At 50.5% G+C, this 115,343-nt stretch carries 110 protein-coding genes and 3 tRNA genes (2 of these 113 cut by a window edge); 71 read left to right on the forward strand and 42 right to left on the reverse strand.

Features of this window, described 5'->3' with window-relative positions; genetic code table 11:
* From B3007_RS10950 to nth, 3 genes are all read right to left on the reverse strand, one after another.
* Positions 1-1,812, reverse strand: partial view of a methyl-accepting chemotaxis protein gene (locus B3007_RS10950; protein ID WP_301377560.1) — the 5' portion only. It extends 48 nt beyond the left edge of the window; 1,812 of the gene's 1,860 nt are visible here — the first part of the coding sequence; it begins with the start codon at positions 1,810-1,812; the stop codon falls past the left edge of the window.
* A 113-nt stretch (positions 1,813-1,925) separates the two neighbouring features.
* Positions 1,926-2,330: a lactoylglutathione lyase gene (gloA, locus tag B3007_RS10955; protein ID WP_068439482.1), complete on the reverse strand. Its 405-nt coding sequence runs from the start codon at positions 2,328-2,330 to the stop codon at positions 1,926-1,928.
* A gap of 61 nt (positions 2,331-2,391) precedes the next feature.
* Positions 2,392-3,027, reverse strand: coding sequence for an endonuclease III (gene nth / locus B3007_RS10960; RefSeq protein ID WP_301377619.1), 636 nt, complete (start codon positions 3,025-3,027; stop codon positions 2,392-2,394).
* A gap of 25 nt (positions 3,028-3,052) precedes the next feature.
* Between nth and B3007_RS10965 the strand changes: the two genes are divergently transcribed.
* Positions 3,053-3,334 (forward strand): hypothetical protein, encoded by a 282-nt coding sequence (locus tag B3007_RS10965; protein ID WP_068441289.1) that lies wholly within the window; start codon positions 3,053-3,055, stop codon positions 3,332-3,334.
* A gap of 98 nt (positions 3,335-3,432) precedes the next feature.
* On the opposite strand, the gene dapD is transcribed toward B3007_RS10965, so the two are convergent.
* Entirely contained in the window at positions 3,433-4,461 is a 1,029-nt protein-coding gene (gene dapD / locus B3007_RS10970) for a 2,3,4,5-tetrahydropyridine-2,6-dicarboxylate N-succinyltransferase (protein WP_301377557.1), read from the reverse strand.
* Positions 4,462-4,492: 31 nt separating this feature from the next.
* On the reverse strand, positions 4,493-4,855 hold the full coding sequence (locus B3007_RS10975) for an ArsC family reductase (protein WP_301377555.1): 363 nt from the start codon (positions 4,853-4,855) through the stop codon (positions 4,493-4,495).
* A gap of 171 nt (positions 4,856-5,026) precedes the next feature.
* Between B3007_RS10975 and B3007_RS10980 the strand changes: the two genes are divergently transcribed.
* Positions 5,027-7,018, forward strand: a complete 1,992-nt coding sequence (locus B3007_RS10980; RefSeq protein WP_301377553.1) for a methyl-accepting chemotaxis protein — start codon at positions 5,027-5,029, stop codon at positions 7,016-7,018.
* On the opposite strand, the gene B3007_RS10985 is transcribed toward B3007_RS10980, so the two are convergent.
* Together B3007_RS10985 and sufT are read right to left on the reverse strand one after the other, a co-directional pair.
* Positions 7,013-8,272 carry an alanine racemase gene (locus B3007_RS10985; protein ID WP_301377551.1) on the reverse strand — a complete coding sequence of 420 codons (1,260 nt, stop codon included), beginning with the start codon at positions 8,270-8,272 and terminating at the stop codon, positions 7,013-7,015. The genes B3007_RS10980 and B3007_RS10985 overlap by 6 nt on opposite strands.
* A gap of 142 nt (positions 8,273-8,414) precedes the next feature.
* Positions 8,415-8,948, reverse strand: a complete 534-nt coding sequence (sufT, locus tag B3007_RS10990; protein ID WP_068441277.1) for a putative Fe-S cluster assembly protein SufT — start codon at positions 8,946-8,948, stop codon at positions 8,415-8,417.
* Between the two features lie 183 nt (positions 8,949-9,131).
* Between sufT and B3007_RS10995 the strand changes: the two genes are divergently transcribed.
* Together B3007_RS10995 and B3007_RS11000 are read left to right on the forward strand one after the other, a co-directional pair.
* Positions 9,132-10,562: a rhomboid family intramembrane serine protease gene (locus B3007_RS10995; RefSeq protein WP_301377549.1), complete on the forward strand. Its 1,431-nt coding sequence runs from the start codon at positions 9,132-9,134 to the stop codon at positions 10,560-10,562.
* Positions 10,563-10,784: 222 nt separating this feature from the next.
* Positions 10,785-11,909, forward strand: coding sequence for a DUF4013 domain-containing protein (locus tag B3007_RS11000; protein ID WP_297532225.1), 1,125 nt, complete (start codon positions 10,785-10,787; stop codon positions 11,907-11,909).
* A gap of 21 nt (positions 11,910-11,930) precedes the next feature.
* Here B3007_RS11000 and B3007_RS11005 read toward each other — a convergent pair whose 3' ends face one another.
* From B3007_RS11005 to sufB, 5 genes are all read right to left on the reverse strand, one after another.
* The gene (locus B3007_RS11005; protein WP_068434652.1) at positions 11,931-12,290 is read right to left on the reverse strand and encodes a HesB/IscA family protein; all 360 of its coding nucleotides are present in this window, start codon (positions 12,288-12,290) and stop codon (positions 11,931-11,933) included.
* A gap of 12 nt (positions 12,291-12,302) precedes the next feature.
* Positions 12,303-13,526 carry an aminotransferase class V-fold PLP-dependent enzyme gene (locus B3007_RS11010; RefSeq protein WP_068441271.1) on the reverse strand — a complete coding sequence of 408 codons (1,224 nt, stop codon included), beginning with the start codon at positions 13,524-13,526 and terminating at the stop codon, positions 12,303-12,305.
* A gap of 2 nt (positions 13,527-13,528) precedes the next feature.
* Positions 13,529-14,845, reverse strand: a complete 1,317-nt coding sequence (gene sufD, locus B3007_RS11015; RefSeq protein WP_297532222.1) for a Fe-S cluster assembly protein SufD — start codon at positions 14,843-14,845, stop codon at positions 13,529-13,531.
* 1 nt (position 14,846) lies between these two features.
* On the reverse strand, positions 14,847-15,608 hold the full coding sequence (gene sufC, locus B3007_RS11020; protein ID WP_068441265.1) for a Fe-S cluster assembly ATPase SufC: 762 nt from the start codon (positions 15,606-15,608) through the stop codon (positions 14,847-14,849).
* Positions 15,609-15,946: 338 nt separating this feature from the next.
* Positions 15,947-17,392 carry a Fe-S cluster assembly protein SufB gene (gene sufB, locus B3007_RS11025; protein ID WP_076515938.1) on the reverse strand — a complete coding sequence of 482 codons (1,446 nt, stop codon included), beginning with the start codon at positions 17,390-17,392 and terminating at the stop codon, positions 15,947-15,949.
* Between the two features lie 242 nt (positions 17,393-17,634).
* On the opposite strand from sufB, the gene B3007_RS11030 reads away from it, so the two are divergent.
* The 3 genes from B3007_RS11030 to tcdA all read left to right on the forward strand — a co-directional run bounded on the left by B3007_RS11030 (position 17,635) and on the right by tcdA (position 20,552).
* Positions 17,635-18,102, forward strand: coding sequence for an SUF system Fe-S cluster assembly regulator (locus tag B3007_RS11030; protein WP_297532218.1), 468 nt, complete (start codon positions 17,635-17,637; stop codon positions 18,100-18,102).
* Positions 18,103-18,311: 209 nt separating this feature from the next.
* Positions 18,312-19,607 carry a sensor domain-containing diguanylate cyclase gene (locus tag B3007_RS11035; protein WP_301391464.1) on the forward strand — a complete coding sequence of 432 codons (1,296 nt, stop codon included), beginning with the start codon at positions 18,312-18,314 and terminating at the stop codon, positions 19,605-19,607.
* A 138-nt stretch (positions 19,608-19,745) separates the two neighbouring features.
* Positions 19,746-20,552 carry a tRNA cyclic N6-threonylcarbamoyladenosine(37) synthase TcdA gene (tcdA, locus tag B3007_RS11040; protein ID WP_301377545.1) on the forward strand — a complete coding sequence of 269 codons (807 nt, stop codon included), beginning with the start codon at positions 19,746-19,748 and terminating at the stop codon, positions 20,550-20,552.
* 10 nt (positions 20,553-20,562) lie between these two features.
* On the opposite strand, the gene B3007_RS11045 is transcribed toward tcdA, so the two are convergent.
* On the reverse strand, positions 20,563-22,533 hold the full coding sequence (locus tag B3007_RS11045) for a RecQ family ATP-dependent DNA helicase (protein ID WP_301377543.1): 1,971 nt from the start codon (positions 22,531-22,533) through the stop codon (positions 20,563-20,565).
* Positions 22,534-22,745: 212 nt separating this feature from the next.
* Here B3007_RS11045 and B3007_RS11050 point away from each other — a divergent pair, with 212 nt between their 5' ends.
* Positions 22,746-24,014, forward strand: a complete 1,269-nt coding sequence (locus B3007_RS11050; protein WP_301377542.1) for a hypothetical protein — start codon at positions 22,746-22,748, stop codon at positions 24,012-24,014.
* A 147-nt stretch (positions 24,015-24,161) separates the two neighbouring features.
* Positions 24,162-25,205, forward strand: coding sequence for a hypothetical protein (locus B3007_RS11055; protein ID WP_301377541.1), 1,044 nt, complete (start codon positions 24,162-24,164; stop codon positions 25,203-25,205).
* Between the two features lie 50 nt (positions 25,206-25,255).
* Here the strand turns inward: B3007_RS11055 and B3007_RS11060 are convergent, their stop codons facing one another.
* The gene (locus B3007_RS11060) at positions 25,256-26,371 is read right to left on the reverse strand and encodes a nucleoid-associated protein (RefSeq protein ID WP_297532206.1); all 1,116 of its coding nucleotides are present in this window, start codon (positions 26,369-26,371) and stop codon (positions 25,256-25,258) included.
* A gap of 133 nt (positions 26,372-26,504) precedes the next feature.
* Here B3007_RS11060 and B3007_RS11065 point away from each other — a divergent pair, with 133 nt between their 5' ends.
* Entirely contained in the window at positions 26,505-27,083 is a 579-nt protein-coding gene (locus tag B3007_RS11065) for a glutathione peroxidase (RefSeq protein ID WP_068441235.1), read from the forward strand.
* A 67-nt stretch (positions 27,084-27,150) separates the two neighbouring features.
* Positions 27,151-27,309: a YqaE/Pmp3 family membrane protein gene (locus tag B3007_RS11070; protein WP_076515971.1), complete on the forward strand. Its 159-nt coding sequence runs from the start codon at positions 27,151-27,153 to the stop codon at positions 27,307-27,309.
* 133 nt (positions 27,310-27,442) lie between these two features.
* Here B3007_RS11070 and B3007_RS11075 read toward each other — a convergent pair whose 3' ends face one another.
* Positions 27,443-29,830: a fatty acid cis/trans isomerase gene (locus B3007_RS11075; RefSeq protein WP_273088717.1), complete on the reverse strand. Its 2,388-nt coding sequence runs from the start codon at positions 29,828-29,830 to the stop codon at positions 27,443-27,445.
* An 18-nt stretch (positions 29,831-29,848) separates the two neighbouring features.
* Positions 29,849-30,520: a glutathione S-transferase gene (locus B3007_RS11080; RefSeq protein ID WP_076515976.1), complete on the reverse strand. Its 672-nt coding sequence runs from the start codon at positions 30,518-30,520 to the stop codon at positions 29,849-29,851.
* Positions 30,521-31,071: 551 nt separating this feature from the next.
* On the opposite strand from B3007_RS11080, the gene B3007_RS11085 reads away from it, so the two are divergent.
* Positions 31,072-31,302: a hypothetical protein gene (locus tag B3007_RS11085; protein WP_068439062.1), complete on the forward strand. Its 231-nt coding sequence runs from the start codon at positions 31,072-31,074 to the stop codon at positions 31,300-31,302.
* A gap of 38 nt (positions 31,303-31,340) precedes the next feature.
* Here B3007_RS11085 and B3007_RS11090 read toward each other — a convergent pair whose 3' ends face one another.
* The 3 genes from B3007_RS11090 to arsC are packed head-to-tail and all read right to left on the reverse strand — an operon-like array spanning position 31,341 to position 32,652.
* Positions 31,341-31,700 carry a DUF2069 domain-containing protein gene (locus B3007_RS11090; protein WP_076515980.1) on the reverse strand — a complete coding sequence of 120 codons (360 nt, stop codon included), beginning with the start codon at positions 31,698-31,700 and terminating at the stop codon, positions 31,341-31,343.
* Complete coding sequence (gene wrbA / locus B3007_RS11095) at positions 31,697-32,302, reverse strand: NAD(P)H:quinone oxidoreductase (RefSeq protein ID WP_076515981.1); 606 nt, start codon at positions 32,300-32,302, stop codon at positions 31,697-31,699. The genes B3007_RS11090 and wrbA overlap by 4 nt, the downstream gene beginning before the upstream one ends.
* Entirely contained in the window at positions 32,302-32,652 is a 351-nt protein-coding gene (gene arsC, locus B3007_RS11100) for an arsenate reductase (glutaredoxin) (RefSeq protein ID WP_076515983.1), read from the reverse strand. The genes wrbA and arsC overlap by 1 nt, the downstream gene beginning before the upstream one ends.
* Before the next feature lie 69 nt (positions 32,653-32,721).
* Here arsC and B3007_RS11105 point away from each other — a divergent pair, with 69 nt between their 5' ends.
* The 14 genes from B3007_RS11105 to B3007_RS11170 all read left to right on the forward strand — a co-directional run bounded on the left by B3007_RS11105 (position 32,722) and on the right by B3007_RS11170 (position 45,508).
* Complete coding sequence (locus B3007_RS11105) at positions 32,722-33,927, forward strand: YihY family inner membrane protein (protein WP_301377536.1); 1,206 nt, start codon at positions 32,722-32,724, stop codon at positions 33,925-33,927.
* Between the two features lie 48 nt (positions 33,928-33,975).
* Positions 33,976-35,340 (forward strand): DUF3422 family protein, encoded by a 1,365-nt coding sequence (locus B3007_RS11110; RefSeq protein ID WP_301377534.1) that lies wholly within the window; start codon positions 33,976-33,978, stop codon positions 35,338-35,340.
* Between the two features lie 118 nt (positions 35,341-35,458).
* Positions 35,459-35,890 carry a hypothetical protein gene (locus B3007_RS11115; protein WP_297532190.1) on the forward strand — a complete coding sequence of 144 codons (432 nt, stop codon included), beginning with the start codon at positions 35,459-35,461 and terminating at the stop codon, positions 35,888-35,890.
* Complete coding sequence (locus B3007_RS11120) at positions 35,871-36,707, forward strand: hypothetical protein (RefSeq protein WP_301377531.1); 837 nt, start codon at positions 35,871-35,873, stop codon at positions 36,705-36,707. Before B3007_RS11115 ends, B3007_RS11120 begins: the two co-directional genes overlap by 20 nt.
* A 34-nt stretch (positions 36,708-36,741) precedes the next feature.
* Complete coding sequence (locus B3007_RS11125) at positions 36,742-37,623, forward strand: DUF4892 domain-containing protein (RefSeq protein ID WP_068441204.1); 882 nt, start codon at positions 36,742-36,744, stop codon at positions 37,621-37,623.
* Positions 37,624-37,670: 47 nt separating this feature from the next.
* Positions 37,671-38,603, forward strand: coding sequence for a patatin-like phospholipase family protein (locus tag B3007_RS11130; RefSeq protein WP_297532185.1), 933 nt, complete (start codon positions 37,671-37,673; stop codon positions 38,601-38,603).
* 39 nt (positions 38,604-38,642) lie between these two features.
* Positions 38,643-39,578, forward strand: a complete 936-nt coding sequence (gene prmB / locus B3007_RS11135; protein ID WP_301377529.1) for a 50S ribosomal protein L3 N(5)-glutamine methyltransferase — start codon at positions 38,643-38,645, stop codon at positions 39,576-39,578.
* Between the two features lie 19 nt (positions 39,579-39,597).
* On the forward strand, positions 39,598-40,698 hold the full coding sequence (gene aroC / locus B3007_RS11140) for a chorismate synthase (RefSeq protein WP_301377528.1): 1,101 nt from the start codon (positions 39,598-39,600) through the stop codon (positions 40,696-40,698).
* An 84-nt stretch (positions 40,699-40,782) separates the two neighbouring features.
* The gene (locus B3007_RS11145) at positions 40,783-41,946 is read left to right on the forward strand and encodes an MFS transporter (RefSeq protein WP_301377526.1); all 1,164 of its coding nucleotides are present in this window, start codon (positions 40,783-40,785) and stop codon (positions 41,944-41,946) included.
* 19 nt (positions 41,947-41,965) lie between these two features.
* Complete coding sequence (locus tag B3007_RS11150) at positions 41,966-42,208, forward strand: DUF6489 family protein (RefSeq protein ID WP_068436214.1); 243 nt, start codon at positions 41,966-41,968, stop codon at positions 42,206-42,208.
* Between the two features lie 186 nt (positions 42,209-42,394).
* The gene (locus B3007_RS11155; RefSeq protein WP_068436212.1) at positions 42,395-42,787 is read left to right on the forward strand and encodes a phasin family protein; all 393 of its coding nucleotides are present in this window, start codon (positions 42,395-42,397) and stop codon (positions 42,785-42,787) included.
* A gap of 101 nt (positions 42,788-42,888) precedes the next feature.
* On the forward strand, positions 42,889-44,700 hold the full coding sequence (gene phaC / locus B3007_RS11160; RefSeq protein ID WP_301377523.1) for a class I poly(R)-hydroxyalkanoic acid synthase: 1,812 nt from the start codon (positions 42,889-42,891) through the stop codon (positions 44,698-44,700).
* Positions 44,701-44,799: 99 nt separating this feature from the next.
* Positions 44,800-45,243 (forward strand): hypothetical protein, encoded by a 444-nt coding sequence (locus B3007_RS11165; RefSeq protein WP_297532176.1) that lies wholly within the window; start codon positions 44,800-44,802, stop codon positions 45,241-45,243.
* Entirely contained in the window at positions 45,233-45,508 is a 276-nt protein-coding gene (locus B3007_RS11170) for a YheU family protein (RefSeq protein WP_297532172.1), read from the forward strand. Before B3007_RS11165 ends, B3007_RS11170 begins: the two co-directional genes overlap by 11 nt.
* 10 nt (positions 45,509-45,518) lie before the next feature.
* Here the strand turns inward: B3007_RS11170 and mnmC are convergent, their stop codons facing one another.
* Positions 45,519-47,510, reverse strand: coding sequence for a bifunctional tRNA (5-methylaminomethyl-2-thiouridine)(34)-methyltransferase MnmD/FAD-dependent 5-carboxymethylaminomethyl-2-thiouridine(34) oxidoreductase MnmC (mnmC, locus tag B3007_RS11175; RefSeq protein ID WP_301377521.1), 1,992 nt, complete (start codon positions 47,508-47,510; stop codon positions 45,519-45,521).
* Between the two features lie 70 nt (positions 47,511-47,580).
* Here mnmC and B3007_RS11180 point away from each other — a divergent pair, with 70 nt between their 5' ends.
* Positions 47,581-48,462 carry an AEC family transporter gene (locus B3007_RS11180; protein WP_301377519.1) on the forward strand — a complete coding sequence of 294 codons (882 nt, stop codon included), beginning with the start codon at positions 47,581-47,583 and terminating at the stop codon, positions 48,460-48,462.
* Between the two features lie 45 nt (positions 48,463-48,507).
* Here the strand turns inward: B3007_RS11180 and B3007_RS11185 are convergent, their stop codons facing one another.
* From B3007_RS11185 to B3007_RS11195, 3 genes are read right to left on the reverse strand one after another with little or no spacing between them, the layout of a single operon-like run.
* On the reverse strand, positions 48,508-49,089 hold the full coding sequence (locus tag B3007_RS11185) for a peptidylprolyl isomerase (protein ID WP_414716225.1): 582 nt from the start codon (positions 49,087-49,089) through the stop codon (positions 48,508-48,510).
* Between the two features lie 32 nt (positions 49,090-49,121).
* The gene (locus B3007_RS11190) at positions 49,122-49,784 is read right to left on the reverse strand and encodes a TIGR04211 family SH3 domain-containing protein (protein WP_068436203.1); all 663 of its coding nucleotides are present in this window, start codon (positions 49,782-49,784) and stop codon (positions 49,122-49,124) included.
* Between the two features lie 52 nt (positions 49,785-49,836).
* The gene (locus B3007_RS11195) at positions 49,837-50,136 is read right to left on the reverse strand and encodes a YciI family protein (protein ID WP_301377517.1); all 300 of its coding nucleotides are present in this window, start codon (positions 50,134-50,136) and stop codon (positions 49,837-49,839) included.
* A gap of 77 nt (positions 50,137-50,213) precedes the next feature.
* Here B3007_RS11195 and B3007_RS11200 point away from each other — a divergent pair, with 77 nt between their 5' ends.
* The 7 genes from B3007_RS11200 (at position 50,214) to rluB (ending at position 56,775) form a co-directional block, all read left to right on the forward strand.
* On the forward strand, positions 50,214-51,137 hold the full coding sequence (locus B3007_RS11200; RefSeq protein WP_301377515.1) for a PHP domain-containing protein: 924 nt from the start codon (positions 50,214-50,216) through the stop codon (positions 51,135-51,137).
* A 38-nt stretch (positions 51,138-51,175) separates the two neighbouring features.
* Positions 51,176-51,799: an L-threonylcarbamoyladenylate synthase gene (locus tag B3007_RS11205; protein ID WP_068439569.1), complete on the forward strand. Its 624-nt coding sequence runs from the start codon at positions 51,176-51,178 to the stop codon at positions 51,797-51,799.
* A 100-nt stretch (positions 51,800-51,899) separates the two neighbouring features.
* On the forward strand, positions 51,900-52,916 hold the full coding sequence (locus B3007_RS11210) for a tryptophan--tRNA ligase (protein WP_068439571.1): 1,017 nt from the start codon (positions 51,900-51,902) through the stop codon (positions 52,914-52,916).
* Between the two features lie 91 nt (positions 52,917-53,007).
* Positions 53,008-54,225, forward strand: a complete 1,218-nt coding sequence (locus tag B3007_RS11215; protein ID WP_301377513.1) for a tryptophan--tRNA ligase — start codon at positions 53,008-53,010, stop codon at positions 54,223-54,225.
* A 7-nt stretch (positions 54,226-54,232) separates the two neighbouring features.
* The gene (locus B3007_RS11220) at positions 54,233-55,075 is read left to right on the forward strand and encodes a segregation and condensation protein A (RefSeq protein WP_301377510.1); all 843 of its coding nucleotides are present in this window, start codon (positions 54,233-54,235) and stop codon (positions 55,073-55,075) included.
* On the forward strand, positions 55,056-55,949 hold the full coding sequence (gene scpB / locus B3007_RS11225) for an SMC-Scp complex subunit ScpB (RefSeq protein ID WP_076516014.1): 894 nt from the start codon (positions 55,056-55,058) through the stop codon (positions 55,947-55,949). Before B3007_RS11220 ends, scpB begins: the two co-directional genes overlap by 20 nt.
* Positions 55,942-56,775, forward strand: coding sequence for a 23S rRNA pseudouridine(2605) synthase RluB (gene rluB / locus B3007_RS11230; protein ID WP_068439579.1), 834 nt, complete (start codon positions 55,942-55,944; stop codon positions 56,773-56,775). Before scpB ends, rluB begins: the two co-directional genes overlap by 8 nt.
* 66 nt (positions 56,776-56,841) lie before the next feature.
* Here the strand turns inward: rluB and B3007_RS11235 are convergent, their stop codons facing one another.
* The 5 genes from B3007_RS11235 to B3007_RS11255 all read right to left on the reverse strand — a co-directional run bounded on the left by B3007_RS11235 (position 56,842) and on the right by B3007_RS11255 (position 61,572).
* Positions 56,842-57,804, reverse strand: a complete 963-nt coding sequence (locus tag B3007_RS11235) for a GGDEF domain-containing protein (protein ID WP_301391574.1) — start codon at positions 57,802-57,804, stop codon at positions 56,842-56,844.
* Between the two features lie 215 nt (positions 57,805-58,019).
* On the reverse strand, positions 58,020-58,763 hold the full coding sequence (locus B3007_RS11240) for a YciK family oxidoreductase (RefSeq protein ID WP_301377506.1): 744 nt from the start codon (positions 58,761-58,763) through the stop codon (positions 58,020-58,022).
* A gap of 68 nt (positions 58,764-58,831) precedes the next feature.
* Positions 58,832-59,488: an HAD family hydrolase gene (locus B3007_RS11245; protein ID WP_301377504.1), complete on the reverse strand. Its 657-nt coding sequence runs from the start codon at positions 59,486-59,488 to the stop codon at positions 58,832-58,834.
* Complete coding sequence (gene ubiG / locus B3007_RS11250) at positions 59,485-60,204, reverse strand: bifunctional 2-polyprenyl-6-hydroxyphenol methylase/3-demethylubiquinol 3-O-methyltransferase UbiG (protein ID WP_076516020.1); 720 nt, start codon at positions 60,202-60,204, stop codon at positions 59,485-59,487. Before ubiG ends, B3007_RS11245 begins: the two co-directional genes overlap by 4 nt.
* 63 nt (positions 60,205-60,267) lie before the next feature.
* A complete protein-coding gene (locus tag B3007_RS11255; protein WP_301377502.1) occupies positions 60,268-61,572 on the reverse strand; it encodes a TRZ/ATZ family hydrolase in 1,305 nt (434 codons plus the stop codon).
* A 262-nt stretch (positions 61,573-61,834) separates the two neighbouring features.
* On the opposite strand from B3007_RS11255, the gene gyrA reads away from it, so the two are divergent.
* From gyrA to B3007_RS11350, 20 genes are all read left to right on the forward strand, one after another.
* A complete protein-coding gene (gene gyrA, locus B3007_RS11260; RefSeq protein ID WP_301377500.1) occupies positions 61,835-64,441 on the forward strand; it encodes a DNA gyrase subunit A in 2,607 nt (868 codons plus the stop codon).
* Positions 64,438-65,598: a Wzz/FepE/Etk N-terminal domain-containing protein gene (locus B3007_RS11265; protein WP_301377498.1), complete on the forward strand. Its 1,161-nt coding sequence runs from the start codon at positions 64,438-64,440 to the stop codon at positions 65,596-65,598. Before gyrA ends, B3007_RS11265 begins: the two co-directional genes overlap by 4 nt.
* A gap of 15 nt (positions 65,599-65,613) precedes the next feature.
* Positions 65,614-66,696 (forward strand): 3-phosphoserine/phosphohydroxythreonine transaminase, encoded by a 1,083-nt coding sequence (gene serC / locus B3007_RS11270; protein ID WP_301377496.1) that lies wholly within the window; start codon positions 65,614-65,616, stop codon positions 66,694-66,696.
* Between the two features lie 11 nt (positions 66,697-66,707).
* Positions 66,708-67,802, forward strand: coding sequence for a prephenate dehydratase (gene pheA / locus B3007_RS11275; RefSeq protein WP_068434463.1), 1,095 nt, complete (start codon positions 66,708-66,710; stop codon positions 67,800-67,802).
* Positions 67,803-67,810: 8 nt separating this feature from the next.
* Complete coding sequence (gene hisC / locus B3007_RS11280) at positions 67,811-68,923, forward strand: histidinol-phosphate transaminase (RefSeq protein ID WP_068434467.1); 1,113 nt, start codon at positions 67,811-67,813, stop codon at positions 68,921-68,923.
* A complete protein-coding gene (locus B3007_RS11285) occupies positions 68,920-71,160 on the forward strand; it encodes a bifunctional prephenate dehydrogenase/3-phosphoshikimate 1-carboxyvinyltransferase (RefSeq protein ID WP_068434470.1) in 2,241 nt (746 codons plus the stop codon). The genes hisC and B3007_RS11285 overlap by 4 nt, the downstream gene beginning before the upstream one ends.
* On the forward strand, positions 71,150-71,839 hold the full coding sequence (gene cmk / locus B3007_RS11290; RefSeq protein WP_068434474.1) for a (d)CMP kinase: 690 nt from the start codon (positions 71,150-71,152) through the stop codon (positions 71,837-71,839). Before B3007_RS11285 ends, cmk begins: the two co-directional genes overlap by 11 nt.
* A 150-nt stretch (positions 71,840-71,989) precedes the next feature.
* Complete coding sequence (gene rpsA / locus B3007_RS11295; RefSeq protein ID WP_068434477.1) at positions 71,990-73,672, forward strand: 30S ribosomal protein S1; 1,683 nt, start codon at positions 71,990-71,992, stop codon at positions 73,670-73,672.
* A 170-nt stretch (positions 73,673-73,842) separates the two neighbouring features.
* Positions 73,843-74,133 (forward strand): integration host factor subunit beta, encoded by a 291-nt coding sequence (gene ihfB, locus B3007_RS11300; protein WP_068434480.1) that lies wholly within the window; start codon positions 73,843-73,845, stop codon positions 74,131-74,133.
* Positions 74,134-74,205: 72 nt separating this feature from the next.
* A complete protein-coding gene (locus B3007_RS11305; RefSeq protein WP_068434483.1) occupies positions 74,206-75,399 on the forward strand; it encodes a hypothetical protein in 1,194 nt (397 codons plus the stop codon).
* Positions 75,396-76,091 carry an orotidine-5'-phosphate decarboxylase gene (gene pyrF / locus B3007_RS11310; RefSeq protein WP_301377493.1) on the forward strand — a complete coding sequence of 232 codons (696 nt, stop codon included), beginning with the start codon at positions 75,396-75,398 and terminating at the stop codon, positions 76,089-76,091. Before B3007_RS11305 ends, pyrF begins: the two co-directional genes overlap by 4 nt.
* Positions 76,092-76,115: 24 nt before the next feature.
* Positions 76,116-77,243 (forward strand): GDP-mannose 4,6-dehydratase, encoded by a 1,128-nt coding sequence (gene gmd / locus B3007_RS11315; protein ID WP_301377491.1) that lies wholly within the window; start codon positions 76,116-76,118, stop codon positions 77,241-77,243.
* Between the two features lie 27 nt (positions 77,244-77,270).
* Positions 77,271-78,230 (forward strand): GDP-L-fucose synthase, encoded by a 960-nt coding sequence (gene fcl / locus B3007_RS11320; protein ID WP_301377490.1) that lies wholly within the window; start codon positions 77,271-77,273, stop codon positions 78,228-78,230.
* 200 nt (positions 78,231-78,430) lie between these two features.
* Positions 78,431-79,048 (forward strand): CatB-related O-acetyltransferase, encoded by a 618-nt coding sequence (locus B3007_RS11325; RefSeq protein WP_301377488.1) that lies wholly within the window; start codon positions 78,431-78,433, stop codon positions 79,046-79,048.
* Positions 79,041-80,057, forward strand: coding sequence for a glycosyltransferase family 10 domain-containing protein (locus B3007_RS11330; RefSeq protein ID WP_301377486.1), 1,017 nt, complete (start codon positions 79,041-79,043; stop codon positions 80,055-80,057). The genes B3007_RS11325 and B3007_RS11330 overlap by 8 nt, the downstream gene beginning before the upstream one ends.
* Positions 80,054-80,917 (forward strand): alpha-1,2-fucosyltransferase, encoded by an 864-nt coding sequence (locus B3007_RS11335; protein WP_301377484.1) that lies wholly within the window; start codon positions 80,054-80,056, stop codon positions 80,915-80,917. The genes B3007_RS11330 and B3007_RS11335 overlap by 4 nt, the downstream gene beginning before the upstream one ends.
* Entirely contained in the window at positions 80,917-82,344 is a 1,428-nt protein-coding gene (locus B3007_RS11340; RefSeq protein ID WP_301377482.1) for an oligosaccharide flippase family protein, read from the forward strand. The genes B3007_RS11335 and B3007_RS11340 overlap by 1 nt, the downstream gene beginning before the upstream one ends.
* Positions 82,345-82,433: 89 nt before the next feature.
* The gene (locus tag B3007_RS15670; RefSeq protein WP_369598038.1) at positions 82,434-83,399 is read left to right on the forward strand and encodes an EpsG family protein; all 966 of its coding nucleotides are present in this window, start codon (positions 82,434-82,436) and stop codon (positions 83,397-83,399) included.
* A gap of 8 nt (positions 83,400-83,407) precedes the next feature.
* Positions 83,408-84,256: a glycosyltransferase gene (locus B3007_RS11345; RefSeq protein ID WP_301377481.1), complete on the forward strand. Its 849-nt coding sequence runs from the start codon at positions 83,408-83,410 to the stop codon at positions 84,254-84,256.
* A 14-nt stretch (positions 84,257-84,270) separates the two neighbouring features.
* Positions 84,271-85,053 (forward strand): glycosyltransferase, encoded by a 783-nt coding sequence (locus tag B3007_RS11350; protein WP_301377479.1) that lies wholly within the window; start codon positions 84,271-84,273, stop codon positions 85,051-85,053.
* Here the strand turns inward: B3007_RS11350 and B3007_RS11355 are convergent.
* The 8 genes from B3007_RS11355 to purM all read right to left on the reverse strand — a co-directional run bounded on the left by B3007_RS11355 (position 85,048) and on the right by purM (position 91,468).
* Positions 85,048-85,800, reverse strand: a complete 753-nt coding sequence (locus tag B3007_RS11355; protein WP_301377477.1) for a glycosyltransferase family 2 protein — start codon at positions 85,798-85,800, stop codon at positions 85,048-85,050. The genes B3007_RS11350 and B3007_RS11355 overlap by 6 nt on opposite strands.
* Positions 85,801-86,712 carry a sugar transferase gene (locus tag B3007_RS11360; protein ID WP_301377475.1) on the reverse strand — a complete coding sequence of 304 codons (912 nt, stop codon included), beginning with the start codon at positions 86,710-86,712 and terminating at the stop codon, positions 85,801-85,803.
* 398 nt (positions 86,713-87,110) lie between these two features.
* Positions 87,111-87,186 (reverse strand) — tRNA-Asn (locus B3007_RS11365).
* Between the two features lie 85 nt (positions 87,187-87,271).
* Positions 87,272-88,321, reverse strand: coding sequence for a UDP-glucose 4-epimerase GalE (galE, locus tag B3007_RS11370; RefSeq protein ID WP_301377473.1), 1,050 nt, complete (start codon positions 88,319-88,321; stop codon positions 87,272-87,274).
* A 1-nt stretch (position 88,322) separates the two neighbouring features.
* Positions 88,323-88,904, reverse strand: coding sequence for a dCTP deaminase (dcd, locus tag B3007_RS11375; protein WP_076516062.1), 582 nt, complete (start codon positions 88,902-88,904; stop codon positions 88,323-88,325).
* Between the two features lie 12 nt (positions 88,905-88,916).
* The gene (locus B3007_RS11380) at positions 88,917-89,696 is read right to left on the reverse strand and encodes a DUF3108 domain-containing protein (RefSeq protein WP_301377472.1); all 780 of its coding nucleotides are present in this window, start codon (positions 89,694-89,696) and stop codon (positions 88,917-88,919) included.
* 42 nt (positions 89,697-89,738) lie between these two features.
* Positions 89,739-90,422, reverse strand: coding sequence for a phosphoribosylglycinamide formyltransferase (purN, locus tag B3007_RS11385; RefSeq protein ID WP_273088538.1), 684 nt, complete (start codon positions 90,420-90,422; stop codon positions 89,739-89,741).
* Positions 90,419-91,468 (reverse strand): phosphoribosylformylglycinamidine cyclo-ligase, encoded by a 1,050-nt coding sequence (gene purM, locus B3007_RS11390; RefSeq protein WP_301377470.1) that lies wholly within the window; start codon positions 91,466-91,468, stop codon positions 90,419-90,421. Before purM ends, purN begins: the two co-directional genes overlap by 4 nt.
* A 151-nt stretch (positions 91,469-91,619) precedes the next feature.
* Between purM and B3007_RS11395 the strand changes: the two genes are divergently transcribed.
* Together B3007_RS11395 and hda are read left to right on the forward strand one after the other, a co-directional pair.
* Positions 91,620-92,627: a DUF2066 domain-containing protein gene (locus tag B3007_RS11395; RefSeq protein WP_301377468.1), complete on the forward strand. Its 1,008-nt coding sequence runs from the start codon at positions 91,620-91,622 to the stop codon at positions 92,625-92,627.
* Complete coding sequence (hda, locus tag B3007_RS11400; RefSeq protein WP_076516070.1) at positions 92,611-93,333, forward strand: DnaA regulatory inactivator Hda; 723 nt, start codon at positions 92,611-92,613, stop codon at positions 93,331-93,333. The genes B3007_RS11395 and hda overlap by 17 nt, the downstream gene beginning before the upstream one ends.
* A gap of 83 nt (positions 93,334-93,416) precedes the next feature.
* Here hda and B3007_RS11405 read toward each other — a convergent pair whose 3' ends face one another.
* Positions 93,417-95,537: a carboxy terminal-processing peptidase gene (locus B3007_RS11405; RefSeq protein ID WP_301377466.1), complete on the reverse strand. Its 2,121-nt coding sequence runs from the start codon at positions 95,535-95,537 to the stop codon at positions 93,417-93,419.
* A 213-nt stretch (positions 95,538-95,750) separates the two neighbouring features.
* Here B3007_RS11405 and B3007_RS11410 point away from each other — a divergent pair, with 213 nt between their 5' ends.
* A complete protein-coding gene (locus tag B3007_RS11410) occupies positions 95,751-96,197 on the forward strand; it encodes an acyl-CoA thioesterase (RefSeq protein ID WP_297532106.1) in 447 nt (148 codons plus the stop codon).
* Positions 96,198-96,199: 2 nt separating this feature from the next.
* Here B3007_RS11410 and B3007_RS11415 read toward each other — a convergent pair whose 3' ends face one another.
* A complete protein-coding gene (locus B3007_RS11415) occupies positions 96,200-97,096 on the reverse strand; it encodes a LysR family transcriptional regulator (protein WP_297532104.1) in 897 nt (298 codons plus the stop codon).
* Between the two features lie 144 nt (positions 97,097-97,240).
* Complete coding sequence (locus B3007_RS11420; protein ID WP_297532102.1) at positions 97,241-98,095, reverse strand: DMT family transporter; 855 nt, start codon at positions 98,093-98,095, stop codon at positions 97,241-97,243.
* A gap of 388 nt (positions 98,096-98,483) precedes the next feature.
* Between B3007_RS11420 and clpB the strand changes: the two genes are divergently transcribed.
* From clpB to B3007_RS11490, 14 genes are all read left to right on the forward strand, one after another.
* Positions 98,484-101,081 (forward strand): ATP-dependent chaperone ClpB, encoded by a 2,598-nt coding sequence (gene clpB / locus B3007_RS11425; RefSeq protein WP_301377463.1) that lies wholly within the window; start codon positions 98,484-98,486, stop codon positions 101,079-101,081.
* A 138-nt stretch (positions 101,082-101,219) separates the two neighbouring features.
* Positions 101,220-101,615: a protease complex subunit PrcB family protein gene (locus B3007_RS11430; RefSeq protein WP_297532098.1), complete on the forward strand. Its 396-nt coding sequence runs from the start codon at positions 101,220-101,222 to the stop codon at positions 101,613-101,615.
* Between the two features lie 9 nt (positions 101,616-101,624).
* On the forward strand, positions 101,625-102,143 hold the full coding sequence (gene ruvC / locus B3007_RS11435; RefSeq protein ID WP_068434567.1) for a crossover junction endodeoxyribonuclease RuvC: 519 nt from the start codon (positions 101,625-101,627) through the stop codon (positions 102,141-102,143).
* A gap of 70 nt (positions 102,144-102,213) precedes the next feature.
* Positions 102,214-102,825 (forward strand): Holliday junction branch migration protein RuvA, encoded by a 612-nt coding sequence (gene ruvA / locus B3007_RS11440; RefSeq protein WP_068434570.1) that lies wholly within the window; start codon positions 102,214-102,216, stop codon positions 102,823-102,825.
* On the forward strand, positions 102,822-103,853 hold the full coding sequence (gene ruvB / locus B3007_RS11445) for a Holliday junction branch migration DNA helicase RuvB (RefSeq protein WP_301377460.1): 1,032 nt from the start codon (positions 102,822-102,824) through the stop codon (positions 103,851-103,853). The genes ruvA and ruvB overlap by 4 nt, the downstream gene beginning before the upstream one ends.
* A complete protein-coding gene (gene ybgC / locus B3007_RS11450) occupies positions 103,843-104,265 on the forward strand; it encodes a tol-pal system-associated acyl-CoA thioesterase (protein ID WP_301377458.1) in 423 nt (140 codons plus the stop codon). Before ruvB ends, ybgC begins: the two co-directional genes overlap by 11 nt.
* Positions 104,266-104,275: 10 nt before the next feature.
* Positions 104,276-104,983: a protein TolQ gene (tolQ, locus tag B3007_RS11455; protein ID WP_068434579.1), complete on the forward strand. Its 708-nt coding sequence runs from the start codon at positions 104,276-104,278 to the stop codon at positions 104,981-104,983.
* The gene (tolR, locus tag B3007_RS11460) at positions 104,983-105,432 is read left to right on the forward strand and encodes a protein TolR (protein ID WP_068434582.1); all 450 of its coding nucleotides are present in this window, start codon (positions 104,983-104,985) and stop codon (positions 105,430-105,432) included. Before tolQ ends, tolR begins: the two co-directional genes overlap by 1 nt.
* Before the next feature lies 1 nt (position 105,433).
* Positions 105,434-106,366, forward strand: coding sequence for a cell envelope integrity protein TolA (gene tolA, locus B3007_RS11465; protein ID WP_301377457.1), 933 nt, complete (start codon positions 105,434-105,436; stop codon positions 106,364-106,366).
* Complete coding sequence (gene tolB, locus B3007_RS11470) at positions 106,360-107,640, forward strand: Tol-Pal system beta propeller repeat protein TolB (protein WP_301377455.1); 1,281 nt, start codon at positions 106,360-106,362, stop codon at positions 107,638-107,640. Before tolA ends, tolB begins: the two co-directional genes overlap by 7 nt.
* A 35-nt stretch (positions 107,641-107,675) precedes the next feature.
* Positions 107,676-108,239 (forward strand): peptidoglycan-associated lipoprotein Pal, encoded by a 564-nt coding sequence (pal, locus tag B3007_RS11475; RefSeq protein WP_068434591.1) that lies wholly within the window; start codon positions 107,676-107,678, stop codon positions 108,237-108,239.
* Positions 108,239-109,033 carry a tol-pal system protein YbgF gene (gene ybgF / locus B3007_RS11480; protein ID WP_301377454.1) on the forward strand — a complete coding sequence of 265 codons (795 nt, stop codon included), beginning with the start codon at positions 108,239-108,241 and terminating at the stop codon, positions 109,031-109,033. Before pal ends, ybgF begins: the two co-directional genes overlap by 1 nt.
* Before the next feature lie 136 nt (positions 109,034-109,169).
* A tRNA-Lys gene (locus B3007_RS11485) sits at positions 109,170-109,245 on the forward strand.
* 87 nt (positions 109,246-109,332) lie between these two features.
* Positions 109,333-109,408, forward strand: a tRNA-Lys gene (locus tag B3007_RS11490).
* A gap of 107 nt (positions 109,409-109,515) precedes the next feature.
* Here B3007_RS11490 and B3007_RS11495 read toward each other — a convergent pair.
* The 3 genes from B3007_RS11495 to B3007_RS11505 form a co-directional block, all read right to left on the reverse strand.
* Positions 109,516-110,478 (reverse strand): tetratricopeptide repeat protein, encoded by a 963-nt coding sequence (locus B3007_RS11495; protein WP_301377453.1) that lies wholly within the window; start codon positions 110,476-110,478, stop codon positions 109,516-109,518.
* Complete coding sequence (locus B3007_RS11500; RefSeq protein WP_301377451.1) at positions 110,478-113,978, reverse strand: DUF4157 domain-containing protein; 3,501 nt, start codon at positions 113,976-113,978, stop codon at positions 110,478-110,480. Before B3007_RS11500 ends, B3007_RS11495 begins: the two co-directional genes overlap by 1 nt.
* A gap of 176 nt (positions 113,979-114,154) precedes the next feature.
* On the reverse strand, positions 114,155-115,343 hold the 3' portion of the coding sequence (locus B3007_RS11505) for an ATP-binding protein (protein WP_301377450.1). The gene runs 734 nt beyond the window's last position; 1,189 of the gene's 1,923 nt are visible here — the last part of the coding sequence; the start codon falls outside the window, past its right edge; the stop codon is at positions 114,155-114,157.

The raw sequence follows: 115,343 nt of genomic DNA on the forward strand, positions 1-115,343 counted from the left end.
ACTGAGCACATTCCCTTCGTGTTCTGCTTTTGATGCTTCTTCACTGCACTGCTGTGTCAGACCATTGATTTTGTGAATATTCTGGCTGATTTCAGCCGCGACCTGACTCTGCTGTTCTGCCGCTGTGGCTACCTGAGTATTTACATCATTGATACTGAGCATCACTTCTGAAATGCGATCCAGAATGGCCGCTGATTCGGTCGTTTTTTCAATGCCAAAGGTAGACTGAGCCTGTGACCGTTCCACTGTGTCGACGACTTGTGTTGTCCCAGAGCGGAACTGCTCAAGCGTACTGCGGATCGATTCGGTAGATTCCTGGGTACGGCTGGCAAGCGTACGCACCTCATCAGCTACCACGGCAAAGCCCCGGCCTTGTTCACCGGCGCGGGCGGCTTCAATCGCAGCGTTGAGTGCAAGCAGGTTTGTCTGTTCGGCAATTCCGTTAATGACACCAAGAATTTCTGCAATGCTCTCGCTGTCTTTCTGGAGTTGTTGGGCAGCAGCGGAAGTGTTTGTGATGTCCTTGCTCAGACTTTGGATAGCATCCCGTGCCTCATCCGCAATCTTCTTACCCTTGCTGATGTCCTTACCCACTGACGTAACAGCATCAGCAGCATCCGAGGCGTTACGGGCTACCTGATGAACGGTCTGGGACATTTCATCTATGCAGGTTACTGCACTTTGTAGCTCCTGCTCCTGTTCGTCTGTCACAGTATTAAGTGAGGTTGTGATTGAGCGAAGGGCAATAGCAGTTTCATCGACTGTGATAGAGGAGCGCAAGACCTGATCAATAGTCTCGCGGAGGCTGGTAATCAGATGGTTGAATGAAGTCGACATCTGTCCCAGTTCATCGGTTGAACCATGAGCTACGGTCTGCGACAGATCCAGGTCTTTCGATATGTGCTGAATGCGCTCTGTGATGCTGATCACCGGTTTGCAGATACTGTTTGAAATCAGCTTTGTAATCGCAAAAATAATGGCAATGATCACAGCGAAGGTGATGAATAAGGCCTGATAGGTTGAACTGAGTAACTGACTCGCCTCAGTTTGTGCGGCTGTCGCCATAGTTTCCAGGCTTGTCTCTGATTCGCGGATTGATTGACGCATTTCTCCAGACACACCTGAATCAGCAGTGAGTCCAATTTCTTTCAGTTTATCTGCTAGCGACAAAAAGTCCTTTCTGTACTTCTGCATAAGTGGCACAGAAGCATTGAAGCCGCGCTCCCGCAGCATGGGCACGGTGTCATCAATACGCTGGGTAAAACGATCAACGTACTTAGCATCCAGGCGTAGCATGAAGTCTTTCTCGTGGCGTCTGAGCATTAGCATCTGATAGAGCAACTCGTAGTCGCCGCCCGCTTTTAAAGATTCTTCTACCTGATGAACTGCGTCGCGCAGACTGCCGTAGAGCCCTGTTTTGGGAGTCAGGCCGGCATCGGTTCTCAGAGTTGCGAGGGAGTTAAATGACGCGACGTAATCATTTACTGATTGTTGTAGGCCGTCGACGCCGGAAACATTCATACCCTGAGTCTGCATGTCTGCCCTCAGTTTGGTGAGGCTTTCGTTCAGTATTGATGCTGTACTGGCATGTTTATCGAGGTAAGACGGGTCAAGGCGTGTTAAGAAGTCTTTCTCGTGGCGTCTGAGAGTAAGAACACCTTGCTCTACATCAGCGATATCCTGGCGTACCTCTCCGAGTTGTTCAATCGAGGTGAGTTGCACACTGGTGATCAGGCCAAGCACGATTAGACCCACGAGCGTCACGGCGACGATCAGGTTATGTTTGGCCTTAATGGATAGGTGGTTGAACATTGCTACTGCCTCATACTGACTTGCATTCAGTGTAGCAGTGGCCTGAAAGACTGCCTGAATTTTGAACAGGATGTCAGTTCAGTCGGGCGTACGCGGCTGATTACCCGCCAGAATCAGAGTTCGATGGGAATCGGCTGTTTCTTTTCAATGAGCTCGATTTTGTAGCCGTCTGGATCCTGTACGAAGGCAATGACCGTGCTACCGCCTTTAACGGGACCTGCTTCACGGGTCACCGTTCCGCCGGCGTTACGAATGGCCTCGCAGGTGTCTGCTGCATCATTGACCTCAATTGCTATATGACCATAACCTGTGCCCAGGTCATATTCTGATTCATCCCAGTTGTAGGTCAGCTCAAGAACCGCGCCTTCTTTCTCTGGTTGATAACCAACAAAAGCCAGGGTGTATCGGTATTGTTCGTTATCGCTTTTACGCAAGAGCTGCATACCCATAACTTCGGTATAGAAGCTGATTGAGCGATCAAGGTCGCCTACGCGCAGCATAGTGTGGAGTATTCTCATTGTCTCTCTCCTGTATTATTAGTTGTTTCTGACTGGGCTACTGCTCGCTGGCCTGCATCTCTCAATCAGATGTTTTTTGTTTGAACTCACACAGGTCTTCGATGATGCATGATCCGCATTTGGGCTTGCGTGCCACGCAAGTGTAACGGCCATGAAGAATCAGCCAGTGATGGGCATCCATAAGAAATTCTTTCGGCACCAGTCGCATGAGACGCGCTTCAACTTCATCCACGTTCTTTCCGGGGGCAATTTTAGTGCGGTTTGATACCCGGAAAATATGGGTATCGACGGCCATTGCTGGCTGCCGGAAGGCGGTGTTCAGTACGACATTGGCTGTCTTTCGTCCGACACCAGGTAGAGCCACGAGTTCGTCGCGCGTTTGAGGAACCTCACCTCCGTGGCGTTCCAGCAGGAGCTCGGCCATTTTGACGACGTTCTTAGCTTTGCTGTTAAACAGGCCGATGGTTTTGATGTACTCCTTCAGGCCTTCTTCTCCGAGCGCAAGTATCTGTGCGGGCGTATTTGCGACGGGAAACAACTTCCGGGTGGCTCTATTTACGCTTACGTCGGTAGCTTGCGCTGACAGGGTTACAGCGACAAGTAACTCATAGGGGGAAGTGTACTCAAGCTCAGTTTCCGGATTCGGATTCTCGTTTCTGAGCCGGGTAAAAATTTCAATACGTTTGTCTTTGTTCATAGTCATCACATCAGGTTGCCTACTCATGATAACAGTTGAACCTGTCAGAAAGGAAAAAGCCCTGCCTCCGGGGAGAGAGCAGGGCTTAGTGGTGATCGACAGGCTTACTTTTCGTTATTCAGCGGCTGTTATTTTTATTTTTGCCAGCTGTGCCCGTTCGTTACATCTTATCGACGTGGTGTTACCGACAGCGTTTTGGAGTAGGTTCTCGCTGGCGGGTATTTATAGGTTAGTCAGTAAAATGGGTAACGAAAGGCGATTTCGTGCAAATACACCAAATATACGTTCAGTGATTACATTGCAGTAACACTGGTTACGTTCGGGTTCAAAATGCGGGGTGAAGAAGGAGAAGGGGGTTGTCCGACCAGGCCGGGCCCGGTCGGACATGAGAGACTGATGACGGGATCAGTTGTTCGCGTGAAGCTCTTCGTTAAGAGCGATAGCGCTCTTATTGGTCACGCACTGTACGGCGCCTGTAATAGAGTCACGACGGAACAGCAGGTCTGATTTACCCGCCAGGTCACGTCCTTTAACGGTTTCAACGATGTTTTTCTGATCGTCGAGTACCTGAATTTTGGTACCAGCGGTCACGTACAGACCCGCTTCGACGGTGCAGCGATCGCCCAGAGGGATACCGATACCTGCGTTGGCGCCCAACAGGCACTTTTCGCCAACAGAAATAATGATGTTACCACCACCAGACAGAGTACCCATCGTAGAGCAGCCGCCGCCCAGATCAGAGCCGTCACCAACAACGACGCCCGCAGAGATACGACCTTCAACCATAGAAACACCCATGGTGCCCGCATTAAAGTTAACGAAACCTTCGTGCATGATGGTCGTGCCTTCACCGATGTAGGCACCAAGACGAACGCGAGCAGTGTGCGCAATGCGTACGCCGGCAGGCACCACGTAATCGGTCATGCGTGGGAACTTATCTATACTGTTTACTGACAGCAGTTCACCATCGAGTCGAGCCTGCAGCTGAGCATCAGCCAGCTCATTCAGGTCGATAGCGCCTTTGTTAGTCCAGGCAACGTTTGGCAGCAGACCGAAGATTCCCGCTAGATTGACGCCATGTGGCTTAACCAGACGGTGAGAGAGCAGGTGGAGCTTCAGGTAAACTTCCGGGGTGGATGATGCCTGATCGTCAGACTCCAGAATGGTCACAACCACTGGACGCTTGCTTTCAGTGCATGCGCGCGCGAGTTTAGCTTGCTCGCTATCGGCGCCTTCAACGGCAGATGCAAAAGTGCTTAGCTGGTCAGAATTCACGCTGATTGCTTCGTTGCCACCGGTGTAGCCCAGTGCGGAGCGAGCAGCTTCAACGATGCCGTCAGCTGGATTCAGCAGAGGCTTCTGGTAGTAAACCTCGAGCCATTCACCTTTACTGTTGTGGGTACCAACACCAATGGCGATTGCGAATGTGGTCATGAGTATTCCTCAAGTAGTCGTTTAAATGTTGTTATTTCAGGCGGGCTTCGTAGTCGTCTGCTTTGAAGCCAAGCACAAGCTCACTGCCAGTATCAAGAAGTGGGCGCTTTATGATTGAAGGGTTGTCGAGTATGACTGCTTTCGCCGTGGTGTTATCCATCGCTTCACGGGTGCTTTCATCAAGCTTTCGCCAGGTTGTTCCGCGACGGTTGATCACCGCTTCCCAGCCTAGTTCATCGAGCCATGTATCCAGCTTGTCCGCCGGGACTCCTTCTTTTTTGTAGTCATGAAAGTGGTAGTCGATACCTGCGTCAGCCAGCCACTTAAGAGCTTTCTTCATGGTGTCGCAGTTTTTGATACCGTAAATCGTCAGCACGGAGTATCCCTTATTCATGTCTTAAATCGGTGCGGATGATACCAGAATGGGCAGGCTCGTTCAGCAGGTGCTGTGCTTTGCTGGGCCAACCTGACAGGGGTGATTGTTCACAGTGCTTTTATTGGATGAATCTCGGCTTGCAGAGCTTTGGGGGCGGTCTACGCTTATAGCCAAAGAGGAGTCTTGCTTATGTCGCTGATCAAGAGCTTGAGCATTCGTGCAAAACTGATGTTATTAATCGTGCCGCTATTGGCTGCTCTGGTGTTGACTGATGTTCGTTTATTGCAGTCGATGAGTGCGCGAATTGCAAGCTTCAGTCACATCGAAGTGCTTGTAACCTTGACTCAGCTCAATAGTAATCTTGCACATGAAATGCAAAAAGAGCGGGGCATGTCTGCGGGTTATCTTGGGAGTGGCGGGAGTTCCTTCGCACAGGCGATTGTTAAGCAGCGTCAGCTCGTGGATGCCCGCCGGGCCGATTGGGAAGCCTATATTCGTGACCATTCGTTGAAAGATTATCCAGGGGTTCAGCAAGAGATTAAGGCGGCGGAAAAACGCCTGGAACGCCTGGCTTCCGTAAGAAAATCTGTCACAGACCAATCGGTCGAGCTCGGTGAGGTACTTAAGTTCTACACCGGCACCATTGCACATCTTCTGAGTGTACCTGCGCAAGCTGCGCATTATTCGGAGGATGCAAAGGCTACGCTTGATCTCTCCGCTTATTATTCATTCCTCCAGGGCAAAGAGCGAGCGGGTATCGAGAGAGCGGTGCTTAGTAACGCATTTGGTGCAGATCAGTTTAATGGTGCTCTGTACTCACGCTTTGTGCACCTGGTTGCTGAACAAGAGAGTCACTTTCGTGAGTTTGCCGCTTTCACTGATGATGATGGGGCGACATTGTGGGAGCGGTTCAATGTCAGTGCAGAAGTTGTTGCAGTCCAGAAGTATCGTGATATCGCCCACAGGCAGTCTGGCACCGGTGGTTTTGGGGTGAAGGCAGCTGATTGGTTTGCAGCGTCAACAGCGCGTATTAATAAATTGAAAGAGGTCGAAGATACCCTGTCAGCCGCGCTCATCAGCAACGCAAAAGCAGGTGGTACTCTGGCTCAGAGTGAATTTGTAGGTATGCTGACTATCGCAGTTGCTGTTATTGCGGTATCGATTTTGCTGGTTTGGCTCGTCGTCGCAATGCTGGTTAACCAGATCAGGGAAGTCGTGCAGGGGTTGAAGCGGGTTTCAGACAACCTGCAACTTGATGTGCCGGCTATGATTCATACGGATGATGAACTCGGCGAGGCAGCGAGAGCCTTTAACAGCATGCAGGCACAGATTGCGGATATGATCCATTCAATCGACAGCACATCGAAACAACTGTCTTTGATCGCTATTCAGAACCACGCGACGATCTCACTAAGTACCAAAGGTATGAAACAGCAACAGACAGAGACTGAATCTGTTGTCGAGTCCGTCGGCCAGCTTGAGATCGCAGCTCGGGATATTGCGGTGAATATTCACAATATGTCTGAGCAGACTGATTCTGCCGATACGACGATCGGGAAAAGCGTCGGTGTTGTCCAAGAGAGTGTTGGCAAGATCGCCAGTCTGGATGAAACGATGACTTCGGTCGCGGGTGTGATTCGCGAATTGCACGGTCGTAGTGAGTCTATCGGCAGCGTGTTGAGTGTGATCAAGGCGATTGCAGAGCAAACTAATCTACTGGCACTTAACGCAGCTATCGAAGCTGCAAGGGCGGGCGAGCAGGGGCGTGGTTTCGCTGTTGTTGCTGATGAGGTCCGCAGCCTGGCTCAGAGAACACAGGAATCGACGTATGAGATTGAGCAAATCGTCAGTCAGTTCCAGTCGCAGACTCAGGAAGCGTTTAAAGCCGTTGAGGGCTCAAAAGATGTTGTTACAGGAGCCGTGTCACTGTCCGGTACGCTCAGTCAGGAGTTGTCGATGATCCGTGATGCAGTGGCTGGTATTCGGGATATGTCAGACCAGATCGCCGCCGCCGCTGAAGAGCAGGTGCAGACCAATGGAGAGGTATCGACGCGCACGAGAAATATCTTCAATATATCGCGTCATACCGCTGCAACAGGTAATTTCATGCGTAAAACCGCAGAAGAGCAGCGCGCTCTGGCCCGGACATTACAGGATCAGGCCGAGCGGTTCGAATTATAGGCGATAGCTTCGCTTCTGAGCCGACTCAAGCAGTGAGTCGGCGGAGTTCCCTTCGTTGTGCTCTTCCTGAAATACCGACCACCAATCGGTAATCTTACCGTTTTCATAGATGGCGATATGGCCAAACTGACGAAACACCGACTCGCTTTGTGTCGGTCTCAGGAAAATATAGTCATCTTCTTCGATCTTCGTATCCTTCGGAAACCCATACAGTTCCTGATTACTGGACCGGCCATGAAGACGAACCTGTTCCGTTTCCCTTGGGTAGACAGGTTTTGCAAGCCAGTTACCGCCGTAGATAAAAGCCCCTTGAGATGGAAGGAAGCCAGTCCAGCGGAGAACTGCCGACACAGCAGGTGATAGAGGAATCTCTGGGCGATCTACCTTCTTCAGAACAGGCGCGGCTATGTAGGCTGCGGCAATATGATGCTCCAGGGTATCAACATCGTAGTTCTTGGGTTTAACCAATGCAGAGCCAGCCGCGATCTCTGATACAAAGCTGTTGTCGGTATACATGGTGTAGGTTGAGCTGCCGCCAGTATTGAGCGTCAGGTCTTTGAGGGCATCGTTTCCCAACTCTGTTTCTACCGCCTGAAGAAAGTTGCTATATCGCCCCCGGGCATCTGCAAACGCACGCCGGGCGCCACCGAGAATAGCTGGAATGTGTGGGATATGAGCCTCGTAGCCCATTAAGCCGGTCAGTATCAGGTGGTCTGAGTTCTGAATTATCCGTAAAGCTTCGGTGAATTCACTGCTGCTCCGGAAGCCACCCCGATGCATACCTACGTCGATTTCCAGGCTGACCCTGATGGTCAGATTGTTCTCCCGGGCAAACTGGCCGTATTGAGCTAACCGGCGAGGGCTATCTATCAGCCACTGCAGTTGAAGATCCGGAGAGAAGCACATACTGCTGGTTTGCTTTTTATGCCAGTTATAGAAATGGCGTGCTGCGCGAATGGGAAGGGGTTTTCCCATCAGAATGTCGGCAGACGGAATCTGATTCACGATTTGCAGCAGAAAGGGTAGATGGAAGCACATCAGTCTTTGACTGCCAGTGCGCCGCATAATGTACTGAAGCAGTGGAATTGAGGGTAACGACTTAGTGACAAGGCGATAGTCGAACCCTTTATTCAGTACGTCGATAAGGTGGTCAATATTTCTATCCAGACGTTCCTTATCCAGTACTAGGGTCGGCGTGCAGATCTCAGCCTCATGCAAGGCCTCGGTCAGCGCCGTAAAATACAAGTCGTTCATTGCTCGCCTGGGCCAGACGGCCACTTTTTATTGCTATTTTATTTTTATTATTACTAATGCATCGGCAATGTTGCCAAACTGGTAACATCATATCCGGCCATTGTTGAAATAGCCAGTTTACCGCGAACGACTGGTCAGAGAGTCAGAAGAAGAGTCCGGCCTCAAGTTGGGCTTCTTCGGTCATCATGTCGCGGCTCCAGGGCGGGTCAAAGACCAGTTCAACATTGACAGAAGCGACATTAGGAACTTTTGCGACACGGTATTTCACATCAGAAACCAGAACGGGCCCCATACCGCAGGTAGGGGCTGTCAGTGTCATGCGGATATTGACGTCGGTACCCTCGATATCGATACCGTAGATCAGCCCGAGATCGAGAAGGTTGATCGGAATTTCAGGATCGAAGATGGTGCGAAGAGCCTGCTCAATCTGTTCTTTGTGAACCTGACCGTCACCTGGGTCATCGAAGGTGATGCTCTCAGACTCAAGCCCAAGCGCAGCCGCATCTGTACCATCGACGCGCATCATATTGCCGTTCACCGTCACCGTATAATTACCACCCAATGCCTGATTGATGGTGACGAAGGTACCGGCGCTGATTGTCGTCGGCGTGCCGGACGGCACCATGCGAGCAGGACAATTATCGTTGGCAACCACCATTCGACGTTCAATAGACATGGATTCAACCTGTGATCTGGATAAAACGCGTATTCTAACAGGATTGGCGATACTTTATTCACTCAGTTAGCACACGGGAACTGAGTTTGTAGAGTTGTCCGACGAGGGGAAGCAGTTTAAGCTGGCAGAGTTTACAGGGTGGTGGGCTGGAGCCCTGCCACGAGCGACAAGGACAGCTACTACATGATTATCCTTCCCGTTGAGCGGCGCCTGAACTGGAGTCACCCGCCGATTGTTCTGATCGGTATCATCCTTCTGAATATCCTCGTATTTTTTCTCTATCAGAGCGGCGATACCGAACGTTATATCAAGGCAATTACTGCGTACAACGAGTCGGGGTACCTTGAAGATGAATGGCCACACTACCAGACTTATCTGGAACAACAGGGCGACATTGAGCACCTCGAAGAGCTGCGGGCATATCATGAAGACGACATGATTTTTCCGGTCGCAACTGCGGTTGTGACAGACAGGGGGTTCTATAAATACCTTGAAGCGAACGGCCCCTCGTTGTTTTACCCGAGCTTTTATTACGAGTGGGTTGATCGCCGCTCTGAGATCAATGAGCAGATAGACAGTATCAGTAGTGTGCGTTTTGGTGTGAAGCCGAACGACCTCTCGGTGATTGACCTTTTCATGTATCAGTTTCTCCACGGTGATTTTATGCACCTGATGGGGAACATGATGTTTCTGATGATTTGTGGCTTTGTCGTTGAAGCCGTTCTCGGGCACCTGTCTTTTCTTGGGCTGTATCTGCTCGGCGGTATTGTGGCTGGTATTTCACATGCAGCGGTGGATTTCACTTCAGAACAACCTTTGGTCGGTGCTTCGGGCTCATTGTCGGCGGTAATGGCAATGTATCTGATTATTTATCGATGGCAGACTATTCGCTTCTTTTATTGGTTCTATTTGATCGTTGGTTACTTCCGGGCACCAGCGATGATTCTTCTGCCGGTGTATATCGGCAAAGAGCTGATCAGCTTTTATTCAGACCCTGACAGTAACGTCGCCTTTATGGCTCATGCTGGTGGTTTTGTTGCTGGTGCATTGTCTGTTGGGGCGCTGGCTCTGATTCGCCCTGAGTTACTTAAATTCGAATACATCGAAACGCCTGAAGATGATACCGAACCTTATCGTCAGCAACTTGCGGAGATATACGCTGCCATTGAGAAGTATCGCTTTGATACTGCTCAGCATCGTATAGAGCAGGCAATTGCGACCTATGGTGAGGAGTTTGAATTACTGCTACTTCAGTACAACCTGCTTAAATTACGCAGGAATAAGACCTGGCTTGCGAGCCTGAAAAAAGTTCTGCGCTACGAAGATACCTCAGACGAAGAATTAATCCGCCAACGCGATATATGGGCAGATATCCGGCCCTACCTTAAGCATATTGACTCAGAAACGCTGGCGATCTGTGGCTCAAATTTTTCTCACTTAGAGGATCTCAGTTTCTCAGAAGAGATCTTTTCTCTATTGAAAAAGCGCAATGCAAAGCCATCTGAATTGAGCCGGGTGGCGACCAGCCTGGCCAAAGCGCACAGTCGCCAGAATCGGGCAGATAAACAGCAATACTATGTCAGCGTTGCTGAACAACTGGCGATGGGGGCATAAATGAAGTACTGCAAATATCATCCTACCGAAGCCGCCACCTGGCACTGTACTCATTGCGACTGTCAGGTATGCGATACCTGCACCCAGGAGTCTGAAAGGGGGGAGGACCGCTACTGCTGCAAATGTGGCGCGACGCTCGAGTCACTGGGATCTGCGTATACGGCTGAACCCTTCTGGGAACGACTCTCTGAAACTTTCCGGTATCCGCTCACTGTACCGGTTATGACTCTGATAATTGTACTGTCCGCTATCAGCGGTGTTCTGTTCTTTGTGCCTATCGTAGGTGCTGTGGCAGGATTGATCTCGGCGGGTATTCTCACCAAGTACAGCTTTCAATGCCTGGAAGAGACGGCCGCGGGAAATATGTCTCCGCCCGACCTGAGCGAAGCCTTCTCGGGTGGCATCGTGATTATTTTCAAAATGATTGGTTTAATTATCCTGATTACCGCAGGTGGGATCGGCTCATACCATTATTTGGGTGCAGGGATTACCGGGCTACTCGGAGCCTTGGTTGTTCTCAGTATTCCGGCCTTTCTTATTAACTTTGCGTTAACAGATCGCGTACTGGCGTCGTTTGCGCCACCGAATATATTACGTATCGTCAGTGCTGTTGGTTTACCGTACGGTATTCTGATTGGCCTTCTTTTATTGATGAGTTCGTCTGTGGGTTTGCTTTCTTACATGGTCTTCTCTGGATTCGAGTGGGCGAGCATGATTCTGCAATCAGTCATTTCTAATTTCTATATGGTGGTTATCTTTCACCTCCTCGGCTACGTGGTTTTCCAGTATCAGGAAAAGCTTGGTTTTTACGCGCGAGCGCAGACGGGGGATGCTCCGATATATCGGAGCGAAGTAGAGCGTAGCCGGGCGAAGATCAGTGTTCTGATCAAAGAAGGCGACTATGAGGGCGTCAATCGCTTATATAAGAAAACACTGGATCGTCATGGGCAGGACCTGTCGCTCAATGATGAATACTTCGAGTTCCTAACGGCTACCGGAAACAAAGAAGATCTGCTTGAGTTTGCCGACGACTATATGGCTTACAAGCTACATAAAGGACACCAGGCCCAGCTTAAGCGAATTTATAACCAGACCCGCAGTGTGGTTCCCGACTTTAAACCGACAAGTCACGAAGTTCGTTTCACTCTCGCGCAGGATTACGCATCCTTTGGGGATTACCCAGCCGTAATTCGACTGGTGAATGGTATGCATCAGGACTGCTCAGATAATCAGCTATTGATTAAAGCCTATTCGTTGATGCATGAAGCGCTACAGGCGCTTGAAAAAGAAGAGATGGCGTCACGGTGTAAGAAACTGCTTAACCGGCTGGAGGCTCAAGCCGTTTAAGCAGGGCAGCTCAACTGAGCCTCAGACGCTGAAACTTTCACCGCAGCCACACAGGTCTTTGGCATTCGGGTTATTGAAGGTAATGGTGCTGTTCAGGCCTTCTTTGGTGAAGTCGATCACCGTGCCACGGACATAGGCACGGGCGTCTGCTGCAACGTAAAGGGTCACGTCGTCGGCTACCTGAATCGCATCGTCTTCTGACTTTTCATCATCAACGAATTCGACATCATATTTAAAGCCTGAACAGCCACTCTTTTTGACTGCAAGGCGAATACCTTTCATGTCTGGGTTTTTGCTCAGCTGCTTACGCACGTGTGCAATCGCTGCCTCCGTCATGGAGACTTCTGCTTTAGCATTTGGATCATAAGTCTCAATATTCATAGCCGGATCACCTTAGAGTAAAAACATTCTGGCTTTTTCAAGGCCAGCAAACAGGCGCTCAACATCGTCCATGGTGTTATAAAAACTGAACGAGGCACGAACTGTACCCGGCACCTTAAACTGGTTCATCAATGGCATCGCACAGTGATGGCCAGTGCGAACGGCAATGCCTTGCTGGTCGAGCAGAGTCCCGACGTCAGCAGGGTGTGCACCATCCAACAGGAAGCTGAATACGCTCGCTTTATGTGGTGCAGTACCGATTTTACGGATACCGCCAATCTCGTCGGCCAGTTCGTTGGCACGTACGAGCAGCGCATTCTCGTGTTGCTCAAGTGCTGCACGGTCCACGCCATTCAGATAACTAACCGCGGCAGCCAAACCGATGGCCCCAGCAATGTTGGGGGTGCCTGCTTCAAATTTAAAGGGCAGAACATTGTAGGTTGTACCATCGAAAGAGCAGTGCTCAATCATTTCACCTCCGCCTTGATAAGGCGGCATGGCATTCAGCAGTTCTTCTTTGCCGTACAGCACACCGATACCAGTCGGGCCGAACAGCTTATGACCAGAGAAGGCGTAGAAGTCGACATCGAGTGCCTGCACATCGACATCCCAGTGGGCAACGGCCTGGGCACCATCAACCAGTACTTTGGCACCTACATCGTGAGACATCTTAATAATGTCAGCGACGGGATTAATCGTGCCTAATGCGTTGGACACATGAACAACGCCCACTAGTTTTACCTTATCGTTGAGCATGGAAGTAAACGCTTCCATATCCAACTCGCCATTATCTTTTACCGGAATAGGACGAAGTGTTGCACCTGTCTGCTCACACAGCATCTGCCACGGAACGATGTTCGAGTGGTGCTCCATGCCTGACACGAGAATTTCGTCACCGGCCTTGATGTTCTGACGGCCCCAGGTCGCAGCAACCAGATTAATCGACTCGGTTGTGCCACGGGTCCAGACGACTTCTTCTGACTTGTTCGCGTTTAGAAACGCCTGCAGGGTTTTGCGTGCGTCTTCAAACTGTTGCGTAGCGCGATCACTCAGAGTGTGAGCGCCACGGTGAACATTCGAATTATTCAGGCGATAATAATCACTCAGCGCATCAATAACGCATTGCGGCTTTTGAGTGGTCGCGCCGTTATCGAGGTAAACCAGCGGCTTGCCGTTCACTTCCTGATGAAGTGCCGGGAATTGTGCACGGATGTCGTTAATCAGCGCCTGAGTCATTCTTACAGCTCTCCAGAGAGTTGAGCGGACAGATCGTCATCTCGACCAAAGCGTTTTGCCAACTGAGGGCGTAGCCAAAGGCCCAGCGCTTCATCGTTCAGACCATTCAGCAGTTCATTGATAAAACCAAAGCTCAGCATCACTTCAGCATCGGCGGCGCTGATACCACGGCTTTGCAGATAGAAGCGGGCTTTTTCTTCAAGCTGAGCGACGGTGGCACCGTGTGCACACTGAACGTCATCAGCGTAGATCTCAAGCTCAGGCTTGGTGTTGATCTCGGCGGTGTTTGTCAGCAGCAGGTTTTTGTTGCTCAGTTCAGCCAGCGTTTTCTGGGCATCCGGATGAATATGAATACGGCCGTTAAAAGTTGCTTTGGCTTTATCATTCATAATGCCGCGGAACACTTCGTCGGTCGTACAGTGCGCTGCTTTGTGCTCAACGCAGGTATGAAAATCAATGACCTGTTTGTTCTGCGGAACATAGACACCGTTCATTTCGCAGTGCGAACCGCCAACATTATGGTTCACGATAATGTCATTGCGGGTGAGGGCAGAACCCAGACCTAAATGAAAACCTTCGTAACGCGAATCACGCTGCAGATCGATAAAGGTACCGCCAATATGAAATGCAGACTCTGCCATCAGTTGCATGCGGTAATGCACCAGTTTGGCGTTATCGCCAACGCGGATTTCAGTAACCGCATTGGTGAAATTATTCTGCTTACCATCGACAGTATCGTCACCTGTATAGTGCTCGATGACAGTCGCTTCAGAACCCTGCTCGAGAGCGATCAATAAACGCGTATTAACGGTAAAAGGTGCATCGCCTACGGTGTTGGCGTAGACAATGTGCAGCGGGTGCTCGAGGCGTTGGTTCTTCTCGACCAGAACAAACAAGCCATCGTTAATGCTGGCGTCATTGAGGTCGGCAAACAAATGTCCGCGCTCACCTTTTACATTGCCTAATAGTTCACGAATGGCTTCCTGCTGTTCCGGGCGAGCGTCACGGAAACGAACGACCAGCTCGAGTGCAGCAGCGTCTGATGCGGAAGTATCCAGCTCGCCGTTAGCAACTACAAGGCGATTAGCCTGAAGACCCGGAACAACCGGTGCATGCGCCTGAGCGTGCGGAGCACTGTTGGCAAAGCCGGTTTCAGTCAGGTTATACAGTGAGGTGTATTTCCAGTCTTCGGTTTTACGTGTAGGCACAGTGGCTTCAGCGAAGGCCTGTTGGCCGCGCTCATTTGTTGATTCGAGCCATGCCAGTGGGCTGATGCCTTTTGCAAGTTCAAGCTGCTGGGCAATAAATTCAGCGGCCATATCACTCAGCTCCGTTTTCGTTACCGTTTTCCAGCCAGCCGTAGCCTTTTTCTTCCAGCTCCAGCGCCAGTTCTTTACCGCCGGATTTCACGATGCGGCCATTCGCCAGAACGTGAACATAGTCTGGCACGATATAGTCGAGCAGACGCTGGTAGTGGGTAACTACGATAAAGCTGCGGTTAGCATCGCGCATTGCGTTCACACCATCAGCGACCACCTGTAGGGCATCGATATCCAGACCGGAGTCGGTTTCATCGAGGATGCACAGGCTTGGTTCCAGCAGCATCATCTGCATCAGCTCGTTACGCTTTTTCTCACCACCAGAAAAACCTTCGTTAACGCCACGCTTGAGGAAGCTCTGATCGAGGTTGACGGCTTTGCATTTTTCACGAGCAAGTTTTAAAAACTGAACAGAATCCAGCGCAGGCTTGCCTTGCTGCTCACGTACTGCATCAACAGAGGCTTTCAGGAATTCGAGGTTAGAAACACCCGGAATTTCAACCGGATACTGGAATGCCAGAAACAGACCTTCGCGTGCGCGCTCTTCAGGATCAAGATCGAGAATATCCTTGCCGTTCAGAGTGGCGGAACCACCAGTCACTTCGTAGCCTTCACGACCCGCCAGTACGTTACCCAGGGTACTTTTACCGGCACCGTTCGGACCCATAATGGCGTGTACTTCACCCGGGCCGATGTTCAGGTTCAGGCCTTTGAGAATTTCTTTTTCTTCAACGCTGGCCTTGAGGTCTTTAATCTCGATCATTTCTTTAACCTTTTGTCTGGTGGCAGACGGTTAGTGTTCAATTTTCAAATTTTGATTTGTGATTTCTTTCGGGAGACCGGAAGAAGATCGGCTGGTCGCGGTAAATACATCCCTGTACGCTCGGCTGTGCCATCCATGGCACAGACGCCAGCCTCAACTTCTTCCGATCTCCCTTACTATTCGTTCACCCCAAAGGGCGTTCGCTTGACTACAGTTCTGGGCGTCATGAGCGAATGGAGTGCAAGGCAAAACCGAGTGAAGAAGCGCAGTTTACAAGTAGTAAATGAGCATTCTGAGCGAGGTTTTAACACCGCAATCCAGAGCGCAGTAGGCCAGAATTAGCCGACAGAGCCTTCCAGAGAAATCTCCAGGAGCTTTCCTGCCTCCACGGCAAACTCCATCGGCAACTCTTTAAATACTTCTTTACAGAACCCGTTAACAATCATGGATACCGCTTTCTCGGTATCGATGCCGCGCTGCTGACACAGGAACAACTGATCATCGCTTACGGTCGATGTCGTTGCTTCGTGTTCTACTACAGCACTTGGGTGCTTGCTCTCAATATATGGGAAGGTATGAGCACCACACTTATCGCCTAAGAGCAGAGAATCGCACTGAGTGAAGTTACGTGCACCTTCCGCCATTGGACCCATTCGCACTAAGCCGCGATAAGCATTCTGACTTTTACCCGCAGAAATACCTTTCGAAATAATGGTCGACTTAGTGTTCTTGCCCATGTGAATCATCTTGGTGCCGGTGTCGGCTTGCTGATAATTATTGGTCAGGGCAACGGAATAAAATTCGCCAATGCTGTTGTCGCCTTTCAGCACACAGCTTGGGTACTTCCAGGTGACGGCAGAACCGGTTTCAACCTGAGTCCAGCTGACTTTGGCGTTGGTGTGAGCAACGGCACGCTTGGTCACGAAGTTGTAGATACCGCCTTTGCCGTTTTCATCGCCTGGATACCAGTTCTGCACCGTACTGTACTTAATTTCAGCACCATCAAGAGCGACCAGCTCTACAACGGCTGCGTGCAGCTGGTTTTCATCACGCATCGGTGCAGTACAGCCTTCGAGGTAACTGACGTACGAACCTTCATCGGCGACAATTAAAGTACGCTCAAACTGGCCGGTCATGGCTTCGTTGATACGGAAATACGTAGACAGTTCCATCGGGCAGCGAACCCCTTTCGGGATATACACAAAGGAACCATCGGAGAACACGGCGCAGTTCAGTGCTGCAAAGAAGTTATCGCGCTGAGGTACAACAGAGCCCATGTACTTCTTGATCAGCTCTGGGTACTCGTGAACGGCTTCTGAAATCGGCATAAAGATAACGCCAGCTTCTTCCAGCTTTTCGCGGAATGTAGTCGCGACGGATACTGAGTCGAACACGGCATCAACGGCAACGCCCGCAAGTGCCATTTGCTCGTGCAGTGGGATACCCAACTTGTTGTAGGTTTCCAGCAGCTCTGGGTCGACTTCATCAAGCGATTTTGGTTTGTCTTCCATGCTCTTAGGCGCAGAGTAGTAAGACACGCCCTGATAATCGATTTCAGGGTAACCCAGGTGCGCCCAATCAGGCTCTTCCATGGTCAGCCATTCGCGGTAGGCTTTTAAGCGCCACTCAGTCAGCCACTCGGGTTCGCCTTTTTTAGCTGAAATAAAGCGCACCACATCTTCATCCAGCCCTGGTGGCAGGGTCTCGGACTCAATGTTAGTGACGAAGCCGGCTTTGTATTCACGGGCTTTGATCTGGCTTTCAATTTCAGCGTTGGTGGCCATAGCTACTTCTCTCGCATCGCATCATAGGTGCATCGGGTACATCATTATCGAGCGCAGTCTACCAGAACTGACGCCAATAACTGAGTATTTTACTCAGGTACTCTCTGTCTGTACAGAAAGAATACCAAGTTGGTATGCTTTGTGTCAGGATTGTATCAAAGCCCATGAATGCTGACGAATCGACAATGATTCTCAATCGGGTTCTAAGAAAAACACGGCGGCCTGATCCACAGGAAAGACAGATGCTCAGAATCGGCAAACTCACAGATTACGGAATCGTGGTGCTTAATCACTTGGCGGCGCAGGGCGCGGTTCAGCAGTCGGTGGATGACATTTCATCGACCACTGGTCTCAACGTTCCGACCGTACGCAAAGTGATGAAGGCACTGGTCGATAGCGGACTTGTGAACGCCCGTCGTGGTGCCAAAGGCGGTTATCGCATCGCCCGGTCACCTGCACAGATCAGCGTTCGCGATGTAGTTGAAGCCTTCGAAGGCCCGATTGCTCTGACGGAGTGCTCTCAGGACCATCATGTCTGCGATATCACCGATACCTGTAATCTCTCAGACGGCTGGGGTGGGATAAACCAGCTGATTATGCAGATGATGGGGCGAATTTCTCTCGAAGACGTCCGTAACCCTCAGATCGTCGATCAGTTGTACCGGCAGTTGCTGGATGACGGGCCAAGGATTCAGTTGGTGAATTTGTAGGGGCGCCATCTTTTCAAGCAAGTGTGCGGAATTGAGTTAGGCAATCTGGGCCACTGAAAACTGTAGTCAGGTCTGAGTCAGTAGCAGTCAGATAGACTCCTGCTATAGTTGAACGTACGTGTTATCTACAATCCATCTCACATTGGACTTGTGAGTCTGAACTAGTGCAGGAAAGCATTTTTCAGCGTCGCCGAGGTCGTTGCTCAACCGTGGTAAATCTCAGTCAGTATGGTCATCTGGTTCATATCGAGACCATTGAAGAATTTAAGCTTTACGAACTGATACCCAACGTTGTTTGGGTGTTCGATATCGATAAGCACGGTTGGTGGTGGGGCAACTCAGCAGCGGTTGCCTTCTGGGGGCTGGATTCGGTGCAAGCACTGATCGACAAAGATCTGTCAGGTGATACTCAGGGCGCGCGTGACCGTACGTTGCAAACCTTTGAGCTCGCGGTGCGCGAAGGCCTTACCGTTGACCCCTGGACAACCTATCCGAACGGTAAACCTAAGACGTTGTTGATGATGCACCGGGCAGTGCTGTTGGGGCCAGACCGACATCGAGGCATCATTGCCTACATCAATGAACAGGTGAACATGGGGGAGCAGCCCGAAAATCTGCTCTTGATGGAGGCGATGCGCTATACGCGGGTGCCTGCAACTACCTTCACCCTGGATGGTACACCCGTGGTAGAAAGCCCTGCGGCAACCGATGCTTATAACTATATCCATAGCCAGTCTTTAGCAGCAGATATCTCTCCTTTCGTTGCCCGCTTTGCTGATCCAGCCGAGGGGCGGGATTGTCTTAAGCGGGTGCAGGCTGGAGAAGAAGGCCGCTGGGACTACATCATGCAAACCGCCAATGGGCCGCGCCGCCATAGCCTGGATATTCGCTGTACCCGCCATCCATTGAACGGGGATTTCCTGTTTCTGGTGGTCGAGTATGATTTCACCGAATTGTATGAGGCGCTGGAAGAGGTCGAGTCAGCGCGCTCGAGGCTGCATGATATTGCGATGAAGGATGCTCTTACGGGTGTACATAGCCTGCACTACATGCAGGAGGCCGCCGACGCTGAACTCGCTCATGCCGCCCTTGATAAACAGCCACTCTGGCTGATGTTTATTGATCTGGATGGCTTCAAAGCAATCAACGACAACTTCAGCCACAGTGCCGGTGATGAGGTGTTGCGTGAAGTGGCCAGACGCTTACAGGAGGTTATTTGTGAGAGCGACCTGCTGGCCCGGATTGGTGGAGACGAGTATGTACTGCTGTCTCACGCCAGCTCGAGAGCAGATTCTGAAGGAATGGCCCAGCGTATTCTGGATTGCCTGAAAGAGCCAATATCGGTTGAGGGCGCCCAGGCCCGGGTCAGCGCCAGTATCGGCATTGCTAACTTCCCTGACGATGGGGAGGATCTCGAATCATTGCTTAAAGCCGCAGATGCCGCCATGTACCGGGTAAAGAAAGACGGAAAGAACGATTTTGCTTTTGTTCCATCCGAAGATTGATCCCATCTGTTAGAGCGAGGACCTACGAATCTATTGCCGTAACGGCCGAAGGGTTCGAAGTACTGACGCTCAGGGAAGAAGAGAGTCGGCAGTTAAGCTGATATAATCTTCCCACGTTTTTGATCTCTGAGTTCCATAATGTCTTCTTCGATGAGTCCATCCTACCTCGACCGTTTCGGCGGTATTGGCCGTTTATACGGTGCAGACGGCTTGCAACGCCTGCACGATGCGCACGTCTGCGTGATAGGCATTGGTGGTGTCGGTAGTTGGGCAGCTGAGGCTCTGGCGCGTTCGGGCGTTGGTAAGATCACTCTGATCGACATGGACGATATCTGTGTCACCAACACCAATCGACAGATTCACGCCATGACCAGCTCGGTCGGTAAGCTCAAGTGCGAAGCGGTTGCTGAGCGTTTAAAAGACATTAATCCTGAGATCGATGTCGATGCTCGTATGGCGTTTGTCACGGCTTCGAATCTGGAAGAGCAGATCACGCCGGATATGGATTACGTGATCGATTGCATCGATAGTGTAAAGAATAAAGCCGCGCTGATTGCCTTCTGTAAGCGTCGCAAGATTCGTATCGTTACCACGGGGGCGGCTGGTGGTCAGACGGACCCGACGCAGATTCAGGTCGGTGATCTGAATAAAACCTTCAATGATCCTCTTGCGCGTAAAGTACGCTCTTTGCTACGTCGTGAATACGGTTTTTCGCGTAACGCATCGCGTAACTATTCTGTGCCTTGTGTCTTTTCAACCGAACAGCTGGTGTACCCAAACAGCGACGGCACTGTGTGTCAGACCAAAGCTTTTGCTGGCGAAAGCACCCGCCTCGACTGCAATAGCGGTTTTGGCTCCGCGACTATGGTGACGGGTACTTTTGGTTTTGTCGCAGCATCACGGGTGATTCGCCGCATTGCGGATAATGCCGGGAAGAAGCCTTAATTTTTTCAAATTAAGTCAGAGTTTTTAAAACATCCGCATACGGCACTTGCTCAAGTTCTGCGTAATTCGCAAGTTTCTTCGCTTTCACTTTGGTTAGCCACGGGCTCGCCATACCACTTAAAAAACGGGTCTGGGTTTCAGGCTCGGGCAGCTGATTAAACATCGTTTGATACGCTTGATTAAACTCAGACAGCATCCCCTTAATAACAGAAGCATCTGGTGCAGAAGCCACACTGTTCTGAGGCCATGACTGCCATTTACCTATACAGACGGAACAGTGTCCGCAGTCCTGCGTCATTGAGTGATCGTTAAAATACACAGCCAGTTGCCGGCTGAGACACTGCTGTGATTGAAACAGGCTCACCATATTGTGCAGGCGTTGAATATCACTGTTCTGATGAGCCATAAAGCTCTGGTGCAGTTCATCGGCAATGGCGTCGGTCTCGGATACTTGCCAAGGCTTTACCTCATACACCTCGGTCATCTGCTTTATTTCGAGCGTTAACCATTGCTGCTCAGCACAATATTCTAAGGCTTTCACTGCACGCGAGCGCGCATCCGGTCCAAGGCTCTGAATTAGTGCATCCATATCCAGGCTGTACCAGGTGCGACCTTTTTTACTGTGATTTAACAGCGTCTGAATAAACGTCTGTCGCTCGCCACTGAACTGAGCGAGCAGGGCGCTTTCGGATTCTGGCTTAAAACGGTATTCGGCATAGTAGCTGTAGAGCGGAGTGATTCGCCCGGCCATTTCTAAATGTACGAGTAAGGTTTTTAATGGCAGTGGGCGGATATCCGTCTGGTTCGACAGTGGCTGCATCATGGTTTCCCAACGGCCAGAGCCATTACTGTTTACAGCGGTATCTGTGCTGATGGTGGTGAGTAAACGCTTAATCGCCCCGAGGGTTGGCGTATCGCCGTAGGTGAAATTTTCAAGTATGGTTAAACCACTTAAATCGGCGAGCAATACACAGTCGGAGGGATTCCGGTCACGCCCGGCGCGGCCGATTTCCTGACTGTAGTTTTCTATCGATTTTGGTAAGTCATAATGCAGTACCTGACGGATATTGCTTTTGTCGATGCCCATACCAAAGGCAATGGTCGCCACGATGCAGGGCGTCGCCCCTGACATAAAACGCTGCTGAATCTCCTGACGTGTCTCGCTGGCAAGGCCTGCATGATAGGACTCCACCGGCACGGATACCATCTGCTTTAACTGGCTGGCGACTTCGTCGGCGGTGTTTTGCTGTGTAACGTAAATAATACTGCCGAAAGGTTCGCCTTTTTTGATCCGGTGATTTAACCATTGAGCACATTTGTTTATGCGTTCATGTACTGGCGTAGGCTGAACTAATAATCGAAGGTTTGGCCGATAGAAACCGGTACTGATGACATCCTGCTCTACGATATCAAAATGTCGGCGCATGTCTTCTACGACGGGCTGTGTCGCCGTTGCTGTTAAGAGCAAAGATTGCGGGATATTAAATTCGCGACGCCATTGAGGCAGTTTCAGGTAATCCGGGCGGAAGTTGTGCCCCCATTCAGAAATACAGTGCGCTTCATCGACGACCAGTAAAGAGATAGCAACGCCCCGGATAAATTCGCGAAAGCGCTCATTTTTTAAACGCTCCACTGAGATAAAAAGAATCTTTATTTCACCGCTGCGAACGCCTTGTTGTACTGAAGTCAATTCTTCTCGGCTGAGAGTGGAGTCGAGGCTGGCAGCGGCAACGCCTTTGCTGCGCAGAAAAGCCACCTGATCCTGCATCAGTGCCAACAGCGGCGACACCACTAAGGTCAGGTTCGGAAGCAGCAGGGCGGGTAGCTGATAGCAGAGGGACTTACCTGAACCCGTTGGGAAAATTGCCGCAGCAGATCGCCCGGCCAGTATGGCCTCAACAACGGGTTGCTGGCCTTCGCGTAGCTGATCAAAGCCGAAGGTACGTTTAAGTGGCGCTTGCCAGTCAGGAATCGTATTCATCTGTGCATCCTTGCAGAGTTTGTAGTGGATTAACAGTCCACGATAGCGAAGGCAGACGGATCGAGCCAATGGATTCTGGCGTAACCTGCACTGTCGTATTGGGATAGAGAGTTGGTACTCTTTTCTCTGAAATCACATATCAGTCAGGAACTCTTCTCAATGCAGGTTCGTCCGAGCTGGTAGGTTTCTCAAATATGATAAGGATAACAACAATGCCGAATTCAGAAATAATACGTTGGCGTGCTCTTTTTCCACTTGCCCTTGTGGTTACCTTCAGTGCACTAATGTCTGGTTGCGGAGCAGATGATGCAACTACTGACAACGGGGAGGTTGCGGACAGTTCAGGTGATAAACCAGTCAATGAAGCTCCTAATGAAGATTCCGAGACGGATAACGGCAGTGAGCCAGAAGTTGATAACGGCAGTGATTCAGGAGTCGATAACCCGGTTTTCTCTATGGCATTACCTCAGGTGAACAGCAACCTTACGACAGATTCTCCGGAAGGTATCTGGATGCTTGTGGCTGAAGAGTCTTCTGAAATTCCTAATTCAGAAGATTCGATGAACCCTTTCTTATTTGAGAAAATGAATAGGGAGTTTGTTTCTGTTACTGAGAACGGTGATGGCATTTATGTTCTTACCCGCTGTGATGGCAGTTGGCGGGATGAGTATGAACTTACCGAAACTGAGACAGGCTACGATGCAACCTATTCTGAAACTACCACTCCGGATGAAGGTGGCGTTGAGTACACGACTACGACGCAGTTCAGTGTTGTTTACGGGGCAGATAACCAGACGCTAACCGTCTCGGGAAGCAAAATAACGCAGCCAGCCGGAGAAAACCTCGCTCTCTCGGTCGAGGGGGTAAAGGTCAGCGACGCCCCTGACTTTTATGCTGCTGATGAGTTCGCAGCATCTGCTCAGCTGGATTACGTGAACCTGGGCAACGCTGATGCTGAGCCTGAGGGGGCGCCTCGAAGCCGCACTGATCTCCCAGTTCATTGTGTTGGTTCATCCGTAGGTCAGAAAACGACCGAATCGACCACAGATGAGTGGCAGCTTGACCAGCGCTACTTCACGGTCATTCTTAATACGCCGGAAGGCGACCCTTCTGATCAGATTCAGTATTACGAGCTGAATCAGAATACCGATGGAGAATTAACCCGCTCATTGGGGGCGGTGATCGTCGTCAGCAGTACGGACTTAGGGCGCGATGAGCAGGCTGAACCGGGCGTCGCCACCATGTACGTACATGCCTGTTCCGTTGGCACAGGAGACGAGACGGCCTGCGAAGCAGGAGCAGAATGGACCGAAACCAGCACGGCTTCGGCTGAGGGGATTACTTTCGACATCAACTTCGAGGTGATTGATAACGAGTATGTCTTGAGCCCACTTGCCATGACGCCTTTAACTGCTTTCTTGTGGCCGCATGATGGAGACTTTATGCGAACTCGGTTAGACGTAACGCTGTCTACAGATTGATTCTTGGAGCCGCTTTGTCGATGATGGCGTATTTTGTCTTGCGGATGTGGGGCAGATGAGGCCACTTTGCACCTTTTGAGATAATAGACAGGCGTTTATCAGGTATTCTGGTGTCCGACTCGAATAACAAATTAAATGGAGTTATCCATGCTCAAGCTCATTAAACCTGCTCTGGCACCTGCGGCCGTTGCTGGTCTTTCTCTTTCGCTGGCGGGGTGTTTTCCTCAGGGGTTTACTGGTCTGCCGCTAGTTGATCGCAGCCTGAGCGCGGAATCACCAGAGGGCATCTGGATGATTGTGACGGAAGAAAACTCCAGTATCCCGAACGCTGAAGACAGCATGAATCCATACGCCTATGCGGGTATGACCCGTGAGTTTGTAAAAGTCACTGCGAACGAGCAGGGCATTTACGAGCTCACCCGATGTGACAGCGAGTGGCGCAAAGACTTTGAACTGACAGCGACCGAAACCGGTTACGAGGCGACGCTGACTGAAACTGGTGATATGGATGAATCCGGTGTCACTGCAATGACGCTGACGGACCTGACTGTGACGTTTGCCACCAATAACCGGTCGCTGTCGGCAGAAGGTAGCCGCGTCACCACGCCTGTGGGTGAAAGTACGACGCTGACACTCGAGGGCGTCAAAGTCAGTGACAGCACCAGCTTTGAAGATGCTGAGCAACTGACCTCAACGTATGGCCTGGACTACACTAATTTAGGCAATGCAGGCTCAGTAGATAGCTCGATTGCTAACTGTGTTGGCATAGAGTACGGCGAACAGGTGACTGAGCAAGGTGGTGATGATTTTATCTACACCGAAAACATTTATACCTACTATGACGAAAGCGATCGTCAGACACAGTACTATCGCTTCTATCAGGCGAACGCTGGCACGGTGACGGAGTCACTTGGTGCGATCATTAACACTGAAGACGTTTTCACTTTTTACGTTAACGCTTGCAATGATGGCGAATCGGCCTGCAGTGCGGCTGCTGAGTGGACAGAAACGTCCTCAAACTCTATCGCGGGTGTGAGCTTCGATATCAATTACGAGGTGATTGATAACACCTACGTCATCAACCCGCTTGCGCTGACGCCATGGACCGCTTTTTTGTGGCCACATGACGGTGACTTCATGCATGCACAGTTGGCGGTCACTATCGACAGCTACCAGCAGTACGAAGATTGATGATTACTTAATGATTATGAGAGCCCGGCAGCCGCCGGGCTTTTTTATGTTTAGTCTTCGCTATCAGTGCTTTTGGCAGACAGTTGCTTGAGAAGGCTCTCTGGCACCTTGTGAATGAGAAGAGATTTGTTCGCAGGATTGAATTCAATATCTTTACCCAGCAGGGCAGCCGAAAAGCTTAGACTCAGATCTTTATTCTTTCCACTGAAGCGAATAAATCCTTTGAGTTTCTTACGGTCTGGAATCAGCTCTGCTTTCACGGCATCGGCAACCTCTGCCACGGGAGCGCCGGCTGCGACCAGTTCTTCGGGAGTGGCGCCTGCGGGAGTGGGTTGCTTACGACGCTCTTTCTTCTTCTCTATCACATAATGTGAAAATGCTTCTGCAGGTTTTGCATTGGTCTCGTTGGCGAGGTGGTTTTCCAGCTCTTCGAAGACGACGGGTTCGCCACGTAGATCCTGCTCTATACAGTAATCGACTACCTTAGACTTATATTCAAACGCCTGTTCCTCGGGAAGTGTACGGCTGTAGGAGTCGACGATCTCAAGGAATTCCTCTGTTTCTGCCGTCGTATTCAGGGTATCCGTGAATCCGATAGCGTCGAGGATAGCGTTCTGGAGAGGGCGGTCACCGCGGCCAAAAGAAAAGGTGATGTACTTTGCGTCTTCATCCTGTGCCCAGTCGGTGAGATTGATGCATACACCAAAGCCGGTATTTGAGAAGTCCAGGTAGCGGGTTTCTGACAGGTTGAGGTTAGCATCGACCGTCACGCTGTCTTTGTAGCGCAGGTGGAAGATATAGAGCTTGTCGGCATCCGCCAGCTCTTCGTGAAATACTGCGATATAGCCGTCTACAAGAAGGTCGGTACTGTCGAGGCTAGCGCTGATGTGCGCAATGGCTTTGCGTGCCCAGCTCGAAAACGGCATGGCTTCTTTCTGCCAGTTGCGGATAAGCGCGCTGAACGCTGGCGATTCGGGATTGAACACACCGTAACGCTTACCGCTACGCTGTAAAAGAATACCCTTCAGTTGAGAGGCACAACGCTGGTAGTAACCCGACAGAGTATCTTCACCTACTTCGCCCTCAAGGTCGCTGTAGGTCACAGTGGCTGCTGGTTCTTTTTCCAGCTTAGCTATTTTGTGAGTGATGAAGTGCTTGAGCGCCATACTATCTCCTGACATCACGCCTCAGCGGCGTGTACGAAATGTGGCCGGATAATATCATGTCAGCGCCCGGACGGCCTGTTCCTTACCTGTCAGCGTTTTTGCTATTCTTAATAACCACATTGAGGAGAAAACCATGCGTAATTCACTCAAGCAGTTATTTTTTATCGGTGCGCTGTCGTTAACCTTTGCAGGCATCAGTGTTCAGGCTGAAGAAAGTGAAGGTAGCTATCCAGAATCCTGCCCGGAAATTTATCACCATACGATGAAACAGCTTCACAGTAGTAAGATGCTGAATCTGTGTGATGTGACGGACGGTAAGCCCGTATTACTTGTGAATACGGCGAGTCACTGTGGCTTTACCGATCAGTTTGGCGATCTTGAAGCGATTCATGAGAAATATAAGGATCGCGGACTGGTCGTTCTGGGCGTGTCTTCTGATTCTTTTAATCAGGAAGCAAAGGACGAGGCAGAAGCCGCTGAAGTCTGTTTCAAAAACTTTGGCGTCACCTTTACCATGTTATCGACAGTACCTGTGAAGGGGGAGAATGCTCACCCACTTTTCAAAGAGGTCGCCAGTCAGGACCAGTACCCTCGCTGGAACTTTTACAAGTACATGATTAACCCGGAAGGTAAGGTGGTTCACTCGAATTCGAGTTTCCGCATTCCAGATGAAGAAGTCATCGAGAACCTGCTCAGCAGTGCTGGCCTGTAAAACAGTTTGAACTTCAGACCGGATAAGCCATCTATATCTTTACGTTCATTATGATGGAGAGTAAGACATGGATCTTATCCGGATTTTACTATCAGTACTGGTACCCCCACTTGGTGTGTTTCTGCAAGTTGGTATTGGTGGGGCATTCTGGCTGAATATTCTGTTGACTCTGTTGGGTTATCTGCCAGGTATCATTCACGCGGTATGGGTTATCGCGCGTAGATAGTCGCAGCCTAACGGTTGTGCAAGAACACAAAGAAGCCGCATCTGATGCGGCTTTTTTGTGGGTGTTTGATTTGTTGGTGTTTTAATACCAATACTCCGGCATCCGTGCCTCAGAAGTATTGAAGCCTGACGTCTTACCGGTTTTCAAGACGAGCGTAATCAAGCACGCCGTAGTTCAGCGGACTGTCCTTACGGAACCAGCTATGCAGCTCGTCACTCTTCTGCCAGAAGTCTGGTGACGTGCGACGGACAGCGAACTGCCCTGCCAGCGACTTGTAGTCTTCCTCTGATTCAAGCGCCTTAATGCCAGAGATAAAGTCACCTAACCTGTACTCAGGTACACGGTAAATGGCCGCTGGATAAGTGCCAAGAAGCCCAGGTACGATCGTCAGGTAATCCTCTTCCGGAAGACGATTGTTCTCCTCATACAGCAGGCCCGTCAGGTTGCTGTGGCCGCTTGCTCTCAACAGCGTGAATACCTGAGGGTCACCCATCACCTGATCGATCATAAGGAATGAGATCTCAGGCATCAGTGTGGCTTGCTTACCCACAACATCATTGATCGGTAAGAGTGCTGAAAGCCGCTCAGGAGTGACGGCACCTGACAACTCGTAGCGCATAGAGGTGGCGCCTTTCAGGTGGGTCTTCAGCAGGCCATACAGTTCGATCTTCTGTTCCTGAGTCTGATATTCAATCCCCGGATCGGTAATAACCGAGTCTTCATAATTGACCAGATACTCATCGACTTCATCGCTGGCGTCCCGGTACCAGTAATTGGCCAGCTCAATCCGTTTTTTCTGAGGCAGGAAGGTAAGGAAGTTGTGCTCGCCCTCCATTCTCAGAAAATCCATATACAGACGGGTCATCAGCTGATGGCCGACGTTACCGTAGACATCGAATTCAGCGACCAACAGATAGTGGATGCGCTCAAGCAGAGTGTAATCCACGACCCAGGCGGTTTTGGTCGGTTGCCCAATGAAGCCTTGTTCGACAGAGGAACTGTCGAAATGGCGCATAATAGTGAGTGCCGCATTCGGATTGTGTCCGTCGCCATCCCAGATAAGATCAAGGTCAAGCTCCTTACCCTCAGGGAAGTGCTCGATCATTTTTTGGTTCTTGGCTTCGAGGTAGTCTTTGTGCAGATCAGAGTACTTCAACCAGTTGCTGAGAATACCCGCGTTACTCTCTGCCTCGCCCGGCAAACGAAGGTTATTGCTTTGTTCGCTGAGAAAATCTGCGAGCTCACCAGAGTCAATCGCATCAGGGTCTATAAATACGGCCCAGAAATGATCGTCGATCACATTCAACGCAACTTGCCCGCGACAAACCGGCCCCTTGATAAAGCCACGGATAATGTATTCAGACTCTTCAAGCATAAAGCGATAACGGGATTTCACCGGTAAATCGTGGAAGGCGATAAAGGGATTGGAGGCGATATGAACTTCGTATCCCGGCAAGCTGCTAATTTCATAGTCTGGCTCGTTGAACAGCGACTTCATCCATTCCATGCGCTCATCGTTGAGGCGGTAAGGCATGTGAGTTTTGGCTACGATGGTTTCTTTTATACGCTCTAATCGATAATAGATACGCTTCACGCCCGGGTCGTCATATGGGCGACGCGTTGCTACAACCTCGATGGGGAGACCCGGTGGGGTATACGAACGGACCAGCCGGAAGAAGTTTTCTGGCCGTTGTTTCGGGTCGATACCACGGAAAAGAGGCTCATCCGAAAAATACAGGCTGGCCAGGAAGAGGTGTTCGTACATATACCGACTGGCCAATTGCTGTTTCAGGCTGTCGTCGTTCAGGTACGTTTCCCAGTCTCTGATCGTCTGTTTAGTTTTATCGGAAAGGGGCTTCGGCTGAGACATCGGCGAGCCGGCTCTCAGCCACTGCACCAGAGTGTTATATTCGCTATCACTGATCTCAGGGAGCCCGTATGGCATTCCCCATTTTGGGTGCTCTTCTGCGTACTCATTGAAATCTTCACGCGTCGGGCAAGACTGGGAGCGATTCAGAGCCAGATTGTAGTCATCACTCAGAAGTACATTTTCAGGTGCCGGCGCGTTTTTCTTCAGTGCCAGCATTTGATAAATGAGCGAGTTAGCGAGGTTTACTTCCGGGCTTTGAGTTCGCTCATTAAGCACAGAGTGGAAACCCATTTGTCGCCACTCAGCAGTTGAGTCTGCGTCGATACCTAATCGGGTCGGTTCGGCCGCGGTCAGCCTTGTTCCGTGGTATACCTTCTGAGGGTTAGCTCCCCTCATAATGCCTTCAGCTGACGTCAGTTTTAACTGGCACGGTGCATCGTTACAGGCATGACAGACAACACAACGCTGATCCAGAACCGGCTTTACTTCCTCTCTGAACCAGGCGGCTTCCTCAGCCTTGAAGTCAGCTCTGCGCTCTACAATAAGCGATTTACCGAATAATTCCTGGGTGTCTAAAGACTGCAAGCCTGCAGTAGCACAGCCCGTCAGGACGATAATCCAGACGAGCCAGGTTCTTTTAAAAAATTTCATCATAATTCAGCACTACGATCAGGCGTAATCGTATGGTCCACCTTTCTTGAGTGCGTTCTGGTAGGCTGGAAGCGCGTGTACTTTTTTCACCCAGGCATTGATCGCGGGTAACTTTGAGGCAATATCGGAGCGGGTCATGGCAGCTTCCAGAGGGAATATCATCTGGAAGTCGGCGGCGGACATATCGTCTCCGGAGAACCAGACGTTTTTACTCAGGTGATCCTCGATAAAGCGCAGGGAGCTCTCAACGTTCGGGCTGATGAAACTCTTCATTACCTGATCGGCAATTCCTTTGGCTACCGGTCGGACAAAGAAAGGCATCGGGGCCGTTTTTACTTTGGTGAATACCAGACTCATAACCAGATACGGCATTAGCGAACCCTCAGCAAAGTGCAGCCAGTATTCATTTTGCTGAGCGGCATCAGAGTCGGGGGCATTGGTGAAGCGATTATCTTTGTCGTAGTTGCGGATCAGGTAGTTGATGATCACAGCGGATTCGGCGATCACTTTTCCACCGTCTGTTATCAGCGGTGACTTTCCAAGAGGGTGTATCGCTTTGAGTTCATCAGGCGCCAGGTTGGTTTTAGGATCGCGTTTATAAAGCTTGATTTCATATTCGATACCCAGCTCTTCGAGCAACCAGAGAATACGTTGTGAACGCGAGTTTTCAAGATGATGAAGCGTGACCATAAGTACCTGACCGTTAAGAATAGAAATTCACCCACTCTTATAACGGACACGCTTTAGGATTGAAAGTGCCTTATCCGAGCGGGTACTGAATTGAGTGATAAAGAGAGGGATATGCAGCGAAACAGAGTGTTCCGTTGCTTCCAGAGCTGGCCGAATCAATCACATCTGTTTTTAAGCGGAGGTAACCAACCAGGGAACCGCGCTGACGGATAGCATCCCGCGTTGAACTCGGGACAGCATTGTCTGGAAGCGCATTCAGAAACTCGTCTGGAGCCTCCTGAAATCCTCGCGTCTCAGAACGAAGCAAGTGATCTCCACCCACGAGGAAGTTGTCGCCTGTTCATTGTAAACGATATCGCCACGGTCAGAGGCCAGGAAAACGTCATACAGGCCTTCGCCACTCAGATACTCGCGCTTCTCATGGGAGTTTCCGTTTATCGATCTGCCCAATCATCATAGAATACGGGAATCAAAGTGTGAGCTGATGTCATATATGACATAGGTTCGGAATTATTTATGGCCATTTGGCCCGACTGAGAGTGTAGTAAACAATGGAACGGACAGAGCGGGATTTTTACGCGCGCGATAAAGAAGATCAGGAAGCCTTTCTGACGCAAACCTGGTGCAATGACTGCATGGAAGTGGACCTGGGAATGAAAGACCCGGTTGAGTACGAAATGGGCGGCGTTGTTTATATCGACGGTAAGTGTGTAAAGTGTGGCAGCACGGTTACGACTGAGATTGCCGACGATGATACGGACGGAGAGTGGGACGACGAGTAACGTCATCCCATTCGTAGTGAGCAGGCTTTGATCGCAGATTAAGCCTGTTCTTCTGCTTTCTTCCAGCGGGTAAACATCAGCGAAGCGATGAACATCAGCGCTATGGTCAGAACCTGAAGCCACATCCAGGTGCCAGCTCCTGTTGCGATAATCACAACGAAGTAGAACATGGCCATGTACGCAAGCCAGGAGGCTGCGTAATGCGATTTCTTGATGATGCCCGGAATGAATAGCAGCAGTGGGATACACTTCACTAGCCAGAACATCAGTGTAGCTCCTAGAATATCCTCATCGCCTTTTACATGTTCTGGTGCGCTGGCGTAAGTACCTGCCAATAAAAGGCCGAAGAGGCCGAGATAACAGATCACCATTGCCCACCAGGCGCGGTTTGACTTCATTCGTCTGCTCCAGACAGTCGTTTCGCCAGTGTTGCCATGCGTGCCCCCTGAGCTTTACACAATCCAATTTCTTCCTTGCTCAACTCGCGATCGCCGTTCGGGCCCGCCCAATGCGTAGCGCCGTAAGGGGTACCGCCTGAGGAGGTTGTGGATAAACCGGCCTCGCTGTACGGCAGGCCTGCTATGACCATCCCGTGATGCATCAATGGCGTCATCATCGAAGTCAGGGTGGTTTCCTGGCCGCCGTGCAAGGACGAAGTAGAAGTGAACACACTGGCAGGTTTATCAATCAGCGCGCCCGTCAGCCAGAGGTTGCTGGTGGTATCGAGGAAATATTTCAGCGGGGCTGCCATGTTGCCAAAGCGGGTTGGGCTACCCAGTACCAGGCCAGAGCAGTGCTTGATATCGTCGAGAGTGCAATAGACTGCGCCGTCGTCTGGCACTGCCGGTGCCGTGGCTTCAGATACCGGGCTGACTTCTGGCACAGTGCGTAAACGGGCCTCCAGTCCGGTTGATTCGATACCGCGTGCAATCAGCTTAGCCATTTCGGCTGTTTTGCCGTGACGGCTGTAATACAACACCAGAACGTAGGGCGTAGCCATTAAATAATCTCCAGTACCTGCTCTGGTGGGCGGCCAATGCGTGCCTCATCACCCTTGATCACAATTGGGCGCTCAATCAGCTTGGGTGATTCGATCATTGCCCGAATGATGGCATCGTCACCAACGTTTTTATCATTCAGACCATGTTCTTTATATTCGGCTTCTTTGGTTCGAAGTAGCTCACGCGGCGTGATGCCGAGCTTATCAATGACCGCTTTCAGGGTCGCTGCATCGGGTGTTTCTTTCAGATACTCGACCACCGTTGGCTCGACGCCGTTTTCTTGCAAAAGCGCCAGTGTCTGGCGGGACTTGGAGCAACGGGGATTGTGATAAATGGTAATATCGCTCATGCTTTTTCTGAATTCCGGTAGACAGTCATTTGGTCGCCATTGTAACAAGGATACCCGTTAAGGATACCTATGAAGCCGAGTTTTATCCCTGAACCAGCCCATGTCGGACGCGTTTTATGGCAGACACTCAAACGTTTCGAAAGCATGGAGCGTCGCAAAGAAGCTGCTGCTCTGACTTACACCACGCTGTTCGCTCTGGTGCCTGTTATCACCGTCAGCTATTCGATACTCAGTGCTATCCCGACGCTGCAGGAGTGGGGGCAGGATGCGAACCAGCAACTGCTTAGCTATGTTCTGCCGCAGGGCAGTGAAGTGATTACGGATTACCTGCGCCAGTTCAGTGAGCAGGCAAGACAGCTGACCTGGATCGGTATCGCCGCCTTATTTGTGACTTGTATTTTCCTGCTGCAAACCATTGAAGGACAGTTCAACCGAATCTGGAACGTTGAAAGTTCGCGTTCGAAAATTCAGACATTTTTCCGCTACTGGGCTGTATTGAGCCTCGGTCCGCTGCTGTTTGGTGCCGGAGTGGCCACATCTTCTGTTCTGGCGTCGATGCCGCTTTGGGAGAGCTCTCCCGGTGGGCCTCTGACAATACTAGCGCGGCTTATCCCGTGGATACTGACCATCGGCGCAGTGACCGTGGTCTATCTGATGGTGCCTAATTGTAAAGTACCCGTGCCTCATGCATTGATAGCCGCCATTATCGTTGCCTCGGCCTTTGAATTGGGCAAGTTTCTGTTCAGTGGCGCTCTGGGGCTTTTTCCATCATATAAGCTGATTTATGGCGCGTTTGCTGCCGTTCCGCTGTTTCTGCTGTGGATCTATGTATCCTGGATGCTTTTGCTACTGGGGGCTGAGCTGAGCTATGGCCTGAGCCATTATCGCCGGCCTGGTGCAGGGCGTCATCCAGTGAATGAGCGATTGCGACTGGCAGAAATTCTGATCAAAGCCCGAAGCGGTGAACCTCTTAATCGCGAGTTGGATATTCGGCGCCAATTGGGTGACGTCGATGCGGGGCGGGTTACCAATATGCTTAATGAATTCCGCAAGTCAGGTTGGGTTGTATTCACGGAGGAGGGGCGTTGGGCGTGGGTTCGGGCGCCTGAGAGCATCAAAACCTCCGAGTTCTTTGCCGGGCAGACATTGAAGGAGCTGTGTAAGGCCAATGCCGGCGATGCCAAAAAGCTGGTGAAATTACGCCAATGGCAAAATGACTTTAGTTCAGAGTTCGGAGAGCGCTTCGATATGCCGCTCAGTGAATTACTTGACTGAGAGCGCGTGTCAGCCCCGAGTGATGAGCAGATACATCAGGAGAACCCAATGAAACATGCGATACAGGAAGTAGCGAGTGAGGCGGGCACGCCCGAGATCAGCGCTCCGGCGGTCTCGCTGCGCGTACACCCGCAAAGGTCATCGCTCTACGAAGAATTGCACAACCGTCCATCGCCAATCATTGAGGGCGGTTGTCAGGTCACTCACTTTACAGTGATGCTCGATAACAATCGTGAAGAAATTCTCGAGCACGTAAATGACCTATGTCGTCGTTATAGTGTGCCGGCTCCGGGTAACGACTCCAGTTGCTTGTATCAGGATTTTGGTGGGTTTGAGCTGCGCTGGGAACGCCATCTGGAATTTGCGAACTTCACCTTTATCAGCAAAGACGCAGCCCCGTTTTCTGACGATGCTCTGGCGTTTATTCCTAAAGACTGGCTAGCCAGCATGCCCGGAGAATTAGTCGTAGCCGTTAATCTGGTGATGGTTGAATCGTCACCCAGTGACGTTGACCTGAAGCGCTGGTTCGAAGGTCAGCGTGTGTCTGGTTCAGAAGTCGCTGAGAATAAAGCCCAGGTCTGGACCGCGTTTAAGCTTCATAGCGACGGATTTGGGCGTATCGTCGCCTGGAACCGGGATCTCAATGCTTATCAGGCCGGTCGCATGGTACAGCGGTTGTGTGAGCTGGAAACTTACCGCCTGATGTCATTGCTGGCTCTGCCTGTAGCCCGGGAAATGGGCGCAGAATTGTCACGTATCGAGGACAATCTGGCGACTCTGAATTTGAGTATCTCAGAAATCGACAAAGACAAAGATGAGCGCGAGCTGCTGCAGGAACTGTCGCATCTGGCGGCAGAAGTCGAGCGCCATCGCTCTGACACAAACTTCCGATTCTCAGCTTCAGTGGCCTACCACGATCTGGTCAGAGACAGGATCAAACAGCTGCAGGAAGTCCCAATGGATGGTGTTCAGAGCCTGCAGGAGTTCCTTGAGCGTCGACTGACGCCAGGCATCAAAACCTGTAACTCGGTCAGGGATCGTCTTGAGGATTTGTCGCGTCGTATTCACCGGACCACAAGCCTGTTGAGAACTCGGGTCGACTTGTCGATTCAGGAGCAGAATCAGCACCTGTTATCTTCCATGAACCGCCGCAGTCAGCTGCAACTGAGGTTGCAGCAGACAGTTGAGGGGCTCTCGGTAGTTGCTATTGGTTATTACCTTTTGTCGTTGCTGGAGATTGCATTCAATGGCCTGAAAGCGGTTGGGGTACCTATCGATGTCAGTCTGGCGAAGGGCGTAGCGATGCCTGTGGTGCTGTTATTGGTGCTGCTCGGTGTTCGCAGCGTCCGAACGCATATCACACGACGGAACCGGGCTGCTGACGGAAACAGCGGAAAATCAGAGCGGCAGTAAACTGACACTGTGCGGTAAGAAACGACCGCATATCTTTTTATCTATCTGATTTTTAAAGGATTTGTTATTTTGGCTTGCTAATTGCTGAATCCTCCTCATCTTCAGTGGAGGATGCAGTATGCTGAATTGGTTGCCTGAACATATACAGAAGCCGGTGGCGTCGATACCGACGACCGGCACTCCTCATTCTCTCGTCCGTCGTTCAGCGGATGTATTGGCTCTTCTTATCCGAGACGCACTGCTGGCCGGTGATCACGAGAGCGCATTTGCACTTGCCGGAGTACGGGATGTACTTAATGGCCTGAGCAAACCGACAGACATACTCCGTCGACGTGCCGAATCTGACGCATATGACTTTATTGCCGACTACACTGAAAGTCAGGCAGAGGTTGGAGTGCGCGGCCAGGCTCTTGCAGATCTGAAACTCGTTGCTGATGTTCTCGCAGCAACCGACATCGCCCGTAAACAGGAAGCAGCTTCAGGACAACTCTGCAGTTTTGCCCGTGTTGAAGAGATTATCGGAAATTTGTATGCAAAAAATAACGACTAGCCTGCTGCTATCACTTGCAGCACTTCAGGCAAACGGTTCCACATTCCAATGGGGGCAGGAAATTTCAGGGGCTCCCGACAGCGGCGTAGGTACGCGATTTGCGACCAGCACCGTTGCGATTTCATTGCCGCTTGAGCGGGCTGACCGTGGCACAGAATCTCTGACTTCTGATGTGTCTCTGGAGTTAACTGAATTCCGTTGGGAAGGCGCGAATGCCGCAGAGGGTGAATACATCTGGTTATCTGTGCCAATTAAATACCGACAGAAACGCACTGGCAGCACTGAGTTTCACCTGATGGCTGAGCCCGGCGTCATGACGGACCTCGATGCTGTTGGTACTGAGAATCTCAATCTGAACGTTGAGGTCAGTGGCCGGACTTACACGGGCCGCACGACCTTCTGGCAATACGGTATTGTGGTTGACCGTAAATTTGGCGACCGCAAACCCCGGCCGCTTCTGGCGCTGGCCACCAAGCTGACCTCCGATACTGAAATGTGGTTGGGTTTTCCCAGGTCGAATATTCAGACCCGATGGAGTCAGGAGTTCTCAACCTATGCCCGCTTCTATCCTGACGGTGGTTACTGGAAAGAAGAAGTCGATGATCTGACCCCAGCAAAGGTAACGACCGTCTCTTATACGAACTGGAGAATGGGTGTTGGTGCAGAGTTTCGCTGGCGCAATGGCGTGTGGCTGAATGCCGAGATTGGTCAGCTAAGAAATCGTACGATCAGAGCGACCGACAGTACCGGAGTTGAAGTCAGTGCAGACCCGGCTGAAAACGGTTACTGGCAGCTGGGTGCCAGCCTGAGATTCTGATACATTGGGCAGAGTGTCACATAACAGGTTGCTTATGCTTCTCTTTGCCCGCTACACCCGGTTTTATCCTCTACTTTTGGCGGTACTTTTCGCTTCTGTGATGCCTGCGGGTGTCTCTGCAGCACCGCCACCATTCCCCGACAGTGAATTAATCGAACGCTCTGAAGAGAGCGTTTCACGCTACAGGCTTGTACTTTCTGAGCTGAAGCACCAGCGCGCAGATACCTTTGGAGAGCGCGAATTGCGTGTCTCCGGAGAGCGCGAGCGTTCCGTTTATAATTTGCCGGACGGCGTAAGTCTCGAAGAGGTGAGAGTGTACTTCCGGCGCCAGACCGACGGTCAGAGAACACTGTATGAGTGTATTGGTATTGATTGTGGTAGCAGCAACTTCTGGGCAAACGACGTGTTTGATCTGTCCAGTCTGGTTAGCCGCGATAAAGACCAGGCGTATTTCGTAACCATTGAGCCATACGCTGATACCCAGAAACTGACCATGGTGTATATCTCCATGCGCGGCGGGCGTCAGCCGAAAGTTCTGATTGATCAACTGGTCACCAGGACACCCTTGAAAATTGGGCAGGTTACCCAGGACGAAGTTCTTGCATCATTGTCCGTGACGTCGGGCTGGCTTCCGGGCTTTGTAGCAGACAGTCGTGGCGTGAACGTTACCGAAAGCCAGATTCTGTTTGATGCAGTTCAGGGGCTTTCTGTTGGTCTGAAGACGCGCCTGCACCTGATGGTGCATTGTTATGATGGTGCACATATCAAGGACACATTAGAATGCTCTGAACGTTTGGCCGAGCAGGTACGCAAAGCGTTGCCGGGCATTGATGTCAGAGCGCATGGGGCGCTAACTCCAGCTCCTACCGCGGACCGCCGACCGGCCGTTCGCTTTACGTTCTGGCCGGGCCGTTAAAGCAGATAAATGCCAGCTTTGGCCTGGCGATAGGACTAGACAACCCGATGAATCAGTCAAAGAAAACCGTCGCTCTCGCGTTGGGGAGCGGTGGCGCACGTGGTTATACCCACATAGGCGTTATCCAGGCGCTTGAAGAGCGTGGCTACGATATCGTGAAAATTTCCGGCTGCTCAATGGGCGCCATTGTCGGTGGCTTTTATGCAGCAGGAAAACTTCCCCAGTATCGTGACTGGGTCACCAGCCTTGGCTACATAGATGTGCTGAAACTCGTCGATTTCAGCTTGCTATCCGGTGGCGCTATCAAGCTTGAGAAAGTCTACGGTGTTATCAGTGAGCTGCTAGGCGAGATCAATATTGAAGACCTGGATATTCCCTACACCTCGGTGGCTACCGATCTGAAGCATGAAAAAGAAATCTGGTTCCAGCGGGGTTCATTGGTCGAAGCAATGCGTGCTTCTGCTGCGATTCCAACCATTCTTGAACCCGTCATCACCGACACCATGATGTTAGTGGACGGCGCGGTATTGAACCCCTTACCTATTACCCCGTGCGTATCAGCTCATGCTGACCTGATTATTGCCGTTGATATCAATTCGGATGTGCCGACACCACAGAACCTCGTAAGAGATGTTGCGGAATCTGAAAGCGAAAAGAAAGCCTGGCTCAATACCGTTATGGATCGTGCTTCTGAGTGGCTTGGTAAGCGCACGAATGAAGCCCGTAAAGAAGCGAATGAGAATCTGGGAAAACTGGAGACCCTAACCCGTATGTTTGAGGTCATGCAGTCTTCTCTGAGTCGCTTTAAGACGGCAGGGTATCCGCCTGATCTGCTGATCCGTATTCCGACTGAAAGCTGTGAAATGTACGAATTTTATCGTGCACAGGAGATGGTTGATCTGGGCTATCAGATTGCTAACGACGCGCTTGATGCGTTCGAGCACGGCCACAGTAGTCTCTATGGTGAGCGCCGCTGCTGATCCTGATACAATAGCGCCTTTTTTGGACGGCCAGACCTGATGAAATTCGACCAACTTGCTCAGGAAGCTATCAATGAACTGTCTACGTTGCAGGATTTTGTGCGCTGGGCTGTGAGTCGGATGGCGGAACATGAGGTTTATCATGGGCATGGTACTGACAATCCGTGGGACGAAGCCCTGTACCTGGTTGCACACGCATTGAATCTGCCATGGCAGCTCGCAGATAACTGGCGTTCGTCGAAACTGACTCGCTCAGAGCGTGAACGTGTTGTCGATCTACTGAGCCAGCGGATACACGAAAAAGTACCGACACCGTATCTGACGGGGGAAGCCTGGTTCTGTGGTAAACCCTATCTGGTCGATGAGCGGGTTCTTGTGCCACGGTCGCCGATTGGTGAGCTTATTCAGGCACGTTTTTCGCCCTGGCTCCCTGACAGTGCAGAGCCGGCGCGTATCCTGGATCTTTGCACAGGCTCTGGCTGCATCGGTATTGCCTGTGCCCATGAGTTCGGCAACGCTCAGGTAGAACTGCTCGATATTTCGTTTGAGGCCTTAGAAGTGGCTGAAGCTAATATTGGCCTGCATGGCCTTGATGATCGTGTCTTTGCATTACAGTCTGACCTGTTTTCTGCGGCATCCGGGCGTTACGACATCATTGTGTCGAATCCTCCGTACGTCGATGCCGATGATATGGCGGAGTTGCCGAAGGAGTACCGCCACGAGCCTGAGCTTGCACTGGCGGCCGGGGATGATGGTCTGGATCTGGTCAGAATTATGCTGGCGGAGGCCCGGGACTATCTGACGGACGACGGTATCTTCATTCTGGAGGTCGGTAACAGCTTCCCGGCCTTACAGACGGCATACCCTCAGTTGGCTTTTGAGTGGCCCGAGTTTGAACATGGTGGGCACGGTGTCTGTGTTCTGAGAGCCTCAGACCTTGATGTATTAACTGAAGAATTAACAACAGGCGCGTGAGCGCTGCGACGGAAATCTTATGTCTGGTAACAGTTTCGGAAAATTATTCACAGTCACCTCGTTCGGTGAAAGTCACGGACTTGCCCTCGGGGCGATTGTTGATGGTTGCCCACCGGGTATTCCACTGACTGAAGAAGATCTTCAGGCTGACCTGGATCGTCGTAAGCCGGGAACCTCGCGTCACACGACTCAGCGTCGCGAGCCAGACCAGGTGAAGATTCTTTCCGGCGTTTTCGAAGGCAAGACCACAGGCACGCCGATTGGCCTGATTATTGAAAATACCGATCAGCGCTCTAAAGACTATTCGAACATTGCCAAAACCTTCCGTCCTGCACATGCTGACTACGCTTATACGCAGAAGTATGGTTTCCGCGACTATCGTGGTGGTGGTCGTTCATCTGCACGCGAAACCGCGATGCGTGTTGCTGCTGGTGCGATTGCAAAGAAAGTGCTGGCCGGAAAGGGCATTGAAGTCCGTGGCTACCTTTCCCAGCTTGGTCCTATTAAGGCTGAGGCCTTTGACTGGAGCGAGGTTCATAACAATCCTTTCTTCTGTCCTGACGCGAGTAAAGTGCCAGAAATGGAAGAGTACATGGATAAGCTGCGCAAAGAGTGTAACTCTATTGGTGCACGAATCAGCGTCGTAGCGACAGGTGTAAAGCCGGGTCTGGGTGAGCCGATCTTTGATCGCCTCGATGCAGATCTCGCTCATGCACTCATGAGCATCAACGCAGTGAAGGGCGTAGAAATTGGCGACGGTTTTGATGTTGTCGAACAGAAAGGTACTGAGCACAGAGACGAAATGTCGCCAGAAGGCTTCCTGAGCAACCATGCGGGTGGTGTACTTGGTGGAATTTCTACAGGGCAGGACATCATTGCGCATATTGCGCTTAAGCCAACCTCGAGTATGGCTCTGCCGGGGCGCTCTGTAGATACTGACGGTAATCCGATTGAAGTCATCACGAAAGGGCGTCATGATCCGTGTGTTGGTATTCGCGCGACACCGATCGCCGAAGCCATGATGGCCATCGTGCTGCTTGATCACCTGATGCGTGACCGTGGCCAGAATGCCGACGTTGTATGTACTACGCCAGTGATTCCAGGCCAGGCGCCGGAATAAACATCAAGATAAGCACTTCGACTACCAGCGGGCGCTTATGACTGCTGGTACCTTCACCTCATACGTTTTTCTGGTCGTCCGCTGATGCCAGTTTCATCATCGCGCTTCGCCTTATTTTACGCCCTGTACTTCGCACTCCTGGGGTGTATTGCTCCCTTCTGGGGCCTGTATCTGAAACACCTCTCGTTCACTGCGGTCGAAATTGGCAGCCTCATGGCCTTGTTTGGCGTTGTCAGAATTCTTGCACCCAATATGTGGGCCTCTCAGAGCCGACGATTCCGTGGCCCGGTTCAGATGGTGCGAATGGCTGGTCTTCTTACTCTGGTCTGCTTTTCTCTGATCTACGCAACACAAAGCTTCTACGGCGTGGCTGCAGTTATGATCGCCTATGGCTTTTTCTGGGCAGCCATGCTGCCGCAGTACGAAGTACTCTGTATGCAGTCGATGGCGAATCAGGTCGATCGCTACAGTCGCGTTCGCATGTGGGGTTCCGTTGGCTTTATTGTCAGTGTGGCGTTGCTTGGCGCAGTGCTTCAGGCGTTAAGTATTTCAGTTTTGCCTGCGGTGATGTGGGCTCTCATGTTCTGCATCGTCGCTAATGCCTGGCTTATGCCGCATGTTAATCACCCCGTCAGACCTGAAAATCAGACAGATCAGCAGTTCTGGCGACGCTTGCTTAAGGGGCCTGTCGCAGGTTTTATTCTTGTTAATATCCTCCTGCAGTTGTCTTTTGGACCTTATTACACCTTCTTTAGTATTTACCTCGATGAAGCTGGTTACAGCGCCAGTCTGACCGGGGTTATCTGGTGTGTGGGGGTGATCGCCGAAGTTGTGCTGTTCTGGCAATTCGGACGCATTATGCATCTGCTTAGCTGGAGAGGCTGGGTCGTTCTGAGTCTTGCTCTTACAGCCGTTAGATGGATGTTGACCGGATACCTTATCGGATCTCTCTGGGTACTTCTGCTGTTGCAAATCTTACACGCGTTCAGTTTTGGTGTGATGCACGCAGTGTCGATGCGTTATGTTCAGACACTTTTTCCGGATCATCTTCAGGGGCGTGCCCAGGCTTTATACAGCAGTGTCAGTTTTGGCTTAGGAGGTGCGGTGGGGGCCTGGGTCAGTGGCTTGCTCTGGGAGCCTCTGGGTGGCACGCTGGTGTTTGTGCTTGCAGGGGCAGCCTCCTTGGCCGGTGCGGTCATAGCCTGGCTTAGTTTGTCCCCAGATGAGCAGCGACAGAGCCGCCAATAACCAAATAAAGGAACACGAAATGAAAGTGAATGTCACATTCGATATGACGCCAGAAGAATTCCGTCGTCTGCTTGGTTTACCCGACGTTCAGCAATTTCAGACAGATGTGTTTGAACAAATGATGGAAAAAATGAAGGCGGGAGAAGATGGATACGATCCAATGAGTATCTATCAGCCAATGATGGAAAAAGGCATGAGCGCAATGACCAATTTTCAGCAGAATCTGATGTCTATGATGATGGCGGGACAGTCTAAAGACTGACGGAATTGGATAAATCCGGACACAGTGACGGGCAATGTAAGCTTTGCTCATTGCGGTGCGGTTAAAGGGGTGCAATCACTGCTGTGACTGCTACTTTAATCGTACGGCTGTCACCCAAGTGTAATGTTACTTCTGCAGCATGTGGAAGTGACAGTTGTTCTTACCAACCATTGAAGGAGCAAGACCATGCAAGAGAATATTCTTAATGCATTCGCTGAACAGGCAAAAACGATGTACGCGCCTATGTCGAAGTTCAACAGTCTGTTCGTTGAAAACATGGAGAAGCTGACTGAGTATCAGATCAACGCGGTTAAGAGCTACGCTGAAATGGGACTGAGCCAGATGAAATCTGCGGCTGATGTACAGGACCTGGAATCAATGCGCACGTTCGCGTCTTCTCAGGCTGAAGTTGCATCTGGCATGAACAAGAAAATCATGGAAGACGTTAAAACACTGTCTGACATGACTATGGAGTTCAAAACCCAGATGGAAGGCATCATGGAAGAGATGCGCAACACTGCGGCTGAAACTGCCAAGACAACTGCTAAAACTGCGGCGTCAAAAGCTAAAGCGGCTTAATCTGACGGGTGCAGTGAATAAGGCCACCCATGCGGTGGCCTTTTTTGATTGGACGTCTTACTAACTGAGTTGTTTATTAATTACATGGAGATTGAACGTCGATGAGTGATGTGTCTGAGCAGCTGACGGCTGCAGTTAGCGATTATTTTGATATGGCTATACAGGCGGCGGAGCATACCGGCAAAGTTTGGGAAAAATTCATACAGCAGCCAACCTCGGCAGAAGACCCGGCAGCCTGTGTATTGAACGATTTCTCAGAAGCCCTTAAAGAACTGGGCGAAGCCATGATGGAACACCCGGATAAACTTATCGATGACCAGATGGATCTGCTTAAAAAACAACAGGCGTTATTTCAGAACACCGTACTTCGCCTGATGGGCAAAGAGGTAGAGCCAATTGTTGAGCCCGAAAAAGGCGATAAACGATTCAGGAATGCTGAATGGGAAGCGAACCCTTTCTTTGATTACCTGAAGCAGCTTTACCTTATTCAGGGAAATACCCTGAAAAAGATGATTGACGACACAGACGGCCTCAGCGATAACGCACGACGTAAAGTTGAATACCTGATCCGTCAGTATACAAATGCGATGGCACCCTCCAATTTTGCCGGCCTGAATCCTGATGTGATCAATAAAACGCTCGAAACCGGAGGAGCGAACCTCGCTCACGGTATCGAGCAACTAACTGAAGATCTGGAGGCCAGTGCGAATGGCGCATTAAATGTTGCTATGACGGATACTTCGGCCTTTCAGGTGGGTGTGAACGTAGCAACGACGCCAGGAAAGGTGGTATACCAGAATGAGCTGATGCAGCTGATTCAATATTCGCCAACAACGGAAGAAGTTTTCAAGCGCCCACTTCTGGTCATTCCGCCTTTTATCAACAAATACTACATCATGGACCTGCGTGAGAATAACTCGCTGCTTCGCTGGCTGGTAGGTCAGGGGCATACGGTGTTTGTTATCTCGTGGGTTAACCCCGGCCCGTCATTACGTGATAAAGGTTTTGATAACTACCTGCTGGAAGGCCCGGTAGAGGCGTTGAATGTGATCGAGCAGATTACTGGTGAAAAAGATGTTAACGCGATCGGTTACTGCCTCGGCGGCACTCTGTTATCGGCGACTCTGTCTTACCTGAAGAAAAAGCGCAAAGAACGTATTAAGTCGGCCACCTTTCTTGCGACACTGATCGACTTTTCGATGCCGGGAGAAATTGGCGTATTCATTAACGAAACGACCATTGCTGGGCTGGAAAAACAAATGGACATGCTCGGTTATTATGATGGCCGTCAGATGTCTTTCAGCTTTAATACATTGCGCGAGAATGATCTTTTCTGGTCTTTCTTTGTGAATAATTATCTGAAGGGCGAGCGCCCGGCTGCATTTGATTTACTGTACTGGAATACGGACAGTACGAATCTTCCTGCGCGGATGCATTCGTACTATCTGCGCAACATGTATCTGAATAATCTTCTGCGCGAGAAGAATGCATTGGACGTCGATGGCGTAAAAATCGATCTTTCTGCGGTTAAAATTCCAACATATTTCCTGTCGACGTCCCAGGATCATATTGCTCTGTGGAAAGCCTCTTACGAAGGCGCCAAAGTGCTTGGTGGAAAGCCACGTTTTGTCCTGGGTGGCTCAGGTCATATTGCAGGTGTTATTAATCCTCCAGCCGCCGACAAATACAACTACTGGACCAACGACTCCTTGCCTGAAGACAGTGATGAATGGTTCCAGGGCGCCGAGAGCCATCGTGGCTCATGGTGGCCGGACTGGGAGGCCTGGATTCAGGAGCAGGGTGGTGCGGAGCGTGTGCCGGCTCGTGAGCCCGGGGACGGTCCACTTGCAGCGATCGAAGATGCGCCCGGAAGCTATGTGCGTATGCGAATTCAGGACGTGGTCGGCCGTTGAGTGGTCTTTATAATGTTTCCATTCAGGGGGGCTCTGGCAGTTTCTGTTGGAGCAACTTTTGGGTATGATCAAAGCCTTAGTCAGCATTGAGAGAAGCTCGTGTCTCAGTTTGATCAGGAATCGATCGTTTACGGCGTGATACGCCACATTCCTTCCACAGAAGACCTCGCAGCCCGCCGCGAGCGCCGCACCAACTGGGGTGCGATACAGTCCTTGCCTGTCGGTCTGGATGATGACTTCTCTCTGCTTAAGCGCGAGATGTTCTCAATCTCTGGAGATGACATTTTCAGTGGCGCCTATCAGACGCAGATTATTCACTTCGCTGCCTCTTACCGTGCTGTAGAGTATGAGTGGGAAAGCTGGTTGCGCCAGTTCGAAAGTCTGCTGAAAGCGATGCACTGGGTTTCCGCCACGGTTCACCTGGAAACCGAACTCTCTGGTAAGCACACATTCAATTGGCAAGCAGAGCATGGACATCAGCCCTCAGATGCTGAATTGCGTATGAGTTGTGAGTGGGAGCGGGAGGGTGCTTTTGCCATCTGACTTTCACTCTGGCGATGGACAGGCGCCAGAAGAGGGTGTCATCCGCGTTCCCTACGACCGTCTTTCGGCCGACGCCCTGGACGGTATTATCGAAGAGTTTGTCAGCCGTGAAGGCACCGATTACGGCGACTATAACTACTCTTTTGACGACAAAAAAGAACAGGTTCGTGAGCAGATACGCCGCGGACAGGTTGTCATCCTGTTTGACCCGGTTGGGGAAACCTGCCAACTGGCGCTTCTCGATCAGTTACCCCCGGGGCTTTGACCATCGGCTTTTATAATTTATTGCGGATTAAATCCCGCAATAAAAACCGGTTTGGTGCCAAAGCATCGATCACGGTTTGACTGGTACTGACGGCATCACCAGCCATCTGTTCGGCGATCAGTTCTGCGCATAAAGAAGAGGACGCCAGTCCTCGCGAGCCGTGGCCAATATTCAACCAGACTCCGCTCATCCAGGGCATAGGCTCACGAGGGATGCGCTTCGCGTTTTTGGTCATCGGGCGAAAGCGCTTTACGAATTCATCTTTAACAACCAGTGGTCCCGCCATCGGCAGGTAGTCCGGTGTTGTACAGCGAAAGCCCACACGGCCACCAATAATTTCAGCGGAGTTCGCAGCAGTTTCCCATTCAGCACCAAAATCACAGAGATGGCTCAGGTTGGTTTGATGATCCGAGTCCCGAAGCTCTGCTTCTTCATCTTTTAAGTTATAGGTAGCACCGAGTACGAGGCGCCCGTTGAGTGGCGGTGCCATGTAGCTGCGCGCGCAGAGTACGGTATCTGCCGTTGGTAATGCATCAGCATTAAGATAAGTAAGCTGCCCACGAATTTTTTTGGTTGGCAGGTAGCTATGCTCACCAGCAAGTTCATTCGCTTGGTGGGCTGTTGCTATTACGATAGCAGAGGCATCAAGATCACCAGAGTCTGTAGTGATGGTCAGTGCATTCTGCTTGCCAGTGATATTCGTTATTGTCGTGGCGATAAACTGAATATTGGTATGATTTACGAGGGCCTTGCAAAAATCAGCCGGAGACACCCAGCCGGCCGCTGGGAAGATCAGCCCTTTCTTTTCGCTATCAGACGCTACGAATTCAGCGGGTGGTTTATGCCGCTCTATGAAGCGTTGCTGACGCACTTCTTCTTTAGCGCTGTAGGCGAGTTGGAGTACGCCACAGGCATCCCAGGTTTTATTGTTCTCTGCTGGAGCTCCCAGCATACGCTCCACTTCTTTGAGAGCGAGCAGGTAGGCCTGGCGATAAAAATCAGAATGGGTTGCCTGATCGTCTGCGGCCAGCTTTATGTAAAGTCCGCCTTGTGGATTCCCTGAGGCCCCATTGGCGATACCTTCAGGGTCGCACAGCGTGACCCGGAAACCACGCTCTGCCAGTGCTCGCGCTGTGGTGCAGCCAGCGAGACCAGCACCTGCAACGACGACTTTGCTGGCGTCTTTAAGTGGTGTTGGAAACAGCTGCCATGGTAAATGGTTATGCAACCGACTTTGCTCTGGGCCTGTGGTTGCCGCATACCTGCCTGCGAGCATTTCTCGCTTGCGGCCGAAACCCGGTACTTTCGCGATGTTAAAACCGGCGCCTTTTAAACCCCGCCTGACCACGCCTGCTGCGGTAAAGGTCGCCACCGTTGGTACTCGATTTGAGCGAGGGTTTCTGCTAATACGTCGAATCTCAGAAAACAGTGCGTCAGACCACATCGCAGGGTTTTTCGCTGGGGCAAAGCCATCAAGAAACCAGGCGTCAACCGGGCCATTCAGTTGGGGGAGGGCAGCATGAACATCATCAAAAATCAGCGTCAAGGAAACTCGCTCATCCGGCCATTTGAGAGTATGGAATCCTTTTAATGCCGGAGGGTAAGCTTCAATAAGCTTTTCTGATAATTCACTAAGCTCCGGCCATAGGGCCAGTGCTTTCTGCAGTTGTTCACGGCTTAACGGGAATTTTTCGATGCTGGTAAAGTGCAGCCAGTTATTCTTGCCACGAGTGGATAGGAATGCCTGCCAGGTAGCAAGAAAATTGAGCCCAGTGCCAAAGCCGGTCTCAATAATGCGGAAGGGCGCCTGGTGCGACTGCCAGCGCTGCGGGAGGCCATTCTGTTTCAGAAAAACGTAGCGGGTTTCCTCTAAGCCGTTCTCAACTGAAAAGTATGGGTCGTCGAAGTCATCAGCCACGGGGAGCCCTTGCTCGTTCCAGGTGAGGTCTGGATGCCTCAGGACCGTATCGGTATCACCCGTGGTTGTTTCTTTGATGCTCAAATTTCTCACCCGTCCGGTTTCTCGGTGCGTATTGTAATAAAGCTGACGAAGGAGCGGTATACTCCCGGTCATGATGATTGAAATAGCAACCGTACTCTTTCCTGTCGTGCTCTGTGCTTTGCTGGGCGCAATATGGGCACATACCCGCACTGGCTACGACAGTGATTTTGTTTCCCGTCTGGTGCTGAATATAGGCGCGCCTTGCCTGATGTTATCGGTATTGGGCCAAGTCGATATTGACCCTCAGGTCTTCGGTCAGACAGCTCTGGCATGCGTACTGGTAACGGTCTTGATGACACTCCCGGGCATCATAGTCCCGCGTATGTTGGGGGACAGTGTCCGTACGTATTTGCCGTCATTTCTTTTTCCTAACGTTGGAAATATGGGGCTTCCTGTTTGTATGCTGGCATTTGGCGAGCAGGGGCTGGCTCTGGCACTGGCGTTTTTTATGATGTTGTCTGTCGCGCATTTCCCCGTAGGTATTCTGCTTGCAGGAGGAAAAGACGCCGGAGGACTAAGTAGTGTTGCGCGCATGCCTATTATGTATGCAATTCTGCTTTCTGTGATTCTTGTTATCAGCGGCGCGCGTTTGCCTGAATTTCTGAATAACGCGGTGGCCCTGATCGGCGGTATGACCATTCCCCTTATGTTGATTACCCTTGGTGTATCGCTCTATGGCCTGCAGGTGAGCGGGTGGGGGAAGGCATTTTTATACAGCCTGATACGGATACTCGGCGGTCTCGCAGCCGGGTTGGTTGTGTGCTGGTTTATGGAGCTCGAGGGCGTCGCTCGGGGCGTGGTGCTCATCCAGAGTTCGATGCCTGTGGCGGTATTCAATTACCTTTTTGCCGTCCGCTATAACAAAGAACCCGGCGCAGTGGCCGGGTTAGTGGTCGTGTCGACCTTTCTGTCGTTCGCATTCCTGCCGGTTCTTCTGGCAGTGTTACTTTGACAGACACGCGGCTGACGACTGTGTGTCGATCATCCGCTTAGGGCTTCAGTTTTCAATCAGAGGGGCGGGGGCTTCTTCGCTCTCTTTTGCAACGACGACAGCGCTGTTGATAATAATATCTTCTGCTGGCTGATCGCGGCGGCCGACGCGTGTTTCCGCAATCTTATTGACCACATCCATACCTTTAACAACTTCGCCGAATACTGCATAGCCGTAATCACGTACGCCATGGTCCAGGAAGGTATTGTCTTTTACGTTAATGAAGAACTGGCTGGTGGCACTGTCTACGCTTGCAGTACGAGCCATTGCAACCGAACCGCGCTTATTTTTAAGACCATTTTTAGCTTCGTTTTTTATCGCCGCACGGGTTGGTTTACGGTTCATTGAGGCATCGAAACCACCACCCTGGATCATGAAATTTTTAATTACACGGTGGAAGATGGTGCCATCGTAATGACCTTCTTCAACATAGGTAACGAAGTTTTCAACAGAAATTGGTGCTTTCTCTTTATCGAGTGCCAGCTCAATATAACCTTCGCTGGTGTTCAGACCGACGTAGACGGTCTCTTCCGCACTCGCGCTGAAGACAGGAATTGCCAGGAGTGCCAGCATTAAAAACTTACGCATGAAATTTTCCTTATTTATTAAATGTATCTGTTTTATGCCCAGCCGCTGTTACTACGACGACCGCGGAGACCCGGTAGAATAAGGCCACCGATAATACCTACGACAACCAGACCACCGCCGTAGATCAGATAAGAGAGACTTCTGTCGCCACGAAGTTCCTGATTTTCCGCTGACAGTGTACTCACCTGAAGTTCCAGCTCCTGTGTTTTTCGGGTCAGCTTTCGTGCTTTTTCGTCAAGCGCGACGGCATTCTCTGAAATAGTACGGATGCGTTCGAGTTCGCGCTCTAACTCAGTGCTGGAGCGACTGGCATCTGCGCGTTCAGACTTGGCCGTTTCGAGTTCTTGCGTAAGTTCTTCTACCTGGTTCCGGGCGGTTGTGAGTTCAGCTTTGATATTATCGAGTTCACGATTTGCCAGAATCAGATTTTCTTTGGCTACGGGTTCGTTAACCAGGTATTGAGTACGTACGTAACCTTCCACGCCTTTCGTTGTTTTCACGTGTGTGAAGTCACCTTCTTCGCCAAGGTAGATAAGGTGCTCGCCACTCTGAACGACTTTCAGAATCCGATACTCATTAGATGGGCCAGAGCGTAGCTGGATATACAGTTTGTCGGTTACATAACGCTTTTCGACAGCTTGTGCTGCCTGGCTGGCAAGCATGAGTCCGAGTAGCAGGCTGATCATGTACTTCATTGAGTCCTCCGTCACTGATCTTGTTGGTCTTCTTGGCTTCAGTGGGTACTGTTTAAGGTAATACTTTTTTGAACGGTTTGACGACGACGTTTGCGTACACGCCCGCTGCAACGTATGGGTCGGCATCTGCCCATGCCTGTGCTGCTTCAAGTGATTCAAACTCAGCGACGACCAGGCTGCCGGTGAAGCCTGCTTCACCTGGGTCTTCACTATCAATGGCAGGGTGTGGACCCGCAATCAGGAGCCGACCTTCGTTTTTCAGCGCTTCAAGTCGTTCAAGGTGGGCGGGGCGGGCTTCTTTCCGCAGTGGCAAGCTGTTTTCGATGTCCTGACTGATAATGGCGTACCACATATTACGGTTTCCTCGTTGTATCACTTATTCTGTTGTTCGGAAGGTATGGACAGGTTTTCTCGCTCACAAGAGAAAATATGGCTCAAAATCGCTTATTCGCTATGTGGCGGCTGTGCATTTACAATGGTCGGCATTATGTCGTAAGCCACCCAGAGCGTCCAATCGTGAACTCCGTGATAGACCTTCACTGCCATACTACTGCTTCCGATGGCAGCCTGAGCCCAGCCGAGCTGGTGGAGCGGGCGTCAGAACGTGGCATTCAAACGTTGGCCATCACAGACCATGACACTCTCGAAGGGTTCCGTCAGGGACGTGATATGGCCGAAAAAAAGAATCTGCGTCTGATACCGGGGATCGAGCTGTCCTGCGTGTGGGGCGGTGCGACGATACATATCGTGGGCCTGAACATGGATGTAGACTCTGCGGCAATGAAGGAAGCCGAGGCGTTTCAGTTGAATGCGCGCAATGAGCGTTGTGAGTTAATTGCCCAGCGAGTCGGCAAAAAGCTGAAGCAGGATATCTGTATGGACTCAGTGCGGGAGTATGCAGGCAGTGATATTGTGGGACGTCCCCATTTTGCCCGCTACCTGGTCGATCAGGGTTGGGTGCCTTCGATGCAGGCGGCTTTCACTAAATACCTGGGTTCGGGCAAAGTCGGTGATGTGAAAACCAGCTGGCCTGAACTTGAGCAGGTGGTGCGATGGATCGTTGATGCTGGCGGCGTGGCTGTTATGGCGCACGCGCATCTGTATAAGATGACGCGAACTAAGCTCCGTGCCTGCATGTCTGATTTTATTGAGGCAGGGGGCTCCGCCGTCGAAGTCGCTTATGGACAGATGGACAACAATCAACGCGGTCAGATGACGACCCTGGCAAAAGATATGGGCCTGATGGGCTCATGTGGTAGTGATTTCCATGGGCCGAACCGTTTTGGGCTTGATCTGGGCGTTATGCCAGCGTTCCCTAAAGATGTCACGCCAGTATGGTCTTTGTGGCAATAAGCAAAGAGCCATCTAATTGAACTATTGAAGGATTTATTTTGAGCCAGTTTTTTCAGATCCACCCAGAAAACCCTCAGGCACGTCTTGTTAAGCAGGCGGCGGACATAATCCGTGAGGGCGGGCTGGCAGTTATTCCGACAGACTGCGCTTATGCGCTGGCCTGTCGCCTGGGCGATAAAGCCGCGACGGAGCGTGTTACGCGGCTACGCCAGTTAGGATCTAAGCATAACTTCACTCTGTTGTGTCGTGATCTCTCTGAATTGTCGACCTTCGCAAAGGTTGATAATACCGAATACCGGCTGCTCAAATCGCACACGCCAGGGGCATTTACCTTTATCCTTCCAGCAACCCGTGATGTGCCTCGCCTGTTGATGCATCCTAAAAAGCGGACGATTGGTATCCGTGTTCCTGATAACGCGATCGCGATGGCGCTGCTTGAAGAAATCGGCGAACCTCTGATGACGAGTTCGCTGATCATGCCCGGAGATGAACTACCTCTTTCTGACCCGTATGACATCCGCGCCACGCTGGAGCATCAGCTGGATGTGGTCATTGATGGTGGTTTCTGCGGTTTTGAAGCGACGACCGTCGTCGATATGACCGGAGACGTTCCTGAGATCGCACGTCAGGGCGTGGGCGATGCCAGCGCCTTTGCCGAGTAAATTAAGTAAGTAACCCGCAGGTTACCGGCCCTGTGACTCACCGGTTAAAACCGCTATCATTGCGCCCTTTACGATTGAACGGATGTAACGGGTTCTTCCAATGAGCAAACAGCGTGTTTTAACCGGTATCACGACCACCGGGACTCCCCACCTGGGTAATTATGTCGGTGCTATTCGTCCGGCGATTGAAGCCAGCCGCGATACCAATAATGAGTCCTTCTACTTCCTTGCTGATTTCCATGCGCTGATCAAGTGCCAGGACCCTGCAGCTGTCCATCAGTCGACTAAAGAGATTGCCGCCACCTGGCTGGCTCTCGGACTCGACACAGATAACGCCGTATTCTATCGCCAGTCTGACATCCCAGAGATTCCGGAACTGACCTGGGTGCTTAACTGCGTGTGCGCGAAAGGGCTTATGAACCGTGCTCACGCTTATAAAGCTGCTGTTGATGCCAATGTTGAAGAAGGTGAGGACGCGGATAAGGCCATTACCATGGGGCTGTTCAGTTACCCTGTTCTGATGGCGGCGGACATCCTGATGTTCGGTTCAAACAAGGTGCCTGTCGGTAAAGATCAGATTCAGCACGTTGAAATGGCCCGTGATATGGCGCAGCGCTTCAACCATATCTACTGCAAGAAAGAGCCATTGCTCACTTTGCCGGATTATCAGGTAGACGAAGACAGTGCCATTCTGCAGGGGTTGGATGGTCGTAAGATGAGTAAAAGTTACGGCAATACCATTCCTCTTTTTCTGCCAGAGAAGAAGCTGCAGAAGCATATCAATAAGATTAAAACCAACTTGCTTGAGCCGGGTGAGCCAAAAGATCCGGATACATCAGCCGTGTTCCAGATCTGGAAAGCGTTTGCGACGCAGGAGCAGACCGCTGAAATGCGTCGTGCTTTCGAAGAAGGTATTGGTTGGGGCGATGCCAAGAAGAAACTCTTTGCTCTGATCAATGAAGAAATCGCCGAGGCCCGCGAGCGCTATGAAGACCTTCTTGCGCGTCCAGCCGACATTGAGGCTGAGCTTCAAAAGGGAGCTGAGAAAGCGCGTGCCGTCAGCAAGCCTATGCTGGCGCAGGTACGTGAAGCCATCGGCATTTCCGGTCTCAAGTAATTTTGAGCGGTAGCGGTGGTTACCAGAGCGTGACATCGCTGCCGAGTCAGCGTAAAAACGAATACATACGAAGCAAAGAGAGGAAGCAGGCTTGAGTACAGTGGATCCGCAGAGGCGGGTGGTTTCCGGAATGCGCCCGACTGGCCCGGTACACCTGGGGCACTATCATGGTGTTCTGAAAAACTGGGTTAAGTTGCAACACGAGTACGATTGCTTTTTCTTTGTTGCCGACTGGCACGCCCTTACTACCGGTTACGCCTCCCCGGAAGACATCGCTTCAAGCACCTGGGAAATGGTGGTTGATTGGTTAGCCGCCGGCGTGAATCCTGGTGCTAGCCATATGTTTATTCAGAGTCGTGTGCCAGAGCAGGCGGAGTTGCACCTTCTTCTGTCTATGATCACGCCTCTCGCCTGGCTAGAAAGGGCGCCAGCCTATAAAGAGTTCATTGAATCTAACCGGGAGCAGGATAAGGCCAGTTACGGCGTTCTGGGTTATCCATTACTGCAAAGTGCCGATGTGCTTGCGTATCGTGCTGGACTGGTGCCGGTGGGTGCGGACCAGACGCCTCATGTCGAACTGGCCCGCGAAATCGCCCGTCGGTTTAATCATCTTTACGGCTCAGAAGAAGATTTTGCTGCCAATGCAGAGGCGGCAATCAGGAAACTGGGCAAGAAGACCGGAAAGCTTTATACCGAGCTGCGTCTTGCACACACACGCCACGGCGATACAGACGCTTTGGCAACGGCTCAGGCGTTGATTCGTGAGCAGAATAAGCTGACGCTGTCAGATAAAGAGCGACTGCTCGGGTATCTTGAAGGAGACAGTGTCGCCATCCTTCCGGAACCTCAGCATGTGCTGGCAGAACAGGCGGCGAAAATGCCGGGGCTGGACGGACGTAAGATGTCCAACACCCACGATAATATTATTCCGCTGAGAGCGGAGCCGGAAACGGTTGAGAAGGCACTCCGTAATATGCCGACAGACCCTAACCGGGTGCGGCTCGCAGACCCTGGTACGCCAGAGGCCTGTGCTGTATGGCAGTTCCATAAGGTTTACACCGAAGGGGCTGAACTCATCGAAGTGCACGATAAGTGCAGCAGTGCTGGCTGGGGCTGTATTGAATGTAAACAATGCGTTGCTGACAAGATCATTGCTCAACAAGCACCGATCAGACAACGGGGCCGGGACTTCGAAGAGAACATTGACCTGGTGCACAGCATCATCGCTGAAGGTACAGAGCGTGCTCGGGATGCTGCCCGGGCAACGTTAGAAGAAGTACGTGATGCGATGGGCTTAGCCTATCGCTGAGATCACTATGGAAGAAAACAGATCAGAGAAAACCAGTAAAGCCCGTCAGAGCGAAATGCCGTTTGCACTCGTGCAGGGGCAGCCAATGACGCAACTGCCACTCGATCTGTATATTCCGCCAGACGCTCTGGAAATTATCCTCGAACAGTTTGAAGGGCCGCTCGACCTGCTGCTCTATCTGATCCGTAAACAGAATCTCGATATCCTTGAAGTGCATGTCGCGGATATTGTTGAGCAGTACATGCAATACATCAGTATGATGCAGGCCCTCCAGCTCGAACTTGCCGCCGAATACATGGTAATGGCGGCCATGTTGGCCGAAATTAAGAGCCGGATGTTACTGCCGAGGCAAAAAGTCGAGGGAGAGGATGGCGAGGAAGAAGACCCGAGAGCTGAACTGATTCGCCGCCTACAGGAATATGAGCGTTTCCGTACTGCAGCGGAGCAGATTGATGAGCTGCCCCGGCTTGAGCGCGATATCTTTGTCGCTGATGTTGATGCTCCGGACAGAATTCAGGAGCGTATTCACCCAGAGGTCGATATGCGCGAAATCATGCTGGCTATGGCAGCGGTTATGCGTCGGGCAGAGCGCTTTGAACATCATGAGATTGAGCGCGAACAACTCTCAACCCGCGAGCGAATGGCTGATATTCTCGAAAAACTGAAAGGCGGACATTTTGTTCCTTTCAGTCAGCTGTTTGCGCCGGAGGAGGGTAAGCTGGGCGTTGTGGTCAGTTTTCTGGCGATACTGGAGCTGATCAAAGAGCGCTTACTCGACCTTGTGCAGCATGAAGTGCTCGGCGTGATACATGTAAAGTTGAGGGGTACGGATGAGCACGCCACCGCTTAAGAATATACTGGAAGCCGCCATGATGGCCGCAGGCGCGCCATTGTCTGTTGAGCGGATGAAAACCCTGTTTGCGGAAGGTATGGAGCCGACGTCGTCTGAGCTTCTTGATGCGATAGTTGAACTGCGCAAAGACCTTCTCGGACGTGGAATTGAGGTGTCAGAGGTGGCTTCTGGCTTCCGTTTGCAGGTCCGTACAGAGACAGCACCGTTTGTTGCCCGTCTCTGGGAAGAGAAACCTCAGCGTTATTCTCGGGCTTTGCTTGAGACACTGGCCCTGATCGCGTACCGTCAGCCGGTTACTCGTGGGGACATTGAAGATGTCCGTGGTGTCGTGGTCAGCAGTTCTACGATCCGCACACTGCTGGAGCGGGACTGGGTTCGTGTTGTCGGGCATCGTGATGTGCCGGGCCGCCCGGCCATGTATGCGACTACGAAAGAGTTTTTAGACTATTTTGGCCTTCAGTCGCTGGAGGATCTGCCATCTTTAATGGAGATTCGCGAACTGGAAGACACCAGTCGCCGGCTTGAGCTGGGCGATGATGCCGAAGCACGCCGGCCAACGCCTGACCGGTATGACTTTACCAGTGATGAAGAACGAGAAGAACGCGGCGCCGAAGTACTCAGTCAGACTGAGGATGACCTGGCGGCGGCCTCGGCACTGGTCGATAAAGTAGAAGATAACGTATTCGAACCGGTAGAAGGCAAACCCGGTAAAGGAGAGCCGCGCAAGGTCCGCGATCTCGGGCAGATCTTGCAGCGACTCGAAGAACAGCATTCTTCCGCGGAGGAGACCACGGAAGAGAATGACGAAACACAACGCAGTGACGAACATGATGATGTCACTGCTCAGGAAAAAGAATCTGACAATGAATGAGCGTATTCAGAAATTACTGTCGCTGACAGGTGTCGCCTCCCGTCGTGAAGCTGAACGCTGGATAGCAGACGGTCGTGTAACGGTGAATGGTGAGCGGGCCAAGCTCGGAGACCGAGCGGGGCGCAACGATGATATCCGCGTTGATGGCCGTGCGGTATCTGTTGAAGAAGCAGGGGTTAATACCCGTGTGATCGCCTACAACAAACCCGTTGGTGAAGTCTGTACCCGTGATGACCCTGAAGGTCGACCGACCGTTTTTGATCATCTGCCGAAAACAAAGAATGAGCGCTGGATCAATGTCGGCCGCCTGGACATCAATACCAGCGGTCTGTTGCTTTTTACTACCGACGGAGAGCTTGCGAATAAGCTGATGCACCCTTCGAGTGGTGTCGACCGCGAATACGCCGTACGAGTACGTGGTGACGTTGATCAGGATATGATCAATCGCCTGAAAGAGGGCGTGTTGCTCGAAGACGGCATGGCCAGCTTTACCGACGTTCGTTATTTTGATGGCGAAGGTCAGAATAAGTGGTATCACGTTGTTCTTATGGAAGGCCGTAACCGGGAAGTGCGTCGACTCTGGGAAAGCCAGGAAATTACGGTCAGCCGCCTGAAGCGTGTTCGTTATGGTTGTATCTTTATGCCAGCGAATGTCCCGGTCGGTACTTGGGTCGAGCTTGGGCAAAAAGAAGTGAACGATCTGTATGATCTGGTGGATCTGCGTCGTCGTACAGTGAAGAAGTTTGTTGGTAAAGAGAAAGAGCAGTATCTGCGCCAGATGCGTCGTCAGAAAGTTCGCCAGACTGCGAGTCGCAGGAAGCGCTAATCGTACCTCAGGTCTGCGCCAGCCAGAAAAAAGCCGTGCAATGCACGGCTTTTTTAATCGGCTTATTCAGTGCCCATTAGCCTCCTGGCCTGGCTCCTCACTGACATCGCCCTGTTGGGTGTACTCGATATCAAGATCACTGATAACCCGGTTACGACCGCTGTTCTTGGCAACATACAGCGCTGTATCGGCACGCGATACGAGCTCTTCTGTATCATCGCTTGGCTGCAGTGTTGCACAACCAATACTGGCGGTGACTTGCAACTTGTCCTTTTTACCTGCAAAGGACAGCTGGCCAATGCCCATGCGAACGCGCTCGGCAATGCGTAAAGCGCCTGATTGATCTGCATTGCTGAGCATGATCAGAAACTCTTCACCGCCATAGCGAAAACACATGTCGGTCTGGCGAATGCAGCCGGTCATGGCTTTAACGGCTTCTTTCAGTACTTTATCACCCATGCTGTGGCCAAACTCGTCGTTCACTTGCTTGAAGTGATCAAGGTCGAGCATCAGCACTGAGAGAGGTTGGTCGTGACGTTTGGACAGTTCGACTTCGCGACTCAATGTTTTATCGAGCGCTACCCGGTTGCCTGCACCAGTGAGAGGGTCCCGGAAGGCGGCAGCCAATGCTTCGTGGTATCGAAGCGCATTGCGCAATGGATAGACCAGTGTAGTCATTAAGCCTTCGATATTAGCGAGTTCATGTTCTCGGAAGCGAGTAGAGCGATGGAACGTCATATCACCCATGTAATCCTGTTGTGTCTGAAGTCGGTAGTTGGCGGTGTGCAGGCTGTTGCGCCCAACCGCTAATGTCGTATTGGTGGGCTCATGATGAAACGTCAGGCCGTCGACCAGAACCGCTTGCTGAATTTCTTCGAGAAAGATCTCGAGTAACTGACCTAATTCGAGCGTGGTCTGCAACTTACCAGACAGGCGTAACAGCACCTCAGGGCGGATATCCGGCCGGGGTGCCAGATCCCCGAAAGGTGTAATGACCTTGTCGTCTCGCAGTTCCGCTCTGCCATTCATTGGGCTGACCATGAGCTACCTCATACATTGGTGATATCAATGTGAGGGAATAAGCGATTTCTGTGCCATAGTTTTAAAATCTTAAAAGTTGTTTTAAAACAATAGGTTATGAGGTTTTTGGGAGCAGGATGAAATTTAACGCCAGTTCATTGACGAAAAAAGCGGCAAAGCTGAGCCAAATTGATGACTAAGTCTGCCGCCCGGAATGATGTCATTTATTTTGGCTGAGCATCCAGGCTCTGTCCGTGCGTTCCTATTGAAGCTGGGCTCATCAGGTGCAGGTAGAGATCCATGATTTCTGAGGCTGGTTTGACCGTCGCAGGGTTCTCAGCAGGATACGCTGCCGCCCGCATGCCGGTGCGCGTGGCGCCCGGATTGATGCAGTTGACGCGAATATTACTGGTATTCTCAAGCTCTTGTGCAGCGACCTGCATCAGGCCTTCTGTTGCAAACTTGGAGACGGAATACGCACCCCAATAGGCTCTGCCTTCACGCCCTACGCTGCTGGTGGTGTAGATCAGCGACGCGTCTGCGGGGGCTTCCCGGAGAAGAGGAATCAGGTGCTTAGTCAACAGGAACTGGCCGTTGACGTTGATGTTCATTACTTTCTGCCAGGTGTCCCAATGATAATTGTCGAGCATGGTGCGTTGCCCGAGAACAGATGCATTGAGTAACGCGCCGTCGAGATGCCCGAAGTGCGAGCCAATAAGCTGAGCCAGCTCGATAAAGAGGCTCTCGTCCTCTGATGCAAGGTCGAAGGGCAGTACGGCAGCCTGAGGCAGGCCTTCGGCCTCTATCAGGTCGTAGGTGTCATTCAGAGCCTCTTCCGTACGACCGAGCAACAGAACCGTCGCGCCAGCTCTGGCGTATGTCAGGGCGGCTTCGCGTCCGATACCGTAACCACCGCCTGTCACTAATATGACGCGATTCTTCAATGTTTGCTCTTTATCTGCGGTCATTTTCTGATTTCCGTTTGATTCTTTGATAACTCGTAAGGGTTCTGGGCGGCAAGAGTGGCAACTGCCGGTCAGGCTTTGCCGCTCAGAAGGGCCGTAATTTCATATGGGTCGTTGACGTAATGGTCGGCTTGCCATGCTTGAGGATCTTCTGATTCTTCTATATAGCCAAATAGAGCGGCGATGCTGGTCATGCCCGCTGCTCTGGCGGCTTCGATATCGCGGATATGATCGCCAACATACCAGCAGGAAGATGGCTGAACCTCCATCATAGATGCACACAGCAACAAGCTGTCCGGGGCTGGCTTGGTTCTATGAACATCTTCAGGGCACACGACGAACTTACAGGCCAGTGGCATCCTCTCCAGAAGCAGGTCGGTGTAGAGCCGTGGTTTATTCGTGACGATACCCCAAGGAACAGAACCTTGTTCCAGTTTATTGAGTAGCTCAGAGAAGCCTTTAAACAGCTGTGCTTTGTCGCCTACGGTGTTCTCGTAGCGATCCAGCAAGCGTTGACGGTAGTTCTGAATATCCGGGTGGCTCCGGTCTATCTCCCAGGTAAGGCAGGCCAGTGCAACTCCACCATTGCTTACCTGCTCGCGGATCTTGGAATCAGCGAGCGCGGGCAGGCCTTCTTCCTCACGTAGAGAGTTCACGACACTGAAGAAATCTAAGGCCGTATCGACGAGGGTACCGTCAAGATCAAACAGAACAGCTTCGAGTGTCATGCGTCTTCCCGGCGGGTCGCAACGAGATAGTTCACGTCCACGTCCTGATCCTTGAGGCTGTATTCCTGCGTCAGCGGGTTATAGATCATGCCTGTCATATCAAGCACCGAGAGATCTGCCGCACGGCACCAACGCGTCAGTTCGCTGGGTTTGATGAATTTATCGTAATCGTGCGTTCCAGCAGGAAGCATGCGCATGATGTACTCAGCGCCAATAATGGCCATTGCGTAGGCTTTCGGATTTCGATTAATAGTCGAGAAGAACACCATGCCTCCTGGTTTTACCAGTTTGTAGCAGGCCTGAATAATCGATGCTGGATCAGGCACGTGCTCAAGCATTTCAAGGCAGGTAACTATGTCGAACGAGGCGGGCATTTCTTCGGCGAGTTGCTCAACGGGTATTTGTTGATACTTCACACTGACTCCACTCTCAAGCGCATGCAGCTTAGCGATATTCAGAGGCGCTTCACCCATATCTATTCCGGTTACGTCTGCGCCGCGTTGCGCCATGGCTTCACTGAGGATGCCGCCGCCACAGCCGACATCCAGTACCTTTTTACCTGCGAGAGACGCGTGACGGTCAATGTAGTTGGTGCGCAGCGGGTTGATGTCGTGCAGTGGTTTGAATTCACTTTCACGATCCCACCAACGGGAGGCGAGGGCTTCAAACTTAGCAACTTCTGCACGATCTACATTCAGTTTTTTTAGTTCAGTCATAATATGTCCGCTGTTCTGTTACGCGTTAAGACCCGGTTCTGATATGCCCTTCGGTGGCATGTCTCAGGGTTGAATCTTGCTTTGCCATTGGCGTGTTTTTTCGAGAATCTGACTGGCGTCGATGGATGTCAGTTCACCCCGGCTCAATAGTGCTTTGCCGGCTACCCAGACGTATTCTGTGTAGCGACTGCTGTCTGTGTATACAAGCTGTGATGCCGGATCGTAGAGCGGGCTCTGGGTCAGTTCGCTCATGCGCACTGCCTGCAGGTCTGCATACTTTCCAGCCTCTATTGAACCGGTTAGTTCATCAATACCCAGCGCTTTGGCGCTGCCAGAGGTTGCCATTCTCAGTGCGGCCATAGCCGGGACGGCGGCCGCATCGTTAGCGACGGCCTTGGCCAGCATGGCAGCCGACTTCATTTCCCCCTGAATGTTCAGGTCGTTGTTGCTGGCCGCGCCGTCTGTGCCTAAACCCAAATTAACGCCTTCGCTCAGGAGTGAGGCTACCGGACAAAAACCGCTGGCTAGCTTTAAGTTGGATTCCGGGCAGTGAACAACACTCGCACCGGTCTGTTTGAGGATATCGATATCGATGTCGTTTATCTGAGTCATGTGAACACAGCTGACACTTTCGTTGAGAAATCCCAGTTCTGCCAGTCTCTGGGTAGGACGCATTCCGCGCTCTTCAAGACTTTGGCTCACTTCGAATGCGGTTTCGTGAAGGTGAATCTGCACAGGCATCTGAAGCTGGCTGGCAGTGGTTGTTATCTCTTTCAGTGGTTCGTCTGACACTGTGTAGGGAGCGTGTGGACCAATGCCTACATGAGCCAGAGGCTGGTGGCGGTATTTGCTGTGAACGTCCAGAGTTTTGCGAATGTACTCGTCTGCGTTCTGGGCAAAGTTCGTTGGGAAGTCCAGCACTGGCGTAAAGCTGACGGTCCTCATGCCCGCATCAAGCGCTGCCTCGATGCTGTCGCCTGAATAGAAGTACATATCGGCAAAGGTCGTGGTGCCGCAACGCAGCATCTCCGTGATGGCAAGCTGAGTGCCCTGATACACAAAGTCACCACTGACCCACTGCGCCTCTGCAGGCCAGATATGATCCTGTAGCCAGGTCATCAGGGGCAGGTCGTCGGCCAGGCCGCGGAAAAGAGACATGGCAGCATGTCCGTGCGCGTTGATATAGCCGGGCAGCAGAACATGGTCTTCCAGATTTATATGCTCTTTTGCTTCGGGGCCTTGCTCAGTTTGGGGCTTCAGTCCGACAATCCGGCCGTTGGTCACGTATACCGAGTGGTTTTCCAATACTTCGCTGCTCTCGCCAAGGGGCAGTACCCAGCGAGCATCAATACGCAGATCAGCCTGCATGGTGCTTCCTCATTCGCTTTGCTCGCGATTATAGCGAATGCAGAGGGCAGGGTGCGAACTGTTCCGCAAGGCTGACTGTTAATTGAACAGTAGGGAACGTCCGTTCAGAGACGAAAACGCCTCAGAGAGCCATTCAGGAGCTCTCATTAGGTATCAGCACGATTTGTGGTATGATCGCAGCCCTTGTTTGTCGCTCTGTGAGCGGCAACTCCATTCAAAGGAAATCCGCCGCCGGCGGGAGAGAGTACAGGCCCGAGTTTATATGAGTGACTTAGCCAAAGAAGTTCTGCCAATTAATATTGAAGACGAGCTGCAGCAGTCGTACCTGGATTATGCGATGAGCGTAATTGTCGGGCGGGCTCTGCCTGATGTCAGGGATGGTCTTAAGCCTGTACACCGCCGCGTGTTGCACGCTATGAACATTCTCGGCAATGACTGGAATAAGCCTTACAAAAAGTCTGCGCGTGTTGTTGGTGATGTGATCGGTAAATACCACCCGCACGGTGACTCTGCGGTGTATGACACCATTGTTCGGATGGCTCAGGACTTCTCTATGCGCTACACCCTGGTCGATGGTCAGGGTAACTTCGGTTCGGTGGATGGTGACTCTGCTGCGGCGATGCGTTACACGGAAATCCGGATGGAGAAGATCAGCCATGAGATGCTGGCTGATATTGATAAAGAAACCGTTGACTGGGTGCCTAACTACGACGGTACTGAACAGATCCCAGAAGTGCTTCCCACCCGCATCCCTAACCTGCTGGTGAATGGCTCGTCTGGTATCGCTGTTGGTATGGCGACGAATATCCCACCTCATAACCTGACAGAAGTTCTGAATGGCTGTCTGGCCTTGATCGATGATCCGAATCTGACTGTCGATGATCTGATGGAATATATTCCAGGCCCGGACTTCCCAACAGCCGCATTTATTAATGGTCGTGACGGGATTGTTGAGGCGTATCGCACTGGCCGTGGCCGCATTTATCTGCGTGCACGTCATCAGTTCGAAGAAGACGAGAAAAACGGCAAAGTGTCCATCGTCTTCACCGAAATCCCATACATGGTCAACAAAGCCCGCCTGATCGAGAAGATCGCCGAGCTGGTTAAAGACAAGAAAATCGAAGGCATTACCGAACTGCGCGACGAGTCGGATAAAGATGGTATGCGTATCGTCGTTGAACTGCGTCGCGGTGAAATGCCAGAAGTCGTACTGAATAACCTGTTCGCTCAGACTCAGTTGCAGGGTGTGTTCGGTATTAACACCGTCGCTCTCGTCGATGGGCAGCCTAAGACTCTGAACCTGAAGCAGTTGCTTGATGCGTTTGTTAAGCACCGTCGTGAAGTTGTAACCCGACGCACAATTTATGATCTGCGCAAGGCGCGTGAACGTGGTCATATTCTCGAAGGTCTTGCTCTGGCGCTGGCGAATATTGATCCAGTGATTGAGCTGATTAAAAAGTCGCCTACCGCGGCGGAAGCGAAAGAGAGCCTGATTGCGGCGGCATGGGCACCAGGCGATGTACTGGATATGCTGGAACGGGCAGGTGAAGATGCCTGTCGTCCGGATGACCTGCCAGAGGAGTACGGTTTCCGTGATGGTAAATACCATCTGTCACCGGTTCAGGCTCAGGCGATTCTTGATCTGCGCCTGCAGAAGTTGACCGGCCTCGAACATGAAAAGCTTATTGCTGAATATCAGCAGAAGCTTGAAGAAATTGCAGAATATCTCGAGATCCTGGGCAGTGCTGAGCGCCTGATGGAAGTGATTCGCGAAGAACTTGAGTTGATTCGTGAAGAATATGGTGATGAACGTCGTACAGAGATTATTGCGCAGAAGCGTGACCTCACTATGGCCGATCTCATTCCGGAGGAAACTCTGGTTCTCACGCTATCCCACACCGGCTATGCGAAGACTCAGCCGATGGATGCTTATCAGGCACAGAAGCGCGGCGGTAAAGGTAAGTCGGCGACGTCGATGAAGGATGAAGACTTCATCGAGCATCTTTTGGTTGTTAACAGTCATGATACCGTTCTCTGCTTTACCGATGCCGGTAAAGTGTATTGGTTGACGGTCTACGATATCCCTCAGGCTAGCCGCAACTCTCGCGGTCGTCCTATTGTGAATGTGCTCAATCTGTCTTCTGAAGGCGAGCGCATCACTGCAATTCTGCCGGTGGAAGAATACCGTGATGACCTGTACGTCTTTATGGCAACGGCCCGGGGTACGGTTAAGAAAACCACGCTGGATCAATTCAGTCGGCCACGCTCATCGGGCCTGATTGCCTGTGAGCTGGACGAAAATGACTGGCTGGTCGGTGTCGCTATTACTGACGGCCAGCAGGACATCCTGATGCTCAGCGATGCGGGTAAAGCAGTCCGCTTTAAAGAATCGGATGTTCGTGCCATGGGCCGGACCGCTCGCGGTGTGCGCGGTATCAAACTGGCGGAAGATCAGCGCGTTATCTCACTGATCGTCCCTGAGGAGAACGGTACGATTCTGACAGCATCTCAGCGCGGCTTTGGTAAACGGACCAACGTCGAAGAGTTTCCGACGAAAGGGCGTGGTACGCAGGGCGTTATCGCTATGGTGACCAGCGAGCGCAATGGCGCTCTCGTTGGCGCTGTTCAGGTATTTAATGGTGATGAGGTCATGCTCGTCAGTGATCGCGGAACATTGGTAAGAACGCGTGTCGACGAAGTATCAGTACTGGGTCGAAATACGCAGGGGGTAACCCTGATTAAAGTCGCAGATAAAGAAAAATTGGTTGGTGTTGAGCGCATCTGTGATGAAGATGAAGCTGATCTACTTGAAGGAGAGCAAGCGGACTCTGCGAACGACGTTGATTCTGATGGGGAAACAGCTGAATGACTGAAAATATAAATCATCAGTCACATGATGACGAGATCGACCTGTTTGATCTCGTCGACGATATTCGTGATAAATGGTACTGGCTGGTGGGTAGCTTGCTTGCAGGTATCGCACTTGCCCTATCATACGTAATGACGGCGACGCCAGAATACCAGACCGAGGCGACCATTACTGAAGCAGCCCCGTCGGAGTTACTGCCTTTTAGTCAGGCAGCACTGCGAAATAGACTTACCCTTAGTGCTTCGGTTAAAGACGTACAAAATAATGGCGTCGGAGATGAGCCTGTTAGTTTGACGGATGAGGCTGTTTTTGAATTGGATGCTGAGGCTGCTTTTTCCAGTGCGCGTTCTGTACTTCGTTCTGCATCAACTCGTAAGGCTTTCTATAATTTTTTGCTGAGTCAGCCTGATGAAGAGTTATTGCCACTGATTTCCTCGCAAGCGCTGACGGAAGAACAGAATCTCGCTAATTTTCTTACGCGGTTCTCATTCAGCGATCCGGGGAAGGGAGATTCAGACACCTACCTGACTATAAAATTTAAGTTGGGCAGTAATGCCGAGCTAGCGCGTGATGTTCTGAATGACTACATCGCCTACGCGCTCATTCTGCATGAGAAGCGCGTCAGGGATGAGTTTGAGCGTAAGGTTCATGCTGAACTTGAGCTATACCAGACCTGGGTTGATAACTTTCGTAGGGTCTACGAGTCGGAGAAAGCGCGCCAGATCGCCCGATTGGAAGAAGCTGCTCAGATTGCTGCGAGCATCGGCCAGAAAAAACCGTTTTACAATACAAACGATGTGGTTGTGAGTAGCGAACCTCCTCTTTATATGATGGGAGAGCAAGCGCTTCGTCAGGAAGCTGAATTACTGCGCAAACGTTCAGACTCTCCATCTGAAGATATTTTTGTATCCGGCCTTTCTGTTGTTAAGAATTCGATAGCGACTCTTGAAGGTATCGTCGTTGATTGGAACGAAGTCGAGTTGGTCGATGTGGATCAGCCTGCACTCTTGCCTCTGAAGCCAGCTAAGCCCAAAAAACTTCTTGTCGTAGCATTGGGCGCCGTGGGTGGCGCAATGTTCGGTTTGCTGGCGGCTTTGATTGCTGCGGCCTCAGCTCGCCATTTGAGACGTAATGAACGTAACCCTTTGCATTTTTAAGCGTGTAGAAAAATTATGAATCGTATTTTTAATTTCTGTGCAGGACCGGCTGCGCTGCCTACAGCAGTGCTGGAGCGTGCTGGTGCTGAGCTGGTGGACTGGCACGGCAAAGGCATGTCCATCATGGAAATGAGCCACCGCAGCAAAGAGTTTGTTGGTGTGGCCGAGAAGGCTGAGCAGGATCTCCGGGATTTAATGTTTATTCCGGATAACTACAAAGTTCTTTTTATGCAGGGTGGTGCTAGCAGCCAGTTCGCCATGGTGCCTATGAACCTGTTGCGCGCTAAGAGCACCGCTGACTACATTAATACCGGGCAGTGGTCGACTAAGGCGATCAAAGAAGCGAAAAACTTCTGTACGGTAAATATAGTGGCCTCGACGGAAGGAAATAATTTTACTTCTGCGCCTTCTCAGGCGGAGCTGAAACTCAACCCTGATGCGGCTTATGTTCATTACACTCCGAACGAAACCATTGGTGGCGTCGAGTTTGACTACATTCCTGACACTGGCGATGTGCCTTTGGTGGCGGATTATTCCTCGTCCATTCTTTCTGAAAAAATCGATGTGTCGAAGTTCGGATTAATTTACGCCGGAGCTCAGAAAAACATTGGCCCTGCTGGTTTGTGCGTCGTAATTGTTCGTGAAGACTTATTGGGTGATGTTATTGCTGGCACGCCAACGATGTTCGACTATAAGGTGGCTGCTGATAACGCATCTATGTACAACACTCCTCCAACCTACAGTTGGTACCTGGCCGGTCTTGTATTCGCCTGGCTGAAGGAACAGGGTGGTGTTGAGGCCATGGCGGAGATAAACCGTCGTAAAGCCGAGAAACTGTACCGCTTTATCGATACCAATGATTTTTACGCCAACCCGGTGGCGTTGAACAATCGCTCCCGTATGAACGTTCCATTTACCCTTGCTGATGATGCGTTAGATAAGGTGTTTCTTGAAGAGAGCGAACAGGCAGGTCTTATGAATCTGGCTGGACATCGCAGTGTTGGCGGAATGCGTGCCAGCATATACAACGCAGTGCCAGAAGAAGGCGTAGATGCATTGATCGCGTTTATGGCTGACTTCGCTAAACGTCACGGGTAACAGGTTGAATCATGAGTGAAGCACAGGAACTGGATAAGCTGCGTCAGCAGATAGATTCGCTGGATAAGCAGATTCAGGAACTGATTAACCAGCGCGCACAATGTGCCCAGGATGTCGCTGAAGTTAAGCAAAAATACGCATCTCCGGGGGAGAAGGTTGTATTTTACCGCCCAGAGAGAGAAGCTCAGGTTCTGCGAAAAGTAATGGACCGTAACCGAGGTCCTCTCGGGGATGAGTCAATGGCCCGGCTTTTCCGTGAGATCATGTCTCAGTGTCTGGCCTTAGAAGAACCGCTGCAGGTAGCCTACCTTGGCCCTGAAGGAACCTTCACGCAACAGGCGGCGGTAAAACACTTTGGGCATGCAGTGAACTGTGAAGGGCAAGTGTCTATTGCAGATGTCTTTCGTGAAGTGGCCAGTGGTGCCGCTAATTATGGTGTCGTTCCAGTAGAGAATTCCACTGAAGGTGTCGTCACCCACACGCTCGACAGCTTCTACGATTCCAATCTCCATATTTGCGGAGAAGTTACTTTACGTATTCATCACCATTTATTGGTGAAGAGCGAAGATCAGCAGATCACACGCGTTTATTCTCATGCTCAGTCTCTGGGTCAGTGCCGGCGTTGGCTTGATCAGAATTTTCCTGCAAGCGTAGAGCGCATCGCGGTGAATTCGAATGCTGAAGCGGCGAGACGTGCGGCTGCAGAAGAAGGCGCAGCCGCGATTGCAGGTGAAGCGGCGGCGGAGTTGTATGAGCTCGTAACGCTCCATGCGAATATCGAAGACCGTCCGGATAATACGACCCGTTTTCTTATTATCGGTCGACAGGAAACGGGCCCTAGTGGCGATGATAAAACATCGATCATGGTTTCCAGCAGAAATCAGCCGGGCGCTTTATATCAGGTGCTTGCTCCGTTTCACGAGGCTGACGTTAGCTTAACGCGCATAGAAACTCGTCCAGACCCTTCAGGTACCTGGAATTATCTCTTCTTTATTGATTTTGAAGGCCATTGCGACGACGAGGTGATATCCCCCTTGTTGCAACGGCTGCGTGATGTAGCGACAGATTATAAATGGCTCGGCTCATACCCTAAGGCCGTGCTTTGAGGTGAATAATGGCAATTAATTTCTCTGAACTCGCAGTTGAAGGGGTTCGCTCCCTTAAGCCCTACCAGCCAGGTAAGCCTATTGATGAGCTTGCCCGGGAACTCGGTCTGAACGAGTCAGATATTGTTAAACTCGCGAGTAATGAAAATCCGATGGGCCCGAGCCCTGCGGCTCTGGAAGCAATTCGTCGCGAAACAGCTGAATTGCATCGTTACCCTGATGGCGCAGGTTTTGTCCTGAAGAAAACCCTGAGCGACAAACTGAATGTTCGCTCCGAGCAAATTACTCTGGGTAATGGCTCAAGTGATATTCTCGATTTTATTGTCCGGGTGTTTGTGAATGACGGTGACAACGTTGTCGTATCGCAGCATGCGTTCGCTATATACGGCCTGGTTGCGCGGACGGTAGGTGCCGATTGTATCGCCGTACCTGCAAAAGACTTTGGTCATGATCTTGAAGCAATGCTGGATGCAATTAATGAGCGCACCCGTATTGTGTTTGTGACGAACCCTAATAACCCGACAGGCACCTGGAATCATCGCGACGAGTTGATTGGGTTTCTGAATAAGGTGCCAGAGAACGTCATCGTTTTGCTGGACGAGGCGTATTTTGAGTACGTCCATGAAGCCGATTACCCTAATGGTATTGAGCTTCTGGATCAGTATCCGAATCTTGTGGTAACCCGCACTTTCTCAAAAGCATACGGTCTGGCGTCCCTTCGAGTAGGTTATGGGGTTTCCAGCCCTGAACTGGCAGACTTAATGAATAGGGTGCGCCCTCCGTTCAACGTTGATTCTTTTGCTCTCGCTGCAGCCAACGCGGCGATGCTGGATGAGGAATACGTGCGGGAAAGTATTGCGCTTAACGATCGCGGCATGAGTTATCTGATATCCTCTTTTGATGACCTGGGCCTTTCTTATATTCCATCTGTCGGTAACTTTATTAGTTTTCGCGTGCCGGATGGTGTGGATGCGATGGAAGTATATTCCGGCTTACTCAAGCAGGGAGTTATCGTTCGTCCTGTTGCGAACTACGAGATGCCAGAGTACCTCCGGGTATCAATCGGTACCGAATCGGAAAATGAGACATTCATACGTGCGTTACAGAAGGTGCTGGCTTGAGCGGCAAACTTCTGATTTCTCGTGTTGCCGTCATTGGATTAGGGCTGATTGGCTGCTCCTGGATTAAGGGGCTTCGGGTTCGTGGTTGCCTGGAAGAGGTTCGTGGGTATGACCGCAATCTCGATTCTATGCAGCTGGCATTGTCCGAGGGCCTGATTGACGCTTACAGTGAAAATATCGCTGATGTTGTCAGAGATGCTGACCTTATCATCATCTCTGTGCCTATCATGGCAGTTAAGAGTGTGCTTGAAGCGGTGCGGGATCATATTTCCGAGACTGCAGTATTAACGGACGTTGGCTCTGTAAAGGGGGCCGTTGCTTCAGATGTTGCAGCGATACTTGGCGCGAATTTCTCCCGCTTTGTATTAGGACATCCGATCGCAGGCTCAGAGAAGAGCGGTGTAATGGCTGCAAATGAGCATCTTTATGTTCATCATAAGGTCATTATTACCCCGCAGGATCATACAGATAAAGACGCACTGGCGTTGGTTCGCAGCGCCTGGCAGGCCGTCGGTGCCGACCTTGAGCATATGTCGGTAGATCATCACGATGAAGTACTGGCTGCGACTAGTCATCTGCCGCATCTTCTGGCTTATTCACTGGTTGATACTCTGGCGAACAGCCACGAGAATAAAGAGATTTTTAATTACGCTGCGGGCGGCTTTCGCGATTTTACCCGAATTGCTGCCAGTAGCCCGGTCATGTGGCGCGATATTTTTGCTGCCAACAAAGACCACTTGCTGAAGACGCTGGACCTCTTCAGTCACGACCTTTCTTCTTTACGAGCTGCGGTTGAGCAGGGCGATGCCACCACCTTGATGGGTGTGCTGACCCGGGCGAAAGCAGCTCGAGACCATTTTTCTAAAATACTTGCCCGTCGGGCCTATGTTGAACCTATGAAAACAGCTTCTATTTCTTACATCGCTAACCCAGGCAAAGCTCTGTCGGGTAGCTTCCGGGTGCCGGGAGACAAGTCCATTTCACACCGTTCAATCATGCTGGGTTCACTGGCGAATGGTACGACTGAAGTGACGGGCTTCCTTGAAGGTGAAGACAGCCTGGCAACGCTGCAGGCGTTCCGCGATATGGGCGTAGTGATCGAAGGACCACATCGCGGTCGAGTGACAATTCACGGTGTCGGGCTACACGGTCTCCAATCTCCGCCTAACGCGCTCTATCTGGGCAACTCAGGGACGTCAATGCGCCTGCTCGCAGGTCTCATGGCCGGGCAATCTTTCGATGTTGAGATGAGCGGTGATGAGTCTCTTTCTAAACGCCCTATGGGGCGGGTTGCTGATCCTTTGGCCCTGATGGGGGCTATTGTTGATACTGCTGAAGGTGGTCGACCGCCCTTGAAAGTTAAAGGTGGCAGCGACCTGAAGGGCATTCACTATGATTTGCCGATGGCCAGTGCTCAGGTAAAAAGTTGTGTATTGCTTGCGGGACTGTACGCCGAGGGTGAAACCTCAGTTACTGAGCCTGCACCGACTCGTGACCATACCGAGCGTATGTTGCGTGGCTTTGGTTATGACGTTATTACTGAAGGTAACAAAGTGACGCTGCGTTCAGGCGGCGAGCTCACGGCAACCGAAATTGACGTGCCTTCTGATATCTCCTCGGCGGCCTTCTTTATGGTAGGTGCCAGTATCATGCCGGGTTCTGATATTACGCTGGAGCACGTGGGTATTAATCCAACGCGCGTCGGTGTGATCAATATCCTGCGCGCCATGGGCGGTAATATTGATGTTCTGAATGAACGTGAAGTCGGCGGCGAGCCCGTTGCTGATATCCGTATCCGTTCAGCTCAACTGAAAGGCATTCATATCCCTGAAGATCAGGTCCCTCTGGCGATTGATGAATTCCCAGCGATCTTTATTGCCGCAGCGTGTGCTGAGGGCGAGACGGTTCTGACAGGAGCTGAGGAATTACGCGTTAAAGAGAGCGATCGTATCCAGGCGATGGTTGATGGTCTGGTAACACTGGGCGTAAATGCAGTCGGTACAGAGGATGGGGCTGTGATTCAGGGCTTTGGCCCTGAAGGTAGTTTCGGTGGTGGCGAGATTGATAGTCAGCATGACCATCGAATTGCTATGAGCTTCGCCATGGCGTCCCTACGCGGATCGGCACCTATTGTTATTCGCGACTGTGCTAATGTTGCTACGTCATTCCCGGGTTTTGTCGAATTATCTGCCAGCGCTGGTCTTGAATTAGTTGTTGAAGGTGGTGATGGTGAGTAACGAAGTACAACCAATCGTGATCACGGTTGACGGTCCATCAGGCGCTGGGAAAGGCACGGTCTGTGCCATTCTTGCTGAAGCCCTGGGTTGGCACCTCCTTGATAGTGGTGCTCTGTACCGTATTACCGGGCTGGCTTCAGATCGCAGAGGCATCGCTCTGGATAGCGAAGAGCTGGTTGCTGATGTAGCCGCCAATCTTGATGTGCGATTCATCCCAACTGGGTCCGGTGTGCAGGTCATTCTCGAAGGAGATGATGTCACCACGACGATCCGGACTGAGGAGGTGGGTAGTCTTGCTTCGCAAGTTGCTGCGTTGCCAAAAGTCCGTGAAGCACTCCTGCAGCGTCAGCGTGACTTTCGCCAGGCGCCGGGGCTGATCGCGGACGGTCGTGACATGGGTACTGTCGTCTTTACTGATGCCCAGATTAAAGTCTTCCTTACGGCGTCTGCCGAAGAACGTGGTCAGCGTCGCTACAAACAGTTGACTGAGAAGGGCATTGATGCTAGTTTGCCCGCCCTTATCGAAGACATCCGGGTCCGTGATGAGCGCGACAGCAACAGAGCCGTCGCCCCGTTACGCCCAGCGAGTGACGCGACAGTGATCGACAGTACCTCTCTTTCTATTGAAGAAGTACGTGAAGAAATCCTGTCGTTGGTCCGCAAGGCAGGACTGATCTGAGATTAAAACCTCTGTATCTGCCAGCTTCCCGAAGGAAGTCGGTACGGAGCGTTTTATTATTAACTAACCCCAGATGCTGGCAGTCTGGTCAGCGCTTACTGTTTATCCGATGGCGGATAGCAGCGCGTTTTATGAGACAGGTGTATATACATGAGCGAAAGCTTTGCTGATCTATTTGAAGAATCCCTTAAAGAACTGGACATGCAGCCAGGTTCAATCGTTGCTGGTACCGTTGTTGATATCGACAGCGACTGGGTAACGGTTAACTCAGGCCTGAAGTCGGAAGCTGTTATTCCGCGCAGCCAGTTCCTGAACGAAAAAGGCGAACTGGAAGTTGCTGTTGGCGACGAAACCTTCGTCTCACTGGAAGCTGTAGAAGATGGCTTCGGTGAAACCAAACTGTCTCGTGAAAAAGCTAAGCGCGCTGAGAGCTGGAAAGAGCTGGAAAAAGCCTTCGAAGCTGATGAAATGGTTACTGGTGTTATCAACGGTAAGGTCAAAGGTGGCTTCACTGTTGAACTGAAGAACATTCGTGCGTTCCTGCCAGGTTCTCTGGTTGACGTTCGTCCAGTACGCGATACTGCGCACCTGGAAGGCAAAGAACTCGAATTCAAAGTGATCAAGCTCGACGCCAAGCGTAACAACGTTGTTGTTTCACGTCGCGCCGTTCTGGAAGCTGCTAACAGCCAGGAACGTGAAGAGCTGCTGGCTAACCTGCAGGAAGGTCAGTCTGTTAAAGGTATCGTTAAGAATCTGACCGACTACGGCGCGTTCGTAGATCTGGGCGGTGTTGATGGCCTGCTGCACATCACTGATATGGCGTGGAAGCGCATCAAGCACCCAAGCGAAATCGTTGCTGTTGGTGACGAGATCGACGTTAAAGTACTGAAATTCGACCGTGAGCGTAACCGCGTATCTCTGGGTCTGAAGCAGCTGGGTGATGATCCATGGGTTAACATCAACGACCGTTACCCAGAAAACGCCCGTGTTAAAGCACGCGTTACTAACCTGACTGACTACGGCTGCTTCGCTGAGCTGGAAGAAGGTGTTGAAGGTCTGGTTCACGTTTCTGAAATGGACTGGACTAACAAGAATATTCACCCAAGCAAAGTCGTTCAGGTTGGCGACGAAGTTGAAGTGATGATTCTGGACATCGATGAAGAGCGTCGTCGTATTTCTCTGGGTATCAAGCAGTGCACCATGAACCCATGGGAAGAGTTTGGTACTAAGTTCAACAAAGGCGATAAGATTTCTGGCAAGATCAAATCAATCACTGACTTCGGTATCTTCATTGGCCTGGACGGTGGTATTGATGGTCTGGTTCACCTGTCTGATATCTCTTGGAACGATACTGGCGAAGATGCAGTTCGTAACTACAAGAAAGGCGATGAGCTGGAAACCGTTATCCTGTCTATCGATCCAGAGCGTGAGCGTATCTCTCTGGGTGTGAAGCAGCTTGAAAGCGATCCATTCTCTGAGTTCGTAGCTGAAAACGACAAGGGCACCATCGTTACTGGTAAAGTGATCGCGGTTGACGCTAAAGCTGCAACTGTTGAAATTGCTGAAGGTGTCGAAGCAACTCTGCGTGCTTCAGAAATCAGCCAGGACAAAGTTGAAGACGCGCGTAATGCACTGAACGAAGGCGACAGCGTTGAAGCTGCAATCACCTCCGTTGATCGCAAGAACCGCACTATCAGCCTGTCTGTTAAAGCGAAAGATTCAGTAGCTGATAAAGAAGCTCTGAAAGAGCAGCGTGCTAAAGCAGAAGCTGAAATGACTGGTCCTACCACCATTGGTGACCTGCTGAAAGAGCAGCTTCGCGGTAAGGAGTAATCCTTCAGCCCGTGCTAAAGAAACCCGCTCCGGCGGGTTTTTTTGTGCCTGAATACCTTGGATTGCTCACAATTGACCGTTTCTTGAGCTTGCGACTTGCAAATTTCATAAGCTAACTGCATGATTTAACTGGAATTATCTAAAAGCTTCGTTCTCAAGGAGGGAATGCAGTGACGAAATCCGAGTTAATAGAGAGAATCGTTAGTCGTCAGCCGCAGTTGTCGGCGAAAGATGTTGAGCTGGCGGTCAAGACGTTGTTGGATCATATGTCCCAGACCTTGTCTTCCGGAGACCGTATTGAAATACGGGGCTTTGGCAGTTTCTCGCTTCACTATCGAGCACCACGGGTTGGTCGCAATCCTAAGACTGGTGAGACTGTCGAGCTGCAAGGGAAGTTTGTTCCGCATTTCAAACCTGGAAAGGAGCTTAGGGATCAGGTGAATGATAGTATGGCTGTGTGACTTCTCCGCCTGCTGGACTTAACCAGCTATCGCTGGTCCAAACTCTGAATCTATACGAAGTACACACCAATCATGCTGTCTGCTGAACTGTTCGACACGGCACTCCTTTATATTCTTCTACTCGCAGCAGTGGCGCTGGGTTGGACGCTTGGTTATCGCTATGCGCAACAAGGTAAGAAAGTAAATTATCCGGATTGGATTCCTTCCGTCGATTACTTACTTGCCGAGAGCAACGATGCCGCTCTCGAAAAGCTTATAAAAATAGACCAGATGGACGACGAGTCTATTGATTTGCTTCTGAAGCTTGGTAAGAGCCTTCGTGATAAAGGCGAGCTCGACCGGGCCATGCACCTCCACCAGAAACTTTTTGCCCGCGCGGATCTGGAGCGCAGCGCCCTCTATGCGATTCAGTTTGAATTGGCCTGTGATTACTCGGCAGCAGGGTTGCTTGATCGTGCAGAGCGCATATTGCGTGAGCTACTTGCTGCAAAAGGGCGCAATTCAGATCGAGCTGCGACTCTGTTGATAGAACTCCTTGAAGAAGAGGGCGAGTGGAGCAATATTCTCGAACTCTACAAGGATAAAAAACTCCCTGCTACTGCTCGTCTGAATCGTCGAGTGTCTCACGCTGTTTGTGAGCTGGCAGAGAGAGCACTCAAAAAGTCCGATTTCCTTGAAGTTCAGCAGCTCTGTAAGCAAGCACTTAAAATCGACTCTGCCTGTGCTCGTGCTTACGTCGTTCAGGGTGATCTTGCGTTTGGCCAGAACGAGTATCGGGAGGCTGTGCGCTGCTATCTGAAGGCGGCAGAAATCGACGAAAGCAGCGTTGTCAGTGTTGTTGAGAGAATGACAGAAGCTTTCAGTATCAGTGGTGATAAAGAAGGTCTGAAAACGCATCTTCATGATCAGTGGGCCAGGACCGGGTACGTGCCCGCCCTCATGGCGTCCATGGGGGTTGTTGTTACACAGGGAACCCCGGAAGAAGCGGTAAGTAAAATTCTTGATGAGCTTAGGTTGCGCCCCTCAAACCAAGGGTTTCTGGCACTTGCAGAGCTCGTTGTTACGCAACGTCAGCAGCTCGACAAGTCGCAGTTGTTACAGCTCTATGATATTCTCCGCGGCATCGTTGCAGTCGAACCAAAATTCGTCTGTTCTAATTGCGGATTTAAGGCGAAGGAGCCGCATTGGCGCTGCCCAAGTTGTAAGGACTGGGCAAGCATTAAGCCATTCGTACCGTCGCCTGCTCAGAAAAAGCCAGATATATGACTACAACCTCACCTATTGTTGTCGCGCTCGACTTCCCCGATATGAAACAGGCATTGTCGATGGCAGATCAGCTCGATCCGTCTCTGTGCCGCGTCAAAGTAGGTAAGGAGCTTTATACCGCCACCGGTCCTGCCATCCTGGAAGAGCTTCATAAGCGAAATTACGAAGTATTTCTCGACCTTAAGTTTCACGACATCCCGAATACTTGCGCCAAAGCCGTTGGGGTTGCTGCCGACCTGGGTGTCTGGATGGTCAATGTTCATGCCTCTGGTGGCCAACGAATGATGGAAGCCGCCCGCAACGAACTAGAAAAGAAATCGCACAAGCCACTACTGATCGGTGTGACCGTCCTTACCTCAATGGAACAAAGTGATCTTGCAGGAATAGGTTTGGATGTTGAACCGATGAAGCAAGTTGAGCGATTAGCGAAGCTTACTCAATCATCTGGGCTGGATGGTGTGGTCTGTTCGGCTCGTGAGGTTGCTCTCATCCGGGATGTATGCGGTCCAGAATTCCTTACTGTTACGCCGGGAATACGACCAGAAGGTTCTGATGTAGGCGATCAGAAACGCGTTATGACGCCGAAGCAGGCGGTTGACGCTGGCGTGGATTATATGGTGATTGGCAGGCCCATTACTGAAGCTGCACATAGTGGGTGTGCACTTGAAACGATAGCAGGCGAAGTGGCCTAAAAGAATTTAGTTGTGGAAAGAAAAATGACGGATAAAAAAGTTGCACTCATCACCGGCGTTACCGGTCAGGATGGTTCTTACCTAGCAGAGTTCCTGCTTGAAAAAGGCTACGAAGTCCACGGTATCAAGCGTCGTGCCTCACTGTTTAATACTGAGCGTGTGGATCACATCTATCAGGATCCGCACGAAGAAAACGTGAATTTTCACCTGCATTACGGTGATCTGACAGACTCTTCTAACCTGACGCGTATCCTCAAAGAAGTACAGCCGGACGAAGTATACAACCTGGGCGCACAGTCTCACGTTGCTGTTTCCTTCGAGTCACCGGAATACACGGCTGATGTCGATGCAATGGGAACGTTGCGTCTGCTTGAGGCGATTCGTTTCTTAGGGCTTGAGAAGAAAACGCGCTTCTATCAGGCTTCTACCTCTGAGCTGTATGGTCTGGTGCAGGAAATCCCTCAGAAGGAGACCACACCTTTCTATCCCCGCTCTCCATACGCCGTTGCAAAAATGTACGCGTACTGGATTACGGTAAATTATCGTGAGTCATACGGTATGTACGCCTGTAATGGCATTCTGTTTAACCACGAATCTCCACGTCGTGGCGAAACCTTCGTTACCCGTAAGATTACCCGCGCTCTGGCTAACATCTCTCAAGGTCTCGAGAAGTGTCTGTATCTTGGCAACATGGATGCACTCCGTGACTGGGGCCATGCTAAAGACTACGTACGTATGCAATGGATGATGTTGCAGCAGGACACCGCAGAAGATTTTGTAATCGCTACGGGTAAGCAGATCTCGGTTCGTGAATTTGTTCGCCTGTCCGCTAAAGAGCTAGGTATTACACTGCGCTTCGAAGGTGAAGGTGTTGAGGAAGTTGCCATCGTTGAAGCGATTGAAGGCGACAATGCCAAAGCTCTTAACGTTGGTGACACCATCGTGCGCGTTGATCCTAAATACTTCCGCCCTGCAGAAGTAGAAACCCTGCTGGGTGATCCGGCAAACGCCAAGAATAAGCTGGGATGGACGCCTGAAATCACCGTTGAAGAAATGTGCGCCGAGATGGTTCAGTCGGATCTGCAGAAAGCGAAGCAGCATGCACTCCTGAAAGAGCATGGTTTTGATGTCGCTGTTGCGATTGAAAGCTAAGCCTCAGGCAAGGAGAGAGGTAGAGCTATGAAGCGCATATTCGTTGCTGGACACAAGGGAATGGTGGGATCAGCCATCGTTCGTCAGCTGTCAGAGCAAACAGACGTTGAGCTGATTGTGCGAGACCGCACTCAGCTCAACCTTCTGAATCAGGCAGAGGTCCAGGCATTCTTTGAAGAAGAGAATATTGACCAGGTGTATCTGGCTGCGGCTAAGGTAGGTGGCATTATTGCCAACAATACCTATCCAGCGGAGTTCATCTACGAGAACCTCATGATCGAATGCAATATAATTCACTCCGCGCACCTGGCGGGAGTGAATGATCTGTTGTTCCTGGGTTCATCCTGTATCTATCCTAAGCTGGCCGAGCAGCCAATGTCCGAGAGCGCTTTGCTTACTGGGACTCTTGAACCGACCAACGAACCGTACGCAATCGCTAAGATTGCTGGTATTAAACTCTGCGAAAGTTACAACCGTCAGTATGGTCGTAACTACCGTAGCGTGATGCCAACGAACCTGTACGGCGAAAACGATAACTTCCATCCTGATAACTCCCACGTTATTCCTGCGTTAATGCGTCGCTTTCATGAAGCCAAGCTCAATGATGTGCCAGAAGTGGTGGTATGGGGCACGGGCAAACCAATGCGAGAGTTTTTGCACGTGGACGATATGGCCGCGGCCAGTATTTTTGTGGCGAATGTGAGTGATGAAATCTATCAGTCATGCACTGAGCCTATGCTGTCGCATATTAATGTGGGTACGGGTGTGGACTGCACTATCTCAGAGATGGCACACACCATGGCCGAAGTGGTCGGGTATAAAGGCAAAATTACCTTTGATACGACCAAGCCAGATGGTGCACCGCGCAAGCTCATGAATGTGGATACGCTTAAGAAACTAGGTTGGACGTACAACATCGAGCTGAAAGAAGGTCTGGCCAGTACGTATGCGTGGTTTTTAGAACACCAGGACGATTTTCGCGAATAGTTCAACGCAAGCCCTGTCATGTTTTTGAATATTCTATTTTGAACAATTTTTGTCGGGTTGCGGGCATCGGAGCAGCTTGGAATTCTTCGATGTATTGCGTGGCTTTAACCAAACGCTAGTTTCGACTGCTAAAGTCTGATGAAGGGTGGCATAACCATAGCTCAGCGTACCTTTTATCAATGATTGCACAAGGCTAAGATATGGATACTGTAGACAGGATATTTTTAGGCTTACGAAAGATAGTTGCGAATACTGTGAACAGTGTTGTAAATATATTTCGTAAGGACGTGCTAGTAGAATCCTCTGAAGTACATCGTAGCGTTGTTATTGGTAAGGGATCACAAGTTAAGGTTGGTACCGCAATTGACCCGGCGAGTACTATAGGTTCATACGTATACATCGGGAAATATTGTAACGTGACCAGAGCTAACATCGGTTCCTATGTCTCAATTGCTAATGGTGTATCAATTGGTCAGGGTGAGCATGATATTACAAGAATAAGCACAAATTCGTTATTCTATGAGAGTGCTTATGATGAGCTGACAAAGGAAGACCTCATCATCGAGGAGGATGTATGGATTGGGGCTGATTCTATTGTATTGAGAGGTGTTGTTATTGGGCGAGGAGCTGTAATCGGTGCTAATAGTGTTGTAACTAAAAGTGTTCCTCGTTATGCCGTCGTTGTAGGGGCTCCTGCTAGGGTAATTAAATACCGGTTCTCAAATGATCGTATCGCTAGTATTGAAAAATCTGAATGGTGGACCTATAGCCCAACGGACGCTAGATTAATATTTAAAAGAATTACTGAAAATGTATAAAAAGGCTAGTTTGGTAGTTGATTACCATCTGAATAATAAAATATTTGACATTGATGACTGTGCGGTCAATAGGGATAACTATGGCTATTCCATATGGCTCTTAAAAGAGAGATTAAAAGCGAAAGGATATGAGCTTTCAACTTGTGATATTAATCGGCCTTCAGATTCTGAACTTGTTATATATTTTGACTACCCTGTTAACGGCATTGAAAACACCTCTGCCATAAAAATTCTATGTCTCTTTGAAAACGAAATTATAAAACCAGAGAATGCACCGTCATCGGAATTTGATGCTTTTGATTATATACTCTCATGGAATGACAATTATCTATCTATCCCTAATTTTAGAAAGTTTAACTATACTCATAAACTTAATCGCCCATATGACTTCATAAATGCCCCTTCATTCGGGGAAAGAAAACTGTGTGCTTTAATTTCAGCAAATAAAATGGTTAACCATCCTCTGGAGCTATACTCCGAAAGGCAGCGAGCAATATCATGGTTTGAAAATAATGCCCCTGAGGATTTTGATTTGTATGGAATAGGCTGGGATGAGTTTACTAATGATGGTAGTTTCAAAAATAGATTGTTGAATAAACTTACTCCATTTTCGAACTTCGCTAAGAAAACGTATCCATCGTATAGTGGAAGGGTAACATCTAAAAATGATACCCTTAGAAACTATAGATATAGTATTTGCTTTGAAAACGCTTCAGGATTTCCTGGCTATATATCAGAAAAAATATTTGACTCACTAATGGCAGGCTGTATTCCTGTCTATCTTGGAGCCCCAAATATATCAGATTACATCCCCTCAGGGTGCTACATAGATTTTGGAGTATTCAGTTCATATGATGAGTTACATAATTACCTTGTTGGAGTTTCAGAAGATGAATTCAATAGTCGCCAGCGTGAGATTGAAAGGTTCTTGAACTCAAAAGAATCTAATCAGTTCGAAGCTAATCGTTTTCCTGATTTGATACTTCAGTGTTTGGAGGATAGTTTATGATTACGGTAAAACTAAACGGGGGCTTAGGAAACCAATTATTTCAGTACGCGACAGGTAGGGCTCTTTCACTCAAGTGGGGCGTTCCCTTACGTCTGGATACTTCAAATTATCTCTATTATAATGTTCACCCCCTGCGTATTCAGAATATGAATCATAACTGTGAAATTTATTCTCACGCTGGGAGAGTATATAAAGCGATTAACAGCGTTAAGTTCCAACGTTTATTGTCGATGTTTGGGCTGAGGAGCGATTTATATATAGAGGATTCGATAGAATTTGATCCCGCAGTACTTAGCTTAGGGCCGGGAGCGACAATTTATGGGTATTTCCAGTCCGAAAAATACTTCTCTAGTATTAGAGAGAGGTTACTAGAAGAAATTTCAGTTAAAGACGCTAGCTTACTACCCATAAGGCAGCAGATTCACGACATAAAGAGCTGTAATAATAGTATTTCTGTGCACGTCAGAAGAGGCGATTATGTGACAAATGCTTCTGCTAATGATGTTCATGGTCTTTGTAAGTTAAATTATTTTTCAAGTGCAGTTGAGTTCGTATTGAAGTCATCGAAAGAGAAAAGTGCAAAGATATATGTTTTTTCGGATGATATCGAATGGTGCAAGAGTAACTTAAAACTGGATTACGAATGCATATATATAAGTGGTCAAGAGAATGCTCCTGAGTTGGATATGCATTTGATGAGTCTATGTAAACACAATATTATTTCTAATAGTACGTTTAGTTGGTGGGCAGCGTGGTTAAATAGAAACGAAGAAAAGGTTGTTGTTGCGCCAGATAAGTGGTTTCAGAGCAAAACGCTAAGCTCTGAGGATCTAGTTCCTGGTAATTGGGCCAGGCTTTAATGATCAAGTTAGGTGGTATCAAAACAGGAGTATTAGCACTCGTAGTTGGAAAAATTTTACAGGTATCGATTGCACTCATATCCGTCAGGTTGATGACCAGTTATTTGTCTGAAGTTGAGGTAGGTAAGTACTATCTGGTTCTTGCTGTGATGACCTTACTAAATTTTGGTCTATTGAATGCACCAGGACAATATTTTAACAGGAAAGTTATAGATTATAGTTTAAACGGAGTTCTAGTATCCGCTTCTCTAATATTACTGTTTTATAGGTTGTTGTTAATTTTACTTGGCCTGGCTGTAACTGGCGTCGCGTACTACGCTCTTAGCCTTAGCCAAAATTTTGAAATTGAACCATTTTATCTTGTTATAGCCTTAGCTTTACTCGGCGGTACAACATTAGTTATATCGAACTCTATTAATATACTAGGTCATCGTTTAGCATTTGTTATTATAAATACAGCGTATCTTTCACTTGGTTTACTGTTTTCTGTGGTGTTGATATCTTTCTATCAGAAAAGCGCTTTAGCATGGTACGCAGGACTTGCTATTGGACAACTACTTCTTCTTATCCCATCTCTATATATAGTTTTTTCTTTGGATAAATCAAGAGTAGGTCTTCAGATATACAATGGAGATGAATTTAAGCGTATAGTTCTATTCTGCGCGCCTTTGGTGGTTACTCTATTACTGCAGTGGGCTAATAATAGCGGTTATAGATTTGTGATTAATTATATATACAGTGTCGAGGTTTTAGCGAAGGTTTCTGTAGCTATTGCTGTTGCTGCTGCAATCTTCGGAGCGATTGAAAGCCTTGTGAACCAATATTATCTCCCGCTTTTCTATAAAGATATAACTCATGCTAATAAAGAAGAAAGGGTAGCTATATTTGAAGACTATTTCTCGAGAATAATTAAGATATATTTATGTATCCTGATGTTTATATTTGTCTTTTCGAAGAGCATATTAGTGATTCTTGTCGACCCCAAGTTTCACGGTGTTTGGCTTCTCTTATCGATTGCGGTGATTATAGAGTTTTCAAGAGCAGCAACAAATGTACTTTATTGGATATCTCAATCTGAATTAAGGACAGGGGGCACTGCTTGGCCATATGCAGGAGGGTTATCTTTATGGCTGATTATTCTTTACAGCGTCGATTTCACCGGCTATGAGTGGGGTATTCCGCTCACTATAGGTGTGGGTGGGGCAGTTACCTTTAGTCTGATGTTTATCTCTATGCGAAAGTTACTGCCAGTAGGGATGTCAATCTCTAAGCGCTATGTAGCTAGCTTGCTAGTAGTCGCAACGTTCTATTTTGCAATATCATTCTTATTTTCGTCAACATCGTTGTTATTTAGTATAGCTCTCGTTGGTTTGTGTGGGTTGCCCTTACTTTATTTTATTTATTGCATAGATCAGAATAAGATGTGAGGTGAACTTTGTTAGTTTATATTCTATTTCAAGTTTTAATTGCATGGTTACTTCTCACAAAGTTTAAATATAGACTAGAGCTGTCGTTCTTGTTCCTTTTCGTTTTTTCTGCTATTCGCTTTGATGTTGGTTATGACTTTTTGTCTTATTACACAGCGATAGCAGATTACGGTGGCGACACTGAGACTTTCAGACGTTTCGGTTTTTTTCACGGTATCCTCATTAAGCTGTCAAGCTACCTAGAGTTTTTTCAGCTATATTTTATACTAACATCATTTTTCTTTTATTATTTTTTCTATCTTGTCATTAGGGATTTTAGCGACTTCCCGGTTGTTTCTTTGATGGTGTTTATCGCAATTCCTTTTTTCTTCTTAATGTCTTTTAATTTTATAAGACAGTTTTCAGCCCTAATATTAGTTTACTATGGGTTTCGATATATCTTCGAAAGGAGAGTGGTTAGCTATTTTCTGATTGTGCTCCTCGCAAGCTCGATTCATTATACGTCTATAATAGCGCTTCCTTTATACTACCTATATTCCCGACGATTCCACTGGATGGTGTACGTACTGGTCTTGATATCTTCTTTTTTTGCATTTCCTCTGGCTAAATATATGGTTTCTGTTTTAGTTCCTGGTTACTCTCACTATCTTGACAGTCCTAATAAGGGGGGAGCGGTATTTCAATTCTTTATTTTTATTTTGTCATCGTTATTTTTAGCATTGGGACAGTATCGAGGAGATGTATATCGTCGGTTCTATTTTGATGTCTTTATTTTGGGGGTCGTTTTGTATAATACATTTCAACCGATAGGTTTTGCTGGGACTAGGGTCAGTTATTACTATCTTTTTTCCTTGGTATTATTGGTACCGAAACTATTTATTAGTGTAAGGCCGCGGCAATTTCTTGCGATATTTTTCTTATTGATTTCTATATTGTTCTTAATTAGCTTGGTATTGCATTCGAAAGTTGGTACGCGAAGTCCATCTATTCCATACTCTATATTTTTCGGCAAAACTATAGAGGACATTAGGCCTTATGATTGGGTTAAGGAGTAATATAGTAAATGTCTAATAGATACATATCAGTTATCCTTCCAGTATATAATGCTGAAAGTTATATTGAACGCGCAGTTCAGAGTATTTTATCGCAGACTTTCCGTGATTTTGAACTGATTTGTATTGATGATGGCTCGTCTGATTCGTCACTTGATATTCTCAAACAATTTGATGATCCCAGAATAAGGCTTTACACTCGTGAAAATAGGGGCCTTATAGCGACGTTAAATGAAGGACTTTCGCATGCCAGGTACAGATATATCGCCAGAATGGATGCCGACGATATTTCATTACCAGAACGGTTCGAGAAGCAACTTCAATTAATGGATAGGTATCGGCTGGGGGTAGTGGGCTGTAGCTATGAATATATAGACAAAGCTGATCAACCTGTTGGGGTGAGAAAGCTGTCAAGTGTACCTTTCCTAAATTCATGGCTGTTGGAGTTTGGATCTTCTTTCTGTCATCCATCGGTAATATTTGATCGTGATATTTTAGGCCCAAACCTGAGGTATGCCATCGAATGTCGCTCCTATGAAGACTACGAATTATGGCTTCGTCTAAGATCAGCTGGTATTCGAATGGCGAATACACCAGAGATCTTGTTCAAGTACCGTATACTTGATTCTAGTGTTTCTCGTACGATGGCTGATCTGCAATCTTCTGGTAGCGCTACTGTCTTAAGTAAATATTCGAAGTTTCTAACTAGTATTGACGATTGTCACTACATGTTGTTTGGTAGGAAGTCAGGCAGTAGTACAAGGTGGGCTTTATATAAAAATCTACGTTTGTCGTTTCTGGCGTTTAGGCACTGTGGCTTATTCAGAGCCCTATTTGTATTTGTATATCTTCTAAGGTGAAATTGGGAAAAATTATGGCTTGTTTAGATCTGCTCTTTTCAACGTATGAGGATCGGATATATGACTTGATATCTACTCTACCTAAATATAAAGAGGGCCAGAAGATTATAATAGTTCATCAAACTATGAGATCTGAAGGATTCGATAGAGTTAATAAGTTTTTCCAGCAGAGGAGTGACGTCACTTATGTTAAACAATTTTCATATGGGGTTACGAAGAGTCGTAATTTAGCTATAACTCTAGCAACTTCTGATTATATTTTATTTTGCGATGATGACGTTGTCTATACCGATAACCTGTATGATATAGTGGTCGGTGCATTGCAGAATTCAGTGGCATGTACTTTTCGAGTTGCTTCTACGGAAGGTGGCTTTACGAAAGAATTCTCAGAATTCTCAAAGAGGCACACACGTCTTTCTATTTTATCTGTAGGTACGATAGAAATAGCGTGCCAAAGAGAGTTTTTGATCGAGCATTCTATTAAATTTCCTGAAGATCTTGGAGCCGGTGCTCGCTATCCTTGTTGTGATGAGCCGGTATTTCTTTCTAGAATTATTGATAAAGGTGCTAGTGTCACTTATGTGCCGATTACAATATGCGCGCATCCAGCGATTAGCAGCGGAATGTCATTAAATTCCGGTGTCGGAATTATGTCTCGACTGATTGCTTTTAAATATATATTTGGTAGATTTTTTTATATTCCACTATTTATATTATTCTGCCTGAAGAATATTAATAAAATTGGGTTTAAAGCATTGCTTTCACTTATTAAGATTTTGATAGAGAGGAGGTTATAGAAGTTTCTTTTGTAATCCTTTTATTGAGTAAATAATCATTTTAGTAACTGATTCAAGGAACGAAAGTCCTACTACATTCCGATAAAAATGCCACTGTGCTTTCACAACAGATACTTTTCGGCGTGTCATTCCAGTATCTGTTCGGTACTTTGCTAAGTTTTTGGGAAGGCAGAATGCTTTCTCCGTAGTTTTGAGTAGTTCAAGCCAGAGTGCCATATCTTGGCGTTTTCGGATCTTAGGCATGTACCTCTTGCCCAGCTTTAGTTGGTCGTACACTACAGTTAAACAGCCAATACAGTTTGAATATAATAGCTTATTGTAGGTGATATGCGCTGGAGCTTTGACAATTGATCCAGGTACTCCACTCGTCAACTTTTGGTAGTATGTGTAGGTGAAATAGTAGTTATTTCGTTGCATGAATAGTATCTGATCACTTAACTTGTTCGGGTCCCAAAGGTCATCTGAATCAAGAAAAGCTATATAGCGACCGGCAGCATTTCGAATAGAGTTGTTTCTCGCGACCCCAGCTCCACTATTCTCGTTTAGCCTGAATAGTTTAATACGTGAGTCATTAAATGATGCCACTGCTTCGATGGTTCCATCACTTGAGTGATCATCTGTAATTAATAGTTCCCAATTAGGGTAGGTCTGTTCCAATACCGATTGTATCGACTCTTTGACAGTACGCTCCGAGTTGTAGGTCGGCATGATAATAGATACTAGTTCAGAACATAGATCACTGCTCATTTATCTAGCCCCGAACCCTGTCAACATCGTCTTTATCGTCTTAAAGACGATGTCTAGGTCCAGCCAAATGCTCAGATTTTTTACATAGTAAAAATCGTGAGCAAGTTTTTCTCGCGTCTCATCTTCATCAGCAGCGTAGCCGTGAGTTACTTGTGCCCAGCCAGTAATGCCTGGCCTCACGATGTGCCGGAAGCTATACAAGGGAATGACTTTTTCAAACTCTTGAACGAAAGCTGCTTGCTCGGGGCGTGGGCCTATAAGAGCCATATCACCCTTCAGGATATTCAAAAACTGCGGAAGCTCATCAATCCGCATTTTCCGTATAAATTTACCTATGCGTGTAATTCGTGGGTCATCTTCGCCCGCGAATTGAGCACCGTTCGCTTCAGAATCAGTACGCATACTACGGATTTTGTACATGCTGAACTCACGACCACCTTTGCCTACCCGACGCTGTACAAAGAAGGCTGGTCCCTTTGATTCTAACTTTACCGCTATGGCTACTATGATGATGAAAGGCACGGTAACAGGTGAAGTGGCTAGTATGAGAGACGACTCAAGCAAACGCTTCGCAGTCAGGTAAGCTTGCGAGGGCAGGAGCTCATGTCCTGCAAGCTCACCGTAGTGGTCGAGAGGACTTTTTCCTGAAATTGATTCGTAGGCAGCTACTGAATCCATTACTGGAGTGTCTTTTGAGAGCTCTTCTGCAATGAATTGTTGCCATTCTGCAGGGAGCTGCTCATTGCTATCCACTATGATGCCGATCGTGTCAGGGGCGGTAAACGATGGCTTTTCAAGTGCATAGAACTTGGATGGATTCAGCCTGATTAATTCCTGGTAGAACCCAAATGGAATAACTGCGTAGCGCCCAGTTTGCAAGTGCTGCCTGAGCCTGAATTCGGCGTAGGTCACAGCGGGGACTACACATAGGGATAGAAGTAAAACCGAGCGCGAATAATCGATACGCGTGAATATGATAACTGCAGTAATAGATAGCAGAGAAACCGTAAGCACCGGGATCATGTAAGACAGTGGTCTATTCCCGGGGAATCTGCCCAGGTTATGGAGAGTAACGCTCGAAATAAGATAGCCGATCAGTGATCCGCACAGCACGTTCAGAAACTGAGGTGCTTTTAGATTTAATCCGGTAAAGAGGACTGAGCCCAATGTGATAAGCGAAGCACAAATAAATAGCCCGAGAAGGACGGTAGTGCTGTGTATCAGGAAAGATTTTCGAGAGAGTGACGCTGGCTGCAGGGAGCTGTCAATCGCGTGTCCTTGTACCATGCCGCCGACCTTGGAAAAAGAAGTGGCTCCCCGAGCTGGACTTGAACCAGCGACCAATAGATTAACAGTCTACTGCTCTACCGACTGAGCTATCGGGGAACATCAAGCAAGTGGTGCGCATTATGTCAGGATCTTTTTTTCTGTCAATACAATAATGCGCAAAATTATGATTTTTATAGAGTTTTTATGACTCAGAGTATCCGTTAGGGTTAGAGCTTTGCCACTGCCAGGTGTCTTTAACCATAGCGGCGATGTCGAGTTCAGTTTCCCATTGAAGTATCTGCTTCGCCTTGGTCGCGTTTGCATAGCATGCTGCGACGTCTCCTGGGCGACGTGGGGCTATTTCGTACGGTACGGGCGTGTCGTTGATTTCAGAGAATGTGTTCACAAGTTGCAGCACGCTGGTGCCATTGCCTGTGCCCAGATTAATGGCTTCTACGCCAGTTACAGCTTCACTGCTGAGTAAGTTATCAACGGCCTTCACGTGACCTTTTGCAAGATCCACGACGTGAATGTAATCACGTACTCCTGTCCCGTCGATGGTGTCGTAGTCGTCGCCAAACACCGAGAGTTTTTCTCTTCTGCCGACCGCTACCTGCGAAATGTAAGGCATCAGATTATTGGGAATATCTTTCGGGTCTTCGCCAATTAACCCTGATTTATGTGCTCCGACAGGGTTGAAGTATCTGAGCAGGATAACGGCCCATGGTTGTTCAGCATTACTGAGACGGTCGGCTTCAGGCAGGTCGCGGAGCATCTCTTCGATGATGAGCTTTGAGCGTCCATAGGGGTTGGTCGCCGACAAGGGCATGTCTTCCGTTAATGGAAGCTTCTCTGGATCGCCATACACTGTTGCTGAGGAGCTGAAGACTAGGTTTTTTACACCGGCTTTCTCCATTTCCTGGCATAGAGTGATAGTGCTACCAAGGTTGTTGTCATAGTATGCCAATGGCATCTGGCAGCTTTCCCCAACGGCCTTCAGGCCAGCGAAGTGAATGACTGCCGCAATGCTGTGTTGGCTGAAGATACTTGCTAACAAAGCCGGATCACGAACATCACCTTCAATGAAAACAGGCGTTGTTCCGGTGATTTTTTCTACACGGTTGAGGGCTTCAGGTGAGCTATTGCTCAGGTTGTCGATAACGACCACATTGTAGCCGGCTTCGATCAGTTCAACGCAGGTGTGACTTCCAATATAGCCAGCACCACCGGTGACCAGAATTGTTTTACTCATATCAATCCTTCGCTATTCGTGAAAACACCGCACCTTTCTGGCCGCGATATTTTGCATTCTCTCGTTTGTTGTAAGGTCGTTCAGCCGGACTGCTCAAGGTCTCGAAGGACATAGCACAGATCACCATTTCTGGTCTGAGGGCGAGCGGGAGCTTGCCGTTGTTATAAAATTCGAGAACGATCTGTCCCTCCCAGCCTGGATCAATCCGGCCAGCGGTTACGTGGACCATCAGGCCGAGGCGTGCGAGTGAAGAGCGGCCATCGAGCCAGCCAACGAGGTTGTCCGGAATACTGACCGACTCCATAGTGGCGCCCAGAATCAGCTCGCCAGGATGGATATAGAGAGCTTCATCCTTCGGAATTTCGATCTCTTTACTCATGATACGATCTATATCGCGATTGAGCTGATCGCGGTCTCCGGACAGGTCCAGGTGGGTGACCGAGTTGTTATTAAAAACTCGAAAACGGTGATCCAGGCGCAGGTCGACACTGATTCCAGCAATTGCATCATGCCCGGGTGGTGGGTCGATGATGATATCGCCAGAGGCAATTTTCTGTTCGATGTCTACATCGCTGAGTCTCATTGTTTGGCCTCGTTATTGCGCACTGTCGTCTGAAAGTTCAGCCTGGTGCTGCGGGTAATGTACTTTAGTCGCTTGAATCTGGTAGCGGAGCTTACCGTCTTTTTTATCACGCAAGCGGATCAGTGGGTAGCCAGGGGAATCGGCCAGCCAGGCATACACTTCACGTTTTTTACTGTCGCGAACCTGCTCAATCTTAATCGCGTCGAATGTTCCCGCTTTGATTTTAATTTCTTCTTTTCCAACTACGCGGAAGCGGAAGGGCTTCGTTTTTGATTTTTCAAAAACGGGTAAGGTGAAGTCTGTATTACCTTTCGCTACCTCTATGCTAGCTTGCAGCATGTAAGTCAGGTTGTCCTGAATGCCTTCCTGCCAGTGATCATCACGTTTCCGGTCTTTCTCCAGGTCTTCAATGCTTTCGGCATCTGCAACAAAGTGCAGGGTGCGGTCGGGTTCGTCGATCATCCCCGAGGCACGATAGCTGTAGTTGACGGGTATAATCTGATTGTCTTTGTAGATGAAATCACTGGTCTCCCGCAGTGATGCAATGCTTGCCTCTGCATCAAAGTCTACCCGCCAAAGGTTATCTGAGCGTTGTTCCAGTGTACGTGTTGCGTCGATATCGAAGCTGAACCACCCAATACGGTATTCACTTGTGTACTCAACAGAATAGGGCGTTAGTGTTTGGGGAGTCTGAGCTTCGGATTCATCTGATACTGCAGAATTAGGTGTGATGGTGGCACATACGGCGACCAGAATGCTGGTCAGCTGCTTGCGGAGTAGGCCTTGAATCATGGTGCCGTCCTGTCGTTGAAAGGTCTCTTATGAGACCTCGGATTATCCTTCCAGTTTCACACCTGTGTCTGGCATTGGTTTGCCATCGAAGGTAGCGAGGCCTGACACCATCTCCAGTCGGCCTTCGACAAACCATTTTACAGCGATGGGATAGATAATATGCTCTTGCAGCTGGACGCGTTTCCGAAGAGTTTCTTCGGTATCGCCGTCCATTACCGGCACGACCGCCTGAATAACGTTGGGGCCGTCATCCAGTACTTCAGTCACAAAGTGCACCGTTACGCCATGCAGGTCATCGCCAGCTTCGAGTGCCCGGCGGTGGGTGTGCAATCCCTGATATTTAGGCAGCAGAGAAGGGTGAATATTGAGCATTCGGCCCTCATAGCGGCGCACAAGATCGGGAGTGAGGATTCTCATAAAGCCCGCGAGAACGACCAGGTCAGGTTGGTAGTCGTCGATGGTGCGCATCAGAGCGACGTCAAACTCTTCTCTGGAGGTGAAGCCACGGTGATCGATGACACTCACGTCCAGGTCGCGGTCGCGGGCTTTCTGCACACCCGCGGCCTCAGGTTCGTTACAAATCACGCCAGCGATTTCTGCATCGATTGCGCCACTCAACACCTGATCGGCAATGGTCAGCATATTGCTGCCACTGCCTGAAATCAGAATAACGATGCGTGGCTTTTCTACTTCTCCAGTAGGATAGCGTGACGTTACGTCGTTCATGCACGGTTTCCTGTGAACTGAACAGCGTCTTCATCGCCATTGAGTTCCTGGATTTCACCGATGATCCACGACTGTTCACCTTCAGCGTTGAGAAGAGCGATGGCTGCGTCTGCTTTCTCTTCTGGCAGCGCGATGATCATGCCGACACCACAGTTAAAGGTTCGGAACATCTCGCGGGTTTCCACGTTGCCGTTACTCTGCAACCAGGTGAAAACTTCAGGCCATTGCCAGCTATTGGTATCAATGACAGCCTTGGTACCTTCTGGCAGAACGCGCGGAATGTTTTCCTGGAAACCACCGCCGGTGATATGGGACAGAGCGTGGACGTCTGAAGCATTGATCAGCTTGAGAAGAGATTTAACGTAAATCTTTGTTGGCGCCATCAGAGCATCAGCAACAGGCTGGCCGTCGAGGTCAGCTGCCAGATCGGCACCTGATACTTCAATGATCTTACGGATCAGAGAATAACCGTTTGAGTGAGGGCCACTGGATGCAAGGGCGATCAGCTTATCGCCTGCCTGCACCTTGGTGCCGTCAATCAGATCGTCTTTTTCGGCGATACCGACGCAGAAGCCAGCAAGATCGTAGTCTTCGCCTTCATACATGCCTGGCATCTCAGCAGTCTCGCCGCCTACCAGAGACGCTCCAGCCTGGGCGCAGCCCTCACCAATGCCTTCGACCACAGCAGCGGCGACGTCGACGTTCAGTTTGCCGGTTGCATAGTAGTCGAGGAAGAACAGAGGCTCTGCACCTGCGACAACGAGGTCGTTAACACACATGGCAACCAGATCGATACCGATGGTGTCATGCTTGTTAAGGTCCATGGCAAGGCGCAGTTTCGTGCCCACGCCATCGGTTCCGGAGACCAGCACAGGCTGACGATAGCCCTGTGGTAGCTCGAAGAGGGCACCGAAGCCGCCAAGGCCAGCCATGACCTCCGGTCTGCGAGTGCGTTTGGCGACGCCTTTGATGCGGTCAACCAGTGCGTTACCAGCGTCGATATCGACGCCTGCGTCTTTGTAGCTCAGGGATTTTTGATCACTCATGCCGTCTGTCACAGGTAGTGGCTTATGAAAGGCGCGTATTCTAACGATTTGTCTGCCATCCTGCATCCCGCAAATAAAAACAAACTGCAGACTGTTTATCGGCGGGCTTCGTGGCACAATAGCCGCGGACACGAAAGACTGAGGAATAGTAGTGCGTCTTCTGACATTCCTAACAATATTTTGCATAAGCGTTTCAGCTTCCGCCGCGACAGTTAATAACCTCTATGATGTTGCGGTTCCTGTTGCAGATCAGACAGAAGAAAGCCGCAGTGATGCGATCGGCGGTGCTTTTCAGCGCATGTTAGTGCGCCTTTCGGGGACTGAACAGGTGCTCGAGAACCCGGTTTTAATGGGCGAACAGGGCAATGCACAGAGTTATATGAGTAGCCTGCGTTATGAGCGTGGCAGTGAAGAGCAGCTGTTGCTCAGCGTCACATTCATGGCCGGGCCGATGCAGAAGTTACTCGAGCGGGCGGCAGCGCCTGTGTGGGGTAGCTCACGCCCACGCACCCAGATATGGCTGGCGGTGAACTCAGATGATGGGCGTACGGTCGTTGGGCCAGAAGAAAGTCAGTGGAAGTCAGCATTCGATGATGCCATGCGTAGCCGCGGCTTGCCCTGGATGTTCCCGGCCTGGGATCTCGAAGATCAGATGGCTCTGCCTGTTGCCAGCCTCTGGGGGCTTTTTGAAGAAGACATCAATTCCGCAGCCGCGCGTTACTCCAGTGATGGCTATGTCGCAGGGCGTATCATGGCCCTCGGTAGTTCGTTCAGTTTCACTGGCTATATCAATCATGCAGATATTCGTCATTCCCTGTCAGTACAGGCCGACACTCCTGAATTGCTGGCATCAGGCGTTGCAGGTGAGATCGCTGAAAAGCTGTCAGAGCGCTACGCGGTCATTCCTCTCACCGGAATAGATAACAGTGAATTGATTCGCGTCACTGGTGTGACGACCTTTGCTGATTACCGGGCGTTGCTCGAGTACCTGAGCGCGAATGTCGCCGTCAGGGATGTTGTGGTCGTGGCGTCTGACCGGGATGAGGTCACTCTTGCGCTTGACCTGACCTCTAGCTGGTCACAGGTGCTTGATAGTATGGCACTTGATAAGAAGATTACGGCAAACGAGGAGGGCGTCGCCTATGTCTGGCAGCGCTGAAGTCCGTAACAACGAGCCATCTCAGCTGACGTTACAGGTCGCACTCAGAGATGACGCCCGGTTCGCGAATTTTTACCCCGGAGTGAACCAACAGGTCCGGGATGCACTGCAGGGGCAGTGGACGACCGCCGGTGAGCCGTTTATTTATCTGTGGGGCGCTACCGGCTCTGGAGTCAGTCACCTTCTACAGGCAGCGTGCCATTACGCAGAAGGGATCGGACATCAAAGCATGTACCTTCCTCTTACAGAGCTTAAAGACATAGGTCCGGGAATGCTCGAAGGTGTCGACCAGCTGCCTCTGGTCGCCATTGACGACCTGCAGGAAGTCATGGGGGATGCGGAGTGGGAAGAAGCGCTTTTTCACCTCTACAACCGCATACGCGACCGCCAGAGCCACCTGCTGATTGGCGCGAGTGCTCCACCGTCGCAAGCAGGCGGTAAACTACCGGATCTCGTATCCCGACTTAGCTGGGGGATCACCTATCAGGTTGAGACCCTATCGGACGAAGAGAAGGTACAGGCTCTGATTCTACGGGCTCGTCAGCGTGGTTTTGATCTTCTTGATGATGTTGCAGTGTTTATTATGAACCGCGGTCCGCGAGATATGGCAGGGCTGTGTCAGATACTTGATCAACTGGATCAGGCATCGTTGAAAGAGAAGCGAAAACTGACGATTCCTTTTGTGAAGTCTGAGCTCGGCTGGTAATTGCTGATAGCAGGTTGAGGTTATTACGAGAGATACAAAAACGGCGACCTGAGGTCGCCGTTTTTATTGATTGCCTGAGTGACTTAACGCAGAGCAGTCATCCCAGGGGATGACATGCGCATGTAATCGAGCAGGATATTGCCAGTCTCAATCAGCATAGCGTCAGGCTCTTCATCGTCCTTGTCGTCCGACTTAGCTTTTTCTTCACCTTCTTCAGACTTTTCGTCTTCTTCTGGATCATCGAGTGAAGCCAGCTCGGGCATGCCCTTCGCTTTGCGGCGTTTGTTCTCAAGTGCCAGGCGTCGGCGGTCGTTCTCTTCCCGCTCTGCTTTGCGTTCTTCTTCGTTAAGAGAAACCTGGGTTTTATCCCGCATTTCAGAGACTAAGGCTTTTTGCTCGCGGACGAAGATAAAGTCCGGGTTGTCGCTAATACGTTCCTCATGCAGTTCTTTCAGGCGTGAGAGTTTGCTGCGCACTGGGTTGCTCTTGGTCTCGCGTGCGGGCTTGATGGTATCCCAAGGGAGTGCCTTCTCAAGCGCACTCTCACCGATTTTGTCTTTATCAAAGAGCGAAGGGAACATAATGTCCGGTATCACGCCCTGGTTCTGGGTGCTGTCGCCTGACACACGGTAAAATTTCGCCTGGGTGATCTTCAGCTGGCCCTCGGTGAGTGGGCGCAGTGATTGAACCGTCCCCTTACCAAAGGTCTGCCCACCGATGACCAGGCCTCTGCCGTAATCCTGAATAGCACCGGCAAAAATCTCAGAGGCAGATGCGCTTAAACGATTGACCAGTACCGTCATTGGGCCGGCATAAAGAACTTCGGGGTCGCGGTCACGCAGAACATCGACATCACCGCGTGCTCCGCGTACCTGAACCACTGGGCCGGTCGGAATAAACAGACCTGTCAGGTTAATTGCTTCTTCCAGTGAACCACCACCATTACTGCGAAGGTCGATGATCAGACCATCGATTTTTTCGTCCAGAAGCTCATTGACCAGACGGCGTACGTCGCGGGTCGTGCTGCGGTAATCAGGCAGGTTATTCATCCGGCCTTCGAAGTCGATGTAGAAGGTCGGAATATCGATAACACCGATGCGGCGGGTTTCTTTTCCGTCCTGGATCTCGATCACTTCTTTCTGCGCAGACTGTTCTTCCAGTTTTACCTCGTCACGGACGATCGAAATCGTTTTCGGCTCTGCAGTGGCGACGGCACCGCTGAGGATCTCAAGGCGGACTGTCGAGCTTTTTGGCCCGCGGATCAGGTCCACGACTTCATCAAGGCGCCAGCCGATCACATCGACCATGTCCTCATCGCCCTGAGCAACGCCGATGATCTTGTCTTCCGGTTCAAGGTTGCCTGCTTTGGAGGCTGGGCCACCCGGTACCAGGCGAACCACTTTGGTGTGCTCGTCTTCTGTCTGCAGAACTGCGCCTATGCCCTGCAGCGACAGACTCATATTGATGTTGAAGTTCTCAGAGTTACGTGGCGAGAAATACTGGGTGTGTGGATCAAAGGTACGGGTAACCGCGTTCATGAAGGTCTGATACGCGTCAACCGGACGGCTTTGATGCACTCGGTTGAGCTGATTCTGATAGCGCTTGGTGAGCAGCTCGAGGATATCTTCATCCTCTTTGCCTGCCAGGCGCAGGTTCAGCATTGAGTTCTTCAGGCGCTTACGCCAGAGCTGGTTGAGTTCTGCTTTGGTAGATGCCCACGGAGTCTCTTCACGATCCAACTCCAGAACTTCTTTACCGTTAAAATCATAATCTTTCGCTTTCTTCTCCAGCTCATTTAGCATGAAGGACAGGCGCTCACTGACGCGTTGCTGGAAGCGATTGTAGATGTAGAACGCAGGCTTCATATCTCCACGGCTGAGAGCTTCATCCAGGTGATTACGGAATTGCTCAAACTCTTCGATATCAGACGCCAGGAAATAGCTGTGGGTGCCATCGAGGTCATCCAGCAGGGTGTTCAGGACTTCCGACGAAAGATCGTTATTCAGGCGCTTACGCTCGTAATGCCCGCGCAGCAGGTTGCTCATGATCTGCTGTGTTGTGATCGCTTCTTCCCGCGTTGGCTCCAGTGGAGTAAACGGGGTGCCGGGTTTTATCTCAGGAATCGTCGCATTCGCACTGATGCCCGCGAGGGTGAGTACGACAGCGATGGCTGAGAGAAGAAGGCGTTTGCCGGTATGCATCATAGCTTTACCTGATCCTTTGTTTCCTGCGATTGTCTTTATGAGTCAGCGCCGCTACCATGTGCGCCGTTCGTCCAGTCAGGCCCGGACATGCGTTAATACTTAATAGTAGACCCTAACAGAGAGCCTGATACCAACGTAAATCCCCGTTGTTTTGTGAAGAAGCGTCGGGTTCACGCCGAATTTGTAACTCATATAAGACAACAGGAGCCATCAGTGGCACGCGTTAATCTTGAATTGCCCGACGTTTTTACCTTTTCTACACACCTTACGGTTCGGGTATCGGACATCAATTACGGTAATCACCTGGGAAATGACCGAATGATATCGCTGCTCCACGAAGCGCGCCTGCGGTATCTGCATAACTACGATTTCAGTGAGTTCAATATCGGCGGTGTTGGCCTGATGGTGACTGACATCGTTGTGAGCTTCGTTTCTGAATCATTTGTGGCGGATCGCCTGACTTTCAAGGTCGGGATCACTGATTTCAACAAATACGGCTGTGATTTCGTTTACCTTGTCGTCAATGAGAGTCAGAACAAAGTCGTGGCCAAGGCAAAGACGGGTATCGTTTTCTTTGACTTTGATGAGCGTCGCATCAGCCGGGTTCCCCCGGTATTTTATGAGCGCTGTGCTCCTGACGTCACTCCCGTCACTGAATAGTATTACCCGTTGTTAAAGTAGGCCGTGAGGAAGTCCAGGAAAGCGCGGCTTTTGTTCGCCAGATAGCGATTCTGGGGGAACACTACCTTGATAGTGCGCACCGGGATTTCCATGTCGCTGAACAGGCGGACTAATTCACCATTGCGGATATGACGCTCTGCCACGTAGGTCGGTAGGGCAGTAATCCCCATACCAGCCAGGCAAGCCTCGTAGATCAGGTCAATGTCGTTCACTGTGAGTTTGCGTTCGATATTGGCCAGGGTGAAGTTGTTTTCTTTCTCGAACTGGCGTAGCCAGTTGATCCGCGCGTACTCGGCGTTCGCCACCACCAGAATACGATGACTTATCACTTCTTCTAGCGTGGTCGGCGTGCCCCACCTTTCGAGGTAAGCCGGAGAGGCGCAGATAACGATGCGTTGCTCAGCCACTGGCTTAGCGATCAGGCGGGAATCTTCCAGTGAGCCGATGCGCAGCGCAAAATCATACCCTTCTTTCACGATATCCAGTGGTCGGTCCGATATGTGAAGGTCAAAGCTCACATCCGGGTACTTATCAGAAAAATCGCTGAATATACGAGCCAGCTCCTTGCGCCCGAAGTTCGACATCGCGGTAATGCGTAGCCGGCCTTTGGGCGTATCGTCGAAGTCCGTTACCAGCTTTTCGGCTTCGGTGATGGAATCGAGAATGTTCTCGCAATGCTGGTAGAACATCTGGCCGGCCTCCGTCGGGCTGACCGAGCGGGTAGTCCGGTTTAGCAGGCGGACGCCAAGGCGTTCTTCCAGAGCGCTGATCTGCTTACTGACGGCCGAAGGGGTTACGCCAAGAGATTCTGCCGCACTAGAAAAGTTTCGGGATCTGACCACCGAGACAAAGGTTTGTAACGGATCGACGCGCGACATGGGCTGTCCTTTCTGGTTGTCTGGCTGAACTCTTTCCCCAATGAAAAGCGGTCTGGCTTTTCCTTAAAGTAGGGAATGATTGAAATAATCCACTTATAGTTAAACAAAAGGAAATAATAAAAGCCAGATTCTGCCAACTGAAGATCAGGCTTTCTTGGATGGCTTATAGAGATTGATGAAGCCCGCGGCAATGATTAACGAGGCGCCCAGCCAGGTCGTCCACATCGGGATCTCATCCCAGATAAGCCAGCCCATCAACGCGCCATAGAGAACAGCGCTGTAGGCATAAACCCCCACCTTACCTGTGGGCGCCGTGCGGTAGGCTCGGGTCAGGGCCAATTGGCCGAGCGTGGCCACAAGGCCGAGAAGAAGTATCCAGCCCCATAGGTCCGCTGACACAGGTTGCCAGGTCACGGCTGCCCCGGGGGCACTGACTAGGGCCGCAATGACGCCAAAGTAGAACACGATCGTCTGACTGGATTCAGTTTCAGACATGCGTCGAATCGTGACTTTGGCCAGGGCAGCGAGAAAAGCACCGAGCAGGGCGACCAGTGCAATAAAAGTAAATGCGCTGTCGTCGGGTCTGAGAATACAGGCAACACCTGCAAAGCCGACAAATACAGCGGCTATGCTGTACTTACCTGCGCGCTCGCCAAGCCACAATAAGCCGATGAGTGGCATAAAGAAGGGGCTGGAGAGTTTCACCAGAAATGCCTCAGTCAGGGGCATGTGTCCGAGCGCCCAGAAATAACAGTACATGGCGCTGACGCCGACCAGCCCGCGCATCAGGTGCCAGTGCCAGACTGAGGTCTTCAGCAACGTGGTGCCTTGCCGCAGAATCAAAGGCATCAGAATGATCAGGCCAGCCGCGTTGCGGAAGAACACGATCTGTTCTGTCGACAGGCTTTCTGAGAGGTACTTAATCAACGCACCCATGATGGCCAGCAGAGCCTCTCCGCCGATCAGAAATAAAGCCGCTTGTCGCAAGTTTGAGGTCATAACATCCAGAACAGTAAGCCGTGCCCTTGAGCTAAGCCCGACTGACACTATATAGAGAGTGATAGACGCTACAGCGCGCCGTCAGAGGCGTCGGATTATACGCATGAATCGAGCTGTCTGATGAATTGAATGGTCTTCGGAGTAAGCTTGCGCTGTATCAATGAATTAAAAATGAATTTTACTAAAGTTATATTTGTAGTTGTTGAAATTTATTAATTTATCGCCATATAGACTGCAGACCAGACACTTAAACAGGCAGCGACATAGATAGCCAAATAGCCAAATAGCTGAATAGATAGTTGCCCAGAGATTTAAATCGAAATTGAAACTCGGTTAGCTCGCCAGCCCTCACCGGGAGCGCGCTAACCATGAGCAGGAGAACGAAACGATGCGTATGGACCGTTTAACAACAAGCCTTCAGAACGCCCTGGCTGAGAGTCAGAGTATCGCGCTTGGTCAGGATCATAATCAGATTGACACAGTGCACGTGCTCCTGGCGTTGTTCGAGCAGACCGACAGTTCGGTAAAAGACGTTTTGCGTCGTTGTGGAGCAAACGTCAGTAACCTCGAAGGGCGCTTACGTGCCATTCTCAGTGATCAGCCCAAAGTCAGCTCGCCGGATGGCAATGTGCAGCTGGCCCCCGAGCTGGGCCGCTTACTGAATCTCGCCGATAAAGAAGCCCAGAAGGGCGGCGATCAGTTTGTCTCCAGCGAGATTTTTCTACTGGTGGCACTGGATGAGCGTGGCCCTTCAGGTCAGGCCTTAAAAGAAGCGGGCGTTACCCGCGAAAACGCTGAGAAAGCAATCAAAGATATGCGTGGTGGAGAAAAAGTGACCGACGCTAACGCAGAAGACAGCCGACAGGCGCTGAGCAAGTATTGTGTCGACCTGACCGAGCGTGCAGAAGCTGGCAAGCTCGATCCTGTGATTGGCCGTGACGAAGAGATCCGTCGCACTATTCAGGTGTTGCAGCGTCGTACTAAAAACAATCCGGTGCTGATTGGCCCTCCAGGTGTGGGTAAAACCGCCGTGGTCGAGGGGCTGGCGCAGCGCATCATCAATGGTGAAGTGCCAGAAAACCTGAAGAATAAGCGTATTCTGTCGCTGGACATGGGCGCCTTGCTCGCCGGTGCAAAATACCGTGGCGAATTTGAAGAACGTCTCAAAGCCGTTCTGAAAGACGTCTCGAAAGAAGAAGGGCAGATCATTCTCTTCATCGACGAGCTACATACTATGGTCGGCGCTGGCAAAAGCGACGGTGCGATGGACGCGGGCAACATGCTCAAGCCGGCACTGGCACGCGGTGAGTTGCACTGTGTCGGTGCGACCACGCTTGACGAGTATCGCGAGTTTATTGAAAAAGATGCTGCGCTCGAGCGTCGTTTCCAGAAAGTGCTGGTGGATGAGCCCAGCGTTGAGGATTCGATTGCCATTCTGCGTGGCCTTAAAGAGCGCTATGAAGTTCACCACGGTGTCGAAATTACCGACAGTGCCATCGTCTCGGCGGCTAAACTGTCGCAGCGTTATATCGCTGACCGACGTCTGCCGGATAAGGCGATTGATCTGGTGGACGAAGCTGCGTCGGTCATCCGCATGGAGATCGACTCCAAGCCTCAGGAAATGGATCGTCTTGAACGTCGTCTGATTCAACTGAAAATCGAGCGTGAAGCCCTGCGCAAAGAAAAAGACGATGCCGCTCGTAAGCGACTCAGCGACCTGAACGAAGAAATCAACAAAGCCGGTCAGGCGTACGTTGAACTCGAAGAAGTCTGGAAGAAAGAGAAAGCTCTGCTCGAAGGTGCCAGTAAGGCAAAAGAAGAACTCGAGCAGGCCAAACTGGAGTTGGATGCCGCGCGTCGTTCAGGTGATCTGCAGAAAATGTCAGAGCTTCAGTATGGACGTATTCCAGAGCTGGAAAAACAGGTGGCCTCGGCTAATGAAGCCGAAACCACAGGTACGCAGGAGTTTACGCTACTGCGTAACAAAGTGACGGAAGATGAAATCGCCGAAGTGGTCTCTAAGTGGACCGGCGTGCCCGTGACCAAAATGCTGGAAGGCGAGCGCGAGAAGCTGTTGCGCATGGAAGACGTGCTGCACGATTCTGTGGTTGGTCAGGATCAGGCGATCTCGGCGGTCTCGAATGCGGTGCGGCGCTCTCGTGCGGGGCTTTCTGACCCGAATCGTCCGAACGGCTCATTCCTGTTTCTTGGGCCAACCGGGGTCGGTAAAACCGAGCTGTGTAAAGCGCTGGCCGGTTTTCTGTTCGACAGTCGTGACGCCATGATCCGTATTGATATGTCGGAATACATGGAGAAGCACTCGGTAGCCCGCTTAATCGGCGCGCCTCCGGGCTATGTTGGCTACGAAGAAGGCGGTTACCTGACCGAAGCCGTGCGTCGCAAACCCTACTCGGTCATCCTGCTGGACGAAGTCGAGAAGGCGCACCCGGACGTCTTCAATATCCTGCTTCAGGTACTGGACGATGGACAGCTGACTGACGGTCAGGGCAGACGTGTCGACTTCAAAAACACCGTACTGGTGATGACGTCGAACCTGGGCTCGGATCTGATTCAGACCATGGCCTCAGAGAGCAGCAGCGATTATGAAACGATGCGCGATGCGGTGATGGAAGTCGTGGGCAGCCACTTCCGTCCGGAATTCATCAACCGCATTGATGAAGCTGTGGTTTTCCATCCGCTGGAGAAAGATCAGATCCGCGGCATTGCGGACATTCAGCTGCACATGCTGCATGAGCGCTTACGCGAGCGCGATCTGTCTCTGGAGCTGACGGATGCTGCTACCAGTAAGTTGGTGGATGTGGGCTACGATCCGGTATTTGGTGCGCGTCCTCTGAAACGTGCGATCCAGCGCTGGATAGAGAACCCATTAGCACAGGATATTCTGTCGGGGCGCTTTATGCCGGGCAGCACCATTGTCGCGGATGTAGAGAATGATGAATTTATATTCTCCGCACGAGAAGGCTGATCGCTGAGGTCGTAAAAGCCTGACAAGTCCTGACGCTAACCAGCACCGCGGTGCTTTGTGTCCCCTGACAGGCCAGGGAGCGGCCTGTATACTTGCCGATATCTATTCTGGGTATCGGCTTTTTTATAGGGATTCATGATGTTGAGCGTACGTTTATTTTCCTCTTTGTTGGTGGCTGCGTCTGCAGCCGTACTGTCAGCCTGTGCCGGTACGACTTCGCAACTCGACCTGGCTGCAAGTACAGACCTGCATTGTGGATCAATTCCAAGTGTCACCGTGGTGGATGACGTACTCACCATTGGGGCTGGTGAAAAACCGACTCCGGGCTATGCCGTTCAATTGAATGAGCAAAGCCGGAAAGGCGACAGCATTCGTATTGCTTATCAGGTCTCCGGCCCAAAAGAGGGCGCAATACTGGCGCAGATGATCACAAGCCCATGCACCCGTGTGACCCTACCCGAAGACTGGCAGCGTCTGACCGTCGAGAATAAAGATTCTGGTCAGCAATGGGTGTTTGAGAACGCAGCGAACTGATCCTTACTAGTGATTATTCTCGGTATTGACCCTGGTTCGCGTATTACAGGCTTTGGTCTGATTAATTCGGTTGGCGGTCGTAAAATCGAATACATTGCCAGCGGCTGCATTCGCGCAGGCACCGGCGAGCTGCCTGAGCGGCTCGAAACCATATACAAGAGCGTCTCCGAGCTGATCCAGCAATATTGCCCTCAGGAATTTGCCATTGAGCAGGTATTCATGGGGAAAAATGCTGACTCAGCGCTCAAGCTCGGCCAGGCTCGCGGCGTTGCGATTCTGGCTGCTCAGCTGGCGTCCTTGCCTGTGCACGAATATGCTCCTCGCACTATTAAACAGGCGGTGGTCGGAACCGGTGGCGCAGGAAAAGAGCAGGTTCAGCACATGGTCCAGCGTCTGCTTAAGCTGCCGGGGCTACCACAGGCGGATGCCGCCGACGCACTTGCCATTGCGCTTTGTCATGCGCACACCAACGCCAGCCTGATCAGCCGTGCTGGCTTAAAAACCTATCGTCGTGGCCGCGCTTCCTGATTGAGCAGCACTGTATTTTGCTGGTAGTCTATGCCGGTTAATTTATACAGCACACAAGCGAAATTCATACATGATTGGTCGACTGCAAGGCTTCATCCTCGAAAAGCAGGCCCCGGAATTACTTATTGATGTTCAGGGCGTCGGATACGAGGTGCAGGCACCTTTGTCCACATTCGCGGTCCTTGGCTCCATTGGAGAGCCCATTACTCTCTATACCCACCTCGCCATTCGCGAAGATGCGCATCAGCTCTACGGTTTCAGTGATAAAGGGCAGCGTACTTTATTCCGTACGCTGATTAAGGTCAGTGGTGTTGGGCCCAAGCTGGCGCTGGCCATTCTGTCTGGTATGGATGTGAATGCCTTCGCTAACTGTGTTCACAATGAAGATGTTAAATCCCTGACGCGTTTACCCGGCGTGGGTAAAAAGACTGCCGAACGCCTGATTGTAGAAATGCGTGACCGTCTGAAAGAATGGCAGGCCCCAGCACCTCTCTGGGCTGCTGCCGATCAGGCGGAGAAAAATACTCAGGAGCAAGCGTTCGCTGAAGCGGAAGGTGCGTTGGTTGCCCTCGGCTACAAGCCGCAGGAAGCGTCAAAAATGTTGATGAAAGTGGCGGATCAGTGCAGCACCCCCGAAGAAATGATCCGTATTGCTCTGCGTAACACCATGGGTGGCAAATGATAGAAACAGATCGCTTTATTGCACCGACACCGCAGCTTGGTGAAGAAAAGCAGGATCGCGCTATCCGGCCTCGTATGCTGGATGACTACATTGGTCAGCCGCACGTGCGGGAGCAGATGGAGATATTTATCGGGGCGGCCAAAGGTCGTGGTGAAGCACTGGATCATACTCTGGTGTTTGGGCCGCCGGGGCTGGGTAAAACGACCCTCGCTAACATTATCGCCGAAGAGATGGGTGTTCAGATCAAGTCGACATCCGGTCCGGTACTTGAGCGAGCAGGCGATCTGGCGGCGATTCTGACCAGCCTCGAAGAGGGCGACGTGCTGTTTATCGATGAAATTCATCGCATGAGTCCGGCGGTCGAAGAAGTGCTCTATCCCGCTATGGAAGATTATCAGCTTGATATCATGGTGGGTGAGGGCCCGGCTGCACGATCAATGAAGATTGAATTGCCTCCGTTCACCCTAGTCGGGGCGACTACAAGAGCAGGTTTGCTGACCTCACCATTGAGAGATCGTTTCGGTATTGTGCAGCGCCTGGAGTTTTATAACATTCATGACCTGTCGAGCATCGTCAGCCGCTCCGGGCGTCTGATGGAGCTGGAGGTCGAAGAAGAAGGCGCGCAGGAAGTCGCCCGCCGGGCGCGTGGCACCCCCCGTATTGCGAACCGTTTGCTGCGTCGTGTGCGTGACTACGCTCAGGTCAAAGCGGACGGACGTGTGACCAAAGAAGTCGCAGACCTCGCCCTGAACATGCTGAACGTTGATGCGCAGGGTTTCGATCACATGGATCGCCGTCTGCTGCTGACGCTAATGGAAAAATACGACGGTGGTCCGGCAGGGGTAGAAAGCCTTGCAGCGTCTATTGGTGAAGAGCGGGATACCATCGAAGATGTGCTTGAGCCATACCTGATGCAGCAGGGCTACATCACCCGTACGCCTCGTGGGCGAACGGCGACAAAGCTCGCTTATCTCCATTTCGGGATTGATCTGCCAGCACGTTTCGGAACGGATAACGATGGCGTTTGAATGGCCGCTTAGAGTCTATATCGAAGATACGGACGCCGGTGGTATCGTGTTTTACGCCAACTACCTGCGCTATATGGAGCGTGCCCGAAGTGAATGGCTGCGCTCATTCGGTTTCGAGCAGCAAGCTCTGATGCAGGCGGGAGTCCGTTTTGTTGTTCGGGATCTCAACATCCGATATCGCAAAGCAGCCGTATTAGATGACCAGATAGTCGCGACAACAGACTTAGCTGAAATAACGAAAGCCGGGATGACGTTGAACCAGACGGTGATCCGGCGGTCTGAATCAGCGGAAAAAACGGAAGAGCGAACCGAAGAACTTTTAGTCGATGCGCAGGTGCGTGTCGCGTGTATTAACAACGAAGGGCGGCCTGCAGCAATACCTGCTGATATCGTTGCCCTGATGAAAACCTAACGGAGCCAAAGTGAACGAGTCGGTTTCAATTACGCATCTGATTTTAAATGCGAGTTTTGTAGTACAGCTGGTGATGCTGATGCTGGTGGCAGCGTCAGTATTAAGTTGGGTCATTATTATTCAACGCGGTCGCTTGATCTCTGCCACTGAGCAATCTATGCGTCAGTTTGAAGAGCGTTTCTGGTCAGGTATTGACCTCAATGACCTCTATCGTGAGTGCCAGCAGCAGCCAGAAAATTCTTCCGCTGAAAAAGTCTTTATGGCCGGCCTGAAAGAATTCGGAAAAATGCGTCAGCAGAGCCCGGGGGACCCTGAGGCCATGATGGCGGGTGTTCAGCGTGCTATGCGCATCGCGATTACCCGGGAAACCGAAGAGCTGGAAAATCACCTGCCAATGTTGGCAACCATTGGCTCGACCAGCCCGTACGTTGGTCTGTTCGGTACGGTATGGGGCATTATGCACTCCTTCCAGGGCTTAGCCAGTGTGAAGCAAGCAACGATTGCAACGGTAGCACCGGGTATTTCTGAAGCTCTGGTCGCTACGGCTATGGGTCTGCTGGCGGCGATTCCTGCGGTAATTTTCTATAACCGTTACGTCGTTAAAACCGAGAAGTTCCAGACGGCTCTCGTCACTTTTGCCGATGAATTCAGTGCACTGCTGTATCGCCAGGCACACAAGGTAAGTCAGAGTCAGCGTGCTGGAGCGGAGGCTCTCTGATGGAACCGCTTCAGCAGCAAATGACGAAACGCCGCCCGATGGCGGAGATCAACGTTGTTCCTTACATCGACGTGATGCTGGTTCTTCTCATTATTTTTATGGTGACTGCGCCCATGCTGGTGCAATCTGTGCCAGTAAACCTGCCTGATGTTGACTCTACGCCGACCGAAATTGATCCGGACGACACGACGCTAATGATCTCGGTCAGTTCAGATGGTCTTTATTACGTCGAGCGTGGGGAAGAAGAGCCAGAACCAATGTCTCTGACTGGTGTGACGGATTACGCAGGAAAGTTACTGAAAGCTCAGCCGGACACTCGCTACATGATTCGCGGTGATGAGTCTGTGCCTTACGGTAAGGTAGTGCTGCTGATGGGGAACCTTCAGGGGGCAGGAATTACCAACGTCGGCCTTGTCACCGAAGCGCCAGACCCGGAGGCTCGCCCCTGATATGAATTGGCGCGAGCCCGGCAGTTATACCCTGCCAGTTGTAGGTGCCGTAGTCATTCACCTGGTCGCCGTTATCCTGCTGGTGAGCGAGTGGCAACGTGATAAGCCGGTGATGTCTGAGCCTGTTCCACCGCACATGATTGCGAAAGTTGTTCAGGAAGAGAACAAGGCGGCAAAAGAGCGAGATCTGCAGCGCCAGCGTGAAGCTGAACGTCTGCGGCAGCAAAAACTCGCGCGCGAGAAAGCAGCGCGAGAGAAGGCTGCCCGCGAAAAAGCAGCGAAAGAAAAAGCCGCTCGGGATAAAGCTACGGCTGACAAGGCTGCAAAAGAGAAAGCTGAAGCCGAACGAAGAGCGCGCCAGAAAGCTGCTGAAGAGAAGGCAGCTAAAGAAAAAGCTGCAGCGGAAAAGTTAGCGAAAGAAAAAGCGGCCAAAGAGAAGGCTGCGAAAGAAAAAGCAGCACGCGAAAAGGCGGCCGCAGAAAAAGCCGCTGCTGAGAAGGCTGCTGCCGAAAAAGCGGCGCGGGAGCAGGCTGCAGCTGAACAAGCATTGATGGAACAAATGGCACTTGAGCAGGCAGAGGCGGAAATACGCCGACAGGAAGAGGCTGCGCGCGCTGCCGAAGCGGCAGAAAAAGCGGCCCAGATGACGGCGGAGTATCAGGATCTTATTCGCGCACAAGTAGCGTCCGTCTGGAACTATCCACCGAATGTCAGTGCCGAACTGGAAGTTGAAGTACGTCTTGTTATGGTGCCAACCGGTGAAGTTATTTCCGCCAACGTAACGCGTAGCAGTGGTAATGATGCACTGGACCGTTCGGTAGAGCAGGCGATTCTGAAAGCGTCGCCGCTTCCTGTGCCTGACGATATTCGGGTGTTTGAGCAAAACTTCCGACGCTTAACCATGAAATTCAGACCGGAGAATGCCTCTTGGTAACACGAGTATTATTTGTACTGGCGCTGGTATTGGGCCAGGTCGCACACGCAGAATTAGTGATTGAAGTAACGCAGGGCAGACAAAGCGCTTTGCCGATTTCTGTTGTGCCTTTTGAATGGAACGGAGCACTGGAACTGCCAGAAGACATCAGCGGTATAGTGAATAGTGACCTCGGAAGCTCGGGGTATTTCCGCACGCTGGATCGCTCTCTTATGCTGGCGACGCCTCATACTCCGCAGGACGTAAATTACGTCGACTGGCAGCGGCTGAAACAGGATTATCTGGTGGTTGGCCAGATAAGTTCTGCAGAAGGTGGGTACGCTGTCGAATTTCAGGTGCTGGACGTTCATCAGCAGCGAACTCTGATTCATCACCGTGTTAAAGGGAAGGCGACTCAGCTTCGGGATCTTGCGCATTACATCAGCGATCATATTTTCGGGCAGCTGACTGGTATCCCGGGAGTATTTTCGACCAAGATGGTTTACGTCACCACTAACCGGGAGCGTTCACGTTTTAACCTGAACTTTGCCGACGCAGACGGTGCCCGGGAGCAGCTTATCTTCCGTTCAGACGAACCTATCCTGTCGCCGACCTGGTCTCCTGACGGCAAAAAAGTAGCGTACGTTTCATTTGAAAATGGACAGAGCGAAATCTTCTTCCAGGAGCTGGCAACCGGGAAACGCGAAAAGGTCGTAGCATGGGATGGATCAAATAGTGCGCCATCTTTCTCATCCGATGGAACCAAATTGGCCTTTGTACACTCAAGGTTGGGTAACCCGGATATTTACGTGATGGATCTGAACACCCGTAAGGCGGAAAGAATTACCAAACACTATGGCATTGATACTGAACCACAGTGGATGACGGATAATCGCCATATTCTGTTTACCTCCAGCCGGGCGGGTGGGCCGCAGATTTACAAACTGGACACTGTCGATGGCTCGGTAGAGCGGGTCACCTTCGAAGGTCGGTACAATGCCAGAGCGAGAATGACCGCAGATGGCCGCAAAATGGTCTATGTACACGGTAACGGAGACCAGTTTCATATCGCTTCGCAGGACATGGAAAGTGGCCGGGTAAGAATACTGACCCGGGACACGAATTTGGACGAATCGCCTAGTGTTGCCCCCAACGGAAGTATGGTAATTTATGCGGCAACTGAGAAAGAACGAAGTATTCTGGCGGCAGTATCGGTGGATGGGGAAGTAAAATTCCGGCTGCCATCCAGATTCGGAGACGTACGCGAACCGGCCTGGTCTCCGATACTGAATTAATCTGAACTACTAACCACAATTGGGAAGAAGCAACTATGCAAAAAACAGCACTGTACAAAGCACTGGGTATCGCCTTCGGCGCACTTCTGGTAACTGCATGTGCCAACAATGGTGACCTGGAAGAGGGTGCAGGCGCTGCAACGACTGCTACCGAACAGCAGGCAAACGAAGCAGCTGATAGCGCTACTACTGGTGTTGAGTCTGCGTCACTGCAGGGTGAACAAATGATGTCAGACGCTGAGAAAGCGGCTCAGCAGGCTCTGCTGGACATCACTGTTTTCTACTTTGACTTTGACCAGTCAAGCATCAAAGAGTCTGGTAAAGCCGCTCTGAGTGCACACGCTGCATACCTGGCGTCTAACTCAAGCGCTCGTATTGTTCTGGAAGGCCACGCTGATGAGCGCGGTACTCCTGAATACAACCTGGCTCTGGGTGAGCGTCGTGCAATCGCTGTTCGTCAGTTCCTGATGGCGAAAGGTGCTTCTTCAAGCCAGATCAAAGTTGTTAGCTTTGGTGAAGAGAAGCCAGCAGTTACTGGTAGCACCAGCTCTGCATACGCTAAGAACCGTCGCGTAGAAGTTAAATACCAGAGCCGTTAATGAAGCGGCTTGTCGTTACTCTGGCGCTGGCAGCCTCGTCTGTCAGCGCGCTTTCAGATGACGGCTGGGTATCGGTCGGGTCAACCCAAGTGGTTGCCCCGGCCAGTTCTGAACCCGTCGTTACTCCCGATCAATCTCCGATCCTTGCCCCATCCGCCAACCCTGGTGGAGACCTTCTTACCGAACTGATGCTCCAGGTGGAGCAGATGAAGACGGAAATTGCCTCCTTGCGCGGCCAGCTCGAAGAGCAGCAGGCCAAAGTAAGGCGAATGGAAGCGTCGCAGCAAGATCGCTACCTTGACCTTGATAGTCGAATCTCTGCATTAACTCTGGCTCCGCCAGCGGTTAATAGCCAGGAAGTGTCTCAGACAGAAGCTGATAACAATGATGGCGAGGCTCTCCCTCCTGCAGGAGAGGCCTATAAGTCCGCGATGCAGCTTGTGCGGGATAAAAAGTTTGCAGAAGCACGTGCGGCCTTCGATAGCTTTGCTGAAAACTACGCCGGCGATGCACTCGCAGTAAATGCAATTTACTGGGCAGGCGAAGTCAGCATGGTTGAGGGTAAGCTCGACGTTGCGGAGGCGCGCTTCCGAACCGTGAAAGAGGATCACAGTGATCACTCGAAAGCCGCGGATGCTTCATACAAGCTCGCTGTGGTGCTTGATAAATCAGGTAAGAAGGCAGAGAGCAAGGCGCTGTTGCAGGAAGTCATCAGTAAGTACTCTGGCAAGAGCGACAGTACTGTCTCTCTGGCGCAGGCCTACCTGAAGAAAATGCAAGGCACCTCTGAATAATGCGGTCACTGCATCCATTCAAAGGGATCCAGGTTCAGTAACGCGGGCTTTCAGGGTCTAAGTTACTGAATCTGAAACTTTTTTCAGAAAAAGGGTTGCCAGCCGCGAAAATATCAGTAATATACGCGGCTCCTTCGGGTCGTTAGCTCAGTTGGTAGAGCAGTTGGCTTTTAACCAATTGGTCGCTGGTTCGAATCCAGCACGACCCACCACCTCCACACGTCAGGTGGGTTGAAGGAGTTAAGTTGCTGAAATTGTTGACATTTTCAAAGCGTTCTGTAGAATGCAGCAGCAACTGGGGGTCGTTAGCTCAGTTGGTAGAGCAGTTGGCTTTTAACCAATTGGTCGCTGGTTCGAATCCAGCACGACCCACCACCTTTTCTTTCTCGTTCGAGAAATCTGATTTCCAAATTCTAAGAAACCTTCGTATCAATACTGATATTGAGCCGTTTTATTCGTGGTGAGCGTATGAAACTGCGCACTCAGTGCACAGTTTCTGTCAGTCTGGCCGCACGAATCGCGTAATCGTTATCCTCCTGAGCCAGGGCGTTCAATACTTCTACCGACTCTTCCGTGAAACCTTCCCTTCGTAACAAAAGGCCATGGTAATAACGGCATCGTGGGCTTTGTTTTGATGCCTCCGTCAGCCTGTTGAGTAAATCACGAGCTTCTGAATCAAGGTATTCGGAGATATACAGAACGGCCAGTTCGAGTATCGCACTCTGGTCATCTGGTGTTTGCCCGAGAATGATCTGGAAATGCTCGATGGCCGCTCCCTTATCGCCTTGAGTCAGTGTAGCCAGCGCCAGATGGCGCCGTGCATTGGTATCCGAGGAATTCAGTGCGAGTGCCCTCTGTAGTGCTTCTTTTGCATCACCAATATTGTTCATCATAAAGCTGGTGATGCCGGCCTGGGCCCACGCCTCTGAATTCGACGGATTCAACTCCAGCGCTTTCTGGTACTGGGAGAGAGCGTCTTTGAATCGTCTCTGAGCGGCCTGGGTAATGCCAAGGCGAACATAGAAGCTACTTTCTTCGGGTGCAATACCAATAGCTCTCTGGGCGGCGTATTCAGCGGTAGTGAAATCTGCAGCCAGCACCCGGAAGCGGGCGAGGGCATCCCAGGCAATAGCATTCTCAGGGTTCTTCTGAACAGCAGTCTCAATGTGTGTCATACCGGTATTGGTGTCGCCTGTTGCGATCAGAACCTGGCCGATATTACAGTGCGCCATGGACGAATCCGGGTCGAGTGAAAGTGCCGAACGAAGATGAATGAGTGCGGGTTGCCACTGTTGTTGCTGTGCAAGCGCAAAACCCAGATTGTTATGAGCGTTGGCATTGTCCGGGTCTATATCGACCGCGGCCCGGAAGTGGTTTTCCGCTGCAGTAACGTTACCTTGTGAAAGCGCTAAAACGCCTTGTTGTAGATGGTCAGCAAGGGTCATTAGGTAATCCTCGAAATCAGACCCTTAAGCAGGTCGTTGGTACTAATATCTGGTATCTCAAATTCGATGTCATCGGTGGATATATCGAACGGCTCGCCTTCTTTGTAATGTACTGGGAGTTTTATGCCAAAGCGATAATCAGAGCCGAATGTATAAGAGGCGAATTCAAAGCGGTCATCGTAGACGCTCCACCCGAAGACCTTCACACTGACGTAACCGCCGATATCAAAGGTAAAGCTAGGTTGAGCATAAACTTCGAGATCGGCTGTCAGGTCCAAGCCGGTAGCGGGCGTCCAGTCAATGTGCACACCTGCCGTAGCCGCGCCTGATATGCCTAACGTTCCACCGATATCTAAGCCACCCGTCGCGCTCGCACCTGTAATACCCAGGCCGATGCCAGCTCTGACCGATAAGCGTAACCCTGCATCGGCAGGTACTTTGAGGTGAGCATCGCCGGTGACTTTCGTGTCTTGTTCCCGGGCCGGGTTGTATTCGATGCCAATCTTGAGCTCGTCAATAACGCCCGGTCCGATACCGGCAATGGCGGAAAGGCCACCGCCAACTTCTGCGACAATGCCTGGAATAATAGGTACCTGAACTGCAACCTGAAAAATCGTTTTATTGATCTCTTTTCGGGCGAAAATTTCCAGCTCATCCGGAATACCAATTTCACCTGAGACGGTTACCTCACCGTTAGGGTCAAATTTTACTCCGGCGGTTCCTTGTAGCCATGGTGCAATCTGTATCGTGGCTGACCCCGAGCCGTACACCAATAGTTCGCCGCCGGGCAGTGGGTCACCGCTGGGCTTGCCGTCTTCACCGACAGCCCGGTTACTCACACCTACAGTAACGTCTCCGGAGAGCATGCCTCGCTCGAAGCCACCGCTGAACTCCGCAACAAATCCACCGTCTTCGTAGCCGACAGTCAGTTCTGAATCAATTCCCGGGATATCAGGCTGCGCCGTACCTTCGCCACTGACTTTCCAGTTTTCGTCCTGCTTACGTAGCCTCAGGTTCACTTTTCCTGATCGGATACCCGGGCTTTTTGCTATCTGAACTTCGCCAGAAATATCCAGCCCTTCTTCCTCTGAGTAATTGAGCTCTAACGTACCTTGTTCAATTGCAGGAAGGGCAGGCTTTACTTCACCTGTCGCTGAGAAGGTGCCATCGTCATAGCTGGCTTTAACATTTGCACTTTTAATACCTTTTATTTTGTCAGGCTTGTCGATTCCTATTTCACCTTCACCGCCAAGCTTGCCTTCGCGGTACCACATTTTTATTGAGGCTCTGTCGAAAAGGTCAGAATCGAAGTCGAATCCACCCTCTAAGCCCAATCCTCCAGATGACCCAATTTCTCCTTCAAGATAGCCCGCCCCAAGGGCATCGACAGTAAAGTCAAGGCGGCCGCTTGCAGCAAACCCTCTAGAGCCTGCTGAAATTGTAAGGTCACAGCTCTCCATCTCTATCGGCTTAGGTAGGTTTATTTCGCTGACATTGAAGGTTTTGGATAGGGTGAAGTCATTCCCAGAAATTTCGTAGCCAATATCCGCTTCACCAATTATAGGGAGTGTGGGAAGTATTTGGCCTTTAATAACTAAACCAGTATCGGGTATGAGATCGACGCTATCCAGTGTGAGTGGGCTAAAGCCTGTCGCCTCCAGAGAATCTGAAGACTCAGAGGGTGTTGCACCTTCCGATTTATTTTCTCTGCGGAGCTTCATTATCTGGCTCCAGCGCTCCATCGGAAGATAACCTACCTGATCAGAGCCGTTCAGGCTCATAACGTCTATGGTTTTATCTGAAGAAAACTTTTTCAGTTTGGTATTACTGTCCGGAACATTGACAGACAGTGTTGCGATTTTCGATGCATCACCTGTTTCGAAGTTTACATTGGTAATACTGAAGGGCTTGAATAATTTATTCTTCCACCCGGAAGTATTAGTCTTATGAACCTCATTTTTATAACCGCCACTGGGGCTATTAAATATCCATATATGATTTTCTTTGACGTCCATTTGATCAACAGTCAGGTACTGTATCTCGTTGGCATCGATTAACGATTGGAGGTGATCGCCACCTTTCACTTGCTCGCGGGTCCAGCGATCTTTATCGTCTATTGACAGGCTCCCTCCAGCTGTTGTTGAGTTGAATTTAACACTCAGCTTGCCGAGAAGAGAATTTGTACTCCATTTTGAGAATTCTTTATTTCGGTATTTCTCTGTATTGTTTTCTTTAAATGTATCTACCTGAGACCGGACTGCATTCTTTACTTCATGCATCTTATCCGTATTTTTACTATCAATAAGAAGTTGGAAGTTATCCAGACCATCCAGATCCTCTCTCATCTGAAATTTCTTTCCAGATTCTGACGCCGACCCAACTTGTTCCTCGACAATATGATCAACATCGTAGGAGGTAAGCCTGTCTCCTCTCTTTGGTTTAACACTCTTTCCATCTTTGTCCCAGCTAGGAACAGATAGCTCTCTCGCAACTTCATCAAGATTTCCCATCGCAAATCTTGGACTCTTTCCTTTGATTTGCTGATGAGGTGAGGGCACCTTAAATATATATTGTTGCGGAGAGGAGCTGGCGACGTTAGGGTGTGAACTCAGTACCGACTGAAGTTTGCTGATACTTCCGGTCTTTTCAATGTCATTCTTCCATGTCTGCTGTTGTTTTGTTGTTCGGTTATCTTGTGAAAAAGCACGATGCCTGATCAGAGGCACCTTGCTCTGGTAGAAAGCTGCGTGGGGTGAAGGTACAGTAATGTTATCAAAAACGATTACACCACTACCTTTTGTGTAGGTTCCAGCTCCTCCGTCTGCTTTTGCTTTACGACTAACTTTTCCGTTCTGCTGAACGACATGCGTTAACTCATGAGCGAGTAACTCCTGACCCCGTTCACTATCTGGATTAAACTCACCTGTAGCAAAGTAGATGTCATTCCCAATAGCAAACGCCCGAGCATTCAACTCTTTGCAAAGCTCGTCGGATTGCATGTCCGTATGAATGACAACCCGCGAGAAATCCTTGCCAAACTGCTGCTCCATTTTCTGACGGATCTCGTCGGGTAGGGGAGATCCGTTGCCCCGTGACTGAGCGATACGGGCTTCCACCTCATCCATTTTTTCATCGTCAGCTTTCTGTTCGTCCTGCTCTTTTCTCATTAACTTGGCTTGAACGGGTTCCTCTTCAGTCCTCTGCAGCCTGGTTTGGGCGACTTCCTCTTCTTCCTGCCGGTGCAGCTTTGCCTGAGCGAGTTCATCTATGTTCCGGAAAAGTTTTGGTTGAGCTGCTTCTTCCTCTTCTTCCCGGAAAATTTTGGTTTGAACTTCCTCTTCTTCACGATGTACTTTTGTCTGCGTTTCTTCTTCCTCTTCCCGGAATAATTTTGCCTGTACGTCGTCTTCTTCTGTTCGGCTGACGGAAGGCGTAGAGGAGCTTACGCTTCTGGCCGCAACGGCAGGCTCGTCGTTGCCTCGTTGAAGGTTCTGCTTCACATCGGCTGCAACTTTGTCAGCTTCTTTTTCCTGGCTGTCTGCCGGGTCGCTGACAGCCATTTTTTTCTGGATCTTCTTTTTAAGGTATTCGGGCTTACTGGCTTTCTTTCTCGCAGGTTTCTTATTTGCGAGTTCAGTAGCTTTGTTTCCCTTCTTGCTGAGCGACTTTGATTCCATTACATCACTCCATGACTTTGTAGTGCCGCGGGCAAGGACTTACCTAGCTTCTGGTATTCGCGGGATATCGCCTTGATGATCGCCGTTTTACTGAGTACTTCAGAATCCGGGCTGTTCGCGGCGGCACTGAGAACGGCGTTGCGAATCTGCCCACCAGACAAATCACAATGGCTGGCCAGAGCTTTCAGGAAATCGTCATCAGGGCTGCGTTGCCCCATGTGACTGCCCCACAGAGCCAGCCGCTCATTAAAGCCCGGCTGTGGAAAATCGATAATGATTTCAAGGCGGCGGTTGAACGCCGGGTCGATACGGTCCCTGTGGTTCGATGTCAGTATGACAACCCCAGGGTGAGTCTCTATGCGGGAAAGCAGGTAGTTAGTGAGATTATTGGCAAAGCGTTCATTGCTGCTGCGGGCATCAGTACGGTTGCCAAATACAGATTCAGCTTCATCGAATAGTAGTATGGTATCGGTAGCTGCGGCGTAGTCGAGCAGCCGACCTAGGTTTTTCTCACTTTCCCCAATGTATTTATTGATGACAGAACCAAGGTCTACACGAAACAGTGGGGCACCTATCTGGCTCGCAATATAACTGGCTGCCAGGGTTTTTCCCGTTCCACTGGCTCCCACAAAGAGGGCGCGCAATCCAGGGTTCTGGTTGGCGGTCAGAGTATCTCCGAGTTTCCAGTACAGAGATTCCCGTTGAAGCGCGCGGGCAATAAGATCATCCAGATGTTCATTGATCAGTGTTGGAAATATTACTGCCTCTTTCGGAATATCCTTCGTCACGGCTTGCGCAAGCTGGGTGAGCCCGGGGGCGATATTCAAAGAGCGCCACGTACGAATTTGTTGCTCCTGATTTACCCCTGATGAGCCCTCAGGTGGGGTAATTTGCTCTCCGATGTTTTTAATCATTGGGCCACTGAGCAAAGCAGAGCCTGCCAGCTTTTCGGCTAAGCGCTGGTCTTCAACATGTTTATTCCAAAGCTTTTGGCGCAGTGTCGAATCTGGCATAGGTAACGCGTAGTTGTAGCAGCTGTTTGCAATCACACAGCTGTGCATGCCCGTTATTACGATGGCAGGCGTTTGATATCCTGAACTGACAAGCTTGTAGTTTTCACCCGGTACATCAGGCAGTGTGATGACTGGAAGCCAGCCGGCGACTGCTGCTGCGAGCCGCAGCTGCGGC

The organism is Thalassolituus sp. UBA675, from assembly GCF_002297765.1.
Lineage (GTDB): Bacteria > Pseudomonadota > Gammaproteobacteria > Pseudomonadales > Oceanobacteraceae > Thalassolituus.

Coding starts and splice junctions, on each gene's coding strand:
- tolA (WP_301377457.1), top strand. CDS start 105,434: ATGAATTGGCGCGAGCCCGGCAGTTATACCCTGCCAGTTGTAGGTGCC.
- scpB (WP_076516014.1), top strand. CDS start 55,056: ATGAGCACGCCACCGCTTAAGAATATACTGGAAGCCGCCATGATGGCC.
- sufC (WP_068441265.1), bottom strand. CDS start 15,608: ATGATCGAGATTAAAGACCTCAAGGCCAGCGTTGAAGAAAAAGAAATT.
- B3007_RS11125 (WP_068441204.1), top strand. CDS start 36,742: ATGCTTCTCTTTGCCCGCTACACCCGGTTTTATCCTCTACTTTTGGCG.
- B3007_RS11415 (WP_297532104.1), bottom strand. CDS start 97,096: ATGTCGCGCGTCGATCCGTTACAAACCTTTGTCTCGGTGGTCAGATCC.
- galE (WP_301377473.1), bottom strand. CDS start 88,321: ATGAGTAAAACAATTCTGGTCACCGGTGGTGCTGGCTATATTGGAAGT.
- phaC (WP_301377523.1), top strand. CDS start 42,889: ATGAGTGATGTGTCTGAGCAGCTGACGGCTGCAGTTAGCGATTATTTT.
- B3007_RS11350 (WP_301377479.1), top strand. CDS start 84,271: ATGGCTTGTTTAGATCTGCTCTTTTCAACGTATGAGGATCGGATATAT.
- ybgF (WP_301377454.1), top strand. CDS start 108,239: ATGAAGCGGCTTGTCGTTACTCTGGCGCTGGCAGCCTCGTCTGTCAGC.
- B3007_RS11075 (WP_273088717.1), bottom strand. CDS start 29,830: ATGAAATTTTTTAAAAGAACCTGGCTCGTCTGGATTATCGTCCTGACG.
- arsC (WP_076515983.1), bottom strand. CDS start 32,652: ATGAGCGATATTACCATTTATCACAATCCCCGTTGCTCCAAGTCCCGC.
- rluB (WP_068439579.1), top strand. CDS start 55,942: ATGAATGAGCGTATTCAGAAATTACTGTCGCTGACAGGTGTCGCCTCC.
- sufT (WP_068441277.1), bottom strand. CDS start 8,948: ATGTCTATTGAACGTCGAATGGTGGTTGCCAACGATAATTGTCCTGCT.
- B3007_RS11070 (WP_076515971.1), top strand. CDS start 27,151: ATGGATCTTATCCGGATTTTACTATCAGTACTGGTACCCCCACTTGGT.
- hda (WP_076516070.1), top strand. CDS start 92,611: ATGTCTGGCAGCGCTGAAGTCCGTAACAACGAGCCATCTCAGCTGACG.
- prmB (WP_301377529.1), top strand. CDS start 38,643: ATGAAATTCGACCAACTTGCTCAGGAAGCTATCAATGAACTGTCTACG.
- sufB (WP_076515938.1), bottom strand. CDS start 17,392: ATGGCCACCAACGCTGAAATTGAAAGCCAGATCAAAGCCCGTGAATAC.
- B3007_RS11185 (WP_414716225.1), bottom strand. CDS start 49,089: ATGCGTAAGTTTTTAATGCTGGCACTCCTGGCAATTCCTGTCTTCAGC.
- cmk (WP_068434474.1), top strand. CDS start 71,150: ATGGTGAGTAACGAAGTACAACCAATCGTGATCACGGTTGACGGTCCA.
- B3007_RS11335 (WP_301377484.1), top strand. CDS start 80,054: ATGATTACGGTAAAACTAAACGGGGGCTTAGGAAACCAATTATTTCAG.
- pal (WP_068434591.1), top strand. CDS start 107,676: ATGCAAAAAACAGCACTGTACAAAGCACTGGGTATCGCCTTCGGCGCA.
- B3007_RS11045 (WP_301377543.1), bottom strand. CDS start 22,533: ATGAATACGATTCCTGACTGGCAAGCGCCACTTAAACGTACCTTCGGC.
- B3007_RS10985 (WP_301377551.1), bottom strand. CDS start 8,272: ATGAACGACTTGTATTTTACGGCGCTGACCGAGGCCTTGCATGAGGCT.
- B3007_RS11110 (WP_301377534.1), top strand. CDS start 33,976: ATGAAACATGCGATACAGGAAGTAGCGAGTGAGGCGGGCACGCCCGAG.
- rpsA (WP_068434477.1), top strand. CDS start 71,990: ATGAGCGAAAGCTTTGCTGATCTATTTGAAGAATCCCTTAAAGAACTG.
- dcd (WP_076516062.1), bottom strand. CDS start 88,904: ATGAGACTCAGCGATGTAGACATCGAACAGAAAATTGCCTCTGGCGAT.
- B3007_RS11060 (WP_297532206.1), bottom strand. CDS start 26,371: ATGGCGCTCAAGCACTTCATCACTCACAAAATAGCTAAGCTGGAAAAA.
- B3007_RS10965 (WP_068441289.1), top strand. CDS start 3,053: ATGATAACAGTTGAACCTGTCAGAAAGGAAAAAGCCCTGCCTCCGGGG.
- B3007_RS11495 (WP_301377453.1), bottom strand. CDS start 110,478: ATGACCCTTGCTGACCATCTACAACAAGGCGTTTTAGCGCTTTCACAA.
- B3007_RS11265 (WP_301377498.1), top strand. CDS start 64,438: ATGACTGAAAATATAAATCATCAGTCACATGATGACGAGATCGACCTG.
- B3007_RS10975 (WP_301377555.1), bottom strand. CDS start 4,855: ATGAATAAGGGATACTCCGTGCTGACGATTTACGGTATCAAAAACTGC.
- ubiG (WP_076516020.1), bottom strand. CDS start 60,204: ATGACTGAACTAAAAAAACTGAATGTAGATCGTGCAGAAGTTGCTAAG.
- B3007_RS11105 (WP_301377536.1), top strand. CDS start 32,722: ATGAAGCCGAGTTTTATCCCTGAACCAGCCCATGTCGGACGCGTTTTA.
- B3007_RS11080 (WP_076515976.1), bottom strand. CDS start 30,520: ATGGTCACGCTTCATCATCTTGAAAACTCGCGTTCACAACGTATTCTC.
- B3007_RS11195 (WP_301377517.1), bottom strand. CDS start 50,136: ATGTGGTACGCCATTATCAGTCAGGACATCGAAAACAGCTTGCCACTG.
- B3007_RS11430 (WP_297532098.1), top strand. CDS start 101,220: ATGTTGAGCGTACGTTTATTTTCCTCTTTGTTGGTGGCTGCGTCTGCA.
- B3007_RS11005 (WP_068434652.1), bottom strand. CDS start 12,290: ATGAATATTGAGACTTATGATCCAAATGCTAAAGCAGAAGTCTCCATG.
- B3007_RS11235 (WP_301391574.1), bottom strand. CDS start 57,804: ATGAATGGCAGAGCGGAACTGCGAGACGACAAGGTCATTACACCTTTC.
- B3007_RS11220 (WP_301377510.1), top strand. CDS start 54,233: ATGGAAGAAAACAGATCAGAGAAAACCAGTAAAGCCCGTCAGAGCGAA.
- B3007_RS11380 (WP_301377472.1), bottom strand. CDS start 89,696: ATGATTCAAGGCCTACTCCGCAAGCAGCTGACCAGCATTCTGGTCGCC.
- B3007_RS11000 (WP_297532225.1), top strand. CDS start 10,785: ATGACTCTGATAATTGTACTGTCCGCTATCAGCGGTGTTCTGTTCTTT.
- B3007_RS11085 (WP_068439062.1), top strand. CDS start 31,072: ATGGAACGGACAGAGCGGGATTTTTACGCGCGCGATAAAGAAGATCAG.
- B3007_RS11340 (WP_301377482.1), top strand. CDS start 80,917: ATGATCAAGTTAGGTGGTATCAAAACAGGAGTATTAGCACTCGTAGTT.
- B3007_RS11255 (WP_301377502.1), bottom strand. CDS start 61,572: ATGCAGGCTGATCTGCGTATTGATGCTCGCTGGGTACTGCCCCTTGGC.
- B3007_RS11200 (WP_301377515.1), top strand. CDS start 50,214: ATGGCTCAAAATCGCTTATTCGCTATGTGGCGGCTGTGCATTTACAAT.
- B3007_RS11420 (WP_297532102.1), bottom strand. CDS start 98,095: ATGACCTCAAACTTGCGACAAGCGGCTTTATTTCTGATCGGCGGAGAG.
- B3007_RS11405 (WP_301377466.1), bottom strand. CDS start 95,537: ATGATGCATACCGGCAAACGCCTTCTTCTCTCAGCCATCGCTGTCGTA.
- tolR (WP_068434582.1), top strand. CDS start 104,983: ATGGAACCGCTTCAGCAGCAAATGACGAAACGCCGCCCGATGGCGGAG.
- clpB (WP_301377463.1), top strand. CDS start 98,484: ATGCGTATGGACCGTTTAACAACAAGCCTTCAGAACGCCCTGGCTGAG.
- B3007_RS11325 (WP_301377488.1), top strand. CDS start 78,431: ATGGATACTGTAGACAGGATATTTTTAGGCTTACGAAAGATAGTTGCG.
- B3007_RS11090 (WP_076515980.1), bottom strand. CDS start 31,700: ATGAAGTCAAACCGCGCCTGGTGGGCAATGGTGATCTGTTATCTCGGC.
- dapD (WP_301377557.1), bottom strand. CDS start 4,461: ATGACCACATTCGCAATCGCCATTGGTGTTGGTACCCACAACAGTAAA.
- aroC (WP_301377528.1), top strand. CDS start 39,598: ATGTCTGGTAACAGTTTCGGAAAATTATTCACAGTCACCTCGTTCGGT.
- B3007_RS11050 (WP_301377542.1), top strand. CDS start 22,746: ATGCCGAATTCAGAAATAATACGTTGGCGTGCTCTTTTTCCACTTGCC.
- B3007_RS11245 (WP_301377504.1), bottom strand. CDS start 59,488: ATGACACTCGAAGCTGTTCTGTTTGATCTTGACGGTACCCTCGTCGAT.
- purM (WP_301377470.1), bottom strand. CDS start 91,468: ATGAGTGATCAAAAATCCCTGAGCTACAAAGACGCAGGCGTCGATATC.
- B3007_RS11120 (WP_301377531.1), top strand. CDS start 35,871: ATGCAAAAAATAACGACTAGCCTGCTGCTATCACTTGCAGCACTTCAG.
- ybgC (WP_301377458.1), top strand. CDS start 103,843: ATGGCGTTTGAATGGCCGCTTAGAGTCTATATCGAAGATACGGACGCC.
- B3007_RS11130 (WP_297532185.1), top strand. CDS start 37,671: ATGAATCAGTCAAAGAAAACCGTCGCTCTCGCGTTGGGGAGCGGTGGC.
- B3007_RS10980 (WP_301377553.1), top strand. CDS start 5,027: ATGTCGCTGATCAAGAGCTTGAGCATTCGTGCAAAACTGATGTTATTA.
- B3007_RS11190 (WP_068436203.1), bottom strand. CDS start 49,784: ATGAAGTACATGATCAGCCTGCTACTCGGACTCATGCTTGCCAGCCAG.
- gloA (WP_068439482.1), bottom strand. CDS start 2,330: ATGAGAATACTCCACACTATGCTGCGCGTAGGCGACCTTGATCGCTCA.
- fcl (WP_301377490.1), top strand. CDS start 77,271: ATGAAGCGCATATTCGTTGCTGGACACAAGGGAATGGTGGGATCAGCC.
- wrbA (WP_076515981.1), bottom strand. CDS start 32,302: ATGGCTACGCCCTACGTTCTGGTGTTGTATTACAGCCGTCACGGCAAA.
- B3007_RS11155 (WP_068436212.1), top strand. CDS start 42,395: ATGCAAGAGAATATTCTTAATGCATTCGCTGAACAGGCAAAAACGATG.
- pheA (WP_068434463.1), top strand. CDS start 66,708: ATGAGTGAAGCACAGGAACTGGATAAGCTGCGTCAGCAGATAGATTCG.
- B3007_RS11055 (WP_301377541.1), top strand. CDS start 24,162: ATGCTCAAGCTCATTAAACCTGCTCTGGCACCTGCGGCCGTTGCTGGT.
- B3007_RS11345 (WP_301377481.1), top strand. CDS start 83,408: ATGTCTAATAGATACATATCAGTTATCCTTCCAGTATATAATGCTGAA.
- tcdA (WP_301377545.1), top strand. CDS start 19,746: ATGTCTTCTTCGATGAGTCCATCCTACCTCGACCGTTTCGGCGGTATT.
- B3007_RS11030 (WP_297532218.1), top strand. CDS start 17,635: ATGCTCAGAATCGGCAAACTCACAGATTACGGAATCGTGGTGCTTAAT.
- B3007_RS10995 (WP_301377549.1), top strand. CDS start 9,132: ATGATTATCCTTCCCGTTGAGCGGCGCCTGAACTGGAGTCACCCGCCG.
- B3007_RS11010 (WP_068441271.1), bottom strand. CDS start 13,526: ATGACTCAGGCGCTGATTAACGACATCCGTGCACAATTCCCGGCACTT.
- B3007_RS11145 (WP_301377526.1), top strand. CDS start 40,783: ATGCCAGTTTCATCATCGCGCTTCGCCTTATTTTACGCCCTGTACTTC.
- hisC (WP_068434467.1), top strand. CDS start 67,811: ATGGCAATTAATTTCTCTGAACTCGCAGTTGAAGGGGTTCGCTCCCTT.
- serC (WP_301377496.1), top strand. CDS start 65,614: ATGAATCGTATTTTTAATTTCTGTGCAGGACCGGCTGCGCTGCCTACA.
- B3007_RS11065 (WP_068441235.1), top strand. CDS start 26,505: ATGCGTAATTCACTCAAGCAGTTATTTTTTATCGGTGCGCTGTCGTTA.
- B3007_RS11115 (WP_297532190.1), top strand. CDS start 35,459: ATGCTGAATTGGTTGCCTGAACATATACAGAAGCCGGTGGCGTCGATA.
- nth (WP_301377619.1), bottom strand. CDS start 3,027: ATGAACAAAGACAAACGTATTGAAATTTTTACCCGGCTCAGAAACGAG.
- B3007_RS11240 (WP_301377506.1), bottom strand. CDS start 58,763: ATGACCGCAGATAAAGAGCAAACATTGAAGAATCGCGTCATATTAGTG.
- purN (WP_273088538.1), bottom strand. CDS start 90,422: ATGAACGACGTAACGTCACGCTATCCTACTGGAGAAGTAGAAAAGCCA.
- sufD (WP_297532222.1), bottom strand. CDS start 14,845: ATGGCCGCTGAATTTATTGCCCAGCAGCTTGAACTTGCAAAAGGCATC.
- B3007_RS11150 (WP_068436214.1), top strand. CDS start 41,966: ATGAAAGTGAATGTCACATTCGATATGACGCCAGAAGAATTCCGTCGT.
- gyrA (WP_301377500.1), top strand. CDS start 61,835: ATGAGTGACTTAGCCAAAGAAGTTCTGCCAATTAATATTGAAGACGAG.
- ruvA (WP_068434570.1), top strand. CDS start 102,214: ATGATTGGTCGACTGCAAGGCTTCATCCTCGAAAAGCAGGCCCCGGAA.
- B3007_RS11210 (WP_068439571.1), top strand. CDS start 51,900: ATGAGCAAACAGCGTGTTTTAACCGGTATCACGACCACCGGGACTCCC.
- pyrF (WP_301377493.1), top strand. CDS start 75,396: ATGACTACAACCTCACCTATTGTTGTCGCGCTCGACTTCCCCGATATG.
- gmd (WP_301377491.1), top strand. CDS start 76,116: ATGACGGATAAAAAAGTTGCACTCATCACCGGCGTTACCGGTCAGGAT.
- B3007_RS11180 (WP_301377519.1), top strand. CDS start 47,581: ATGATGATTGAAATAGCAACCGTACTCTTTCCTGTCGTGCTCTGTGCT.
- B3007_RS11330 (WP_301377486.1), top strand. CDS start 79,041: ATGTATAAAAAGGCTAGTTTGGTAGTTGATTACCATCTGAATAATAAA.
- B3007_RS11355 (WP_301377477.1), bottom strand. CDS start 85,800: ATGAGCAGTGATCTATGTTCTGAACTAGTATCTATTATCATGCCGACC.
- B3007_RS11305 (WP_068434483.1), top strand. CDS start 74,206: ATGCTGTCTGCTGAACTGTTCGACACGGCACTCCTTTATATTCTTCTA.
- ruvB (WP_301377460.1), top strand. CDS start 102,822: ATGATAGAAACAGATCGCTTTATTGCACCGACACCGCAGCTTGGTGAA.